Origin of the sequence: Limimaricola variabilis, from assembly GCF_034371605.1 — a bacterium.
In the GTDB taxonomy this organism is placed as follows: Bacteria; Pseudomonadota; Alphaproteobacteria; order Rhodobacterales; family Rhodobacteraceae; genus Limimaricola; species Limimaricola variabilis.
Window position 1 is genome coordinate 57,672 of the sequence record NZ_CP139692.1, and the last position, 111,902, is coordinate 169,573.

Annotated in this window: 102 protein-coding genes, 7 pseudogenes and 1 riboswitch (2 of these 110 cut by a window edge); of the genes and pseudogenes, 59 read left to right on the forward strand and 50 right to left on the reverse strand. The window is 68.4% G+C overall.

What is annotated here, in order from left to right; all coding sequences use genetic code 11:
• A pseudogene (locus T8T21_RS16055) lies at positions 1-572 on the forward strand (IS3 family transposase) (it extends 690 nt beyond the left edge of the window).
• 253 nt (positions 573-825) lie between these two features.
• Here T8T21_RS16055 and T8T21_RS16060 read toward each other — a convergent pair.
• From T8T21_RS16060 to T8T21_RS16085, 6 genes and pseudogenes are all read right to left on the reverse strand, one after another.
• Complete coding sequence (locus T8T21_RS16060; RefSeq protein ID WP_322337696.1) at positions 826-1,785, reverse strand: ABC transporter substrate-binding protein; 960 nt, start codon at positions 1,783-1,785, stop codon at positions 826-828.
• 22 nt (positions 1,786-1,807) lie between these two features.
• A complete protein-coding gene (locus T8T21_RS16065; protein ID WP_322337697.1) occupies positions 1,808-2,770 on the reverse strand; it encodes an ABC transporter substrate-binding protein in 963 nt (320 codons plus the stop codon).
• A 115-nt stretch (positions 2,771-2,885) separates the two neighbouring features.
• Entirely contained in the window at positions 2,886-3,329 is a 444-nt protein-coding gene (locus T8T21_RS16070) for a (2Fe-2S)-binding protein (protein WP_322337698.1), read from the reverse strand.
• Between the two features lie 75 nt (positions 3,330-3,404).
• Positions 3,405-4,792: pseudogene (locus T8T21_RS16075) on the reverse strand (IS3 family transposase).
• Between the two features lie 84 nt (positions 4,793-4,876).
• Positions 4,877-5,005 (reverse strand): annotated as a pseudogene (locus T8T21_RS16080) (IS3 family transposase); the annotation flags it as partial.
• A 981-nt stretch (positions 5,006-5,986) separates the two neighbouring features.
• Complete coding sequence (locus T8T21_RS16085; RefSeq protein WP_322337699.1) at positions 5,987-6,172, reverse strand: hypothetical protein; 186 nt, start codon at positions 6,170-6,172, stop codon at positions 5,987-5,989.
• Between the two features lie 1,071 nt (positions 6,173-7,243).
• Between T8T21_RS16085 and T8T21_RS16090 the strand changes: the two genes are divergently transcribed.
• Entirely contained in the window at positions 7,244-7,678 is a 435-nt protein-coding gene (locus T8T21_RS16090) for a hypothetical protein (protein ID WP_322337700.1), read from the forward strand.
• A 174-nt stretch (positions 7,679-7,852) separates the two neighbouring features.
• Here T8T21_RS16090 and T8T21_RS16095 read toward each other — a convergent pair whose 3' ends face one another.
• A complete protein-coding gene (locus tag T8T21_RS16095) occupies positions 7,853-8,500 on the reverse strand; it encodes a hypothetical protein (protein ID WP_322337701.1) in 648 nt (215 codons plus the stop codon).
• 233 nt (positions 8,501-8,733) lie between these two features.
• Positions 8,734-9,342: a hypothetical protein gene (locus tag T8T21_RS16100; RefSeq protein ID WP_322337702.1), complete on the reverse strand. Its 609-nt coding sequence runs from the start codon at positions 9,340-9,342 to the stop codon at positions 8,734-8,736.
• On the opposite strand from T8T21_RS16100, the gene T8T21_RS16105 reads away from it, so the two are divergent.
• The gene (locus T8T21_RS16105; protein ID WP_322337703.1) at positions 9,332-9,460 is read left to right on the forward strand and encodes a hypothetical protein; all 129 of its coding nucleotides are present in this window, start codon (positions 9,332-9,334) and stop codon (positions 9,458-9,460) included. The genes T8T21_RS16100 and T8T21_RS16105 overlap by 11 nt on opposite strands.
• 809 nt (positions 9,461-10,269) lie before the next feature.
• On the opposite strand, the gene T8T21_RS16110 is transcribed toward T8T21_RS16105, so the two are convergent.
• Together T8T21_RS16110 and T8T21_RS16115 are read right to left on the reverse strand one after the other, a co-directional pair.
• Positions 10,270-10,851, reverse strand: a complete 582-nt coding sequence (locus T8T21_RS16110) for a hypothetical protein (RefSeq protein WP_322337704.1) — start codon at positions 10,849-10,851, stop codon at positions 10,270-10,272.
• A gap of 40 nt (positions 10,852-10,891) precedes the next feature.
• A complete protein-coding gene (locus T8T21_RS16115) occupies positions 10,892-11,368 on the reverse strand; it encodes a hypothetical protein (RefSeq protein ID WP_322337705.1) in 477 nt (158 codons plus the stop codon).
• Between the two features lie 684 nt (positions 11,369-12,052).
• Here T8T21_RS16115 and T8T21_RS16120 point away from each other — a divergent pair.
• The 5 genes from T8T21_RS16120 (at position 12,053) to T8T21_RS16140 (ending at position 17,540) form a co-directional block, all read left to right on the forward strand.
• Positions 12,053-12,415, forward strand: a complete 363-nt coding sequence (locus T8T21_RS16120; RefSeq protein ID WP_322337706.1) for a hypothetical protein — start codon at positions 12,053-12,055, stop codon at positions 12,413-12,415.
• A gap of 245 nt (positions 12,416-12,660) precedes the next feature.
• A complete protein-coding gene (locus T8T21_RS16125; protein WP_322337707.1) occupies positions 12,661-13,143 on the forward strand; it encodes a helix-turn-helix transcriptional regulator in 483 nt (160 codons plus the stop codon).
• A 205-nt stretch (positions 13,144-13,348) separates the two neighbouring features.
• Positions 13,349-15,184: a site-specific integrase gene (locus T8T21_RS16130; RefSeq protein WP_322337708.1), complete on the forward strand. Its 1,836-nt coding sequence runs from the start codon at positions 13,349-13,351 to the stop codon at positions 15,182-15,184.
• Entirely contained in the window at positions 15,177-16,880 is a 1,704-nt protein-coding gene (locus T8T21_RS16135; RefSeq protein ID WP_322337709.1) for a hypothetical protein, read from the forward strand. The genes T8T21_RS16130 and T8T21_RS16135 overlap by 8 nt, the downstream gene beginning before the upstream one ends.
• 246 nt (positions 16,881-17,126) lie before the next feature.
• Positions 17,127-17,540: a hypothetical protein gene (locus T8T21_RS16140; RefSeq protein ID WP_322337710.1), complete on the forward strand. Its 414-nt coding sequence runs from the start codon at positions 17,127-17,129 to the stop codon at positions 17,538-17,540.
• A gap of 415 nt (positions 17,541-17,955) precedes the next feature.
• Here the strand turns inward: T8T21_RS16140 and T8T21_RS16145 are convergent, their stop codons facing one another.
• The 3 genes and pseudogenes from T8T21_RS16145 to T8T21_RS16155 form a co-directional block, all read right to left on the reverse strand.
• Positions 17,956-18,549 carry a hypothetical protein gene (locus T8T21_RS16145; RefSeq protein WP_322337711.1) on the reverse strand — a complete coding sequence of 198 codons (594 nt, stop codon included), beginning with the start codon at positions 18,547-18,549 and terminating at the stop codon, positions 17,956-17,958.
• A gap of 136 nt (positions 18,550-18,685) precedes the next feature.
• Entirely contained in the window at positions 18,686-19,267 is a 582-nt protein-coding gene (locus T8T21_RS16150; protein ID WP_322337712.1) for a hypothetical protein, read from the reverse strand.
• A gap of 260 nt (positions 19,268-19,527) precedes the next feature.
• Positions 19,528-20,379, reverse strand: a pseudogene (locus tag T8T21_RS16155) (IS3 family transposase); the annotation flags it as partial.
• A 65-nt stretch (positions 20,380-20,444) separates the two neighbouring features.
• Here T8T21_RS16155 and T8T21_RS16160 point away from each other — a divergent pair.
• The 3 genes and pseudogenes from T8T21_RS16160 to T8T21_RS20890 all read left to right on the forward strand — a co-directional run.
• Positions 20,445-21,374: pseudogene (locus T8T21_RS16160) on the forward strand (IS110 family RNA-guided transposase); the annotation flags it as partial.
• A gap of 92 nt (positions 21,375-21,466) precedes the next feature.
• Positions 21,467-22,726 (forward strand): IS256 family transposase, encoded by a 1,260-nt coding sequence (locus tag T8T21_RS16165; RefSeq protein WP_322337585.1) that lies wholly within the window; start codon positions 21,467-21,469, stop codon positions 22,724-22,726.
• A 30-nt stretch (positions 22,727-22,756) separates the two neighbouring features.
• Positions 22,757-22,891, forward strand: a pseudogene (locus T8T21_RS20890) (IS110 family transposase); the annotation flags it as partial.
• Positions 22,892-23,117: 226 nt separating this feature from the next.
• Here the strand turns inward: T8T21_RS20890 and tnpA are convergent.
• Positions 23,118-23,381 (reverse strand): annotated as a pseudogene (gene tnpA, locus T8T21_RS16170) (IS66 family insertion sequence element accessory protein TnpA); the annotation flags it as partial.
• Positions 23,382-23,833: 452 nt separating this feature from the next.
• Between tnpA and T8T21_RS16175 the strand changes: the two are divergent.
• From T8T21_RS16175 to ggt, 6 genes are all read left to right on the forward strand, one after another.
• On the forward strand, positions 23,834-24,460 hold the full coding sequence (locus T8T21_RS16175) for a YcbK family protein (RefSeq protein WP_322337714.1): 627 nt from the start codon (positions 23,834-23,836) through the stop codon (positions 24,458-24,460).
• Positions 24,461-24,676: 216 nt separating this feature from the next.
• Positions 24,677-25,675 carry an IS30 family transposase gene (locus T8T21_RS16180; protein WP_322337715.1) on the forward strand — a complete coding sequence of 333 codons (999 nt, stop codon included), beginning with the start codon at positions 24,677-24,679 and terminating at the stop codon, positions 25,673-25,675.
• A gap of 195 nt (positions 25,676-25,870) precedes the next feature.
• The gene (locus tag T8T21_RS16185) at positions 25,871-26,032 is read left to right on the forward strand and encodes a hypothetical protein (RefSeq protein WP_322337716.1); all 162 of its coding nucleotides are present in this window, start codon (positions 25,871-25,873) and stop codon (positions 26,030-26,032) included.
• A gap of 302 nt (positions 26,033-26,334) precedes the next feature.
• Entirely contained in the window at positions 26,335-26,691 is a 357-nt protein-coding gene (locus tag T8T21_RS16190) for a TA system antitoxin ParD family protein (protein WP_322337717.1), read from the forward strand.
• The gene (locus T8T21_RS16195) at positions 26,688-27,275 is read left to right on the forward strand and encodes a zeta toxin family protein (RefSeq protein WP_322337718.1); all 588 of its coding nucleotides are present in this window, start codon (positions 26,688-26,690) and stop codon (positions 27,273-27,275) included. The genes T8T21_RS16190 and T8T21_RS16195 overlap by 4 nt, the downstream gene beginning before the upstream one ends.
• Before the next feature lie 256 nt (positions 27,276-27,531).
• Positions 27,532-29,325: a gamma-glutamyltransferase gene (gene ggt / locus T8T21_RS16200; protein WP_407660143.1), complete on the forward strand. Its 1,794-nt coding sequence runs from the start codon at positions 27,532-27,534 to the stop codon at positions 29,323-29,325.
• 53 nt (positions 29,326-29,378) lie between these two features.
• Here the strand turns inward: ggt and T8T21_RS16205 are convergent, their stop codons facing one another.
• The 3 genes from T8T21_RS16205 to T8T21_RS16215 all read right to left on the reverse strand — a co-directional run bounded on the left by T8T21_RS16205 (position 29,379) and on the right by T8T21_RS16215 (position 32,784).
• On the reverse strand, positions 29,379-30,479 hold the full coding sequence (locus T8T21_RS16205; protein ID WP_322337720.1) for an aminopeptidase P family protein: 1,101 nt from the start codon (positions 30,477-30,479) through the stop codon (positions 29,379-29,381).
• 62 nt (positions 30,480-30,541) lie between these two features.
• Positions 30,542-32,128 carry an ABC transporter substrate-binding protein gene (locus T8T21_RS16210; protein WP_322337721.1) on the reverse strand — a complete coding sequence of 529 codons (1,587 nt, stop codon included), beginning with the start codon at positions 32,126-32,128 and terminating at the stop codon, positions 30,542-30,544.
• Between the two features lie 29 nt (positions 32,129-32,157).
• The gene (locus tag T8T21_RS16215; RefSeq protein ID WP_322337722.1) at positions 32,158-32,784 is read right to left on the reverse strand and encodes a cupin domain-containing protein; all 627 of its coding nucleotides are present in this window, start codon (positions 32,782-32,784) and stop codon (positions 32,158-32,160) included.
• 226 nt (positions 32,785-33,010) lie between these two features.
• On the opposite strand from T8T21_RS16215, the gene T8T21_RS16220 reads away from it, so the two are divergent.
• Genes T8T21_RS16220 through T8T21_RS16240 form a run of 5 tightly spaced genes read left to right on the forward strand, consistent with a single transcriptional unit; the run spans position 33,011 to position 37,025 of the window.
• Positions 33,011-34,033, forward strand: a complete 1,023-nt coding sequence (locus T8T21_RS16220) for an ABC transporter permease (RefSeq protein ID WP_322337776.1) — start codon at positions 33,011-33,013, stop codon at positions 34,031-34,033.
• Positions 34,034-34,038: 5 nt separating this feature from the next.
• The gene (locus tag T8T21_RS16225; RefSeq protein ID WP_322337777.1) at positions 34,039-34,941 is read left to right on the forward strand and encodes an ABC transporter permease; all 903 of its coding nucleotides are present in this window, start codon (positions 34,039-34,041) and stop codon (positions 34,939-34,941) included.
• Positions 34,938-35,774: an ABC transporter ATP-binding protein gene (locus T8T21_RS16230; protein WP_322337723.1), complete on the forward strand. Its 837-nt coding sequence runs from the start codon at positions 34,938-34,940 to the stop codon at positions 35,772-35,774. Before T8T21_RS16225 ends, T8T21_RS16230 begins: the two co-directional genes overlap by 4 nt.
• Positions 35,771-36,514, forward strand: a complete 744-nt coding sequence (locus tag T8T21_RS16235; protein WP_322337724.1) for an ABC transporter ATP-binding protein — start codon at positions 35,771-35,773, stop codon at positions 36,512-36,514. The genes T8T21_RS16230 and T8T21_RS16235 overlap by 4 nt, the downstream gene beginning before the upstream one ends.
• A 10-nt stretch (positions 36,515-36,524) precedes the next feature.
• Positions 36,525-37,025: a GAF domain-containing protein gene (locus tag T8T21_RS16240; RefSeq protein WP_322337725.1), complete on the forward strand. Its 501-nt coding sequence runs from the start codon at positions 36,525-36,527 to the stop codon at positions 37,023-37,025.
• A 157-nt stretch (positions 37,026-37,182) separates the two neighbouring features.
• Here the strand turns inward: T8T21_RS16240 and T8T21_RS16245 are convergent, their stop codons facing one another.
• On the reverse strand, positions 37,183-38,544 hold the full coding sequence (locus tag T8T21_RS16245; RefSeq protein WP_322337726.1) for a formimidoylglutamate deiminase: 1,362 nt from the start codon (positions 38,542-38,544) through the stop codon (positions 37,183-37,185).
• 82 nt (positions 38,545-38,626) lie between these two features.
• On the opposite strand from T8T21_RS16245, the gene hutI reads away from it, so the two are divergent.
• From hutI to hutU, 4 genes are read left to right on the forward strand one after another with little or no spacing between them, the layout of a single operon-like run.
• The gene (gene hutI / locus T8T21_RS16250; protein ID WP_322337727.1) at positions 38,627-39,835 is read left to right on the forward strand and encodes an imidazolonepropionase; all 1,209 of its coding nucleotides are present in this window, start codon (positions 38,627-38,629) and stop codon (positions 39,833-39,835) included.
• Positions 39,832-41,370: a histidine ammonia-lyase gene (gene hutH, locus T8T21_RS16255; protein ID WP_322337728.1), complete on the forward strand. Its 1,539-nt coding sequence runs from the start codon at positions 39,832-39,834 to the stop codon at positions 41,368-41,370. Before hutI ends, hutH begins: the two co-directional genes overlap by 4 nt.
• On the forward strand, positions 41,367-42,164 hold the full coding sequence (hutG, locus tag T8T21_RS16260; protein ID WP_322337729.1) for an N-formylglutamate deformylase: 798 nt from the start codon (positions 41,367-41,369) through the stop codon (positions 42,162-42,164). The genes hutH and hutG overlap by 4 nt, the downstream gene beginning before the upstream one ends.
• Positions 42,164-43,828, forward strand: a complete 1,665-nt coding sequence (gene hutU, locus T8T21_RS16265; protein WP_322337730.1) for a urocanate hydratase — start codon at positions 42,164-42,166, stop codon at positions 43,826-43,828. Before hutG ends, hutU begins: the two co-directional genes overlap by 1 nt.
• A gap of 48 nt (positions 43,829-43,876) precedes the next feature.
• On the opposite strand, the gene T8T21_RS16270 is transcribed toward hutU, so the two are convergent.
• Complete coding sequence (locus T8T21_RS16270) at positions 43,877-44,566, reverse strand: GntR family transcriptional regulator (protein ID WP_322337731.1); 690 nt, start codon at positions 44,564-44,566, stop codon at positions 43,877-43,879.
• A gap of 309 nt (positions 44,567-44,875) precedes the next feature.
• On the opposite strand from T8T21_RS16270, the gene T8T21_RS16275 reads away from it, so the two are divergent.
• The 3 genes from T8T21_RS16275 to T8T21_RS16285 are packed head-to-tail and all read left to right on the forward strand — an operon-like array spanning position 44,876 to position 49,454.
• The gene (locus T8T21_RS16275; protein WP_322337732.1) at positions 44,876-45,331 is read left to right on the forward strand and encodes a MarR family winged helix-turn-helix transcriptional regulator; all 456 of its coding nucleotides are present in this window, start codon (positions 44,876-44,878) and stop codon (positions 45,329-45,331) included.
• Positions 45,328-46,383: an efflux RND transporter periplasmic adaptor subunit gene (locus tag T8T21_RS16280; RefSeq protein WP_322337733.1), complete on the forward strand. Its 1,056-nt coding sequence runs from the start codon at positions 45,328-45,330 to the stop codon at positions 46,381-46,383. Before T8T21_RS16275 ends, T8T21_RS16280 begins: the two co-directional genes overlap by 4 nt.
• Positions 46,384-46,397: 14 nt before the next feature.
• Positions 46,398-49,454: an efflux RND transporter permease subunit gene (locus T8T21_RS16285; RefSeq protein ID WP_322337734.1), complete on the forward strand. Its 3,057-nt coding sequence runs from the start codon at positions 46,398-46,400 to the stop codon at positions 49,452-49,454.
• Between the two features lie 74 nt (positions 49,455-49,528).
• On the opposite strand, the gene T8T21_RS16290 is transcribed toward T8T21_RS16285, so the two are convergent.
• The 4 genes from T8T21_RS16290 to iolD are packed head-to-tail and all read right to left on the reverse strand — an operon-like array spanning position 49,529 to position 54,064.
• Entirely contained in the window at positions 49,529-50,362 is an 834-nt protein-coding gene (locus T8T21_RS16290) for a class II fructose-bisphosphate aldolase (RefSeq protein WP_322337735.1), read from the reverse strand.
• Positions 50,359-51,213, reverse strand: a complete 855-nt coding sequence (locus T8T21_RS16295; protein ID WP_322337736.1) for a 5-deoxy-glucuronate isomerase — start codon at positions 51,211-51,213, stop codon at positions 50,359-50,361. The genes T8T21_RS16290 and T8T21_RS16295 overlap by 4 nt, the downstream gene beginning before the upstream one ends.
• 11 nt (positions 51,214-51,224) lie before the next feature.
• Positions 51,225-52,196 carry a 5-dehydro-2-deoxygluconokinase gene (gene iolC / locus T8T21_RS16300; protein ID WP_322337737.1) on the reverse strand — a complete coding sequence of 324 codons (972 nt, stop codon included), beginning with the start codon at positions 52,194-52,196 and terminating at the stop codon, positions 51,225-51,227.
• Positions 52,196-54,064: a 3D-(3,5/4)-trihydroxycyclohexane-1,2-dione acylhydrolase (decyclizing) gene (iolD, locus tag T8T21_RS16305; RefSeq protein ID WP_322337738.1), complete on the reverse strand. Its 1,869-nt coding sequence runs from the start codon at positions 54,062-54,064 to the stop codon at positions 52,196-52,198. Before iolD ends, iolC begins: the two co-directional genes overlap by 1 nt.
• Before the next feature lie 121 nt (positions 54,065-54,185).
• On the opposite strand from iolD, the gene T8T21_RS16310 reads away from it, so the two are divergent.
• From T8T21_RS16310 to T8T21_RS16320, 3 genes are read left to right on the forward strand one after another with little or no spacing between them, the layout of a single operon-like run.
• Positions 54,186-55,289 carry a Gfo/Idh/MocA family protein gene (locus tag T8T21_RS16310; protein WP_322337739.1) on the forward strand — a complete coding sequence of 368 codons (1,104 nt, stop codon included), beginning with the start codon at positions 54,186-54,188 and terminating at the stop codon, positions 55,287-55,289.
• A 16-nt stretch (positions 55,290-55,305) separates the two neighbouring features.
• Complete coding sequence (locus T8T21_RS16315; RefSeq protein ID WP_322337740.1) at positions 55,306-56,199, forward strand: TIM barrel protein; 894 nt, start codon at positions 55,306-55,308, stop codon at positions 56,197-56,199.
• A gap of 12 nt (positions 56,200-56,211) precedes the next feature.
• A complete protein-coding gene (locus T8T21_RS16320; protein WP_322337741.1) occupies positions 56,212-57,369 on the forward strand; it encodes a Gfo/Idh/MocA family protein in 1,158 nt (385 codons plus the stop codon).
• A gap of 34 nt (positions 57,370-57,403) precedes the next feature.
• Here T8T21_RS16320 and T8T21_RS16325 read toward each other — a convergent pair whose 3' ends face one another.
• Entirely contained in the window at positions 57,404-58,411 is a 1,008-nt protein-coding gene (locus T8T21_RS16325; protein WP_322337742.1) for a LacI family DNA-binding transcriptional regulator, read from the reverse strand.
• 195 nt (positions 58,412-58,606) lie between these two features.
• Between T8T21_RS16325 and T8T21_RS16330 the strand changes: the two genes are divergently transcribed.
• The 7 genes from T8T21_RS16330 to T8T21_RS16360 all read left to right on the forward strand — a co-directional run bounded on the left by T8T21_RS16330 (position 58,607) and on the right by T8T21_RS16360 (position 65,141).
• Entirely contained in the window at positions 58,607-59,545 is a 939-nt protein-coding gene (locus T8T21_RS16330) for a sugar ABC transporter substrate-binding protein (protein ID WP_456085784.1), read from the forward strand.
• A 74-nt stretch (positions 59,546-59,619) separates the two neighbouring features.
• Entirely contained in the window at positions 59,620-60,738 is a 1,119-nt protein-coding gene (locus T8T21_RS16335) for an ABC transporter permease (protein WP_322337744.1), read from the forward strand.
• A gap of 1 nt (position 60,739) precedes the next feature.
• Positions 60,740-61,519 carry an ATP-binding cassette domain-containing protein gene (locus T8T21_RS16340; protein ID WP_322337745.1) on the forward strand — a complete coding sequence of 260 codons (780 nt, stop codon included), beginning with the start codon at positions 60,740-60,742 and terminating at the stop codon, positions 61,517-61,519.
• Positions 61,520-61,728: 209 nt separating this feature from the next.
• Positions 61,729-62,793: an acyl-CoA dehydrogenase gene (locus T8T21_RS16345; RefSeq protein ID WP_322337746.1), complete on the forward strand. Its 1,065-nt coding sequence runs from the start codon at positions 61,729-61,731 to the stop codon at positions 62,791-62,793.
• Positions 62,786-63,505, forward strand: a complete 720-nt coding sequence (locus T8T21_RS16350) for a PIG-L deacetylase family protein (RefSeq protein WP_322337747.1) — start codon at positions 62,786-62,788, stop codon at positions 63,503-63,505. The genes T8T21_RS16345 and T8T21_RS16350 overlap by 8 nt, the downstream gene beginning before the upstream one ends.
• Positions 63,493-64,050 carry a class I SAM-dependent methyltransferase gene (locus T8T21_RS16355; RefSeq protein WP_322337748.1) on the forward strand — a complete coding sequence of 186 codons (558 nt, stop codon included), beginning with the start codon at positions 63,493-63,495 and terminating at the stop codon, positions 64,048-64,050. The genes T8T21_RS16350 and T8T21_RS16355 overlap by 13 nt, the downstream gene beginning before the upstream one ends.
• Positions 64,047-65,141 (forward strand): glycosyltransferase, encoded by a 1,095-nt coding sequence (locus tag T8T21_RS16360; protein WP_322337749.1) that lies wholly within the window; start codon positions 64,047-64,049, stop codon positions 65,139-65,141. The genes T8T21_RS16355 and T8T21_RS16360 overlap by 4 nt, the downstream gene beginning before the upstream one ends.
• A gap of 87 nt (positions 65,142-65,228) precedes the next feature.
• Here the strand turns inward: T8T21_RS16360 and T8T21_RS16365 are convergent, their stop codons facing one another.
• Positions 65,229-66,413, reverse strand: a complete 1,185-nt coding sequence (locus T8T21_RS16365) for a zinc-dependent alcohol dehydrogenase (protein WP_322337750.1) — start codon at positions 66,411-66,413, stop codon at positions 65,229-65,231.
• Positions 66,414-66,423: 10 nt separating this feature from the next.
• Complete coding sequence (locus T8T21_RS16370) at positions 66,424-67,083, reverse strand: SRPBCC family protein (protein ID WP_322337751.1); 660 nt, start codon at positions 67,081-67,083, stop codon at positions 66,424-66,426.
• Positions 67,084-67,390: 307 nt separating this feature from the next.
• On the opposite strand from T8T21_RS16370, the gene T8T21_RS16375 reads away from it, so the two are divergent.
• Positions 67,391-67,684, forward strand: a complete 294-nt coding sequence (locus T8T21_RS16375) for a DUF2218 domain-containing protein (RefSeq protein ID WP_322337752.1) — start codon at positions 67,391-67,393, stop codon at positions 67,682-67,684.
• Positions 67,685-67,879: 195 nt separating this feature from the next.
• Here the strand turns inward: T8T21_RS16375 and T8T21_RS16380 are convergent, their stop codons facing one another.
• Positions 67,880-68,317: a MarR family winged helix-turn-helix transcriptional regulator gene (locus tag T8T21_RS16380; protein ID WP_322337753.1), complete on the reverse strand. Its 438-nt coding sequence runs from the start codon at positions 68,315-68,317 to the stop codon at positions 67,880-67,882.
• A gap of 120 nt (positions 68,318-68,437) precedes the next feature.
• Between T8T21_RS16380 and hmgA the strand changes: the two genes are divergently transcribed.
• Together hmgA and fahA are read left to right on the forward strand one after the other, a co-directional pair.
• The gene (gene hmgA, locus T8T21_RS16385; protein WP_322337754.1) at positions 68,438-69,799 is read left to right on the forward strand and encodes a homogentisate 1,2-dioxygenase; all 1,362 of its coding nucleotides are present in this window, start codon (positions 68,438-68,440) and stop codon (positions 69,797-69,799) included.
• Positions 69,796-71,043: a fumarylacetoacetase gene (gene fahA, locus T8T21_RS16390; RefSeq protein ID WP_322337755.1), complete on the forward strand. Its 1,248-nt coding sequence runs from the start codon at positions 69,796-69,798 to the stop codon at positions 71,041-71,043. Before hmgA ends, fahA begins: the two co-directional genes overlap by 4 nt.
• 5 nt (positions 71,044-71,048) lie before the next feature.
• On the opposite strand, the gene T8T21_RS16395 is transcribed toward fahA, so the two are convergent.
• Both T8T21_RS16395 and hppD read right to left on the reverse strand, forming a co-directional pair.
• Complete coding sequence (locus T8T21_RS16395; protein WP_322337756.1) at positions 71,049-71,420, reverse strand: Rieske (2Fe-2S) protein; 372 nt, start codon at positions 71,418-71,420, stop codon at positions 71,049-71,051.
• 27 nt (positions 71,421-71,447) lie between these two features.
• Complete coding sequence (hppD, locus tag T8T21_RS16400) at positions 71,448-72,560, reverse strand: 4-hydroxyphenylpyruvate dioxygenase (protein WP_322337757.1); 1,113 nt, start codon at positions 72,558-72,560, stop codon at positions 71,448-71,450.
• Positions 72,561-72,880: 320 nt separating this feature from the next.
• On the opposite strand from hppD, the gene nusG reads away from it, so the two are divergent.
• Entirely contained in the window at positions 72,881-73,384 is a 504-nt protein-coding gene (nusG, locus tag T8T21_RS16405; RefSeq protein ID WP_322337758.1) for a transcription termination/antitermination protein NusG, read from the forward strand.
• A gap of 56 nt (positions 73,385-73,440) precedes the next feature.
• On the opposite strand, the gene T8T21_RS16410 is transcribed toward nusG, so the two are convergent.
• The 4 genes from T8T21_RS16410 to pdxR all read right to left on the reverse strand — a co-directional run bounded on the left by T8T21_RS16410 (position 73,441) and on the right by pdxR (position 79,728).
• Positions 73,441-74,799, reverse strand: coding sequence for a polysaccharide biosynthesis/export family protein (locus tag T8T21_RS16410; protein WP_322337759.1), 1,359 nt, complete (start codon positions 74,797-74,799; stop codon positions 73,441-73,443).
• A gap of 348 nt (positions 74,800-75,147) precedes the next feature.
• The gene (gene cueR, locus T8T21_RS16415) at positions 75,148-75,555 is read right to left on the reverse strand and encodes a Cu(I)-responsive transcriptional regulator (protein WP_322337760.1); all 408 of its coding nucleotides are present in this window, start codon (positions 75,553-75,555) and stop codon (positions 75,148-75,150) included.
• Between the two features lie 11 nt (positions 75,556-75,566).
• Positions 75,567-78,080, reverse strand: coding sequence for a heavy metal translocating P-type ATPase (locus T8T21_RS16420; RefSeq protein ID WP_322337761.1), 2,514 nt, complete (start codon positions 78,078-78,080; stop codon positions 75,567-75,569).
• Positions 78,081-78,204: 124 nt separating this feature from the next.
• A complete protein-coding gene (gene pdxR / locus T8T21_RS16425; protein ID WP_322337762.1) occupies positions 78,205-79,728 on the reverse strand; it encodes a MocR-like pyridoxine biosynthesis transcription factor PdxR in 1,524 nt (507 codons plus the stop codon).
• Between the two features lie 156 nt (positions 79,729-79,884).
• Here pdxR and T8T21_RS16430 point away from each other — a divergent pair, with 156 nt between their 5' ends.
• From T8T21_RS16430 to pta, 9 genes are all read left to right on the forward strand, one after another.
• On the forward strand, positions 79,885-80,895 hold the full coding sequence (locus tag T8T21_RS16430) for a TRAP transporter substrate-binding protein (protein ID WP_322337763.1): 1,011 nt from the start codon (positions 79,885-79,887) through the stop codon (positions 80,893-80,895).
• A gap of 100 nt (positions 80,896-80,995) precedes the next feature.
• Entirely contained in the window at positions 80,996-81,532 is a 537-nt protein-coding gene (locus T8T21_RS16435) for a TRAP transporter small permease (protein ID WP_322337764.1), read from the forward strand.
• Positions 81,533-81,542: 10 nt separating this feature from the next.
• The gene (locus T8T21_RS16440) at positions 81,543-82,883 is read left to right on the forward strand and encodes a TRAP transporter large permease (protein ID WP_322337765.1); all 1,341 of its coding nucleotides are present in this window, start codon (positions 81,543-81,545) and stop codon (positions 82,881-82,883) included.
• Between the two features lie 8 nt (positions 82,884-82,891).
• Positions 82,892-83,446: a universal stress protein gene (locus T8T21_RS16445; RefSeq protein WP_322337766.1), complete on the forward strand. Its 555-nt coding sequence runs from the start codon at positions 82,892-82,894 to the stop codon at positions 83,444-83,446.
• On the forward strand, positions 83,431-83,832 hold the full coding sequence (locus T8T21_RS16450) for a nuclear transport factor 2 family protein (RefSeq protein WP_407660144.1): 402 nt from the start codon (positions 83,431-83,433) through the stop codon (positions 83,830-83,832). Before T8T21_RS16445 ends, T8T21_RS16450 begins: the two co-directional genes overlap by 16 nt.
• Positions 83,833-83,901: 69 nt before the next feature.
• Positions 83,902-85,326: an NAD(P)/FAD-dependent oxidoreductase gene (locus T8T21_RS16455; RefSeq protein WP_322337767.1), complete on the forward strand. Its 1,425-nt coding sequence runs from the start codon at positions 83,902-83,904 to the stop codon at positions 85,324-85,326.
• A gap of 33 nt (positions 85,327-85,359) precedes the next feature.
• Positions 85,360-87,141 carry a sulfoacetaldehyde acetyltransferase gene (gene xsc / locus T8T21_RS16460; protein ID WP_322337768.1) on the forward strand — a complete coding sequence of 594 codons (1,782 nt, stop codon included), beginning with the start codon at positions 85,360-85,362 and terminating at the stop codon, positions 87,139-87,141.
• A gap of 106 nt (positions 87,142-87,247) precedes the next feature.
• Complete coding sequence (locus T8T21_RS16465; protein ID WP_322337769.1) at positions 87,248-88,285, forward strand: YeiH family protein; 1,038 nt, start codon at positions 87,248-87,250, stop codon at positions 88,283-88,285.
• A 50-nt stretch (positions 88,286-88,335) separates the two neighbouring features.
• On the forward strand, positions 88,336-89,367 hold the full coding sequence (pta, locus tag T8T21_RS16470; protein WP_322337770.1) for a phosphate acetyltransferase: 1,032 nt from the start codon (positions 88,336-88,338) through the stop codon (positions 89,365-89,367).
• Between the two features lie 113 nt (positions 89,368-89,480).
• On the opposite strand, the gene T8T21_RS16475 is transcribed toward pta, so the two are convergent.
• Entirely contained in the window at positions 89,481-89,930 is a 450-nt protein-coding gene (locus T8T21_RS16475) for an EF-hand domain-containing protein (protein ID WP_322337514.1), read from the reverse strand.
• A gap of 489 nt (positions 89,931-90,419) precedes the next feature.
• Here T8T21_RS16475 and T8T21_RS16480 point away from each other — a divergent pair, with 489 nt between their 5' ends.
• Positions 90,420-91,427, forward strand: a complete 1,008-nt coding sequence (locus T8T21_RS16480; RefSeq protein WP_322337515.1) for a YHYH protein — start codon at positions 90,420-90,422, stop codon at positions 91,425-91,427.
• Positions 91,428-91,617: 190 nt separating this feature from the next.
• Here T8T21_RS16480 and T8T21_RS16485 read toward each other — a convergent pair whose 3' ends face one another.
• Both T8T21_RS16485 and T8T21_RS16490 read right to left on the reverse strand, forming a co-directional pair.
• A complete protein-coding gene (locus tag T8T21_RS16485) occupies positions 91,618-92,010 on the reverse strand; it encodes a GFA family protein (protein WP_322337516.1) in 393 nt (130 codons plus the stop codon).
• A 161-nt stretch (positions 92,011-92,171) separates the two neighbouring features.
• On the reverse strand, positions 92,172-92,774 hold the full coding sequence (locus tag T8T21_RS16490; protein ID WP_322337517.1) for an NUDIX domain-containing protein: 603 nt from the start codon (positions 92,772-92,774) through the stop codon (positions 92,172-92,174).
• A 254-nt stretch (positions 92,775-93,028) separates the two neighbouring features.
• Between T8T21_RS16490 and T8T21_RS16495 the strand changes: the two genes are divergently transcribed.
• Positions 93,029-95,812: an AMP-binding protein gene (locus tag T8T21_RS16495; RefSeq protein WP_322337518.1), complete on the forward strand. Its 2,784-nt coding sequence runs from the start codon at positions 93,029-93,031 to the stop codon at positions 95,810-95,812.
• On the opposite strand, the gene T8T21_RS16500 is transcribed toward T8T21_RS16495, so the two are convergent.
• The 3 genes from T8T21_RS16500 to T8T21_RS16510 all read right to left on the reverse strand — a co-directional run bounded on the left by T8T21_RS16500 (position 95,785) and on the right by T8T21_RS16510 (position 98,786).
• On the reverse strand, positions 95,785-96,558 hold the full coding sequence (locus T8T21_RS16500; RefSeq protein WP_322337519.1) for an SDR family NAD(P)-dependent oxidoreductase: 774 nt from the start codon (positions 96,556-96,558) through the stop codon (positions 95,785-95,787). The genes T8T21_RS16495 and T8T21_RS16500 overlap by 28 nt on opposite strands.
• Positions 96,559-96,645: 87 nt before the next feature.
• Positions 96,646-97,986 (reverse strand): aspartate aminotransferase family protein, encoded by a 1,341-nt coding sequence (locus T8T21_RS16505; protein WP_322337520.1) that lies wholly within the window; start codon positions 97,984-97,986, stop codon positions 96,646-96,648.
• Positions 97,983-98,786, reverse strand: coding sequence for a BKACE family enzyme (locus T8T21_RS16510; RefSeq protein ID WP_322337521.1), 804 nt, complete (start codon positions 98,784-98,786; stop codon positions 97,983-97,985). Before T8T21_RS16510 ends, T8T21_RS16505 begins: the two co-directional genes overlap by 4 nt.
• 124 nt (positions 98,787-98,910) lie before the next feature.
• Here T8T21_RS16510 and T8T21_RS16515 point away from each other — a divergent pair, with 124 nt between their 5' ends.
• Positions 98,911-99,798 (forward strand): MurR/RpiR family transcriptional regulator, encoded by an 888-nt coding sequence (locus tag T8T21_RS16515; protein WP_322337522.1) that lies wholly within the window; start codon positions 98,911-98,913, stop codon positions 99,796-99,798.
• A gap of 206 nt (positions 99,799-100,004) precedes the next feature.
• Here the strand turns inward: T8T21_RS16515 and T8T21_RS16520 are convergent, their stop codons facing one another.
• A complete protein-coding gene (locus T8T21_RS16520) occupies positions 100,005-100,607 on the reverse strand; it encodes a helix-turn-helix transcriptional regulator (protein WP_322337523.1) in 603 nt (200 codons plus the stop codon).
• A gap of 95 nt (positions 100,608-100,702) precedes the next feature.
• On the opposite strand from T8T21_RS16520, the gene T8T21_RS16525 reads away from it, so the two are divergent.
• On the forward strand, positions 100,703-101,230 hold the full coding sequence (locus tag T8T21_RS16525; protein WP_322337524.1) for an autoinducer binding domain-containing protein: 528 nt from the start codon (positions 100,703-100,705) through the stop codon (positions 101,228-101,230).
• Positions 101,231-101,263: 33 nt separating this feature from the next.
• Here T8T21_RS16525 and T8T21_RS16530 read toward each other — a convergent pair whose 3' ends face one another.
• The 8 genes from T8T21_RS16530 to T8T21_RS16565 form a co-directional block, all read right to left on the reverse strand.
• Entirely contained in the window at positions 101,264-101,533 is a 270-nt protein-coding gene (locus T8T21_RS16530) for a hypothetical protein (protein ID WP_322337525.1), read from the reverse strand.
• A gap of 107 nt (positions 101,534-101,640) precedes the next feature.
• A complete protein-coding gene (locus tag T8T21_RS16535; RefSeq protein WP_322337526.1) occupies positions 101,641-102,378 on the reverse strand; it encodes a lysozyme inhibitor LprI family protein in 738 nt (245 codons plus the stop codon).
• Positions 102,379-102,534: 156 nt separating this feature from the next.
• Positions 102,535-102,699: a hypothetical protein gene (locus T8T21_RS16540; protein WP_322337527.1), complete on the reverse strand. Its 165-nt coding sequence runs from the start codon at positions 102,697-102,699 to the stop codon at positions 102,535-102,537.
• The gene (locus T8T21_RS16545; protein WP_322337528.1) at positions 102,696-103,211 is read right to left on the reverse strand and encodes a hypothetical protein; all 516 of its coding nucleotides are present in this window, start codon (positions 103,209-103,211) and stop codon (positions 102,696-102,698) included. The genes T8T21_RS16540 and T8T21_RS16545 overlap by 4 nt, the downstream gene beginning before the upstream one ends.
• Positions 103,201-104,484, reverse strand: a complete 1,284-nt coding sequence (locus T8T21_RS16550) for an agmatinase family protein (protein ID WP_407660141.1) — start codon at positions 104,482-104,484, stop codon at positions 103,201-103,203. Before T8T21_RS16550 ends, T8T21_RS16545 begins: the two co-directional genes overlap by 11 nt.
• The gene (locus tag T8T21_RS16555; protein ID WP_322337529.1) at positions 104,426-105,193 is read right to left on the reverse strand and encodes an ATP-binding cassette domain-containing protein; all 768 of its coding nucleotides are present in this window, start codon (positions 105,191-105,193) and stop codon (positions 104,426-104,428) included. Before T8T21_RS16555 ends, T8T21_RS16550 begins: the two co-directional genes overlap by 59 nt.
• Positions 105,190-106,002: an ABC transporter permease gene (locus T8T21_RS16560; RefSeq protein ID WP_322337530.1), complete on the reverse strand. Its 813-nt coding sequence runs from the start codon at positions 106,000-106,002 to the stop codon at positions 105,190-105,192. Before T8T21_RS16560 ends, T8T21_RS16555 begins: the two co-directional genes overlap by 4 nt.
• 4 nt (positions 106,003-106,006) lie before the next feature.
• Positions 106,007-107,068 carry a putative urea ABC transporter substrate-binding protein gene (locus T8T21_RS16565; RefSeq protein ID WP_322337531.1) on the reverse strand — a complete coding sequence of 354 codons (1,062 nt, stop codon included), beginning with the start codon at positions 107,066-107,068 and terminating at the stop codon, positions 106,007-106,009.
• A gap of 86 nt (positions 107,069-107,154) precedes the next feature.
• A riboswitch (guanidine-I (ykkC/yxkD leader) is annotated at positions 107,155-107,257 on the reverse strand.
• 264 nt (positions 107,258-107,521) lie between these two features.
• On the opposite strand from T8T21_RS16565, the gene T8T21_RS16570 reads away from it, so the two are divergent.
• Positions 107,522-108,898, forward strand: a complete 1,377-nt coding sequence (locus T8T21_RS16570) for an aspartate aminotransferase family protein (RefSeq protein WP_322337532.1) — start codon at positions 107,522-107,524, stop codon at positions 108,896-108,898.
• Between the two features lie 3 nt (positions 108,899-108,901).
• Here the strand turns inward: T8T21_RS16570 and nagA are convergent, their stop codons facing one another.
• Positions 108,902-110,035 (reverse strand): N-acetylglucosamine-6-phosphate deacetylase, encoded by a 1,134-nt coding sequence (nagA, locus tag T8T21_RS16575; RefSeq protein WP_322337533.1) that lies wholly within the window; start codon positions 110,033-110,035, stop codon positions 108,902-108,904.
• Positions 110,028-110,810 (reverse strand): glucosamine-6-phosphate deaminase, encoded by a 783-nt coding sequence (gene nagB, locus T8T21_RS16580; protein ID WP_322337534.1) that lies wholly within the window; start codon positions 110,808-110,810, stop codon positions 110,028-110,030. The genes nagA and nagB overlap by 8 nt, the downstream gene beginning before the upstream one ends.
• Positions 110,811-110,934: 124 nt before the next feature.
• Here nagB and T8T21_RS16585 point away from each other — a divergent pair, with 124 nt between their 5' ends.
• Together T8T21_RS16585 and T8T21_RS16590 are read left to right on the forward strand one after the other, a co-directional pair.
• On the forward strand, positions 110,935-111,657 hold the full coding sequence (locus T8T21_RS16585; protein ID WP_322337535.1) for a DUF1194 domain-containing protein: 723 nt from the start codon (positions 110,935-110,937) through the stop codon (positions 111,655-111,657).
• On the forward strand, positions 111,641-111,902 hold the start of the coding sequence (locus T8T21_RS16590) for a BadF/BadG/BcrA/BcrD ATPase family protein (protein ID WP_322337536.1). Its footprint extends 626 nt past the window's final position; only the first 262 of its 888 coding nucleotides appear in the window; it begins with the start codon at positions 111,641-111,643; its stop codon lies beyond the right edge, outside the window. Before T8T21_RS16585 ends, T8T21_RS16590 begins: the two co-directional genes overlap by 17 nt.

Below are 111,902 nucleotides of genomic sequence, written 5' to 3' on the forward strand. Positions count from 1 at the left end.
TGGCGCGCAGATACACCGAGCGGCCGGATCAGACGCACGAGGGCAAGGTCATCACCATGCGCTCGAACCTGCGCTGGTGCTCGGACGGCTTCGAGTTCACCTGCTGGAACAGTGATGTCGTCCGAGGAGCCTTCATCATCGATGCGCATGACCGGGAAATCATCGCCGGGCGGGCCGTGGTGAACGCCGGCATCAGCGGCTCGGACATCCGCGACATGATGCTGGAGGCCGTCGAGGCCCGCTTCGGCAGCTACCGAGCGCCGCATCCTGTCGAGATACTCAGCGACAATGGCTCGCCCTACGTCGCCAGGAACACCCGCACCTTCGCTCGACAGCTGGGCCTGAAGCCCTGCTACACGCCGGTGAAGAGCCCGCAGAGCAATGGCATCGCGGAGGCTTTCGTGAAGACGCTGAAGTGCGACTACGTTTATGTCACGCCACTGCCGGATGCCGTCGCTGTCCTCGAGTTGCTCGCCGACTGGTTCGAGGACTACAACACCCATCACCCGCACTCAGGGCTGAAGATGCGCTCGTCCCGCATGTTTATCACTGCTCAAACCGCAACCGCCTGAGTGTCCGGTGAAACGGGGGCAAAACCACAGCGGTTCTACCGATCTGGTCAGGCTTCGGCGTGCCGCCGCTATGCCTGATAAGTCGGTTTACTAAACAGAAACTGGAGCGGACAGGACCATGCTGGGCGGGTCACACCCAGCATGGCCAAAGCCAAGGTCACGTGCGGTATTCGCCCCTCAATGACGCCTCTGAAAAGGGCGGCGCCGCGTCTCCATGCTGCGACGTCTGCTCCCCGAGTGGCGTCTTCCCTCGTTACCGCAGTTGATCCGGCATCCTAACGAGGTCGTGCCCGTCCACATGGCTCAGGACGGTATAGGCAAGCGTGCTGGCCGCATCATAGGTTGAGGTCGACGCCAGAGAACGCGGCAGGTAGACGACCTGGTTCTCGCGGCAGGCATGCAGCGTATCGCACCATGACGGAAGAACGCTCTCGAGTGCGGCCTTGGCATCAGCCACCGTTTCGCCGCGGTCGGCGCGATAGGTGACGAAGATCATGTCCGCGTCGAAGCGCGGCAGCATCTCGGCCGAGAACGTTTGACGCTCGTTTCCCTCGATAGCATCGACGATCTCCGGAAACGAGAAGCCCGCGTCGCGCAGCACCTTGCCGAGCGTGCCATAGGAGTTCCACACCAGCAGCTCGCCGTCATGCCCCTGAATGACCGAGACGCGCAGCTTCTCCGTGTCGACTTGGCTGCGGATCAGATCGAGCTGCGCCTCATAGCGTGCTTCGAGCGCGGCGAGGCGGTCGCCGCGCCCGGTGATCTCCGCCAGCTCGGCGTAGACGTCGAAATCACTGGTCGTCGCGATGTCGAAGACATAGGTCGGCGCGATCCGGCGCAGCTGGTCCGGATCGGCTGTTTGCCAGCTCGTCGTCACGATCAGATCGGGGTCGACCGCGGCGACGCGCTCCACATCGGCTGGCAAGTTGCCCATGAACGCGATGTCGGAATTGGCGAAATCCATTCCCGTGGCCGTGGCGGAGGAGCGGATATAGGGCGTGCCGTCCGCCCGGGTCCGTCCGTGCGAGCCGACCGGCTCGATCCCCAGTTCGAGAAGCGCGACCGTCAGCGAGGTGTCATGCAGCGAGACGATCCGCTGCGGGTTGGCGGGCAAGGTGACCTCGACCCCGGTGCCGTCGACGACCGTGCGGACCTCCTGCCCGGCCGCAGGCACGGCGACCGCGATCAGGGCCATGGTGGCGAGACGCTTCATGAAAGTTCTCCTCTTCTCTCGCTCAGTTCGCATCAGCGGTCGTCGCGGGATCGCCGTCGAGAGCGGTCTCGATCAACGGGACGAGGCGTCCCACAGCGTAGGGGATCGACAGGAGAGAGGCATGCGAGAAGGCGCCGACCAGCTCCTCGTCGAGAAAGATCTCGCCCCCTTCCTGGGCGACATCAAGGAACTTGCGTGCGGGCAGGTCGAGAATCGGCTGTCTGTTCTCTGCCTCCGGGAGCCAGACGAGAAGATCTGTATCGATCGGCGAAAGATCTTCGGGGGAAAAGTTGACCGCGAATTCATTGCCGACGATCAGATCGTCGATCGCTTGCGGCGTCTTGAAGCCCACCTCTGTAAGCAGCTGCGGGCGGATATCGTTCGACGTGTAGGCGCCCAGGTCGCCGTTCCACATATAGGCAACGGCGGCGGTCTTGCCGGTCCAGTCCGGATGGGCATCGGCCGCTGCCTGAAGCTCGGCCTCGACCGCTTCTATCCGCTCTTCGGCTTCCGCCTCGCGTCCGACGGCCCGGCCGGTCAGGCGCGCGCGCTCGTCCCAGGGCAAGGCGTAGTCACCGACGCCTTCGGGGACCGCCACCACCGGCGCGATCAAGCTCAGGCGTTCGTATTCTTCGGCGGTGATGCCGGACCACAGGGCGACGATCACCTCTGGCTCAGCGGCGGCGATCGCCTCGAAGTCGATCTGGCCGCGCAGGATCGTCGAGGTTCCCTTGAGCAGGGGCTCGGCCCAGGGCCAGACCGAGCGGGGGTAATCGCCATACCAGTGACGGATGGTTACTGGCTGCACCCCAAGGGCGAGCAGATCGTCGGCTCCGGCATAGTCGAGCGAGGCAACGCGCTTAGGCGCCTCCTCAATCACCGTGGTCCCGAACTTGTGCTCGAAGGTCACGGGGTAGTCCTGTGCGAATGCAGGCCCCGAAAGGCCGATGATGATGGTCGAGATGGCCGTGGTCAGGCGCAGCATGGTCTTCTCCGGTTTTGCGAAATGGGATGTCGCGCCCGCGGGGGCGGGTCTAACGGCAGGCGCGGGCGGGTGAGCGGACTGTGATGGCCGCACGCTCGGTGGGGGAGGGGTCTCGTCACGCTTCCTCCAGCCCATGCTTGCGGCGCAGATGGGCGCGCAGCAGCGCCTCGCGGCTCTCGGGGTCGCGCAGGACGCAGGTCGAACAATATGCGCCACCCTCTGTCGTGTAGTAGCGGCAACAGCCGCCCCGCGCTCGGAACCACTCGGCGATGTCCGGCCGCTCGGGCAATTCGATCCGGAAAAAGCCAGTCTGACGGGAATGAAGTGGGTTCTGCCGATCGCGCAGAGCCGCATAGGCCATTTCCATGGCCTTTTCCTCTCGACCCGCATGCTTGCCCTGCATCAGGAGCGCGCCTGCCAAGGCGTCGCCGATGAGCCGCCACAGCGCGCCCTTTGACAGGCCCGAGCGATCAACGAGAGACCGGACGAGCGGCGCGAACAGCTCAGGCAGCGCGGCGCCCAGCATTGCGGCGGGCGCGCTGCACGGCACGAGGTTCACTTTGTCCGTCGTCAGATGATTTGGGACATGATGGTCTGATGTCGAACGGAGGGTCTGGCTCGTTCGGGTTTCGGTTCATGCCGCCGTCTGGCGATGCAGCGAACGGCGCTTTTCGATCGTCCTGGCTTTGATCTCCTTTCGCCGATTGAGGATGGTGTCGGCCCTGCCGAGATAGACGTCGTTAGGGGCGAGATTGCCGAGGCTCTCGTGGTAGCGGTGATGGTTGTAGTGGTCGACGAAAGCCGCCACGGCTTCTTCGAGCGCCCCGGGCAGGTAGTAGTTCTCGAGCAGGATGCGGTTCTTCAGGGTCTGGTGCCAGCGCTCGATCTTGCCCTGGGTCTGGGGGTGGTTCGCGACGCCGCGAACATGGTCCATGCCCTTGTGACCGAGCCAACCGGCCAGCTCCCCGGAGATGTAGCTGCTGCCATTGTCGCTGAGCAGCCGGGGCCGGTGGGCGACGGTGGCCCGGTCGCAGCCCGAGGCGGCTAGGGCATCTTCCAGCGTCGCGGTCACATCCGCCGCTTTCATCGTCGTGCAGAGCCGCCAGGCGACGACGTAGCGGCTGTAGTCGTCGAGGATGGTCGAGAGGTAGAACCAGCCCCAGCTGATGACCTTCAGATAGGTGAAGTCGGTCTGCCAGAGCTGGTTCGGCCGGGTCGTCTTCTCATAGAACTCGTCTGCCGCTCTGATTACCACGAAGGCCGGGCTGGTGATCAGGTCGTGGGCCTTCAGAACCCTGTAGACGCTGGCTTCGGACACGAAGTAGCGCCGGGTGTCGGTGAAGCGGGTGGCGAGTTCCCGGGGTGACAGCTCAGGCTGCTCCAGGGCCAGATCGACGATCTGCTCGCGCACCTCGTCGGGAATCCGGTTCCAGACCCGGCTCGGTCGCGAGGGCCGGTCCTCGAGCCCGGCGGGGCCCAGCGACAGATAGCGATCATACCAGCGGTAGAAGCTCGTGCGCGGCACGCCGATCATGTCGAGCGTCCGCTTCGCCGGCAGGTGTGAGCGTTCCACCTGCCGGATGATCTCGAGCTTCTCGGAGGCGGGATATCTCATGCCCCGTCTCCCCCATCCCCGAGCATGCTTTTTTTAGCAAGCGGTTCTCCAGGGTGAGATCGGCCACCGCCTCCTTCAGCGCCGAGGCCTCGTGCCGCAGCTCCTTGACCTCGGGGCTGCTGGCCTGGCGGGCCGTGTCGCCCGCGAGCCGCTTCTTGCCGGCCTCGAGGAACTCCTTCGACCAGCTGTAATAGAGGCTCGTGGCGATCCCCTCGCGCCGGCAAAGCTCGGCATTCGCCATTGTCGCTCGGACCGATGGCGCGACATGGCTCATTGTCCTCGCCACGCAGCCCCTCCAGGACGACGCGGATCTTCTCCTCGGCCGAATGGTGCTTCCGCGTGCGCCGACGGATGTCCTTCACCACCGACTCCGCCGTCGGTCTGGCTGTTCCGGGTTTCTGTCTCATCTCCACTCCTCGGTGGTTACGATGAGCCAGAAACCCTCCGTTACAAAATCAACTCACATGTCCCAGAGGCGCTGACGGGGGACACACCGACATGCTGGCGCCATCTTCCAGCGTCTCCTCGACGATCCGAAGCTTCTCAGCCGAAGACCAGCGCCGCCTGCGGCCGCCGTCTGTGATGATTTCGTAGTCAGACATAAGCACGTGCTTAGGCATATGCCTAAGCCTCCATGATTATACCTGAGTGTCCGGCCGAAACGGGGGCCAGTTCAGGCAGGGACATTCAGACCCGGGGCTCGAGCGCTTGCAGCTCTCTGAACCGATGTGAACCCAGCCATCCGAACAGCATACCGGCCCGTGGCATCATCGAAGGCCACACTTAGAGGCCTGACACACGTCCGATCGAAGACCCCGCCGACCTGCGAAGATCAAGCTTGCCAAACAGGGGGCATCCACACACGTCATGGCATACGAGACGCCGTCCGGCTCCAGGGGCGGGGGCATCCACCGCATCAGTTCAATGACCTATTGATCGAAACCTAATCTTCATCTTCCGATGGCTTGGCAAGCAAGCTGTGTGTCGAGCTGTACCAATCATCTCTCCGGGGGCCCAAGTGTCTCTTACAACATTGGGTTAGGCATTGTCCCGCGCCATCTCTAGAGCTTCCCTAAAGCGCAATTGCTCTGATTTTCTGGTGGTATGCCTCTCAGCCAGCGACAGACAGGGTTGCTTTACGCAAGGTAATAAATATTTGTTTGCGGTTCAGGCCGAAATCGCTTCCGGCCCAGCTAACTATGCACCATATAATGTGTAGGGCGCGAGCCTGGTTATATATCCCAGTGAGGGGTCAGGATCGACACTGATCTATACAGCCAAGCTACATGGCATAGTGCCAAAGCTGGTTTGAAAAGACAGTCATTCTGGTGATCATACCCCATGAGGGGTGAAGAATATGAATTCCGATCGAACATCGATCGATATTCAGAATTTCGCCAAGGGCCGCGGACCATTTCCGCGGCCCTTTACAATTCTCGTAAACTTTTTGCGCCCTTTCTTGTCGAAATACGGGCGTTAGGGGATAGCACAATAATATTGCAATGCCTTTTCGACCTGCGCTGGCAATCCTTCGTCGTCAGATGAATTGGAGTACGATGGTTTGATGCCGATGGGAGCGCCTGGCTTGCTCGGGGTTCGGTTCATGCCGCCGTCTGGCGATGCAGCAAGCGGCGCGTCTCAGAGGTCCTGGCTCTGATTTCTTGTCGATTGAGGATGGTGTTGGTCCTCCCCAGATAGACATCGACAGGTGCGAGGTTGCCGAGGTTGTCGAGGTAGCCGTGATGATCATCGTGGTCGATGAGGGCCGTAACGGCGTCCTCGAGCACCCCTGACAAGTAGTAGTTTACGGGGAGTGGCGTAGCACCACTGGCTCAAGCGCACCGCGGTGTCGTCGACGTCGTGAAAAGCAAGCTCGAGCTGGTTTTGCATTCTTGAATTCCAAGCGCTTAGCAGCGCCTCGATCATGTTGCTCCGTGCTTCCATCGCGACTTCCTTGGAACGCTCGACGGCCTCCCGAACCGATGCACCTACCGCAGTGTCACTCATTCATCTGTGACATGGCAGGCAGGACGCAGCCCAAGGGAGCGGGATCGGACGCCACGGCCCCCCTCACGTTCGGCTTTGCCGAGAGGATGCACCGTCAGAGCGGGCAGGACTGAACAAAGCGTTCCTGGTGACAAGGTAGGCGAGCCCCCAAAGCGGCGGATTCGGAGGACGAACGCCTTGCGGAACGGGGGGCGGGCGCTGCCGTCTGCTGCGTGGAGGAGTCCTTTGATTGTGGGCAATGGCGGCGCGGGCTTGCCGAAAGAGCGCTGCGGGAGACCGCGGGCGTGGTCCGGGTGACACGCCCGCCGCTCCAGCAGCCCTTGGAGGAGAGAAGGACGGGCGGGTCGATCCACCAGGAAAAGGACCCCCCGGATCATGACCCCTCTCGAACCTTCTCCGTCAGCCACCTGGCAGGCCAGCCTCACCGCAGGCGACATCGTCTCGTTTCGGTTCCCCTATGTAGATGCCCCCTCGGCCGAGCGCGCTCGCCCCTGCCTTGTTGTGCAGGTCGATCCGGGCGGCGAGGTGGTCCTCGTCTACGGCACATCGCGTTGGACCGCTGCCAACCGCGGCCAAGAGCTGCACGTCACGGGACCTGACATCCAGCTCGCATCTCTTGACCGGCCAACCCGCTTCATAGGCGTACGCCGGGTCCGGATCTCGCTCGACAGTCCCCGTTTCGTTAACGGGGCACGTGGCACGCCGGTCGTCGGACGGCTTCCTGATACGGCATGCGCGCAACTTGACCGCCTCACGCACCTTCAGGCCCCGACGCGTCGGCGTTCAGGGCGCTTGCGGCGTCGCCGGACCAAACCGGTCGGCCCTTCCCTCACCTTGCAAAGGAGTCCCGCATGACCGGGCAGACCCTCACCCACGACCTCGCCGCTTACGCCACGCGTACGCGGCCCGATTTCGATCTGATCTTCTCCATGGAAGTCAACCTGCCTGCGCAAGAGCAGCGTCTGGTGGGCTGGTTCGCGGATGTCCTCTCGCGCCACCCCGACGCTACGCGCGAACCGGCGCTGGCCCTGGCGCTGCGCGATATGGTGACAGTGCGCAACGCACGGCTCAGCTTCCGCTCACCGCCCGCTCGAGGGGGATCTCGGCCAGTGGCCCTTATCGTCGGCGATCTCGGGGGGGCCGTCCCAGCGGGATACGCGGTGGCCGAGCTTCTGCGTCTTATCGGGCGCCATAAGCCGGACATCGCCCTGCGCCTGGCCCACGACGTGCAACAAACCGATGCACGTCAGCGCGCGCAGATCGCCGCGGCGCTGCAACGCCGGTAGCTCGGTTTGTTGCCAGGGCGCACGAGCCGATCGCATCGGCGTGGCCGGGGGCGGTGCCGGGTTGGTATCCAATCCCTGGCGCGTGACGGGACATCTGGCCCTCCCCGCGGCTGCCAGACGTCCCGCGGCGGGCTGCAGAGCAGCCACCGCGGGGCATCGAGACCCGATCAGAATTCAATAGTAGGTCAGATCGAAGTTCTCGAATTGGGACGGGAGCGGGCAGACGAGCTCAGGCTGGTTAATACTTCCATTCTGCAAGTGGAGCAGGTCTCGCATGAGCTGCGTGGTCTGGGCCAGATCCGCGTATTGGGCCAGCGCCGCATGGGCGCTGGGGGTCGCCGGCAGGACAAGACGTATCAGTTCGTCCAGATTGTCCTGCGTCCAGGGCTTGTTGCTCCTGTAGCCGTCCTCCTTGAGGATCCCAATCGCACTTGGCAGATGGTAAACGCTGTAGCTTTTGGGCTTCTCGAGGCTTTTTTGCATACCCTCCATCCGACCGTCGCCCTCCACCTGCATTTGCACGATGATCGGAATGCTCGGCTCTTCCTGAAGGAGCATCTCGAGATGCGCCATAGGCGCCTGCTGCGACGCCTCGAGACCGCAGTAGCTCCGGAACTGCAAAGCGCCGTCCATGTGCACCACGAAATAGGTGACGACTTCGCGGCCGAAGTGCGCTTCGGTCGAGTGATACTCGTGACAAATGGCAACGACGTCGCCGTTTCGCGCCTTTGCTGGAGCGACGAGGTGTTGGGCCAGTTCAGGCGAGATGCTGCAGTTCTGGCGGTCAGTAGAGATGTAGATAGGGCAGTAGAGAGGTGTCATGGGGAGTCCTGCATCAGGTGCATCGGGGATCTGACGGCACGACCGCGCGCCGGGTGGGGTTGGGTTTTGCGCTGGCAAGTTATGAGGAACTCGCGTGTCCGAAGCCCTTTGGGCGGGGGCCCTTCATCTCCGGTGAATGATGCCACTGGGAGGCAGGTCCTTGGCCCCTGGGCGAGCGATACATCCTGCACCGCTCGCCCCAACGCGCACCTTCAGTTGGTCGTGCGGGATTGCTACAGAGCGTGGGCGGGTAACGTGGTCATCTTCATCGATGACAGCTCGATCGGCGCAGGAAGCTCGATCGTGTAGTACTGATAGTGGGGATTGATCCCGCGCAGGAAGTCAAAGAGTGCCTGCAGTTGGGCGATGGTTCCTCCAGCGACATCCGGAGTCGGCTCGGCATGCATCAGCACATGAACGGCGGTAAGGGCGCCCGGACCGCGGTCGCCGCCCGCCTTGAAGGCGACAGCGACCGTGAAGGTCTTGAAATGCATCGTCTCGTACGGGCCGTTGGCCCAGCCGAGCTGGGTAAGATAGTAGCTGGCGGGGCGATGGCTGCGAAACCAGGACGTCTTGAGGGCGCGGACCGCCGCCCGGGCGCCGGACTTCAAACTGGTGAAAGCGCCATCGCAGCTGCGGCCATCGCCATTCGCAACGATGGCACACAAATACTCCGACACCGAGCCGCTGGGATATTGCGGCCCGGCGCCATGACCAAGGATGATGCCGAGAATGTCGCCCTGGGCCGCGCTCTGCAGGGAATGCAATTCGACAGTGCAAGGGCTGGGCAGTTCGGGCTTGAGTGGCGGCACGAACGAGAAAGTGGGGGTGATGGTCAGCATGGTCGTCTCCATTAAAGAACGTGTGGGTCACAATCCGAAACTGGGTTCATCCGGCGGCGGCGAAAAACCGAACCGCAACTTTTCTGAAAAAATTTTCGCCGCATGCGCCTGGTTGTAGAGTTGGCACGAGATCAGACGTAGAGAGAGAGAGACACTGCGTGTCTCCGGCCGGACCACGCTGAACAGAAGCCCATGAACAAAGCGGTCTTATCCGACGCGTATCGGGCAGAAGGTACTGGGCTTGCCCGCGCGATCGAGACGGCCTGCTCTTCGGCTCTTCGGCTCTTCGGCTCTTCGGCTCTTCGGGTCGGTACCTTGCGTGAATGCTTCTGGACGTTGCCCTTTGCGCGGCCGAGGATCATGACACCAGCTCCGAAGGCGTACTGGCGACATCAGCAAGACAGGCATTTGCGGTTCATCGAGCGGCGTCACCGGGCAGCCTCGTGCCAACACCGCCCCTTTGCGGCATGCGCAAAGGGGGGACATGGCAGCGTACGGGGAGCCGAATACGCGCTGTGCCTATCAAGCTATCTTGGCGGCTGCTTCCGGCGGCAGAATACTTCTGCCCCTGCTCGTTGCCCCCTTCCGCATTGATCTCGCTATCTTCTTTGCCTTTTAGGCAAAGTAGTCTCGCATGCGCTTGACGCGCCACCGAGCCCCGGCCGCTGGCCCGCGTGCCTTGCGATCTTGGCGTTCCGTTGTAGGGCGGCCCCGAGGGAAGGGAGGATCGATCAACTGTACGGTCGACCCTTGAGGCCGGAAACCGGGGATTTTACGTCTGCCCTACCAGGAAAGCTGCAATCGGGGCTGATGTCCCCTCTCGCGACAGGAAATGGCCGAAGAGGTTCAGTCGACGAGGATTGCCCAGGGGCGAACTGTGGGATTTGGTTTCGAACCGCCCGCAGGAAGACTTGGGCTGGTCATTCCTCACGTTGGCATCGACCGCAGGATCGGCACCCCGGAAAGATGTTCGCACAGATCGATCTGCGCCCTGATCTTGCGCTGGCGACTGGGGGCAGAGCGCGAAAGATCGTCCTCTGCGATGAACAGTGCCGCAGGCTGGAGCGTCGACGTGAGCAGGGCCGGCGGTCTATCAAACGCGTGAAACTCCTCGAGCCAGATGAGCATCAGTACGTCCGGGGAGTGGATCAAATTGAAGCGCACTGGACCCACTTCCCCTGGCTCAAGGAACTCGCAGGGAAACTCCTGGAAGATCTCCCAATCATCATCGATGGCCGCCATACACTGAGCATGGCGGGGCTTGCTATGGGCGGAAAGTTCGCAGAGGCGATCCGCCCGGAAACCCGAGGCGGTTTTCACGACATGCAGGGTCGCTCCGATAAAAGGGCTGCAGTCGAGCATGCAACCGGATTGGCGCAGGGCCACGACGTCGCCCGGCCGGGCCGCCTCGTTCGAGGCAATCGTGGCGGCCATCAGGGTCTTGGGGGTTCGGCCGTGCAGTTCCTGCACGGGAACGATCGGGCAGTGGTAGGGGGTCAAAGAGGTCATGGGTGATCCAGTCGAAGCAAGGGAAACATGGAGGCGGCGATCAGCCGTGGAAAAGATCGGGATTGTTCAGCGCCGCGCGGATATCGGCTGACCGGAGCTCGACAATGTGGAAGAGGCAGTGCGTCAGCCCTATGAAGGGGTTGGCGGTGTCGCGCGTGTCGAAGCGCAGATCGGCGAGCATCGGCAGATCCGATGCCGCGGTCAGACCCTCGATCTCGAAACTCGTCACGTCGCCCGCGACGTCGGTCTCAAGATGAAGACGCAGCGTGATGTCCCCGCCGAGCCCGCTAAAGGCAAGTTCTGTTAGGTCCGCAGAGATCCGCCGAGCCCCGGTACATGGCGCGGAGCACAGCGTGTCGTGCAAACCGATATACCCGAACAGCCAGGCCTCGAGCGGCAAGCCCTTGTAGCCTTCGCGGCCTAGAGTGGCCCACTTGTCGAGGGAAGCTGTCGAGGAGGTGGTGTTGTCCGTCGTGAGGGCGGCAGCGAAGGAGGACGCTGCGGGAAAGCTGGTCATGGATGGCTCCGTTCTCGATCGTGACGGCACCAGCGCCGTCCAGAAGTAGATCGGACCGTTTTTCATGACCGGAAAAGAAATCGTCGCTTGTAAGACTGTTCCTGTCTTTTTGGATCGAGATAGGCGGCAGGGCGCCATCGGCTGCTCGACGGGGCGTGCGTCCGGCAAGGCCGCCGGACCGACCCGCCTCAGGCCGGAAGCGTGATGCCGTGCCCGGGCTGGGGTCTTCCTTCAGACACCGGGTTTTTGCGTCCGGTTTCCGGGTTTCTGCGTCCGTTGTACGGGTTTTTGCGTCCTTGGCCCGGTTTTCTGCGTCCCTGGCCCGGGTTTCTGCGTCCCGGTGACCCGCAAGTCCCTGTCGCAGGATGACAATTCTGCCCCCTGAATAAGAAGAACAAGAAGAATCCCAGGAAATAGCCGGCCGCGCCGCCTTCGGCCGCGCTGACGGCTCGGTATGGGGTGATCGTCGGGGTCTGACAGGGTTGGGCGCAGCCTTCCCTACCGGAGCCGGCCGAGAGAGGCTCACCGGCCTCACCTGCCTGGCGCATCTCCCGCCGAAGCCGGCCACCTGCGGATGCGTGACATTTTTTGGGAAGGTCGGCTTTTCCGTCGCCTGCGACATCGACCCAGATCCTGTCCACGCACCGATCGGGTGCGCATTCGAACCTTCAAGGGATATGGCCCATGGGTCTTGATGTGTATTTCGTCGTCCCCGGAGAAGAGGAGATCATCCTTGGTCTCCGCAATCACCACGACTTCTTCTGTCTGATCGGGGCTCGGAGGCCCCCTTTGGCTTATTTCGGCTCCGACGACCTGCTGATCGACAGCTATGTGCTCGAGGAGGTTGCGGCCCAGCTGCAAGAGGAGATGCGGGAGGCCGGTCTGTCGGAAGACGACATTCCCGCCGAAGTGCCCGAGGCCTTCTGGTACCGCGATGGCCGGGAGATCGAGTGGACGGAGGTCCTGCCTGTCTATGCCCGGATCACGCTGGACCTGATCGATGCCGTCGAAACCCACGGCACCCTGATCTGCGCTTTTTCGGCATAAAGCGCGGCGTCAGTCAGGAATACGGCACGGAGGCCCGGGGCCCTGGTCCCCCGGGCTGTCATGTGACCCACCTGAGCGCCCGCTGCGCTGATCCCCCGGGGAACTCCGGCACCGGACCCGTCCGATCGATGCGCCGTAAGGCGGGCGCCTGATCGCGCCTCCGGAGGGGGGACGCGGCACGGCAGGCAAGAATTGCGACATGGCCATTTTTGGCGGCCGTTCTGGGGGCCTAATTCCCCCGGGCCATGCTTGACACACCCCTCACCCGCGCCGATCTCGTCACCTTTTTCAGCCTTGCGCCGAAGCCTCCTTCGATGGACCCGGACAAGCGGCCGGACCCCCGGCCGCTGACCCGTGTGCTGCGGGATCTCGGCATGGCCCTGCGGGGTGGGACCACCCGCTGGCCGGTCGTCTGGCGCGCCCTGGGGTTGGCCGAAGAGCAGGACCCCGCGCATCACGCGGCGCTGATGACGCCGCTGCTGACCGCCCGCGAGGTGGCCGATCTCGTGGGCGTGCTCGACCCCTCCATCATCTATCGCTGGGCAAAAGGTAAGGTGCCGCAAGGCGCCGGGCCTTTCCCGTGCGCGATCGATCTGTCCGGGGGGCGCAAGGACGCCCGTGCCAAGCGGTGGCGCCGAGCCGAGGTGTTGGCCTGGCACATGGGCCAGCCTCAGCCCCTCTACGCCAAGCCCGCCCCGGTCTTCGGCACGATCCGGCCCACCCCATGATCCGCGTCATCTCCCGCACGTCCCGTGCCCGGGACACACCGATCGGCGCCATGAAGACCGAACCCGCGCCCAAGCGACCGGGACACAGACGCCCGGTCGGTTTCACCGGCGGCAACCTCGAAGGCGTGTGTGTCCGGCACGCGCTTTGGCGACCGAAAGCGCGTCCAGACGACCCACTTGTTTCTCAACAGAAAGGACACGAGCCATGCTCGATCTGACCGGCCAGGCCGGCCCTGCCAAACGGCCTATCGCACGGACCATCGCGTCGACGGTGACGGGGCCGACGCTGGCCGAGCTGCAAACCCATGTCGCATCGCGCACCGACCTGTCGGCCACCACCCGCGCTCGCTATCTCACCGCGATCGAGAAGGGGGGCGAGCGCCTCAACAAACCGCTCGGCATGATTCCGGCGGAGCTGGCGCTGGTCGAGGAGCGGTTTCCGCTGACCGGGTTCGACCCCGAGCACTGGTCGAGCCACACGGCCTACACGCTCTTTCGCCGCAGGCTGCAGGCGGCGCTGCGCGAGTTCCTCGGCGTGCATGCCGAGCAGGCGCGGCTGCGGGCGATGCAGGACGACTGGAGCCGGCTTCTCGCGGCCATCACACCGCTCACCGAGGGCAAGGTCGGACAGGGGGTGCGCTGGCACCCGATGAAGCTCGCCGCGCTGAAGGCCTTCGCGCTCGTCGCCCGAGCCCAAGGGTGGCAGCCGCGCGATCTCGACCTCGCCCGGGCGCGGCAGCTCGACGAGATGTATCAAGGCAACAAGCGGGAGGCCAATCGCCGTGCGCTCGCCCGGCTCGACGAGCTGCGACAGTTCCCCGAGCTCACGCACTGGCTACCGCCGCACCCGATCGGCTTTACGCCTGACACGCGCGTGCCCGAGCTGACGCCGATCGCATCGTCTTGGAAGGCCCAGATCGGGGCTTGGGTTGACGCCCTGACCAAGTCCGGCTGGGACCCGGTGACGCAGAGCTTCGCCGACGATCACCAGGGCCATGCCCATGTCCTGCGCAGCGCGCTGCGCACCACGCTGCGGATCGCTCTCGAAAAGGGGCTTGTGTCCCCGCACACCGAGGACCTCACGCCGCTCCTTGCCGATGACGAGGCGATCTGCACCCTCGCCGGGGAAATGTTCGCCCGGCGGCATCGGTCGAAGCGGACCGGCCATCTCGAGCCGCGCACCGCGCGCAAGTATCTCAAGGGGCTCAACCAGCTCAGGGCGCAGCTCGGTATCGACACAAGCCTTCTCTGCCAGGTGCTGGCGAACAACAAGGATGCGCGCGAGGGCAAGAAGACCGACCGCCGGATGACGCCGAAGAACCGTGGCTTCTGCGAAAGCCTGATCGACAAGAAAGCGCTTCGGAAGCGCTTCCTAACGTCGTACGAGGTGCTGCGCGCCGAGGCGGAGAACCTGCTGGCGCAGGCCCTGTCGGAGCAGCGCGCGCTGACGGGCCATGAGCGCGCCAGGGTGCGACTGCTGGGGGCCAGCGCCTGCTTTGCGGCGATCGAGATCGGCGGCGCGCCGATCCGCGTCGACAATGCCATGCAGCTGACCTGCATCGGCGAAGACGCACAGATCCGCCTACCGAAAGCGCCAAGGAAGCCGATCAAGGTGCTGATCCCGGCAGAGCACACCAAGAACAAGGCGGAGATCGCGTTTCCGATCCGGACCAATGCCTATGGCTGTCATGACACCATCCTGTGGTATGCTGCGGTGATCCGACCGCTCTTTGCCCATGCCGAGACCAGCCCCTACCTATTCCCGGCCGTGACGGTGCCGGGGGCGCCGCTCAACGCCGACTATTTCGGGGCCGAGTTCTCGGCGCTGATGCGGTCGGTGGTGAACCTGCCGATGACCCCGCACCAGATGCGGCACGGCCAGACCTCGCTGCTGCTCGATCGCCACCCGAACGAGATCGAGGTGATCGCCAAGCGGATCGACGACACGCCTGGCACGCTGCGCCAGTATTACGGCTGGCTCAACGCCCTGAAGCTCGTCGAGCGCGGCCAGGATCTGCTGGTGGAGCTGATGCATGAGTAAGCCCTATGACACCCGCAACCGCGAGGAGATCCTCGCGGCGGACCATTTCGCGCCGTTCCGCGACACCCCCGGGCTCAGCGCGATCGGTATGCGTGAGCTGCGCACGCTCGATCGGTTCTTCCGTTTTGCCGATGGGCAGGGGATCACCGTGCCGGACGTCACCGACTTCCTGTCCTTCGTCGCGGCTGACACATCCACCCGTCGGCTCGACGACCTGCGCACCGCATTCGACCGTCTGCTGCCCGAGGACACACCCGTGCGCGAGGTGGTGCGCACGGCCATTCGTCAGAAGCGTCCGCGCAGCCGCAGCTGCGACCGGCGCGATCGGGCGGCACTGCGGGCCGATCCGCTGATGGCGACCTACCGCGACCAGCCTGCCTTCGACACGGTAGGGCTCGAGGATCTGCGCGTGCTGGCTCGGTTCATCGCCTTCACCGAGGCGCACGGCATCACCGTGCCGACGGAGGCGGACTACCTGGCCTTCGTGGCCGACGCCGCCTCGAGCCGTCGCCTGCGCAGCCTGAAGGCTGCCCTCGATGCGCTGCTGCCGGGCAATCCGGCGGTGCATGTCGTACTGGCGGGCGCGATCGCCCGCAAGGCGCCGCCGCGGTCCGCGCACAGGGGCGAGACCGCAAGGCCGCCGGCCGCACGGCGGGTCGATGCGGCCGATCTGCCCGAGACATGGCGCGCGCTTCTTCAGCGCATGCGCCTTGGCGCCCTGCCGCTGCACCAGGCCGCACCGGCGGCCTCGGTCATCGACAGCATGGAGGATGTCTTGCGCGAATACGCCCATGTGCAGCGCGAAGCGGGAGCGGAGGTGGCCATCACCGTCGAGGGCGTGCGGCGTCTCGAGGCGTCCCGCACCGCGCAGGCCGAGGCGCGGGAAGATCCGGCCTACAAGGCGCAGGGCAACCGGCCCGCCACTCGGCACACCGCCGTGATGCGGCTGCGTAAGTTCGGCGAGGCGCTGGGGCTCGAGCCGCTGGTGCTCTCGGCCCTGCGCCATCACGAGACCTGCCTGCGCCGCGAGCTTGGCACCGTGGTGCCGCTCAAATTCGGCCGGCTCGACAAGCTGCCCGCTCTTGCGGCCACGTGGGGCCTTGCCGCCGAGTTGCTCGCGAAAAGCGAGGCCACGCGGCGCCGTCAGACGAAGCTGCGGCTGCTGATCGAGGCGTCGGTCGTGGCGATCTGGACCCTGTTGCCGCTGCGCCTGGGTGACGGGCAGCTGCTCTGGGGTCGGGACGTGCGGTTTGACGGTGCGCGCTACCGCGTCGACATCGAGACCCGCAAGGAGGAAGAGCCCCTGCGCGGCAGGCTGCATGCGGTGCTGACGCCGTTTCTCGATGCGCTCGTGCTGCGCGGCATGGACCCGGTCTGGCTGCCGCAGATGCGCGAGCGGGCGATGGCCGAAGAACTGCCACTGTTTCGCGCGGGGAACGGGCGACAGCTGGCGGCGAGCTACCCTTCCCGTGTCTGGCAGCAGCATTTCGGCACCGGGGCGCATATTGCCCGTTCTCAGGTGCATTCTGAGCTCGGTCAGCTCGGTCCCGAGGGTGTGGAAGCTGCGCTCGCGCTCAACGCGCAGCGCGATCCCCGGACTGCCGCCGCCTACCAAAGTGCGGCCGTGGAGCGGGCCCTGCGCAAGCGCGGCCAGGACATGATCGACAGCCTGCTGGCAGAGTGCCGGGAGGCGTAAGCGGGCAGGGGAGCGAGCCCAGGCTGGCGCGCAGCTTCGCCTGGCAAAGATGTACGGCAATACCGGAAGCGCCGGCGGCGGCGATATCGCGGCAGGTGCCGGGACGCGGTCCTCGGGTGAGACCGCGCCCCCGGCCCCGGCCTGATGGAAAGGAGAAAAAAGGCAGGAGGGAGAGCGTATCGCTCCCCCGGACGGGAGCTCATTGACCAGCAGCTGACGCTGGCATTCCAGAACACGGAGTAGCCCATGACCATGCATGCCCCCGCATTCGTCGCCACCCATGCCCATAGCGCCGCCGCAGCCGAAACCGCCTTGGCGGAGTTCGCGCTGCGCCATGCCGAGGCGCTTGTGTCCGCCGCCGGCCATCTCGGTGACGTGCCCGCGGTGCGCCGCGCCGCCCGGTTGCTGCGCGACCTGCTCGACACGCCGCCGCTGACCCGGCGCCTGCGCACCGAGTTGATCGCATTGCACCGGCTGCTCTCCCTCGACGGTGTCGAGGACCTCGACAGCCTCGAGGCCGGATGCTTCGCCGCCCTCGACCCTGCCTCCCCGGTCATCGAGGAGATCTGCTTGCTGACCGATGGCCTGCGCGACCATCTCGCTGCCCTTGCGGAAGCGGAGGCGGGCAATCCGGTCTGGGACGCGCTGACAGCGGCCTGACAGGCCCGTCGCAGCCCCGCCGGGCGGGGCTGTCCTGACGTCCCCGGACAACACGAGAGACGACACGCCTGGCTGAAACGATCCGGCGCTCTTCGCGGTGCCGGGCTTGAGGGCCCTCGCGGCCCGAACGCCCCGGCCGGATCACCGGAGCCGGGCGCGCCGATGTTCCATCCTTCTGCTGCACCCTGTCGGCGCGCCATTTTCTCAAGACATTGGTCGGAGACCCGGACATGACGGGGCTATCGCTGCCGAACCGCCCTCGGTTGACCATGGGCTTTCTTGTTGACCGATGCTCCCACATGCAGCGCAAGACCAAGAGGGGGCCTATGCGCGTGTTCCAAGGTATGCGCGGTGGCTGTCGCGGTCCGTTAAGGTCGAAACAACCGTTGCAACCTGGAGAGGGGGGTCTGGTGTCCTATCGCCGGGCGACGATCCCGAACAGTATCAGGTCGGTGTCCTCCGGAGATCGGCGCATGTCAAAGCAAAGATCGTCGCACTCCATCGGATCGAAGTCCTGCCCTGCGACCATGTCGAGAATGGTGTTCAAGATAAAGCGGTTCCCTTCAGGGGCGCGCGTGATGTCTGCATCCTCGGACCTGTCGCTCTCGCTGCGCCAGAACGGTAGGATGAGTTGCCGCGGTCTGGAGGGGTCAAGCATCGCGCGGTAGCTTCTGCATGGCTCCAAGACGGCAAGGGCCAGATCATCGACCGCAGCCGTCCAGCCGTCGGGCAAAAGCATGCGCCGATTGCCGTTGTCGTCTTGAAGCCAGCGGACGTCCCACCGCTCACTGGCAAAATTATCGATGCCGTCGACGCTGACATACTCCCGCTCTGCGATGAGCCAGGCAAACGTCCCTGCCTCCTCATAAGCTCCGACGAGAGTTTGAGGTATTGGGGCCTTCAGGAAACTCGAGACTCTGTCAGCAAACTTCGCCGGGATGAAAAGTTCCTGTAGGAAGTGTCGCATGCCGAGGCTGCTGGTGAGGATGGTGGTGGTGATGCGGGACATGGGATTGTTCCTTCGGATGAAAGCGTGGCCATAGTTCGACCTGGGGAAAGAGCAGGCCTTGGATTAGTGCGATGGGAGAGGTGATGACGGCGGCCGGTCATCGGTCGTTCGCAGAGCTATCTGCACAGGCCGTGTGTCAGGTCAGCGTCGGGCGCAGGATCGGCACTTCAGAGAGCCATTCGCACAGATCGATCTGCGCCTGCAGCCTGCGCCGGTGCCGGGCACCAGGACGCAGGAGGTCGGCTTCCTGTACGAACAGCGTGGCCGGCTGGTGTGTGGACACAAGCAGAGTCGGCGGGGTGCCGAAGGCCCGGGCCTTTTCGAGCCAGATGAACATCAAGGCCCCCAAACAGTAGATCAGCTCGAGCCGCGCCAGCCCGGTTTCACCCGGCGCAAGGAATTCGGAGGGAAACTCTTCGAGGATCTCCCAATCGTCGTCGATGGCCGCCCCACATTGCGCGAGGCCGGGCCGGAGATGGGCGGGGAGGTCGCCGAGGCGCTCCTCGTGGAAGCCTGCGGCGGATGTCGTGACAGGCAGGGCCGCCCCGATCGAGAGACTGTTGTCGAGCATGCAGCCGGGCTGGCGCAAGGCCACGATGTCGCCCGGCCGGGCCGTTTCACCCAAGGTCAGCCTGGTGGCCAGCCGGGCCTTGGGGGTTTGGCCGTGCAGCTCTCCCACGGGGATGACCGGGCAGTGATAGGGAGTCGAAGAGGTCATGGGTGGGTCCGTTCCTGAGCGACGGCACCAGCGCCGTCGAAAAGTAGGTCGGTTCGTTTCCCGTGACCGGGTGAGAAAATTTCTGCTCAGGAGAGGAAAATTTCTGACTGCGCAGAATCTCCGTATTTGTTGGAGATCGGCCAGCAGGTAGAGATCGTGCGAAGATCCATCGGATCAGACACGTTCAGGGACAGATCCTGACCGCCGGACCAAAACATCCGATCGAATGCAGGTTGACCCGCTCCCCTGAGAGTCCTCGTTTATAGGTTAGCTCTGTTCAGGGTTTGGTCGTTTTCGGCCCGGTGGTGATACTCGCGGGGCGTCAGCCCGTCGAGGCTCGTATGGGGGCGGTGGTGGTTGTAGTCGTCCCGCCAGGCCTCGATCAGCTGACGGGCATGGCGCAGGTTCGAGAACAGGTGCTCGTTCAGGCATTCGTCGCGCAGTCGCCCGTTGAAGCTCTCGACGAAGCCGTTCTGCATCGGCTTTCCCGGGGCGATGTAATGCCATTCCACCTTGCGGTCCTCCTGCCATTTCAGGATCGCATTGCTGGTCAGCTCCGTGCCGTTGTCGCTGACCACCATGCAAGGATAGCCCCGCAGTTCGGCGATCCGGTCGAGCTCACGTGCCACCCGCAGGCCGGACAGCGGGGTATCGACGACGGCTGCCAGGCATTCCCGGCTGAAGTCGTCGATCACGCAGAGCACCCGGAACCGCCGGCCATCGGCGAAGCTGTCGGATACGAAGTCCAGGCTCCACCGCTGGTTCGGCCCCTGCGGGATCGCCATGGGCGCCCTTGTCCCGATGGCGCGTTTGCGGCCGCCGCGCTTGCGCACGGTCAGCCCTTCCTCGCGGTAGAGCCGATACAGCTTCTTCCAGTTCAGCACCCAGCCCTCCCGCTCCAGCAGGAGGTGCAGGCGGCGATAGCCGAAGCGTCGTCGCTCGCCGGCAAGTGCTCGCAGCCGTCGGCGCAGTTCCTCGTCGGAGGGTCTGGTGGGTCGCCGCCGATACACGCGCGGGTCGATCCCGACCAAGGCGCAGGCGCGCCGCTGCGAATAGCTTTTCTCTGTCATGGCCCAGTCCACGGCACGTCTCCTCGAACCAGGCCTCAGAAGTAATGGGATGGTCCGCCCCGCATCCAGGCATAGCCTTTGTCGCTATAGGAGAAGGAGGATAACGGATGCGCATCAATCCCAAACCGGAAGCCGCCGTCTACGGCATCGACCTTGGCAAGAAAGTATTCCATCTCGTCGCACTCGATGCAGGGGGTCGGCCCATCCAGAGAGCCAAGTTCACCCGCGACACGCTCCTGCGCTTCTTTGCGTCAGCCACGGCTGCACGGGTGGGCATGGAGGCTTGTCCCGGCTCCCAATGGCTTGCTCGGAAGCTTATCGAGCTCGGCCACGACGCCTGCATCATCCCCGCAAAGTTCGTGAAGCCCTATGTGAAGTCGAACAAGACGGATGTGGTGGATGCCGAAGCCATTGCCGAAGCGGTGACCCGTCCAACCATGCGCTTCGTCCAGGTGAGAACGCCCGAGCAGATTGATCTGCAAGCACTGCATCGTATCCGCGATCGACTGATCCGCAGCCGGACCGCGCTGATCAATCAAGCCCGCGCTTTCTGCCTTGAATATGGTTTGGCAATGCGAACCGGCGCCGGCGTGTTCCATATCGACATCCGGCGCCATCTCGACTGCACAGAGAACGATCTGACTGACATCATGCGCGCGATGCTGCGTGATCTCCTCGACGATCTCGACCACCTCGAGCGGCGCATTGCGGAGATCTCGAAGGCAATCGAAGCGACGGCCCATACCGACGAGGTCGCACGTCGTCTCATGACCGTGCCCGGAATTGGACCGTTGGGCGCCACCGCCCTCATGGCTGCGGCCGGGAATGGGTTGCAGTTCCGCAAGGCGCGGGACATGGCCGCCTGGCTCGGTCTCGTGCCCGCCGAGCATTCCACTGGCGGCAAGCAGACCCTTCGCGGGATCAGCAAGCGAGGCAACGGCTATGTCCGACGCCTGCTCATTCACGGAGCGCGATCATGCTTCCTGCACCTCGATCGCGAGAAGCACGCGCTCGGCCGGTGGCTGAGGGCACTCGAGCTATGGCTGAAAATGGGTGATGCGGCCTGAGAAGGCGGCGTATCGTGGCGGGTGCTGAAGCCTGCCAGAACCTCCCGAAGGAGCGATACGCCATGAAGAACGATACTGACATCATCCCGCTTCGTCAGCCCCATTCGCTGGACGATCCCCTGACCGAGATCGCCCGTGAGGGGGCGCGCCGGATGTTGGCTGCGGCCCTGCGGGCGGAGGCGGATGCCTTCGTCGCAGAGCTTGCCGAAACCCGCCTGCCAGATGGGCGCCAGCGCGTGGTTCGGCATGGCTACGGCCCCGAGCGTGAGATCCAGACCGGGATCGGCGGGCTCGCAATCAGGCGGCCGAAGGTCCGGGATCGGTCAGCGGAGAACGAAGCGGATAAGATCCGGTTCACATCCGCGATCCTGCCGAGGTGGGCGCGGCGCTCGCGCAGCTTGGACGCGCTGTTGCCGGTTCTCTACCTCCGCGGCATCTCGACCGGGGACTTCCAGGAGGCGCTCGCGGCCCTGCTCGGCGAGAACGCCCCGAACCTGTCGCCTGGCGTGCTGGCGCGCCTGACCGGTGAATGGGAAACGGAGTATGGGCGCTGGCAGCGCCGCGACCTCGCCGCGCGTCGTTACGCCTATGTCTGGGCCGACGGCGTCTATCTCCAGGCCCGAATGGAGCCGCAGGCCGAATGCATGCTGGTTCTCATCGGCGCGACGCCGGAAGGAAAGAAAGAGCTCGTGGGCTTTCAGGTCGGCATGCGCGAGAGCGCGCAGAGCTGGCGCGAGCTGCTAGTCGACCTCAAGGCGCGTGGCCTGACCTGCGCGCCCGAGATCGCTGTCGGCGACGGCGCGCTCGGGTTCTGGAAGGCGCTCGACGAGGTATTCCCCAGCACCAGGCACCAACGCTGCTGGGTTCACAAGACGTCGAACGTGCTGAACAAGGTCCCCAAGTCCCTCCAGCCCGCCGTCAAAGCCGACCTGCGCGAGATCTGGCAGGCCGAGACCCGTGTCGCCGCCGAGGCTGCGCTGGACGTCTTCGTCGAGAAATACGGCGCGAAATACCACAAGGCCGCAACCTGCCTGACCAAGGACCGCGAGGCGCTGTTGGCGTTCTATGATTTTCCCGCCGCGCACTGGGATCATCTGCGGACCTCGAACCCCATTGAAAGCGTGTTCGCCACCGTCAGGCACCGCACCGTCCGCACGAAAGGTGCGCTATCCCAGAAGACGGCTCGGCTGATGGTCTACAAGCTCGTGCAAGCCGCCGCGAAGGGGTGGCGTCGCCTGAAGGGCGCCAACCAGTTGCCAATGGTGATCGAGGGCGTCAAATTCACCGACGGCGTCCTCGACGCCAAGAACCGCGCCGCCTGATCAAAGCGCGTCACCCAAATTCGGGCATAGCTCAGGGCACTCGAGGGGCGCACGCATCGCAACAAGGCGGTTGTGGCGCTGGCGAACAAGATCACACGGATTGCTTGGGCGATCCTTACGCGGCCCGGGCAACTCTATCTCCGCTCGAAGGGAGCTGCTGCCTGACGCCGACTGCCCACCGATTGCAGGAGGCACGATGACCAAACGGCTGATCAGCCACGGGTAAACCATTCGCAAAAAAGCGGGACGCGATCCCGTAGCAACTAATCTGGAACCCGAGGCGCGGATCTCATCAAGGCCTGGCCGCCAAAAGCGGCCCACTGATCAGAGGCCGGATACATTTACGCAAGCCTGAATGGCATCGCGCAGCTTGCAAGCGCGGGGCGGACCATACATTTTTTGCGAGCATTTCCTTGAGCGTGGCCATGTCCAGCATCTGCTCCGCCAACATCTTCTTCAGCTTCGCATTCTCGGCCTCCAGCGCCTTCAGCCGCTTCGCGTCCGGCACTTCCATGCCGCCATACTTCGAGCGCCACTTGTAAAAGGTCGCATCACTGATCCCGTGCTGTCGGCACAGCTCCTTCACCCCGAGCCCGGCTTGGTGCTCCTTCAAGATGCGGATGATCTGCTCCTCGCTGAACCGGCTTCTTCTCATCGTCTGTCTCCTCGCTTGGGGAACAGGCTAACTTCAAAGCGCGGACATTTCAGGGGAGCGGGTCAGCGCCAGCGGTCGCCATTGGTCATAACTTCATGGGCAAACGCGAACGCGGGCTTGGACAAATGCTCCAGTCGCCGTGTTCATGCCCGAGTGTCCAATTGAAACGTAGGCCAGTTCGGGTGTCGTGATGAGCAGAAGGAGGTTCAGCGCCGCCATCCTTATAGAAAGCATCGCCTTCCAGACTGGCCGCCAAATCACAGGGGGCACAGTTCGGCGATGTCGTACCTGAGAGCAAGGCAACCGCTGCGGCTCGGCATCATTCAGGCGCCACCGGCCCGATCCGTCTTGTCCGAAACATTGGTCTGTCGCATGCTTCACTTCTGGAAGTCGCTCTCGACAGCGTCTTTTTCGAGATCCCGGGAAACGGGGCCGAGCAGTGATGAGGAACCATGGAAACAGGCAGCCCCTCCGCGGGCCACGTCTCTCGACGCAAACTTGTCTGCACTCTTGGCGCGAGCCTTGCTGTGCCACTCCTTTCGGGCTGCGCCGCGCGTGGCTACGAGAAGCTGCCCCCGCCCACGCGGTCCGGCACCCGACTGGACTACGTGTTTCCGCGCGGGGACAGTTACCTCGATATTACGAACGCTCATACCGGCGAGCGGAAAGCTCTGCGGTTCATGAAGGGCAACCGCGCCGACCGGCGCGCCCTGCGTCAGCTCGATTGGTTGTTCCGGGATTGGCGCGACGGGGAGGCTCCGAGCATAGACCCCAGAATTTATTGGGGCTTGGCAGCGATCTCGGACGAAGTGCGGCGGCAGGGGCATTCGGGCCAGATCACCCTGCTGTCGGGTTTTCGCACGCCGCAAACCACAAGGTTCTTGCAGCAACGCGGGACGGGCGCCTCGTCCAACAGCTATCACATGAGGCGCCGTGCCGCAGACATCCAGTTTGCGGGAATTCCGACCGATCAAGTGGCGGACATCGCGGAATGGCTGCAAGTCGGGGGCGTCGGCCGCTACCACGGCTCGGATTTCACACATATCGATTCCGGACCGATCCGGACTTGGCGTGGCTGAAGCTATCCGAATCCGCTGGTACTTCTGAGCCATTCGAGCGCTGGCCGATGGAAAACTGGCTGCGGTTTGGGATCCGAGAGGATGCCAAAACAAGCGAAACCGGACGCACAAAAGGTACATAACGCCTATTACGCGGTAACTGCTATGGGAGCAGGCACTTTCTAAACTGGGTTGCGACAAACGCTCTATCCTGTCGCAAACACAGGAGTTTGGAAGATGGCCCACCGCGAGCTGGATCTACGAGAACGGCGTCTGGTTGAAGACCTTCTACAGGCGAAGATGTCCGTGGCAAGTATTGCGGCGAGATTGTCCCGCCATCGCTCGACGATCTACCGCGAGATCCAGCGTAACCGGTTCCAAGACAGCGAGCTGCCCCATCTCAGCGGCTACTACGGCATGCTGGCCCAGAAACGGGCCGCCGAGCGCCGCCATAGGCGTCGCAAACTGATCCGGATGACGGCCCTGCGCGAGGCCGTCATCGATCGCCTGAAAGCTGGTTGGTCACCCGAGCAGATCGCCGGGCGGCTACGCTTCGAAGAGCATCGCAGCACCATTTGCCATGAAACGATCTACGCCTTCGTCTACTCGCAGGACGGCCAGAGCCAGGACCTGGCGCGTCACCTCCCCGAGCGTCGCCGCCAGCGCAAACCTCGCTACGCCCGTCGGCCCCGAGGCCCCGTCTTTCCATTGGAACGCGCGATCCAGAACCGGCCGGACGACGTCAACGATCGTAGTGGGTTCGGAGACTGGGAAGGCGATTTGATGATCTTTCGCAAGGAGTTGGGCAAGGCCAACGTGGCCTCGCTGGTGGAGCGCAAGACCCGCTATGCCGTCCTGTTCCGCAACAACGATCGCAGCTCCAAGCATCTGATGAACCGTCTGATCGCCCTGCTGTCGCCTCTGCCCCTGTCCGCACGACGCTCGATCACCTTTGACCGGGGGCTCGAGTTCAACCGCTGGCGTGATCTGAGAATGGGAATGGGCACCGAGGCGTGGTTCTGCGACCCGCAGGCACCTTGGCAGAAGGGCTCGGTCGAGAACCTGAACAAGCGCGCCCGGCGCTATCTGCCGCGCGATACGGCCATCGCCGCATTGTCAGACCACGCGATGGCGGAGATCAGCACGCAGCTGAACGCCACGCCAAGACGCTGCCTCGGCTACCGGACACCCGCCGAGGCCTTCGCTGAGGAACTCCGTAAGCTCGACCTATCCTGAACCCGTGTCGCAACCAGCATTGAATTTACAGCAGCGCGCGCTACTCCCAACTGCGACTCTTGTCTGAAAACAATGCCCTATCAAGCAGGAGCTTTCCAGTATGAGGGGTGTTTACGCGCAGCTGACGAGGGTAATACGGCATAACCGCTGAACCATTTCCGCGAGCTCAGACGCAATCATGTCCAGGAGCCCTGCATGGCGAAGGTCCTGGGCTACTTCGCGATGGCCGCGCAGCTGAGAACCAGCGATCGCCGCGCCCGGCAGCACAACCGGCTGAATGCCACGCCCCGCAAACCCCTCGGATGGGAGACCCTCGCCGAGGTGTTCCCTGCCAAGATGCTGGAGAAGAGGACGTGAGCGCCCTGCCCTGAACCCATCAAGGAGTCGCGGTTCAAGTATCGCTCACAACCGGTGCCGGCGTACCGATTTTTGTACTTTTCATGGTGGCGGCAATGACTGATCCGGCACTGATACACGTGGCCCCCGCTATCACCGGGTACAACAGTGCCTCGGTCAGATCCGGCGCATCAGCCGCCACGGAGGTCTTGCCGCCTGCGCACTGAGGGCGCCCGAGATTTGGCGACACTAGCGCCGCCGGCCCTCCAACCTTGATTTCCGGGTAGCATTTTGCTACCTTTTCGGCAAGCAAGGAGGCGAAAATGGCGCAATCCGTGAAACTTGCCGATGAGGTCATGAGCCTTGTCCGGCGTGAGGCGGAGCTTCACAGCCGTTCGGTGGCCGGGCAGATCACTCATTGGCTCAAGATCGGTCGGGCGATCGAGCAATCGGGCAATTATGACCACAGGCGCATCACCGCGGCGCTCGAGGGGCGGCTCGCCACCACCGAGCTGAGCGAGGAGGAGGAGAGCGCCTGGCTCGACGCCTTCACCGAGAAGATGGGCCAACCTTCCGAGGCCGAAAAGGCCTTTCATGCGGACCGTCAGGCCCTTGGCCGGGGCGTCGGGCTCGATGCCGGCGGCAATCTCGTCTGGGCCACGGATGACGCCGCCGCATGAGGCCCAGCCTCGTCCTGCTTGCCGGCCCCAACGGCGCCGGCAAATCCACGCTCTATCAGACTCGCGTCGCCCCGAGTTTCGCGGGTCCTTTCATCAACGCCGACATCATCCAGCGCGACGAGTTGCGAGATCCGTCGATGGACGCCGCCTACGAAGCCGCGCGGATCGCCGAGGCGCGGCGCGACGAGATGATGGCCAAGGGCGCGAGCTTTGCGACGGAGACGGTCTTTTCCCACCCCTCAAAGCTCGGGATCATCGAGACCGCCCGGGCGCGTGGCTACATCGTCGTCGTCATGCATGTCGGGGTAGACAGCCCGGAGCTATCGGTCGAGCGAGTGCGGAGCCGCGCTGGCGAGGGAGGGCATGACGTTCCCGAAGACAAGATCCGCGCTCGCTATGAGCGCAGCGCGCCGCTCGTCCGCGAGGCGGTTCTGCGCGCCGACAGCGGGATGGTCTTCGACAACTCCCGCTTGAACACGCCGCCGCAGCGGATGCTGGTCTTCGCGAAAGGCCGTCTCGCTCAGGTCGCGCCGATACTGCCGCGCTGGGTGCTCGGGACCTATGCCGCCGATCTCGGCAGCTGAAGCTTCGGGCCGGGTTCCGGATCGGTCGTCTTGCGGCACGACCGCCCCGCACCCGGCGACGGCGCCGTCGGGTCAGACGCTCCGGACGGCGGGAGGCCACGGTTTCCTCCAAAGGCCTTCGGTCATCACCGACCTGACGGGCGTTGCGCGGGCCTGCCGGCGCGGCACGCAGCCGCCCACCGACCTGCCCCAAGGGAAAGGCGCTTGCGGAACGGGGCCACGGCGTCTTTCATGGTGACAACATCGGGAGGAGCGCATGATGAGACATTCCACTTTCCTGATCACCATTCCGCTGGTGCTGGTCGCAGGGCCCTTGGCCGCGCAGCAGGCCGCCGACGCCATCACCACCGAAGGCACGTCCTCGGGGGAGATCGCCGGGCTGTCGGAAGCCGCCCGCGCCGCGATGGAGGCCAAACAGGCAGGCCAGCCGGTCGAGGCGCAGGATTGGATGGTCGCCGCCGCCAATCCGCTTGCCGTCGAGGCGGGCGCGGAGGTCTTGCGCGCGGGCGGCTCGGCCGCCGATGCGATGGTCGCGGTGCAAGCGGTGCTGGGGCTGGTGGAGCCGCAAAGCTCGGGGCTCGGCGGCGGCGCGTTCCTCGTCTGGTACGACGCCGAGAGCGGCGCGCTGACGACGCTGGACGGGCGAGAGACCGCGCCGCTGGCCGCGACGCCGACGCTGTTCCAGGACGAGAGCGGCCAGCCCCTCGAATTCTTCGACGCGGTGGTGGGCGGACTTTCGGTCGGCACGCCGGGCACGCCGCGCCTGCTAGAGACGGCGCATGAGAAATGGGGCAAATCCGACTGGGCCGGGCTGTTCGACGCGGCCATCGCCCATGCCGAGGAGGGCTTCGAGGTCTCGCCGCGCCTCGCCACGCTGGTAGCGGAGGACGCCGAGCGGTTGCAGCGCTTCGAAGCCACGGCCGAGTATTTCTTGCCAGGCGGCACGGCCATCGCGCAGGGCGACACGCTCAGGAACCCCGACTACGCCGAGGTGCTGCGCGCCATCGCCGAGGGCGGGGCGGATGCCTTTTACGAGGGCAGCATCGCCTCCGACATCGTGGCCGCCGTGCAGGGAGCCGAGGGCAACCCCGGCGTGCTCTCCGAGCAGGATCTCTCGATCTACGACGTGGTTGAGCGCGAGGCGGTCTGCGCCGCCTACCGCGACTACGAGGTCTGTGGCATGGGGCCGCCCTCGTCGGGCGCGCTCACGGTGGGGCAGATCCTCGGCATGCTTGAGACCTATGATCTCGCCGCGATGGGACCCGAAAGCGCCGAGGCCTGGCGGCTGATCGGCGATGCCTCGCGCCTCGCCTTCGCCGATCGCGGCCGCTACATGGCCGATAGCGACTATGTGCCGATGCCGACCCAAGGCCTCGTCGATCCGGGCTATCTCGCCGAGCGGGCGGCGCTGCTTTCAGGCGACGACGCCCTGCCCGAGGTCGCGCCCGGAAGCCCCGAATGGCAGCATGCGATGCTCTGGGGCGACGACGCCTCGATCGAGCTGCCCTCGACCTCGCACATCTCCATCGTCGACAAGGATGGCAACGCGCTGTCGATGACCACGACGATCGAGAACGGCTTTGGCTCGCGGCTTTTCGTGCGAGGGTTCCTGCTCAACAACGAGCTGACGGATTTCAGCTTTGCCACGCATGAGGAAGGCCGGCCCATCGCCAACCGGGTCGAGCCGGGCAAGCGGCCGCGCTCGTCGATGGCGCCGACCATCGTGATGCAGGGCGACGCGCCCGCGCTGGTGATCGGCTCGCCCGGCGGCAGCCGGATCATCGGCTATGTGGCGCAGGCCATCGTCAACTGGGCCGACTGGGGCATGAACGTGCAGGAGGCGCTGGCCGCACCGCATCTGGTCAACCGCTTCGGCACCTTCGACCTCGAAGCCGGAACGAGCGCCGAGGCGCTTGAGGCCCCGCTCAAGGAGATCGGATACGAGACCGATATCCGCGACCTGACCTCGGGCCTGCACGCGATCGAAATCGGCGAGACGCTGAAGGGCGGCGCCGATCCGCGCCGCGAGGGCATCGCGCTCGGGGAGTGAACTGCCGGTCGCAGACCGGGCGTGACCGGTCTGCGACCACGCCCGTCGGCAGGTCAGGCCTCTCGCAGCGCGCGCGACAGACCCGACAGGATCTCCGCCCCGTCCTCGCGCAGGATCACGATGTCTTCGAGCCGGACACCGAAGCGACCTTCGAGGTAGATCCCCGGCTCGATCGAGAACACGCAGCCCGCTTCGAGCACCGCCTCGCTGGTCGCGGAGATGTAGGGCGGCTCGTGGACATCGAGGCCGAGTCCGTGGCCGGTCCGGTGCACGAAGCGCTCGCCGTAACCCGCCTCTTCGATCACGCCACGCGCGGCGCGGTCGATCTCGGCGGCGCGCACACCTGGGCGGGCGATGGCGAGGGCGGCCTGCACCGCGCGCTCGACCACCCCGGCCACATTGAGGAATTCGGGGTCGGGCGCACCCCCGAACCATCCGCAGCGGGTCATGTCGGACGGGTAGCCCATATGCCGGCAGCCGCTGTCGATCAGCACCGCCATGCCGGGGGCGAGCCTGGTGTCGCCGGTATGGTGATGCGGATAGGCGCCGCTTTCGCCGAAGCCGATGATGGTGAACTCGGCCCGCGCGCCATGCGCCTTGTAGAAGGCGTGGATGATATCCTGCAGGTCCAGTTCGGTCATGCCCTCGCGCAGCGCGTCGAAGGCCGCCGTAACGGCGGCGTCGTTGAGCGCTGCGCTGGCCTTGAGCGCGGCGTATTCGGCCGCGTCCTTGGCGGCGCGCAGCCGGCCCAGCGTGTCGGCGCTGAAGCGATGGCGCGGCGCGTCGAGCGCCCCCAACAGGCGCAGCGCGAAATCGGCGCGCATGGTCTCGTCGAGCACGACCGACAGACCGGGGGTGGTGGCGCCGCACTCGGTCACAAGCGCGGCGAGCGCGGCTTCGGGGCCCGCGTCGTCGGTCCAGCAGTGCAGCGAAAGATCGGTCACGCGGCGGGCGGCGGCGGCGTTGAGCGCGGGCATGAGGAAGCCGGCGTGGTCGAGGCCGACCAGCAGCATCACCGGACGCTCGTCACCGTGCGGATCGAGGCCCGTAAGCCACATCATATGGCTCGACGGGCCGATGGCGACGAGGTCGGTGCCGGTATCGCGCATCAGCGTCCGCAGCCGCGCGAGGCGGTCGGCATGGGGGGAGGTCATGGAGGATGTCCTTGTGGTGGGTCCGACCGCCCGCGCAACGCGGGCGGTCGGGGGCGGCCGGATCAGTTCTTTTCGACCAGCCGGTAGAACACGAAGTCCGAGGTCGCGCCGTTGACGTAGCCAGAGACGTCATCGTCCATCGCCACCTGGTAGGAGGCCTGGAACATCACGACGATGGGGCTCTCCTCCTGCGTCTTCTTCTGCAGCTCGCGATACATCTCGAGCCGCTTCTCGGGATCGCTCTCGGTCAGCGCCGCGCGGGTCATCTCGTTCATCTCCTCGGGCACCGCCCAAGCGTTGCGCCAGGTGGTGGTTGCGGCATAGGCGTCGTCGGAGTTGTCCGAGTTGTAGGCGAAGGCCTTGGCGTTGGAATGCGGGTCCATGAAGTCGGGCCCCCAGTAGAGCAGCATCGCCTCGTGGCTGCGCTCGCGGTACTTGGTGATCACCTGGCTGCCGGTGCCGGGCAGGATCTCGAAGTTGATGCCCGCATCGGCGAAGCTCGCCTGAAGCGACTGCGCCATGTCGGTGAAGGGGGCGGCGTTGATCACGTCGAGCGAGACGGTGATCGGCGTCTCGATCCCGGCCTCGTCGAGGATCTGCTTGGCCTTCTCGGGGTCGTAGCTGTAGGGCGTCTCGTCGTAGGAGCCGGGGAAGCCCTTGGGCCAGAAGGCCTGGTGGATCTCCATCTGGCCGTCGACGATGCTGTCGGTCATGCCGGTGTAATCGACGAGGTAGCGCGCCGCCTCCCAGACGGCGGGTGGCGTCAGGCTCTCTGTCTTCTGGTTGAACGACAGGAAATGCACGGCGGCCTGCGGGAAGGTCTCGACCTTGATCTCGTCCGACGAGAGCGAAGCGATCTGGTCCGGCGTCAGGTTGCGCGCCATGTCGACATCGCCCTGCTCCAGCAGAAGCTGCTGCGTCGCGGCCTCGGCCACGTGCTGCAGGATCAGCCCGTCGATCTTGGGCGCGCCCTTGAAGTAGTCGGGGTTGGCTGCGAGCCGCACAAGCTCGGCCGGGCGGTACATCTGCAGCGAGAAAGGCCCGGAGCCCGCGGCGTTCTCGTTGAGCCAGGCGTTGCCCATGTCGCCGTCGGTCTCGTGCTCCATCACCGTCGCCATGTCGACGATCGAGGCGGGCCGCGCGGCCAGCACGTTCAGCACGAAGGCGGGCGAGAATTCGCCCTCGTAGCGGATGGTGACGGTGTTGCCCTCGGCGGTGACCATCTCGTCGACGTTCTCGGGGGTCCAGCCAAGCTGCGCGAGAATGAAGGCCGGCGTCTTGTCGAGCTTGATGACCCGGGCGAGCGAGCCGGTCACGTCTTCCGCACGCACCGGGTTGCCCGAATGGAACACTGCGTCGTCGCGCAGGGTGAAGGTGATGGTCTTGGCCTCGGCGTCGGTCTCCCATTCGGTCGCAAGACCGGGGGCCAGCACGGTCGGATCCTCGGCGTCGTATTGCACGAGGCGGTCGTAGAGGTTGGTGACCAGTTCGCCCGAGGTGAACTCGTAGGCCTGCGCCGGGTCGATGGCGACGATGTCGTCGATGTTCTGCGCCACGACGAGCAGGCCGGCGGGCGTTTCGGCCCAGAGCGGGCCCGCCAGCGGCAGCGCCAGCGCCGAGGCCAGCAGCGCGGATTTCAGGGTCTTCATCTCACTCTCCCGTTGGTTGGTCCTTGTCGTCACTTGATCAGGCGCGGTGGCGCGTCGCTGCGCCGTGCGCCCGCGCGGTGCAGCACGCCGAGCGTACCGGTCCACAGGATGCGGGCGGGCCGGTCGGTCGTGTTACGCCAGGCATGCGGGGTCGCGCCCGAGTAATGCAGGCTGTCGCCCGCGCGCATGTGGAAGGTCTCGTCGCCCAGCACCTGCTCGATCTCGCCCTCGAGGATGACGATGATCTCCTCGCCCTCATGGTGGACCAGCTCGGAGACGTGGCCCGCCGGCACGTGCAGCATGTAGGAGGACAGCTCGGAGCCCGGAAACTCGTGGCTGATCTGCTCGTAGACCAGATCGGAATGCGCCAGCGAGAAGCGTGGCCGCGCGCCGTCGCGGGTCAGCGCATCGGCGGGACGGGGGGTGGCGATGAAGTAATCGAGCCCGACATCCACGGCCTCCGCGATCTGCGCCAGCGTTCCAAGCGAGGGCGCGGCATTGTCGCGCTCAACTTGGCTGAGATAGCCGACCGAAAGCCCGGCGCGTTCGCCCAGCTGCTTGAGCGTCAACCCGAGCTGCTTGCGGCGTTTGCGGATCAGCGGCCCGAGCGGCGCGAGCGGCGCGCCTTGGCTGGTCTGGTGGGCGGTACGGGGCATGGGGCAGCGGGGCTTTCCGGATCGGAGCGTGTCGAACGCCACAAAAATTATTTTGATGTAAGCAAAAGTTTTTGCTTGAACCAAGAAGAATTTGCGGGCGTGCTGAAGAAACGTGGCCCGCATCTCGCGGGCCGTGACCCGTGGCAGCGCCCCGGCCGGGCGGCGCCTGATCCGAGGAGACGCCGTGCCAGCCGTGCCCCGATCACCGACCCTCCCGGCGCAGGCGCTGCGCCGCGCAAGCCGTTTCGCGGCGCCGCTTGCCGGGTTCGTCGCGCTGACCGCGCTGACCTTTCTGGGGCTTCTGGCGATCACCTTCTTCATCGGCCGCGTGGTGCCGATCGACCCGGTGCTCGCCGTGGTCGGCGACCGCGCCACGCAGGAGCAATACGAAGCGGCGCGGCAGGCGATGGGGCTGGATCGGACCCTGATCGTGCAGTTCGCCGATTACGTCTGGCAGGTGATGCAAGGCGATCTCGGGCGCTCGGTTTCGACCAACCGACCGGTGGTCGAGGATCTGGCCCGGGTCTTTCCCGCGACGCTGGAGATGGCGACGATCGGCATCGCGATCGGCGTGGCCTTCGGCGTGCCGATGGGGGTCTGGGCGGCGGCGCGGCAGGGCACATGGGTCGATCAGGTGATCCGGGTGCTGGCGCTCCTGGGCTATTCGGTCCCGGCTTTCTGGCTCGGTCTCGTCGGGCTCGCGATCTTCTATGCCGGTCTCGGCTGGGTCGCGGGGCCAGGGCGGATCGACATCTTCTATGACGGGATCGTGCCGCCGGTGACGGGCTTGCTGCTGGTCGACAGCCTGATCGCGGGCGACCCCGGCATCTTCGCCAACGCGCTGAGCCACATCGCGCTGCCGGCGACGATCCTCGGCTTTTTCTCCCTCGCCTACATCGCGCGGATGACCCGGTCCTTCATGCTCGACCAGCTGAGCCAGGAATACGTGGTGACGGCGCGGGTCAAGGGCCTGCCCGAATGGCGGGTGATCTGGGTCCACGCCTTCGGGCCGATCCGGGTGCCGCTGATCACGGTGATCGGTCTGAGCTATGCGGGGCTGCTCGAAGGCTCGGTGATGATCGAGACGGTGTTCTCCTGGCCCGGCATCGGCAACTACCTGACCGTGGCGCTTCTCAACGCCGACATGAACGCGGTGCTCGGCGCGACGCTGGTGATCGGCGCGGTATTCATATTCATCAACCGCATTTCGGACGTGCTCTACCGCGTCCTCGACCCGAGGAGCCGCTGATGCAGATGCTGCGCCGCGACTGGTATCTCGACGACGCGCCCGCCTCGCGGCTGCAGGCCAATGCCGGGCGCCTCTACCGCGCCGGGGGGCTGCTCCTGCGCAACCCGCTCGCCGTGGTCGGCGGCGCGATCATCCTTCTGCTGGTGCTGACCGCCGCCCTCGCGCCGTGGATCGCGCCCTACAGTGCCGTTGGGCAGGACCTCTCGGCCCGGCTGCTGCCGCCCTCGGCGCAGCACTGGATGGGCACCGACGAGCTGGGCCGCGACATCCTGAGCCGGGTGATCCATGGCGCGCGGATCACGCTGATGATCGTGGCGCTGGTGGCAGTGATCTCGGCGCCGCTCGGGCTGATCATCGGTGCGGTCTCGGGCTATTTCGGCGGCTGGATCGACAAGGTGCTGATGGGCATCACGGACGTCTTCTTGTCGATGCCCAAGCTCATCCTCGCGCTGGCCTTTGTCGCGGCCCTCGGCCCTGGCATCGAGAACGCGATCATCGCCATCGCGATCACCGCATGGCCCGCCTATGCCCGCATCGCCCGGGCCGAGACGCTGACCTTCTGCCAGGCCGATTTCATCGGCGCGACCCGGCTCCTGGGCGCCTCGCATGGCCGGATCATCCTGCGCCACGTGCTGCCGCTGTGCACCTCGTCGATGATCGTGCGGGTGACGCTCGACATGGCCGGGATCATCCTCACCGCCGCCGGCCTCGGGTTTCTGGGCTTGGGCGCGCAGCCGCCGCTGCCGGAATGGGGCGCGATGATCAGCCGGGGCCGGGTGTTCATCCTCGACCAGTGGTGGGTCGCCACCATGCCCGGCTTCGCGATCATCCTCGTCAGCCTCGGCTTCTGTTTCCTGGGCGACGGTCTGCGCGACGTGCTCGACCCCAAGCAGGGGGGCAAGTCGTGAGCGCGCCGCTTCTGAGCGTCGAGGACTTGCGGGTCAGCTTTCCGACGCCCGCGGGCCGGGTCGAGGTGGTCCGCGGCCTGAGCTTCGATCTGGGGCGCGAGCGGCTCGGCATCGTTGGTGAAAGCGGTTCCGGCAAATCCATGACCGGCCGCGCGATCCTGCGGCTGGTGCGCGCACCGGGGCAGGTCACGGCAAAGAAGATGGAATTCGAGGGCACCGAGATCCAGGAGCTTTCCGAGCGGCGGATGCGCGACCTGCGCGGAGCGCGGATCTCGATGATCATGCAGGACCCGAAATTCTCGCTGAACCCGGTGATGACCGTGGGCCGGCAGATCGCCGAGGCGCTGCAGGCGCATGAGCGCCTGAGCCGGAGCGCGACCCGCAGGCGCGTACTGGAGATGCTCGACGCGGTGCGCATCAACGACCCCGAGCTCGTGGCAAAGATGTATCCGCACGAGATCTCGGGTGGCATGGGTCAGCGGGTGATGATCGCGATGATGCTGATACCGCGCCCGAGCCTGCTGATCGCCGACGAGCCGACCTCGGCGCTCGACGTTTCGGTGCAGGCGCAGGTGCTCGACCTGATCGACGAGCTGGTGCGCGACCACGGCATGGGGCTGATCCTGATCAGCCACGATCTGAACCTCGTGTCGCGCTACTGCGACCGGATCATGGTGATGAACGCGGGACGGGTCGTCGAAAGCTGCGCCGCCGCCGATCTGCATCGCGCGCAGCACGCCTATACGCAGGGCCTGCTGGCCGCGGTGCCACGGATGCACGAGACGCGGGACACCCTGCCAGTGCTCGACCGCAGCGACTGGAGCGGCACATGAGCGCCATTTCCCTGAAGGATCTCGACATCTCCTACGGCAGGGCCAAGGTGGTCGAGGGCGTCAGCTTCGACGTGGCCGAGGGCGAAAGCTTTGCGCTGGTGGGCGAGAGCGGCTCGGGCAAATCGACCGTGCTCAAGGCGATCGCCGGGCTGGCGCCGGACTGGACCGGGGAGATGGCGGTGCTGGGCCGGTCGCGCGGCCACCGGCCCGACCGGGGTTTCGCGCGGCGCTGCCAGATGGTGTTTCAGGACCCCTACGGGTCGCTGCATCCGCGCAAGACCGTCGACACGGTGCTGAGCGAGCCGCTGCAGGTGCACGGGCTCGGCAATCGCGACGCGCGGGTGGAGGAGATGCTGCGCGCCGTCGGGCTCGACCGGCGGTTCCGGTTTCGCTACCCGCACCAACTGTCGGGCGGGCAGCGACAGCGCGTGGCGATCGCCCGCGCCCTGATGCTGGAGCCCAAGGTGATGCTGCTGGACGAGCCGACCTCGGCGCTCGACGTCAGCGTGCAGGCCGAGATCCTGAACCTGCTGAAACGGCTGCGGGCCGAACAGGGGCTAACCTATCTGATGGTGACGCACAACCTGCCGGTGGTGGGCTTCATGTGCGATCGGATGGCTGTGATGAACCGGGGCCGCGTGGTCGAGATCGCCCCCGCCACGGCGCTGCATGACGGCAGCTTTGCCGACCCCTACTCCCGCGCGCTCTACGCCGCTTCGGGCGGCACCGCGCATGACTGAAGGATGTTTGATGACGAGGACCCCCGAGGCCCAAACCCGCTTTCGCGACGCGCTGTCAGCGGCACGCGCTCCCGGCGACGCCTATGCCGCGCTGCAGGCGCTGGCCGAGACGCTGATCGGTGCGCGGCTGTTCACCGTGATGACGGTCGACATGGGCGCGATGCTGGCGCGGCGGGCATATACCAGCCACCCGGTCGATTACCCGGCCTCCGGCACCAAGCCGATCGAGATGAACGACTGGTTCGAGGTCGTGCACGGGCGCCACGAGAGCTTCGTGGCGAACCGGCTCGAGGAGATCGACCGGGTGTTTCCCGACGCCGCGCTGATCGGCAGCTTGGGCTGCGGCGCGGTGATGAACCTGCCTGTGATTTTGGGCGGCGAGCTGGCTGCGACGATCAACATGCTCGACGCGACGGGACACTTCACGCCTGACCGCGCGGCGCTGGCCGAGGCCGAGTTGACGCTTCCCTCGATGGCCGCGCTTCTGGTTGAAAACCGGCTGGTACGATAGCAGCCGGTCTCCAACGACACCCCTGCGCCCCCGTCGAGGTGATCCCGGTCAAGCGGTGCGAAATGATGCTGCGGATGCTGCAGCCCGGGCGCATCGGAGGGGCAGTGGCTCTGGAATCCTTCACCTCATGAGATGTCGGACATTCGAGCCGGCAGGATCAGGTTGCGACCAGTCTTTCGATTGCCGAGCGATAGGCTGCGAAGACGGCGTCCCGTTCAACGTGCTGCCCGCCCCGCACCACATGCCGCCCGGCGCTCCAGACATCGGTGACGACGCGGTCCGTCGCGGCGAAGACGAGGCCGTCCAGCAGTCTGTCGCGCGAAAGCGCGCAGAGCGCGGCGGACTGGCTGTCGATCGCGACAAGATCGGCCAGATTGCCGGTGGCGATCGAACCTGAGGCACGGGCGAGGGCCTGCGCGCTCCCCCGCGCGGCCGAGGTGTAAAGAAACCGGCCGACAGACCCCTCGCCCGGGACCAGCACGTTGCGGCTCATGTCCCGCAGGCGCTGCGAATATTCCAGCATGCGGAGCTCTTCTGTCAGCGAGATGCTGACGTTGGAATCCGACCCGATCCCGAAACTTCCGCCGGCCTCGACATAGCCCGGGCCATTGAACGCCCCGTCGCCGAGATTGGCCTCGGTGATCGGGCACAGCCCCGCAATGGCACCGCTCGCGGCCATTTCATGTGTTTCGGCATCCGCCATGTGGGTCGCGTGGATCAGGCACCAGCGGTTGTCCACCGGCTGATTGTCGAGCAGCCATTCGACCGGGCGTGCGCCCAGCCAGTCTTCGATCTCGCGCACTTCGCGGGGTTGCTCGGCGATGTGGATGTGGATCGGCCCCTGCCCGTGCCGCGCCACCAGCCGCGACAGCTCCCCGGGCGAGGTGGCGCGCAGGGAATGGGGTGCGATGCCGATCCGCGCATCCCCCGGCAGGTGCCGCAGCGCCGCCGAGGCCGCGTCGAACAGGTGCTCGAAATCGTCCACGTTGTTGCCGAAGCGCTGCTGGCCCGCGCTAAGCTCGGCCTGTCCCGCGCCGCCATAGCTGTAGAGCACCGGCAGGTGCGTCAGCCCGATGCCGGTCCGGGATGCAGCCGCGAAGATCCGCTCCGACAACTCCGCGATGTTGTCATAGGGCGCGCCGCCGGGCTGGTGATGGATGTAGTGGAACTCTCCGACGCTGGCATAGCCCGCCTCCAGCATCTCGACATAGACCTGCGCCGCGATCGCCTCGATCTGTTCCGGGGTCAGGCGCTCCATGAAGCGGTACATCAGCTCGCGCCAGGTCCAGAAGCTGTCCCGCCCGGCCTGTCGGAATTCGGTCATGCCCGCCATCGCGCGCTGGAAGGCGTGGCTGTGCAAGTTGCCAAGCGCCGGCAGCAGCGTGTCCACGCGGGTATCATTGGCTTCGGGTCCGGTGCCGGGGTTGATCGAGACGATCCTGCCATCCCGCAGATCCAGCCGGACATTCGTCGCCCAGCCTTCGTCCAGCAAAGCCTGCTTCGCGTATATCACGGCCATATCTTGCGACCTTAAAGCTATTATGTATAGACATATAAGCGAGCCGCCGATAAGAGGAAAGCAGAATCTGGAGACATGCCCGATGCCTGAAGCGCCCCGGCTGCTGACCAATCTGACCGCCGCCACCCTGACCGGGGACGCGCCCTACGGGCTGGTTTCGGATGGGGCCATTGCCATCGAGAATGGGCATGTCCGCTGGATCGGCGCGCGCGCCGACCTGCCGTCCGATCTCGCCGGGGCCGAGCGGGTCGATCTGGGCGGGCGGTTGGTGACGCCGGGGCTGATCGACTGCCACACCCATCTGGTGCATGGCGGCGACCGCGCCGCCGAATTCGAGATGCGTCTGAACGGGGCCAGCTACGAGGAGGTGGCGCGCGCGGGCGGCGGCATCGTCTCGACCGTCACCGCGACGCGGGAGGCGACGCAGGAGGCGCTGCTGGCCGGTGCCCTGCGCCGCGCCGACGCGCTGATCGCCGAAGGGGTCACCACGCTGGAGATCAAGTCGGGCTACGGGCTCGACCTCGAAACCGAGCTGCGCATGCTGCGGGTGGCGCGGGCGGTCGAGAAGCACCGACCGGTACGGGTGAAGACCAGCTTCCTCGGCGCCCATGCGGTGCCGGCCGAATACCGGGACCGGGCCGACGCCTATATCGACGAGGTCTGCATCCCGGCGCTCCGGGCCGCCCATGCGGAAGGGCTCGCGGACGCGGTAGACGGCTTTTGCGAGGGCATCGCCTTTTCCCCCGCCCAGATCGCGCGGGTCTTCGACGTGGCGCGGGCGCTCGGCCTGCCCGTGAAGCTCCACGCCGAACAGCTGTCGAACCTCGGCGGCGCGGCGCTGGCGGCGGGTTACGGTGCGCTTTCGGCCGATCACGTCGAATATCTCGACGAGGCCGGCGTGAGGGCGATGGCCGGGGCCGGTACGGTCGCGGTTCTGTTGCCCGGCGCCTTCTACACGCTGCGAGAGACGCAAGCGCCGCCGGTGCGAATGCTGCGCGATCACGGCGTGCCCATCGCGATCGCCACCGATGCCAATCCGGGCTCGTCGCCGCTGACCTCGCTGCTGCTGGCGATGAACATGGGCTGCACCCTGTTCCGCCTGACACCCGAGGAGGCGCTGCGCGGCGTAACCGTGAACGCCGCCCGCGCCCTCGGGCTGGGCGATGTCGGCACCATCGCCCCCGGCCAGCGGGCCGAACTGGCGGTCTGGGATGTCGAGGCGCCCGCCGAGCTATCCTATCGCATCGGGTTCAACCCGCTGCATTCCCGCATTTTCGGAGCCGTTCAATGACCAGTCTGACGCTCACCCCCGGCGCGGTGACGCTGGCCGATCTTGCCCGCCTGTATCGCGACGAAGCCGCCCTGCGCCTCGATCCCGCTTGCCATGGAGCCATCGAGAGGGCTGCCGCCCGGATCGCCGCCGCCGCCAATGGCGAAGCGGCGGTCTATGGCGTGAACACCGGTTTCGGCAAGCTCGCCTCGGTCAAGATCGCGGCTGAGGACACGGCGACCCTGCAGCGCAACCTGATCCTGTCGCATTGCTGCGGCGTGGGCGATCCGATCCCGCGCGCGCAGACCCGGCTGATGATGGCCTTGAAGCTGCTCAGCCTCGGGCGCGGCGCCTCTGGCGTGCGGATGGAGTTGATCACCCTGATCGAGGAGATGCTGGCGCGCGGCGTGACGCCGGTCATCCCGGTGCAGGGCTCGGTCGGCGCCTCGGGCGACTTGGCGCCGCTGGCCCACATGGCCGCAGTGATGATGGGCCATGCCGAAGCTGTCTTCGAGGGCGAAACCCTGCCCGGCGCCGAGGCGCTGAAGCGCGCCGGGCTCGCGCCGGTGGAGCTTGGTGCCAAGGAGGGGCTGGCGCTGATCAACGGCACCCAGTTTTCCACCGCCTTCGCGCTGGCGGGGCTGTTCGACGCCTGGCGCGCGATGCAAGCGGCGCTGGTGACCTCGGCCATGTCGACCGATGCGATCATGGGCTCCACCGCGCCCCTGCAGCCGGAAATCCATGCCCTGCGCGGCCATGCCGGGCAGATCGAGGCCGCGTCGGTCATGCGCGCCCTGCTCGACGGCTCGGAGATTCGCGAAAGCCACCGCGAGGGCGACAGCCGGGTGCAGGACCCCTATTGCATCCGCTGTCAGCCGCAGGTGACCGGCGCGGCGATGGACATGCTGCGCATGGCCGGCCGCACGCTGGAGATCGAGGCCAACGCCGCCACCGACAACCCGCTGGTGCTGACCGAGGCGGGGCTGATCGTCTCGGGCGGAAATTTCCACGCCGAACCGGTGGGCTTCGCCGCTGACATGATCGCGCTCGCCGTGGCCGAGATCGGCGCCATCGCGCAGCGCCGCATCGCGCTGATCGTCGATCCGACGCTGAGCTTCGACCTGCCGCCCTTTCTGACCCCCGCCCCGGGCCTGAACTCGGGGCTGATGATCGCCGAAGTGACGACAGCGGCGCTGATGAGCGAGAACAAGCACCTCGCCAATCCTTGCGTGACCGACTCGACGCCGACTTCGGCCAACCAGGAGGACCACGTCAGCATGGCCGCGCATGGCGCGGTGCGGCTGGGCCGGATGGTGGCGAACCTGGAGCGCATCCTTGGCGTGGAATTGCTGTGCGCCGCGCAGGGCATCGAGTTCCGCGCGCCGCTTTCCACCAGCGCGCCGCTGAAAGCGGTGCTGAACCGCCTGCGTGCGCATGTCCCGACCCTGACCGAAGACCGCTACATGGCCCCCGATCTCGAAGCGGCCGCCTCGCTGGTGCGCGGCGCGGATGTCGTCGAGGCGGCCGGCACGCCGATGCCGGAGCTGGGCGCATGACCCCGGTCGAGGTCACCCGCGGCGACGGCCCGGTCGTGCTGGGCCTGCCGCATACCGGAACATGGCTGCCCGAGGATGTCCGTGCCCGGCTGAACGCAGGCGGGCGGGAGCTGCGCGATACCGACTGGCACATCCACAGGCTCTATGACGGCCTGCTGCCCGGCGCGACGACCGTGCGCGCCACCTTCCACCGTTATGTGATTGATGCCAACCGCGATCCCTCGGGCCAGAGCCTCTATCCGGGGCGGAACACCACCGGGCTGGTGCCGCTGACCGATTTCGACGGCGAACCGATCTGGGACGACGCGCCCGACGCCGAGGAGATCGAGGCACGCCGTGTCGCCTATCACGCGCCCTATCACGCCGCGCTCGAGGCAGAGCTGGAGCGGATCCGCCAACGCCATGGCGTGGCGATCCTCTACGACTGCCATTCGATCCGCAGCCATATCCCGTTTCTCTTCGACGGCACGCTGCCGGATTTCAACATCGGCACCAACATGGGCGCGACCTGCGCGCCCGCCATCGAGGCCGCGACGCGCGATATCTGCGAGCAGGCGGACGGCTACACCACGACCGTCAACGGTTGCTTCAAGGGCGGCTGGACCACCCGCCATTACGGTCGCCCGGCCGAGGGGCTGCACGCGATCCAGATGGAGCTGGCACAATCAAACTACCTGACCGAGGAGGCCCCGCCATGGGTCTTCGACGCCGAAAAGGCCGACGGTCTGCGCAGGCTTCTCGCCCGCATTCTCGAATCCCTGGCCGATCTGGCCCCGTCTTTTGGAGGCAAATGATGACCGATCCCCGTCACAATATCCGCGACGTTTATCCTCCGACCGGCTCCGAGATTACCGCCAAAAGCTGGCTGACCGAGGCGCCAATGCGGATGCTGATGAACAACCTGCACCCGGATGTGGCCGAGAACCCGCACGAGCTGGTGGTCTATGGTGGCATCGGGCGCGCGGCGCGCACCTGGAAGGATTTCGACACCATCGTCGCCAGCCTGAAGGAACTGGAGGACGACCAGACCCTGCTGGTGCAGTCGGGCAAGCCGGTGGGCGTGTTCCGCACCCACAAGGACGCGCCGCGGGTGCTGATCGCGAACTCGAACCTGGTGCCGCATTGGGCGACTTGGGACCATTTCAACGAGTTGGATAAGAAGGGCCTGGCCATGTACGGCCAGATGACTGCCGGGTCCTGGATCTATATCGGCAGTCAGGGCATCGTGCAGGGCACCTACGAGACCTTCGTGGAGGCCGGGCGCCAGCACTACGACGGTAACCTCACAGGGCGCTGGATCCTGACCGGGGGACTGGGCGGCATGGGCGGCGCGCAGCCGCTGGCCGCCGTCATGGCGGGCGCCTGCTGCCTCGCGGTGGAATGCGACGAGACCCGCGCCGAATTCCGCAAGCGCACGCGCTATGTCGACGAGATCACCCATTCGCTGGATGAGGCGCTGCAGATGATCGAGCGCTGGACAAAGGCCGGCGAGGCGAAATCCGTGGGGCTGATCGGCAACGCGGCGGACGTGTTCCCCGAACTGGTGAGGCGCGGCGTGCGCCCCGATATCGTCACCGACCAGACCTCGGCCCATGATCCGATCCATGGCTACCTGCCGCAGGGCTGGAGCGTGGCGGAATGGCGCGACAAGCAGGAAAGCGATCCCAAGGCGGTGGAGAACGCCGCGCGCGCCTCGATGAAGGTGCAGGTCGCGGCGATGGTCGATTTCTGGAATGCCGGCGTGCCGACGCTCGACTACGGCAACAACATCCGCCAGGTCGCGCTGGAAGAGGGTCTGGAGAACGCCTTCGCCTTTCCCGGCTTCGTACCCGCCTATATCCGCCCGCTTTTCTGCAAGGGTATCGGCCCGTTCCGCTGGTGCGCGCTGTCGGGTGATCCGGAGGACATCTACAGGACCGATGCCAAGGTCAAGGAACTGGTGGACGACCCGCATTTACACAACTGGCTCGACATGGCGCGCGAGCGGATCAGCTTCCAGGGACTGCCCGCGCGGATCTGCTGGGTGGGCCTGGGCGTGCGTCACAAGCTGGGGCTGGCCTTCAACGAGATGGTCCGCAATGGCGAGTTGAAGGCGCCGGTGGTGATCGGCCGCGATCACCTCGACAGCGGCTCGGTCGCCTCGCCGAACCGCGAGACCGAGGCGATGAAGGACGGCTCGGACGCGGTGTCCGACTGGCCGCTCCTGAACGCGCTGCTGAACACCGCCTCGGGCGCGACCTGGGTGTCGCTGCATCACGGCGGTGGTGTCGGCATGGGGTTCAGCCAGCATTCCGGCATGGTGATCTGTTGCGACGGCACCGAGGATGCCGACCGGCGCATCGCCAACGTGCTGTGGAACGACCCGGCCACCGGTGTGATGCGCCACGCCGACGCGGGTTACGACATCGCCAGGACATGCGCGCGCGAGCACGGGCTGAACCTGCCCGGCATACTCTGACCGCCCACCAATGCCCGCGCCCGCCTCCGCCGGGGCGGGCTTCGCGCCCTAGTACTGCGTGGTCATCCTGTGACCGCGCCGATAGGTCAGCCGCACCAGCGTGATGGCCTTTCCCCGAAGCCAGGTCGTACGCTCGGCGCGAAACAGGGCGTCACCGGGCGAACACCCGAGGTGATCGGCGAGATCGCGGTCCGCCTCGACGGCCGAAAAGGCGATCTCGGCGTTCGAGAACGGAAGCTCGGCCACCAGCCACTCGTTTGGGCCGGTGGTCGAGAAGTCAGCCTCCGTCACGCTCGGGACGACCTCGGGATTGATCCAGCGATCCTCGTGCTGGTAGGGCATGCCGCCGGCGTAATGCATGCACACCAGATGCAGCACCTGCTGACCGGTGGTCAGTTCCAGCCGGCCCCGCAGCCAGTCCGGCACCTCCTGCACCGCCCGATCGACCAGCGCATAGCGATACTCCGCCCCCTGGGCCTCGATCTCCTCCCGCACGATGGGGATAGAGAAGCGGGCCTGCCGGATCGGCGTCATCCGCACCCTCGTGCCCGCCTTGCGCTTGCGCTCGACGATGCCTTCGTCGGCCAGCTCCCGCATCGCCCGGTTCACCGTGGCCCGCGCGCAACCATAGCTCTCTGCAAGGTCGATCTCGTTCGGCATGAGGCTGCCCGGCGGCATCGCCCCGCGTGCGATCTGGTCGAGCAGATCAGCCTTAACATCCTTGAAAGTCACGGTCATCGGTCCGCCTCCACTCCCGCCTCCGCGGATCAAACCAATGGACCAACCCAGCAAATCCATCCTCGGCCATACAGCATCGGTCCAGTTTGATAATGGTATACATAAAGAAACAAAAGCAGACGATACCACCGGTATCGCTCACCCGACGCGGCCACTTTCGAACAATGCGACACGCCTGTCCCGGCCCGCCGAGCGGACCGGGACTTGCCGCATGCCGGGACCGGCGCAGCGCCGCAGTTTATTTTTCGATATGAATGTTTCATTTCATGAAGTATGTCCGCGGCGACTCGCAACACGCGGAGTACCCGGATGACCGACATTGACGAGATCGACGGCGGGCGCGGCGACATGCTGCTCGGGATCGTGCTGCTCTACTGGGCGCTGCACGACCGGCTCGAATGTGCCGAGCCCGACCTGTCCAAGCAGGAACGGCTGACGCTGCTGCGGCTGTCGCGGCCGAGCCGGATGGGCGATCTCGCCCGCCGCATGCAGGCCCTGCCCTCGAGCCTCACCGCGCTGGTCGACGGGCTCGAGACGCGCGGGCTGGTCCAGCGCCGCCGCGACCCCGAGGATCGCCGCGCCTGGCTGATCGAGCTGACCGACACGGGCCGCGCCCGCCGCGAGGAGATGCTCGCGGAGGCGTCGCAGGCGCTGCGCGACGCCACCGGCCTGCCCGAGGCCGATCTCGACATTCTGGGCGACCTGCTGGCCCGCATCCGCGCCCACATCAAGGCCGAAGGCCTGCCGAAAGGATTGCCGTTTTGACCCGCCTCCTCCCCTTCCTCGCGGCGCTGACGCTGCTCGCCAGCCAGGGCGCCGCCCAGCAGGCCGCCACCGACGCGGCGCCCCGCCCGGTCAAGCTCATGGTGCTGGGCGCCGAAGACACGGCGCTCACCCGCGAATTCTACGGCCAGGTGGCCGCCCGCCAGACCGTCGATCTCGCCTTCCAGATCGGCGGCCAGCTGGTCGAGTTTCCCGTCCTCGAAGGCCAGATCATCCCCGCGGGCGATCTGGTCGCCCGTCTCGACCCCGAACCCTTCGAGCTGGCGCTCGAGGAGGCGGAGCTGCGCCAGGCCCAGGCCGCGCGCGACCTCGACCGGCTGAACCAGCTCAGCCGCTCCACCGTGAGCGAGGCCTCGCAGGAGGAGGCGCGCACCAATGCCGAGCTGGCGCGGGTGGCGCAGCGCGACGCCGAGCGCGCGCTGTCCAAGGCGCGCCTCGACGCACCCTTCGAGGCGCTGGTCGCCGAGCGTCTGGTCGCCAACTTCACCACCGTCGGGGCCGGCACGCCGATCGTAAGGCTGCACGACATGTCCGAACTGCGCGTCGAAGTCGAGGTGCCCGAGATCCTGTTCCAGCGCGCCGGGCGCGACCCCGATGTCGAGATCACCGCGCGCTTTCCCGGCCTTGCCGAAAGCTTCCCGCTGGTGATCCGCGAGTTCACCTCCGACGCCACGGCCGTGGGCCAGAGCTTCGGCCTGACGCTGGCCTTCGAGGCCGAAAGCGCGCCCGACGTGCTGCCCGGCTCCTCGGTCACCGTGACCGCCCGGCTCGACGGCGCAATCGGCGGGCTGCCGGTGCCGCCGACCGCGCTGGTCGGCGATCTCGACGGCACCGTTGAGGTGATGGTCTTCGAGCCCGGCGACAGCCCCGACCGGGGCCGCGTGCTGGCCCGCGAGGTCGAGATCGAAATCGCCGATGACGGCGGCTTCCTCGTCACCGGCGGGGTCGAGCGCGGCGCCGAGATCGTCGCCGCTGGCGCCGCCGCGCTCGAAGACGGCCAGGCGGTGCGCCGCTTCGCCGGCTTCCCGCAGTAAGGAGCGCGCAAGTCATGACCATCGCACGCGCCTCCATCGAGAAGCCGATCCTGACCTGGCTTTTGATCCTGGGCTGCCTTCTCGGCGGCATCTGGGGCTTCGCCACGCTGGGTCGACTCGAGGACCCCGCCTTCACCATCAAGCAGTCGGTGATCGTCACCTCCTATCCCGGCGCCTCGGCCGAGCAGGTCGCCCGCGAGGTGTCCGAGCCGCTCGAATCCGCGATCCAGAAGATGGGCGAGATCGACCGGATCACCTCGACCAACCGCCCCGGCGTCTCGCTGATCGAGGTCGAGGTGAAGTCGACCTATGGCGGCGAGGAGCTGCCCGGCATCTGGACCAAGCTGCGCGCGCGGGTGCGCGACGCGGCGCGCGACCTGCCCTCGGGCGTCGGCGAGCCGCTGGTCAATGACAGCTTCGGCGATGTGTTCGGCCTCTACTACGCCGTCACCGCGCCGGGCTACTCCGACGCCGAGATCCACCGCCTCGCCACATGGCTGCGGCGCGAGCTGCTGGCGGTCGAGGGCGTGGCCGATGTCGAGTTGGCGGGCCTGCCGCAGGAGGCGATCTTCGTCGAGCCCGAGCTGGCGCTGCTGGCCGCGCAGAACCTGCCGGCCGAGGCACTGGTCGGCGCCCTCGCCAGCGCGGATTCCGTGGTCCCGGCCGGCACGGTCGACGCCGCCGGACGGCGGGTGCGGATCGCCGCGCCCGAGGGCTCCGACACGGTCTCCGAGATCTCCGGCCTTTCGGTCGGGGTCGGCGGCGAGATCCTCAACCTCTACGACGTGGCGGAGGTGCATCGCGGCCGGGTCGAACAGCCTTCGCTCATCCTGCGCCATGACGGCACGGAGGCCTTCACCTTCGGCGTGGCGGGCCTCGCCACCGAGAACATCGTCGCCGTGGGCCACCGCGTCGACGATCGGCTGGCGGAGCTCTTCTCCGAGATCCCCGCCGGGGTCGAGCTCAGCCCGATCTACCAGCAGCACCTGGTGGTCGAGGAGGCGTCGAACGCTTTTCTCGTGAACCTCGCCATGTCGGTCGCGATCGTGGTCGCGGTGCTGGCGCTGTTCATGGGCTGGCGCGCCTCAGTGGTGGTCGGGGCGACCCTGCTGCTCACCGTGGTCGGCACGCTGTTCTTCATGGCGGTCTTCGCGATCGAGATGGAGCGGATCTCGCTCGGCGCACTGATCATCGCCATGGGGATGCTCGTCGACAACGCCATCGTCGTCGCCGAGGGGATGCAGATCGCCATGCAGGGCGGCAAATCCTCGCGCGAGGCGGCGGCCGAGACGGCGGGCAAGACCCAGATCCCGCTCCTGGGCGCCACGGTGATTGGCATCATGGCCTTCGCCGGGATCGGGCTGTCGCCCGACGCCACCGGCGAGTTCATGTTCTCGCTCTTCGCGGTGATCGGCATCTCCCTGCTGCTGAGCTGGGTGCTGGCGATCACGGTGACGCCGCTTCTGGGCCATTACCTGTTCAAGCGCGGCACCGCCGGCGGCGCGGGCGCTTATGACGGCGCGCTGTTCCGTGGCTATGCCGCGCTCCTGCGCGGCGCGATCACCGCGCGCTGGCTGGTGATCCCGGCGCTGATCGCGATCACGCTGGTCTGCTTCGCGGGCTTCGGCCAGATCCGGCAGCAGTTCTTCCCGAACTCCAACACGCCGCTGTTCTTCGTGCATCACAAGCTGCCGCAAGGCAGCACGATCCAGCAGACCGCCGCCGATCTGGCGCTGGTCGAGGACTGGCTGGCCGAGCGCGACGAGGTCGTCTCCTACACGACCTTTGCCGGTCAGGGCGCGACGCGCTTCATGCTCACCTACGCCGCCGAGAACGCCAACCCCAGCTATGGCCACATGATCATCCGCACCGAGGACATCTCGACCATCCCGGCGCTGCAGGCGGATCTGGAGCGGTTCGGCCGCGAGGCGCTGCCGGCGGGCGAGTTCCGCACGCGGCGGCTGGTCTTCGGGCCGGGCGGCGGCGACCCGATCGAGGTCCGGGTGTCCGGCCCCGATCCGGCCGTGCTGCGCGCGGTCGGCGACGAGGTGATCGCGGTGCTGAGCGCCGCCTCGCCCGACATCCTCGACCCGCGCACCAACTGGCGCGAGCCCGAGCTGGTGCTGCGCCCCGACTACGCCACCGACCGTGCGCAGAGTGCTGGGATCAGCCGCGACGACGTGGCCAACGCGCTGCGCTTCGCCACCGAGGGCGTCTCAAGCGGCGTCTACCGCGAGGGAGAGCGGCTGATCCCGATCACGGTGCGGCTGCCGCGCGACGCCACCTCCGACCTGCGCGACCAGCCGGTCTGGTCCGATACCGGCCAGCACTTCCTGCCGATCGAGCAGGTGATCGACGGCTTCGACTACGAGGTGCAGAACACGCTGGTGCATCGCCGCGACCGGGTGCCGACCCTCACCGTCGGTGCCGACATCCCGCCCGAGCGCACCGCGGCCGAGGTCTTCGGACAGGTCCGCGCGGCGGTGGAGGCGATCGAGGTGCCGCCGGGCTACGCGCTCGACTGGGGCGGCGAGTTCGAAAGCTCCAGCGACGCGCAGGAGAGTCTCGGCCGCCAGCTGCCGCTCTCGCTGCTGGTGATGGTGCTGATCTCGGTGCTGCTGTTCAACGCGATCAAGCAGCCGGTGATCATCTGGCTTCTGGTGCCGATGTCGGTCAACGGCGTGGCACTGGGGCTACTGGGCACCGGCCTGCCCTTCACCTTCACCGCGCTTCTGGGCCTGCTGTCGCTGTCGGGGATGCTGATCAAGAACGGCATCGTGCTGGTCGAGGAGATCGACCTGGTGCGCGCCGAAGGGGTCGAGCTTCGCGAGGCAATCGTCACCGCCTGCGTGTCGCGCCTGCGGCCCGTGGTACTGGCGGCGGCGACGACGATCCTGGGCATGCTGCCGCTTCTGGGCGACGCCTTCTTCGTCTCGATGGCGGTGACCATCATGGGCGGCCTGGCCTTCGCCTCGGTGCTGACGCTGATCGCGGCGCCGGTGTTCTACTACGTCTTCTTCGCCCGCTCCGAGGCCCGGGCGACGGCGCAGGCCGTGCCGCTGCCCGCCTGAAGACGAACGGGGGCGGCACGCCGCCGCCGCCCCCGTGACACACCCGGCCCAAGGCCAATTCCCGCCCCGGCAGGCTAGTCTCGCTTGAACCCGCGCAGCACCTCGCGCGTCGCCGCGACCAGCGGGTCGTGCAGCTCCGACAGGATCGCCACCCGGTCGAACCGCTCCGGATCGCGCGCGACGGCGGCGCGCAGCGCCCGCCCGAACTCCATGCGCAGCTCGGTGCCGATGTTGAATTTGGCGATCCGCGATCCCCGCGCCAGCGCCCGGCGCTGCGCATGCGGCACGCCCGAGCCGCCATGGATCACCAGCGGCACCTCGGTCACCGCCTCGATGGCACGGATTCGCGCCTCGTCGAGCCCGCCGCCCGAGCCACCGGGCTGCAGATGCGTGTTGCCGACCGAGATCGCCATGGCGTCGATCCGCGTCTCGCGCGCGAAACGCGCCGCCTCCTCAGGATCGGTCCCGGCCGAACCCTCGCCGCCCGCATAGCCGACGAAGCCGATCTCGCCCTCGCAGGACACCCCAGCCGCATGCGCCATGGCGGCGATTTCGGCGGTGCGGGCGATGTTCTCCGTGAGCGGCAGCCTCGATCCGTCGAACATCACCGAGGTGAAGCCCGCCGCGATCGCCTCGCGGCATTCGGCTTCGGTGTAGCCGTGGTCGAGATGCGCCACCACCGGCACCGAGGCCGCCTCGGCCAGATGCCGGAACATCGCGCCGAGGATCGGGAGCGGCGTGTGCTTGCGGCAGGACGGCCCGGCCTGAAGGATCACCGGCACGCCCTCGGCCTCGGCGGCGGCGACATAGGCGCGCATGTCCTCCCAGCCCAGCGTCACGAGGCCGGCCACCGCGTAGCCGTCGCGGTTCGCGGGCCCCAGCACCTCGGAAAGCGTCGCGAGCGTCATTTGAACTTGGCCACCATGTCCATGATCCCCGGGATCGTGTGCAGCTGCGCCGCGTGGGTCGGCTGGAAATACTGCTTGAGGCTGCGCTGGCTCAGCCCGCCGAGGATGGTGAAGTAATACATCTCGTAGCCCGGCAGCACCGCGCAGGGGTGGTAGCCCTTGTCGATCAGCACGGTCGAGCCGTTCACCACGTGGTAGGCGTCGCCCGGCGCGTTGTCCTCGCGCTGGAGCATCTGCAGCCCCGAGCCGTAATCGGGCCGGAAGCGAAAGTTGTAAGTCTCGTCGTGGCGCGTCTCGATCATCTCGCCATTCTCGGACCGGTCGGTGTCGTGCTTGTGGGAGGGAAAGCCGGACCAGCCGCCCTGCCCCACGGTGTAGAGCTCGCTCACCAGCAGGCGGCCGACCTTGCCATGCTGCTTGGCGCCGAGGATGTGCTTGATCTTGCGGTGCGTCTTGGTGTCGTCCGAGCCGTATTGCACCACGTCGAGCGCATCGGCCCGCACGTCGAAGGGCTCCAGCACCCGGTCGTATTTCGCGCCCGCGACGAAGATTTCCGCCGCCTCGCTGCGGCAGGTGATGCGCACCTCGGCCCCCACGGGCGCATAGACGCCCTCGGGCTCGCCGTCCCAGACATCGACGCCGCGCCCGCCGAGGCTCGCGAAGCCCATCCCCTCGACGTCGACATCGACCGTGCCGGTCGCCGGCACCACGCAGGTCTCGTAGCCCGGCACGGCATAGTCGAAGCTCTCGCCCTGCCGCAGCTTGACGATGTTGAAGTAGTTGAGCGGCACCAGATCGTGCTCGGCATCGACGATGGGCCGGTTGCGGTTGTCATGGGGAGCGATGTGCATGGGAAGTCCTTTCAGCCTTGGGTCGGGCCGGGATGGGTGTCGAGAAAGGCCTGCAATTCGGCCGGATCAGGCATCGCCGGGGCGCAGCCGGGCCGCGCCACGACGATCGAGGCACAGGCCGAGCCGCGCAGCACGGCCTCGCGCAGGGGCCGCGTTTCGGCGAGGCCCGAGATCAGCCCGGCCATGAAGCTGTCGCCCGCGCCGGTGGGCTTGAGCGCGTCGACGGGATAGATGCCGGTGCGCAGCTCCTCGCCATCCGCGAAGGTCACCGCGCCCTCGGGACCCATCTTGTAGACCACCAGATCGGAGCTTTCGGCGAGCGCGCGGGCATGGGCAAAGCCCTTCTCGATGCCGCCCGCCATGAAGCCGAACTCCTCGTCATTGCCGACGATCACGTCCGCCAGCGCGCCGGCGCGCGACAGCACCTCGGAGGCCACCTGCGGCGAGGGCCAGCTATAGGGGCGGTAATCGACGTCGAAGATCACCGGCAGCCCGGCCGCGCGCGCCAGCTCGAAGGCGCGGAAAGCCGCGGCGCGCGAGGGCTCGGCGGCGAACACCGTGCCGGTGGTGATCACCGCGTCGAAGCGGGTGTAATCCACCGCCTCGACATCCTCGACATTCATGCGAAAATCGGCGGCGTTGTTGCGGTAGATGACGCTCTGATGCTCCGCGACGCGGGCCTCGACGAGCGCCAGGGAGGTGCGCTCCTCGCCCTTCACCCGGCGCACATGGACCCGCTCGATGTCATAGGCGTCGAGCTGGTCCTCGCAGTACCAGCCGACCGCGTCGTCCGACACGCAGGTCACCAGCGAGGCGGTGCCGCCGAGCTTCACCAGCCCGGCTGCGATATTGGCCGAGCTGCCGCCCATCGACACCATCATCTCCGTGGCCTCGCGGGTGCGGGTGCCGGGCGGCATCGGCGTCAGGTCCATGCCGACGCGGCCGATCACCAGAAAGCGGCGTCCCTTCAACCGGTCCAGCATCACACCCCCCGCCGCTGCCGGGCGCGGCCCGATTCCTGGTTCTCATGCGCGGCGCGCACCCGCTCGCTCGTGGTCACCTCGGGCGTGCCGACCTCCCACCAGGCGTGGCCCTGCGTGGTCCAGCCCTCGTAGGGGTCGACCTTCATGACGATGACCTGGCTGCGATCGGAGGCCTTGGCCCGCTCGAACGCCTCGCCCAGCTCGGCCGGGTTGGCGACGGTCACGGCTTCGGCGCCCTGCGCACGGGCATGCGCCTCGAAATCGACGGCGAAGGGTTCGGGGATGGTCGGGCAATCGGCGAGCAGGTTGTTGAAGCTCTCGTTGCCGGTGTTGTTCTGCAGCTTGTTGATGACCGCGAAGCCGCCATTGTCGAGCACCAGCACGATCAGTTTCTTGCGGCTCAGCGCCGCCGAGTAGAGATCGCTGTTCATCATCATGTAGGAGCCGTCGCCGATGAAGACGATGGTGTCGCGCTCGGGCTCGCGCTGCGCCTGCGCGATCCGCGCGCCCCAGGCGCCCGAGATCTCGTAACCCATGCAGGAGAACCCGAACTCCACGTCGACCGTGCCGAGCCCCAGCGTGCGCCAGTTCGCCGTCACCTCGGCCGGAAGCCCGCCCGCCGCCGCGACGATGCGGTCGCGCGGGTGGCACAGATCGTTCACCACGCCGATCGCCTGCGCGTAGGAGTTGGGCCGGTTGCCGGGCCTCACGTTCTCGGCGACATAGGCGTCCCAGGCGCGGCGCTGCTGCTGCGCCTTCTCGACCCAGCCGGCCGGGGCCGCGTAGTCGAGCCCCTGGCCCAATGCCTCGATTGCCCGCTTCGCGTCACCGACCACCGGCAGCGCGCGATGCTTGCCTGCGTCGTGCCGGGCCGCGTTGATCGCCACGATCCGGGCATCGGCAGCGAAGGCGGTCCAGGAGCCGGTGGTGAAATCCTGGAGCCGCGTGCCCACGGCGAGGATCACATCCGCCTCCTCTGCGATGGCGTTGGCGCTGTCCGAGCCTGTCACGCCGATCGGCCCGATGTTGAGCGGATGCTCCGCCAGAAGGTTGGCGCGGCCCGCGATGGTCTCGACCACAGGGATGCGATGCGCCTCGGCAAAGGCGGCAAGCTCCTCTGCCGCGCGCGAATACTGCACGCCGCCGCCGGCGATGATCATCGGCCGCTGCGCCGCAAGCAGCGCGGCGCGCGCATCCGCGATCTCGGCCTCGTCGGGAGCGACGCGGCGGATGCGGTGGAGTTTCTTCTCGAACATCGCCTCGGGGAAATCCCAGGCCCAGCCCTGCACGTCCTGCGGCAGCCCGATGAAGGCCGGGCCGCAATCGGCCGGGTCGAGCAGCGTCGCGAGCGCGGCGGGCAGCGACTGGATCACCTGCGCCGGATGGGTGATCCGGTCCCAGTAGCGCACCACCGGCTTGAATGCGTCGTTCACACCGAAGGTCGGATCGCCGAAGTTCTCCATCTGCTGCAGCACCGGATCGGGCAGCCGGGTGACGAAGCCGTCGCCGCACAGAAGCAGCATCGGCAGCCGGTTGGCATGGGCGAGACCGGCGGCGGTCAGCAGGTTCATCGTGCCGGGCCCGGCGCTCGCGGTGCAGAACATGAAGCGCTGGCGCAGCCACTGCTTGGCGTAACCGGCGGCGGCGAAGCCCATGCCCTGCTCGTTCTGGCCGCGATAGAGCGGCAGCTCGGCCTGCATGCCGTGCAGCGCCTCGCCGAGGCAGGTGACGTTGCCATGGCCGAAAATGCCGAAGCCGCCACCGCAGACGCGCAGCTCCTCTCCGTCGATCTCGATATACTGGTTGGCGAGCCATCTTATGATGGCCTGCGCGGTGGTGAGGCGAACGGTTCCCTGTGATGCGGTCATGGCGGGGCAGCCCTTCCAGAATTTCGTGACTAGTCGCGAATGCCGCTTGCGGCGTTTCGACTCTCACGATACGTATTTTGCAACCGGTTGCAAATCGAAATCGACAAGCAGGAGGCGCGCGATGCGGGAGATCGGGATCGGCATCATCGGCGGCGGCTACATGGGCAAGGCGCATGCGGTCGCCATGTCGGCGGTCGGCGCGGTGTTCGACACACGGCTCAGGCCTCGGCTGGAGATGGTCGCGGCCAGCTCGCCCGAGAGCGCCGAGCGCTACCGCGCCGCCTATGGCTTCGCCTGCGGCACGGATGACTGGCGCGCGCTGGTCGACGACCCGCGGGTCGAGGCGGTGGTGATCGCCGCGCCGCAGGAGACGCATCGCGAGATCGCCGAGGCCGCCTTCGCGCTCGGCAAGCCGGTGATGTGCGAAAAACCCCTGGGGGCCTCGGTCGAGGACGCCCGCGCCATGGTTGCCGCCGCCGAAGCCTCCGGCGTGGCCAACATGGTCGGCTTCAATTACATCCGCACCCCCGCCAGCCAGTTCGCGCGGCAGCTCATCGCCGAGGGCGCGATCGGCGAGGTGACGTGGTTTCGCGGCGAGCACACCGAGGATTTCCTCTCCGACCCCGAGACGCCGTTCTCATGGCGCTGCAAGGGCGAGGCCAACGGCACGCTGGGCGATCTGGCGCCGCACATGGTCAACGCCGCGCTGGCGCTGCTCGGCCCCATCGCCTCGCTCTCGGCCACGATGGAGACGGTGCACACCGAGCGCCCCGGCGGCCGGGTCGACAATGACGACCAGGCGCAGCTGATGTGCCGCTTCAAGCGCGGCACGATGGGCCAGATGCATTTCAGCCGGATCGCGACCGGCCGCAAGATGGGCTACGCCTACGAGGTCACCGGCACAAAGGGCGCGATCCGCTTCGATCAGGAGGATCAGAACGCGATCCACCTCTATCGCGCCGAAGGCCCCGAGGCCGCGCGCGGCTTCACCCGCATCCTCACCGGCCCGGCGCATCCCGACTACCTCCCCTTCTGCCAGGGGCCGGGCCACGGCACCGGCTACCAGGACCAGATCATCATCGAGGCGCGCGATTTCCTGCGCGCCATCGAGACCGGCGAGGCCGTCTGGCCCAGCTTCCGCGACGGGCTCGAAGTGGCCCGCGTGATCGCCACCGCCCGCGCCTCGGCGCGCGAGGGCCGGTGGCTCGATGTCGAGACAAAGTGAGAGCAGAGGACACGAAATGACGATCAGGATTGGCAACGCCCCCTGCTCCTGGGGGGTGGAATTCGCGAACGACCCGCGCAACCCCGGCTGGCGCGACGTGCTGCGCGACTGCGCGGCCGCCGGCTACAAGGGCATCGAACTGGGGCCGGTGGGTTTCATGCCCGAAGATCCCAAGCTGCTCGGCGAGGCGCTCGACGAGCACGGGCTGCAACTCATCGGCGGCGTGGTGTTCCGGCCCTTCCACGACCCCGACGCCTGGGACGAGGTGCTCGACGCCGCGCATCGCACCTGTCGCGCGCTCAAGGCGCATGGCGCCGAGCATCTGGTGCTGATCGACTCGATCTCGCCGCGCCGCGCGCCCACCGCCGGCCGCGCCGATGAGGCCGAACAGATGGACGCGATGGAATGGGCCGCCTTCCGCGAGCGCATCGCCACCATCGCCCGGATCGGCACCGAGGAATACGGGCTGACCACCGGCATCCACGCCCATGCCGCGGGCTTCGTGGATTTCGAGCCGGAGCTGGAGCGGCTCCTGGACGAGGTCGACGAGCGGATCCTCAAGATCTGCTTCGACACCGGCCATCACTCCTATGCCGGCTTCGATCCCGTGGCCTTCATCAAACGCCACGAGGACCGCATTTCCTACATGCACTTCAAGGACATCGACCCCGAGGTGAAGGCGCGCGTCATCGAAAACCGGACCGGTTTCTACGACGCCTGCGGCCAAGGCATCTTCTGCAATCTTGGCGAGGGCGACGTCGATTTCCCCGCCGTGCGGCAGGCGCTTCTCGACGCGGGTTTCGAGGGCTGGTGCACGGTCGAACAGGATTGCGACCCGACGCTCGACCCCGACCCACTGGGCGACGCCGGCAAGAACCGCGAATATCTCGAATCCATCGGCTTCAAATAGGGAGGTCCGGCCATGACGAAACTGGGATGGGGCATGATCGGTGGCGGCGAAGGTAGCCAGATCGGCCCGGCGCACCGCCTCGGCGCGGGCCTCGACGGGCTGTTCGAATTCCGGGCCGGCGCGCTCGACCACCGCGCCGAGGCCGGGCGCGACTACGGACAGCGTCTCGGCCTCGACGCCGACCGTGCCTATGGCGACTGGCGCGAGATGCTGGAAGGCGAGAAGAACCGCCCCGACCGGGTCGACCTCGTCACCGTGGCCACCCCCAACGCCACGCATTTCGAGATCACCAAGGCGTTCCTCGAGGCCGGCTTTCACGTCCTGTGCGAAAAGCCGATGACCATGACCGTCGAGGAGGGCGAGGAGATCGTCCGCACGGCGCGCGCGGCCGACCGGATCTGCGCGGTGAACTACGGCTATTCGGGCTATTCGCTGGTGCGGCACATGCGGGCCATGGTGGCGCGCGGCGATCTCGGAAAGATCCGGCTGGTGAAGGCCGAGTTCGCGCATGGCCACCATGCCGACGCGGCAGACGCCGACAATCCGCGCGTGCGCTGGCGCTACGACCCGGCGCAGGCGGGCGTCTCGGCGCAATTCGCCGATTGCGGCATCCACGCGCTGCACATGGCGAGCTTTGTGATCGGTCAGGAGGTCGCGCGCCTCTCCGCCGACACGGTGAGCTGCATCGAGAGCCGCACGCTCGAGGACGACGCCATGGTCAACCTGCGCTTCGACGGCGGCGCCGTGGGGCGGCTCTGGACCTCCTCGGTCGCGATCGGCCGCCAGCACGGGCTGACGCTGCAGGTCTTCGGCGAAAAGGGCGGCCTGTCTTGGGCGCAGGAGCAGCCGAACCAGCTCTACTTGATGCCGCTGGGCGGCCGGCGCGAGGTGATCGAGCGCGGCGAGGCGGGGCTCTCCCCCGAGGCCGACCGCACCAGCCGGGTGACGATCGGTCATGCCGAGGGCATGCCGCTGGCCTTCGCCAACATCTATGCCGATCTCGCCGAGGCGATCGCCGCGCGCAAGGCGGGCCGCGAGATGGACCCGGCCGCCGATCTCTACCCGCGCGCCGAGGACGGGCTGCGCTCCATGGCCGCGGTCTTCGCCGTGGCCGAGAGCGGCAAGCGCGACGGCGCCTGGACCGAGGCCCGGCCGCCGATGTTCCGCTGAGAAGATCCGGGTCGGGGCCCCGCGCCCCGGCCCGTCAGCCTTCCTCGGGCAATGGCCTGAGCGTGGCGCGCTCGACGACCCGGCAGGGGAACACCCGCGCCTCGGGGTACCGGTCCGGCTCGTCGAGCATCGCCCCCATCAACTCGATCGAGGAGGCGACGATCTGCCGGATCGGCTGGCGGATCGTGGTCAGGTCGATCCCCTCCCAGCCCGCCATCTCCATGTCGTTGAGCCCGAGCACACCGACATCGCCCGGCACCGACAGCCCGTGATCGCGCAGCGCCGAAAGCGCGCCGATCGACAGCACGTCGTCCCCGCAGAAATAGGCCTCGGCCGGTGCGTCCTGCAGCAGGCGCTGCATCTCGCGCCGCCCGGCCTCGAAGGAATAGGCCTCGGCATAGGAGGCGCTGACCTCGACGCCGGGATGAGCCGCGATCTCGGAGGCGAAGCCTGCGTGCCGATCCTGGGTCGAGGTGGCGTTTTCGGGCCCGCCGAGAAAGGCGAGACGCCGGTAGCCGCGCGCGATCAGGGTCCGCGCAGCGATCCGACCGCATTCGACGTTGTCGATGCCCACCGTGTGCACCCGCGGGTCCGAGGCATAGCGGCCGAAGGCGTTGACCACCGGCACCCCCGCCTCGCGGAATGCGATGGCAAAGCTCGGCGGCAGCGTCGAGGAGGCGACCACCACGCCGTCGACCGAGTATTGCCGCAGCATCCGCACCGAATGCTCGGGCTCGGTCTCGCCCGAGAGGTTCACCAGAAGCGGCCGCAGCCCGCGCTCCTGCAGGCCACGGGTGAACAGGTCGAACACCTCGAGGAAGATCGGGTTGTGGAAGTTGTTCGACACCAGCCCGATCAGCTTGGTCCGCCCGGTGGTGAGCGAGGAGGCCAGCGCGTTCGGGCTGTAGCCCAGCTCGCGCGCCGCCTTCTCGACCTTGCGCCGCATCTTGGGCGAGACCGAGGCGCCGTCGGTGAAGGTGCGCGATACCGCGGAACGCGACACGCCGGCGCGCTCCGCGACATCCTTGAGCGTGACCACCATGACCCCCCGCCTTCCCTCCCGCGACCGCATAGCTCTACCTCATGGAACGCCCGCGTCCAGCATGAGTTGCGTCGCGCCCGATTGCAACCGGTTGCAAAAGGCGTCGCCTTGTGCTGTAGTCGGAGTCGAAGGGCCGGTAGAGGGCCGCTCTTTCACGCAACCGATGACACCAGGGAGGGATGTCCGATGACACCGATGCACAAGCTGCTGCTGGCGACGACCGTCGCCGCCACGCCGCTGATGGCCGCCACCGCGGTCCAGGCCGAAGGCGAGAAATACATTCTCGTCAGCCACGCCCCCGACAGCGACAGCTGGTGGAACACCATCAAGAACGCGATCGCGCTCGCGGCCGAGCAGATGGATGTGGAGGTCGAGTACCGCAACCCGCCGACCGGCGATCTCGCCGACATGGCCCGGATCATCGAGCAGGCCGCCGCCAGCGGCCCCGACGGCATCATCACCACCCTGTCCGACTTCGACGTGCTGTCGGGCCCGATCCGCTCCGCCGTCGACAGCGGCGTCGACGTGATCATCATGAACTCGGGCACGCCCGAGCAGGCCCGCGAGGTCGGCGCGCTGATGTATGTCGGCCAGCCCGAATACGATGCCGGTCTCGCCGCCGGCGAGCGCGCCAAGGCCGACGGCGTCGGCAGCTTCCTCTGCGTGAACCACTACATCAGCTCCCCCGCCTCGACCGAGCGCTGCCAGGGCTTCGCCGATGGTCTGGGCATCGAGCTGGGCGAGCAGATGATCGACAGCGGCCAGGACCCGGCCGAGATCAAGAACCGGGTGCAGGCCTATCTCTCCGCCAACCCCGACACCGACGCGATCCTGACCCTCGGGCCGACCTCGGCCGACCCGACGCTGCTCGCGCTCGACGAGACCGGCATGGCCGGCGACATCTATTTCGGCACCTTCGACCTCGGTGCCGAGATCGTGCAGGGCATCAAGGACGGCGTGATCGAGTGGGGCATCGACCAGCAGCCCTTCCTGCAGGCCTACCTGCCGGTCGTGGTGCTGACCAACTACCACCGCTACGGCGTGCTGCCCGGCAACAACATCAACTCCGGCCCCGGCTTCGTCACCGCCGAGGGGCTCGAGATGGTCGAGAAGTTCGCCGGCGAATACCGCTGAGCGGACCGCCCGGGGGCGGCCCCTCCCCATTGGCCGCCCCCACCCAATTCAACCGATCCCGGGAGTGAGCGGGCATGTCAGATACACCGCAAATCGTGATGGACGAACGCGTCAAGCAGATCTCGCCGATGCGCCGGGCGATGATCCGTCCCGAGCTGGGCGGCATCGTGGGCACCATTGCGGTGTTCGTCTTCTTCGGCCTCTTCGCCTTCGACAGCGGGATGTTCAATTCCCAGGGGATCATGAACTGGTCGGTCGTCTCGGCGCAGTTCATGATCATCGCCGTCGGCGCCTGCCTGCTGATGATCGCGGGCGAGTTCGACCTCTCGGTCGGCTCGATGATCGGCTTTGCCGGGATGATGATGGCCATCTTCGGCGTCACGCTGGGCTGGCCGATGTGGGTCGCGATCCTCGTCACCTTCGCGCTGTGCATCGCGATCGGCGCGCTCAACGGCTTCATCGTCGTGCGCACCGGCCTGCCCAGCTTCATCGTCACGCTGGCCTTCCTGTTCATCCTGCGCGGCTTCACGATCTTTCTGCCGCAGGTGATCGAGCGCAAGACCATCATCGGCGGCATCCGCGAGGCGGCCGAGGGTGACTGGCTCGCGGCGCTGTTCGGCGGCACCATCGGCAAGGGCTTCTTCACCTGGATGGGCGAGGCCGGGATCATCGCCACCTTCGAACGCGGCACCCGCGCCGGCGAGCCGGTGGTGAACGGCATCCCGATGCTGATCGTCTGGGCGCTCGGGCTGGTGCTGGTCGGCCACGTGATGCTGACCCGCACCCGCTTCGGCAACTGGATCTTCGCCGCCGGCGGCGACGCCGAGGCCGCGCGCAACTCGGGCGTGCCGGTCAACCGGGTCAAGATCACCATGTTCATGTTCACCGCCTTCTGCGCCACCGTCTTCGCCGCCTGCCAGGTGATGGAGTTCGGCTCCGCCGGTGCCGATCGCGGCCTGCTGAAGGAATTCGAGGCGATCATCGCCGTGGTCATCGGCGGCGCGCTGCTGACCGGCGGCTACGGCTCGGTGATCGGCGCCGCGCTCGGCGCGCTGATCTTCGGCGTGGTCCAGCAGGGCCTGTTCTTCGCCGGCGTCGAAAGCTCGCTGTTCCGGGTCTTTCTCGGCATGATCCTGCTCTTCGCGGTGATCCTGAACACCTATATCCGCCGCATCATCACCGGAGAGCGCTGACATGACCCAGCCCCTGATCCAGATGAAGAACATCGAGAAGCATTTCGGCTCCGTCATCGCGCTCGCCGGCGTCTCGATCGACATCCATGCCGGCGAATGCCACTGCCTCTTGGGCGACAACGGCGCGGGCAAGTCGACCTTCATCAAGACGCTGTCCGGCGTGCACAAGCCGACCAAGGGCGAGATCCTGTTCGAAGGCCGCGACATGCACTTCGCCGATCCGCGCGACGCCATCGCCGCCGGGATCGCCACCGTGCACCAGCATCTCGCGATGATCCCGCTGATGTCGGTCAGCCGCAACTTCTTCATGGGCAACGAGCCGGTGCGCAAGATCGGCCCCTTCGCCTTCTTCGACCACGATCTCGCCAACCGCGTGACGATGCAGGAGATGGAGAAGATGGGCATCGTGCTGCGCGGCCCCGACCAGGCGGTCGGCACGCTGTCGGGCGGCGAACGCCAGACCGTCGCCATCGCCCGCGCGGTGCATTTCGGCGCCCGGGTGCTGATCCTCGACGAGCCGACCTCCGCCTTGGGCGTGCGCCAGACCGCCAACGTGCTCGCCACCATCGACAAGGTGCGCAAGCAGGGCGTGGCGGTGGTGTTCATCACCCACAACGTGCGCCACGCCATGGCGGTGGGCGACCGCTTCACCGTTCTCAACCGCGGCCGCACCTACGGCACCGCCAAGCGCGGCGAGATCACCCCCGAGGAGCTGCAGGACATGATGGCGGGTGGCCAGGAGCTGGCGACGCTGGAAAGCAGCCTCGGCAGCACGGTCTGACGCCGGCACCGCCGACGCCATGAGCACAGGACCCGCCGGACGCCATGCGCCCGGCGGGTTTCGCATTCTCAGTGGCAAGGCGCGGCATCCTCGCGACCCTGACCGGGCAGGTCGGTTTCGCACCAACGCGTTGCGATCGCGGCCGGGCCGGAACTGGCGCCACCGGCGCGGGGTTGGGCCGCAACCCGGTTTCATTCTGGTCGCCCTTCGTGAAGATTTCCGCCGACGCCGCCCACCCTTTACCGCCAAGCGCGATCGACGCGCAGATCGCCCTCCTGTCGCGGCACGCGGCCGGGGGATCGGAGGCGGATCTGCTGCGGGCGGCCCGGGCGCTCGGCACCCCTGCCCTGACCGGGGCGCTGCCGCTCGACGACATGGCCCGCGCGCTGCGCCGGATCGCGGCGGTCGACCTCTCGCTCGGCCGGCTGTTCGAAGGCCATGTCAACGCCCGTCTGCTGATCGAGACCTATGCCGCGCCCGGCCTGCGCGCCGAATGCCTTGAGCGGATGGCGGCCGGGGCGCTGTTCGGCGTCTGGGGCGCCGACGGGGCCGAACCGGTGACTGCCGAAGGCAACCTGCTGCGGGGGCGCAAGCGCTACGCCTCCGGGCTCGGCATCGTCGATCTCGCCGTGATTGCGGCGAAAAGCGCTGAGGGGCAGCGCCTCTTCGTCGTACCCGCCGACGATCCGGCGCGCCACGCGCCCGAGGAATGGGAGATGAGCGGCATGCAGGCCAGCCGCTCCGGCGGCTTCGACTGCAACGGGCTCGAAGGCCGTCCCCTCGGCCCGCCCGACATCTACACCACAGAGCCGCATTTCGTCGGCGGGACCTGGCGCATCGCCGCGGTGACGCTGGGCGGCATCGGCGGGCTGCTCGACGCCGCGGCCGAGCGGTTGCGCTCGCGTGGCCAAGCCGAGGCCGAGGCGCAGCTCCTGCGTCTCGCGCCGGTGATCGGCCGCGCCATCGCCGCATGGCCCGCGATCCTCACGGCGGCGCGCATCGCCTCCGGCCCCGAGGGGATCGCCGCGCCGGAGCGCGCCGCCGCCCGCTCGGCCGCGGCACGGCTCCTGTGCGAGGAGCTGGGCCAGGACGCCATCGCCGCGGTCGAACGCTCCATCGGCCTCGCCATGTTCGAGCGCGACGACCCGATCGGCCACCGCGCCCGCGACCTCGCCTGCTACCTGCGGCAGGCCGCCCGCGACGCCTTCGCGCTGCGCGTCGCCCGCGCGGTAATCGGCACGCCCGGCGGCATCGGGGAGTGGTTCGATGACTGAGACCGCGCGCCGGATCGGCTATGACGCGCTGTCGGGCGGCGCGCCGATCGTGGTTCTGGCCCCGCATCCCGATGACGAGACGCTGGGCTGCGGCGCGCTGCTCGCCGCAGCCTTTGCCGGGGCGGGGGCGCATGTCGTCTGCATGACCGATGGCGGCGCCTCGCACCCCAATTCGCGCGACTGGCCACGCCCCCGGCTCTCGGCCCTGCGCGCCACCGAACTCGACGAGGCGGTGGCGGCACTGGGCGGCTCCGCGGCAGATGTGACCCGGCTCGACCTGCCCGACGCCGCGATGCCCGCCGAGGGGCCGCAGGCCGAGGCCGCGATCGCCGCGATCGCGGATCTGGTGGCCCGGCGCGGCGCGAGGACGATCCTCGCCACCGCCCCGACCGACCCGCATTGCGACCATGTCGCCACCGACCGCATCGCCCGCGCGGTCGCGGATCGCTGCGGCGCGCGGCTGCTGAGCTACCCGGTCTGGTCCGCATGGCACGACCCGGACTATCGCACCCGCCTGCCCCACGCCGCCGAACACCGCTTCGACGTCGCGCCCGCCCGCGCCGCCAAGGCCCGCGCCATCGCCGCCCATCGCAGCCAGCTGGGCCAGGTGATCGCGGATGACCCCGAGGGCTTCGTACTGCCGCCAGACTTCGTCGCGCGCTTCCTGCAAGACGACGAGATCTACTTCGAGGACCGGCCATGTCAGCGGTGAGCCCGGCCCGGCTGGCCGAGATCTACAGCGATGGCGACGACCCCTGGGGCTTTCGTCACAGCCCCTACGAGCAGGCCAAGTACCGCAAGACCTGCCGCGCGCTGCCGCGCCGGCGCTACCGCTCGGCGCTCGAAATCGGCTGCGGCAATGGCGAGCTGGCGCGGCGCGTGTCGCGGCGCTGCGCGCGTTATACCGGCGTCGACGCGGTCGAGACGGCGCTGGCGGCGGCGCGGCGGGCGGTGCCGCGCGGCCGGTTCTACCGGTTGCACCTGCCCGCCCCGCTGCCGCGCGGCGATCACGACCTGATCCTGCTGTCCGAGATCCTTTATTTCCTCGACCGGCCTGGCCTCGACGCGCTGGCGCGCCAGATCGACCGCCGCTGGCCGCGCGCCGACATCCTCTGCGTCACCTGGCTCGGGCCGAGCGGCAATGCGATCGAAGGCGCCCCCGCGCTGCGCCGTTTTGCCCAAACCGGTCGCCGCCGCTTCCGCCCCATGCCGGGTAGCACCCGCTACCGCATCGACCTCGCCCGGGGGCGGCCATGACCGGACCGCGCTTTGAGACGTTCCGCCCCGATCGGCTGGCCCGCGCCCGCGCCGCAATCGTGATCCCGGCCCGCGACGAGGCCGAGCGCATCGGACCCTGCCTCGACGCGCTGGCCACGCAGGAAGGGATCGGCGACACCGCGATCTATCTCTGCGTCAACAACTCCACCGATGCGACCGCCCGCCTCGCCGCGACCCAGTCCCGCGCGCGCGGCCTCGCGCTCATGGTGATCGAGGCCACCCTGCCGCGCGGCGGCGTCGGCCGCGCCCGACGCCTCGGCCATCTCTTTGCGCAGCGCCACAGCCCGCGCGCCATCGACCTGCTCTCGACCGATGCCGACACCGTGGCCGCGCCCGGCTGGCTCGCCGCAATGCGCGCGGCGCTCGACACCGCCCCGGCGGTGCTGGGCCGGATCGAGGGTCTGTCCGACATCGACGCGGCCCTGCTCGACGAGTTGCGCGGACGCGGCGCGATCGAGGACGCCTATCTGCGCCTGTCCTTCGAGTTCGAGCGCCTGCTGACCGGCGCCGCCGAGACGGCGCTGGCGCTCAACACGGCGGGCGGCGCCAATCTCGGGCTGCGGCGCGAAGTCTACCGCGCCATCGGCGGCTTCCGTCCGCTGACCAGCGGCGAGGATCGCGACCTCGTCGAGCGTCTCCTCGCGGCCGGTCACGCGCCGCTGCGCGCGAATGGCGCCGTGGTCGCGGCCTCGATGCGCGCCGATGGCCGCGCCCCCGACGGCATGGCGGCCAAGATCGCCGCCCGGCTGAGCGGCCGCGACGCCGGGCTCGATACCGCGCTCGCCCCCTTCGCGGCGATGCTGGCGCGGCATCTGGGCGGCGGCACCCCCACCCGTCCGCGCCGTGCCCTGAGCCGCGGCGAGGCCGAGCGCGACCTGCCTCGGCTCGAACGCTGCGTGGCGCGGTTGCGCGCGCTGCCCGACCCGCAGACCCGGCGGCGCTATCTCGGCTGGCTCTGGTCGCGGGAGACCTTCATGCCCGCAGAAGCAGCGCTGCCGATCCCGGTCGCCGTCGAGGCGCATCAGCTCCCCTTCGCGGCCACGCGCCCCGCCGGAGCCGGCAGCTGGTGATCGCCCGGGGCATTAGGCCCCGACCGGCCGCCGCACCGGATCGATGCGGCGGCCGGTCGAAGCACCGGTGAACACGCCGGATCAGCGTCAGACCATCGCGGCACCGGGCTTCAGCACCACCTTGGTCCAGTCGTTCTGGTTGTTGGCGAAGTTGTGGTAGCCGCGCGGCGCCTCCTCGAGCGGCAGCCGATGCGAGATCATGAAGGTGGTGTCGAGCTCGCCCTCCTGGATCCGGCGCAGCAGGTCCTTGGTATAGCGCTGCACATGGGTCTGGCCGGTCCGCAGCTGCAGCCCCTTTTCCATCAGCGCGCCCAAGGGGAATTTGTCGGCGAAACCGCCATAGACGCCGGGCATGGAGATGCGCCCCCCCTTGCGGCAGGCCATGATCGCCATGCGCAGCGCGTGCGGCGCGTCGGCGCCCATGCCCACCTTCTGCTTGATCGTGTCGAAGACGTTGTCGGGCGCGAAGCCGTGGCTCTCCATGCCGACCGCATCGATCACCGCGTCCGGCCCGATGCCGCCGGTCATCTCCATCAGCGCTTCCAGAACGTCGGTCTGGACGTAGTCGATCACCTCGGCGCCCATCCTGCGCGCAAGGTTCAGCCGATTGGGATAATGGTCGATGGCGATCACCTTGTGCGCGCCCATCACCTTGGCGCTCTGCACGGCAAAGAGCCCGACCGGCCCGCAGCCCCAGACCGCCACCGTGTCACCCGCCGTGATGTCGGCGTTCTCGGCCGCCATCCAGCCGGTCGGCAGGATATCCGACAGGAACAGCACCTCGTCATCCTCCATGCCGTCGGGGATGACGATCGGTCCGACATCCGAGAACGGCACCCGGACATATTCCGCCTGCCCGCCGGGATAGCCGCCGGTGAGATGCGAATAGCCGAACAGCCCCGACAGCGCATGGCCGTAGAGCGGCTCGGTCAGATCCTGCTTCTCGGCCGGGTTGGAGTTGTCGCAGGCCGAAAACTGCTGCTGCAGGCAGTGGAAGCACTGGCCGCAGGAGATGGTGAAGGGCACGACCACGCGCTGGCCCTTCTTGAGGGTGGAGCCGGAGCCGGTCTCCACCACCCGGCCCATGAATTCATGGCCGAGGATGTCGCCCGACATCACGCCCGGGATCACCCCGTCATAGAGATGCAGGTCCGAGCCGCAGATCGCGGTCGAGGTCACCTCGATGATCGCGTCGCGGGGATTGACGATCTCGGGGTCTGGGACGGTGTCGACGCGGACGTCGTGCTTGCCGTGATAGGTCAGTGCGCGCATGACATGCTCCTCAGGCGGAATTGCGATTGCGGTTGGTGGCGATCTCGCCGGTCTCCATCAGCATCTTGAGCCGCTTGAGGTCGCGGCGCGCCTGGATGGCGGGCTCGGTCTGGAACAGCTTGGCCGCGATCCGGCCCAGCTCGCCCATCGGCGGGCGGTAGGCCACCACCGCCTCGACCACCGTGCCGCGCCCGCCCGGCGCGTCGCGAAACATCACCTTGCCCTCGGTGTCGATCTGGCTGTCCGGGGTCGAGCGCCAGGCGATCTCCTCGCCGGGGCGGTCCTGCACGATGCGGGTCTTCACCTCGACCGCGTGGCCCATCGGCGCCGCGATCGTCCACAGCGAGATGTCGCCCGAGGAATGCACGCTCTCCACGCTTTCCATGAAATGCGCGAGATTGCCGAAATCGCGCCAGAAATCGTAGATCTCCCGCCGGGGCCGGTTGATCGTCACGCTGCGCCCGGTGACGGCATAGCGGCCGAAGCGGCGTTGCCGCGCGGTCCGGCCCGGCGCGCTGTCGGCGGGGCGGCGCTCCTGCTGGCGGGTGGCGTATTGCTGCGCGGCCAGACCGCCCAGCAGCAGCACGCCCAGACCCAGCGCCAGCGCCGCCCCGTTGACGGGGTGCCCGCGCCGGTGGTCCGGGCCGGTCTCGAAGGTCCTGTAGGTCATGACGGATCGTCCTCCTTCGCGTGATCGCGTGGCGCCGCGCGGCTTTCGCGTGCCATGCCACCCGAACCGCATTGGAGAGACGGGGTTCCACAACCGTCGGGACCGGCCCTGCCCGTCGGCGGTCGCCCTCCGCTCAGCCGAGGCGGCGATGCGGCATGCGCTGGAGGTTTCGGTTCCCGATGCCGGGCAATGTTGCGTTGTGGCTTGGCGATGACGTCGGTGTCTCGCGTTCGTCGAGGGCTGGACCATCTGCCCCGATCCGGCCAGAGAGTTATCCGACAAAAATCATTGGGATCCGGACGCCGCCATGCCGAAAAGCGAGACCTACATGGTCACCCCGCAGGCCGAACGCTACCGCGCGCAGCTGGCGAAGCACTTCGCGCACAAGATCGCGGTGATCGAGGAAGAGGGCACCAGCCGCTTCGTCTTTCCGATGGGACGCGGCGCCGCGTCGTCAGCGCCCGGCAGCCTGTCGCTTTCGGCCGAAGCCAACGGACCGGAGGATCTGGCCCGGGTCCAGCAGGTTCTCGAAAGCCACCTGCTGCGCTTTGCCTGCCGCGAAACACCGCCGCCGCTCGAATGGGTATCCCGCGAGGAATGAAAGCGCGGCTGGATTCTTCGGCCGGCATGCGGCCCTCGGTCCCGTCGCGCCACTGCCCTTCGATGTTGTAGTCCTCCTCACCCGGATGGCGCGATCACGCCGTCTCGGATGTCGCACCCCTCTCGATCGCCCCGCAAATGCGCTCATGGGGATCGTGGTCGCCGCGGGGGCCGCTCCTTCGGGTGACAGGCCCGCTCAGGGTCTCCCCTCGCCATCCCCGGCCATCAGCCGCGCGAGGCCACGCTCGAAGGCGGGCGCGTCGTCGCCCAGTCGGTCCCGCAGCTCGGACTGGAACGCTTCGGCGGTGCCCGCCAGCCGCTCCATCAGCGCCCGCCCGCTAGGCGTCAGCCACAGCACGATCAGCCGCCGGTCGCCGCCATGGTCGGACTTGCCCACCAGCCCCTCGCGCTGCAGCCGCGAGGCGGCGCGGCTGACCACCGACTTGTCAAGGTTCACCCGCCGGGTGATGTCGCGCACGCTGACCTCGCCGGACTGGCTGAGATGCGCCAGCACCCGCCATTCGGGGATGCTCAGCCCGGCCTGGGCCGCGTAATGCGCGGCGAAGCGCCGGCTGATCTCGGTCGCGAGGACCGAGAGCCGGTAGGGCAGAAAGGCGTCGAGGTCGAAGCTCATCGGTGATCTCCCGGGCAAGGCAGGACAGCACGAAATCGTTGCACGCGCAACGTCGTTGACAGCGCGGCCGGGGCGCTCCTATCGTCGTTGCACGAACAACGACCCTTCACGGAGGGCGCGATGCCCCGACAGGATATGCCGCGTGACATGCGACAGGCCCCCTCGCCCGACGGCCCGCATGCGGGCTACATGCCCGGCTTCGGCAACGACTTCGAAACCGAGGCGCTGCCCGGCGCGCTGCCGCAGGGCATGAACAGCCCGCAGAAGGTCAATTACGGCCTCTATGGCGAACAGCTCTCGGGCACCGCATTCACCGCGCCCAGCCACCACAACGAGCGGACATGGTGCTACCGCATCCGGCCGTCGGTGAAGCATACCGGCCGCTTCGCGCGCATCGATCTGCCCTACTGGAAAACGGCGCCGCATGTGCTGCCCGACGTCACCTCGCTTGGCCAGTATCGCTGGGACCCAGTGCCGCATGCCGACGCGCCGCTCGACTGGCTCACCGGCATGCGCACCATGACGACGGCGGGCGACGTCAACACCCAGACCGGCATGGCGAGCCATATCTACCTCGTCACCCAGAGCATGCAGGACGCCTATTTCTACTCCGCCGACAGCGAGCTTCTGGTGGTGCCGCAGGAGGGGCGGCTGCGGTTCTGCACCGAGCTTGGCGTGATCGACCTCGAACCGCAGGAGATCGCGATCCTGCCGCGCGGGCTGGTCTACCGGGTGGAGCTGCTGGAGGGGCCGGCGCGCGGCTTCGTGTGCGAGAATTACGGCCAGAAGTTCGACCTGCCCGGGCGCGGGCCGATCGGCGCCAACTGCATGGCCAACCGGCGCGACTTCAAGACGCCGGTGGCCGCCTTCGAGGACCGCGAGACGCCGTCCACCGTCACCGTGAAATGGTGCGGCCAGTTCCACCGCTGCGAGATCGGGCATTCGCCGCTCGACGTGGTGGCCTGGCACGGCAACTACGCGCCGGTGAAGTACGACCTGCGGACCTACTGCCCGGTCGGCGCGATCCTGTTCGACCACCCCGACCCGTCGATCTTCACCGTGCTGACAGCGCCCTCGGGCGTCGAGGGCACCGCCAATATCGACTTCGTGCTGTTCCGCGACCGCTGGATGGTGGCCGAGAACACCTTCCGCCCGCCCTGGTACCACAAGAACGTCATGTCCGAACTGATGGGCAACATTCACGGCCAGTACGACGCCAAGCCGCAGGGCTTCGTGCCCGGCGGCATGAGCCTGCACAACATGATGCTGCCGCACGGGCCGGACCGCGAGGCCTTCGAGGGCGCCTCGAACGCCGAGCTCGCGCCGCGCAAGCTCGAGAACACCATGTCCTTCATGTTCGAGACCCGCTTTCCGCAGCACCTGACCGAGTTCGCCGCGCGTGAAGCGCCCTTGCAGGACGACTATCTCGACTGCTGGGCCTCGCTCGAAAAGAAGTTCGACGGCACGCCGGGCGAGAAATGACGCGCCCCGCCACTGGCCTGATCCGCTCCTGGGTGGAGAGCGCGAACGCTCCCGGCTGCGACTTCCCGCTCAACAACCTGCCCTACGGGGTGTTCTCGACCACGGGCGGCGCCCCCCGCTGCGGCACCGCGATCGGCGACCGGATTCTCGATCTGCACGGCCTCGAACAGGCCGGGCTGCTGGCCTTCTCGGGCGATCTGCTGACCGGGGGCTGGAACGCCTTCATGGCCTCGGGCCGCGGCGAATGGGCCCGGCTGCGGCGCACGCTGACCGCGCTGCTGCGCGAGGGCGCCGAAGAGGCCGAGCGGCTCGCGCCGCATCTCGTCGCGATGGACGAGGCGCGGCTGCATATGCCCTTCGAGGTCCGCGAATACACCGATTTCTATGCCAGCCTGCACCATGCCCGGAACGTCGGCACGATGTTTCGCGGGCCCGAGAACGCGCTGCCGCCGAACTGGCTGCACATGCCGATCGGCTATAACGGCCGCGCCTCCTCGGTGGTGGTCTCCGGCACGCCGGTGCGGCGGCCCTGCGGCCAGCTCAAGGCGCCGGAGGCGGCCGCGCCCCGCTTCGGCCCCTCGCAGCGCTTCGACATCGAGCTGGAGATCGGCGCCATCATCGGGCAGCCCTCCGACGGGCCGATCACCGTGGCCGAGGCCTTCGACAGCATCTTCGGCTACGTGCTGCTGAACGACTGGTCGGCGCGCGACATCCAGGCCTGGGAGTACCAGCCGCTGGGCCCGTTCCTGGCCAAGGCCACGGCGACTACGATCAGCCCCTGGATCGTCACCGCCGCCGCGCTGGAGCCGTTCCGCATCGACACCCCGCCGCGCGAGGTGCCGCTGCTCGACTACCTGCTGGAGCCGGGGCCGATGCTCTACGACATCGCGCTCTCGGTCGAGCTGACCCCCGAGGGCGGCACGGAGACCGTGATCTGCCGCACCAATTACCGCGAGATGTACTATTCCGCCGCGCAGCAGCTCGCCCATCACGCCAGCAGCGGCTGCCCGATGCGGGTCGGCGACCTGCTGGGATCGGGCACGATCTCGGGGCCCGAGCGCGACAATCGTGGCTCGCTGCTGGAGCTGAGCTGGGGCGGCAAGGAGCCGATCGAGATCGCCGGCGGCAGCCGCGCCTTCGTCGAGGATGGCGACGAGCTGACCCTGCGCGGCCACGCCGAGGGTCCGGACTACCGGGTGGGGTTCGGCGCCTGCGCGGGCCGGCTTCTGCCCGCGCGCGGCTGATCGCATCAGGCTGGGGCGTCGCTGCGGATCACCACGACGCCGTCCTCAACCGCCACTGGCACCGGGTCGAGACAGGCACCGAGGCCCAGTCCTTCGACCCCTTCGCCGGTCTCGGCCGAGAATCCGGCCGCGTGGTTGGTGCAGCGCAATATCGTCCCGTCCGCTGAGATCAGCCTGTCACCCCTGTGGTCGAGCGGCAGGTATTGATGCGGGCAGGCATTGACGTAGCCGCGCACCGCACCGTTCCGGCGGACCAGCAGCAACGGAAACCCGTCCGGCGCGAGGCATTTGGTCCCGCCCTCCGCTATCTCGGAGAGCGGGCAGATGCGGGCGCCCTCCTGGGGCGCGCCGCGATAGGATTTCCAGGCCGACGACATCTCAGGCGTCGGCTCCCTTGGCCGGGCTCAAGCCTCCTGCTCCGAGGCCAGCACGCCGCGCTGGATCTGATCCTCCTCGATCGACTCGAACAAGGCCTTGAAGTTGCCCTCGCCGAAGCCGTCATCGCCCTTGCGCTGGATGAACTCGAAGAAGATCGGGCCGATCACCGTCTTGGAGAAGATCTGCAGCAGGATGCGGGTCGTGCCGCCATCCACCACGCCCTCACCGTCGATCAGGATGCCGTGCCGTTTCATCCGGTCGATCGGCTCCTCGTGGCCCGTCACCCTCTCGAAGCTCTTGTCGTAGTAGAGATCCGGCGGCGGCGGCATGAAGGCAATCCCGGCATCGCCGATCTGGTCGGTCGAGGCATAGATGTCCTCGGTGCCCACCGCGATGTGCTGGATGCCCTCGCCCTTGTATTCGCGCAGGTATTCCTCGATCTGGCTCTTGTCGTCGGCGCTTTCGTTGATCGGGATGCGGATCTTGCCGCAGGGCGAGGTCAGCGCCCGGCTGGTCAGCCCGGTGAGCTTGCCCTTGATGTCGAAGAAGCGGATTTCCCGGAAGTTGAACGCGGTGGCGTAGAAGCTGTACCAGGTGTCCATGTTGCCCTGCATGACGTTGTGCGTCAGGTGGTCGAGGTAATAGAACCCCGCCCCCTCGGGCTCCGGATCGCGCTCGCCGAGCCAATTGAAATCGGCGTCATAGGGCGACCGGCCGGCGTCGTAATCCTCGATGAAGTAAAGAAGCGAGCCGCCGATGCCGATCACCGCCGGGGCGTCGATCGACTTGCCCGCGCCGGTATATTCCTCGGCGCCGTAATCGAGCGCGCATTTCAGCGCGTGCTGCGCGTCGACCACCCGCCACGCCATGGCCGGGGCGCAGGGCCCGTGATCCTTGACGAACTGCGCGGCATGGGTGTCCGGCTCGCGGTTGACGATGTAGTTGATCCGGCCCTGCCGGTAGAGCGAGATGTCCTTGGTCTTGTGACGGGCGACCTCGCTATATCCCATCTTGGTGAAGAGATCCTCCAGCACACCGGGCTCGGGATGAGCGAACTCGACGAATTCGAACCCGTCGGTTCCCGCGATGTTCGTCTCGTCGATCCTGGCTTTCGGTGCGTCGTGTGGAAACGGTCCCATAGGAGCTGTCCTGTAGTCTTTCGCGTGGTTTTCGTGCCCTCCACGCGTTTCTCTACGACCCCGGCCCGCGGGGTTGGCCGGAGCTACGCAAGTCATCCGGCCAACCCGGATGATGCGGATTTGGGGCCGCGATGTCAAAATATCGCGGACTCCCCCCGCCGGATTTCGCACCCCTGGGGGCGACCGTTCCAGTACCGTCACGGCGCCCGCCCCCGTCAGCCACCTCCCGCCCAATCCGAACGCCAGGCCGCATGCCCCTTGGTCGCGGCGACAACTTCCTGTAGGTCGCGCCCGATCGGACTTGGTGAACGGAATCGCGCATGGACCAGCACTGGTATGTGGCCCAGCTCAAGCCGAACGGGCTGCAGCTCGCCACCCGCAATCTCGAACGTCAGGGTTTCCCGGTCTTCTGCCCGCTGCACAAGGTGACGCGCGTGGTGCGCGGCCGCACGACGCAGCGGCCCGCGCCGCTGTTTCCCGGCTATTTCTTCGTCTCGCTCGCCCCGGCGCGCGGCGATTGGCGGGCGGTCAACAACACCCGCGGCGTGAGCCGGCTGGTCGCGCTCGACGATAGCGGCCCCAAGCGGGTGCCCGAGGCGCTGATCGAGGGGCTGCGCGCGCGCTGCTCCGAGGACGGGATGCTGCTGCCGCCCAAGGAATTCGAGATCGGCGACAGCGTCGAGCTGACTGCCGGCCCGCTGGCCGGCTTCGTCAGCCAAGTCGAGGCGCTGGCGCCCGACCAGAGGATCTGGGTGCTGCTCGAACTGCTCGGCCGGCCGACCCGGGTGATGGTCAATCCCGAGGATCTGCGCCGCGCCGGCTGAGCCAGTCCAATTTTAGGGAAACTTGCCCCGCCACCTGGGCGGCGGGGCGGATCTGCTTAGTTCGCAACGCTCGCCGCCGCGGTGCTGATCAGCGTCGGCAGCGCCTGCTGCAGCGCGCGGTTCCACTTGGTGATCGGCTGGGCCTCGACGAAGACAACGTCGTTGGGCCGCATCTCGAAGCGGGTCGCCAGCGCCAGCGCCGCGGCGTTGCCGGCGTCGAGATGCCAGGCCGTGACCGTGTCGCCCTCGCCCGTGCCGCGCAGCACGTAGATCTCGGTCGGATCGCCCGTGGTGTTGGAGATCCCGCCATTGGCGAAGAGCACGTCCGCCAGCGAGGCCTGCCGTGCATAGGGCAGCGGGAAGCGGCTCTGCTCGCTCACCTCGCCCGCCAGATAGACATGGTCGCGGCCCTCGGCGCCGAGCGCCTCGCGCGCCTCGAAATTCTCACGCTGCTCGACCAGCGCGGCACGGCGCAGCTCGATCTCGGCCTGAAGCTCGTTGAGCGCCTGCAGCCGCGAGGAGCTGCGCAGCTGCGTCACCGAGAGCTGCTGCTCGTAGAATTGCAGCGCCCGGTCGAGGTCGTAGTTGCTGTCGACATAGATCGAGTCGCCCGCCTTGAGCGGCACGTTCTGCAGCTCGGGCCGGGCAAAGAAGGTCTCCACCGGGATCTGGTAAAGCGTGCCGTCCCGGTAGATCCGGATCGAAGCGTAGTCCTGGTCGCGCAACGTGACGCCGCCCGCAGCGGTCAGCGCCTCGCCGAGCTCGAGCCGGGTAAGGGTGATCGGCACCAGTCGCGCCTGCGCCACCGCGCCGCCGACCGCGACCCGCTTGGAGTTGAATTCGGCCACTTCGAGGCTGAAGGCGGGGTCGATGCCCTGCCGCACCAGCGCGTCGAACACCGCCGCCTCGGCCTCCTCGAGGGTCATGCCGGCGATCGAGATCTCGCCGATATCCGGAATCGCGATCGCGCCGTCGTCGCGCACCGTGTAGCCCTGCCGCTGGTTCTGCGCGGCCAGAAGCCCCGACAGCTGCTCCACCGTCGAAGGGCTGGCCTTGGTGGCCAGCAGCACCACGTCGCCGACGCCGATCTCGTAGGGCTGCGCCTCGAAGGCCGGCGGCACCCGCAACTCGAGCGGCTGCGGCGCGAGCGCCGGCAGGTCCGGCGCGATCGGCAGCGCGCCGGCGCCACGCAGATTGCCGCCGCCCGCGGCCTGGTAGAACACCGCCGGCAGGCTGCGCGGGGTGTAGGGCGCGGCGTTGGCGGCCTTGATGTTCTGCGCGGTGAGCGGGACCACCTGCACCTGCGCGCCCGCGGCCTGCTCGCTCACAGATTGCACATTGTAGCTGACGCCGCAGCCGGTGAGCGCGAGCGCGGAGCCCAGCATCAGCGCCGCGAAGATCTTCCGGGTGGTCATGGCTCGTCGCCCCTCATTCTCCTCACCGCTCTGTGGCGGCGTTCGCTGCCCCTTACCGCACCGGCCCCTCGGTTTCCAGACGACCGATCACCGATCCGGTGCATTCACGGACGCCCCGGTTCGTGGCTTGGTTGCGACGCGCGACCACCTGTGCGGCCTGCCCGGGCCAAGGGTCGCTCTGCTCTTTGCCACATTGCCTACCGCAGGCCGGGCCCCGAACAAACAGCGGCGGTCAGCGAAAGCGGCGCAGTGGCGCGGCGGACACAGGATCGCCCGGCGGTTGAGATGCGCCGGAAAGGCGGGCGGCGCGCCCTGCGCCGCCCCCGCGGGTCGAGGTCGATGCCCGTGTCAGCCTCGCGCCGGGCGCGGGGCGGGGTCGGCCAGATCCGCCATGATCGGGCAGTCCGGCCGCGCATCGCCATGGCAGGCGCGCACCAGCTCGGCCAGCGTGCCGCGCATCGCCTCCAGCTGGGCGATCTTCTCGTCGATCCGCGCGAGATGCTCCTGCGCAACACGCTTAACCTGAGCGCTCTCGCGGCCCGCATCCTCGTAAAGCGCGAGCAGCGTCCGGCACTCCTCGATGCTGAAGCCGAGCGCCCGCGCCCGACCGAGGAAGGCCAGCTTGTGCAGGTCGGTCTCGCGAAAGGCGCGGTAGCCGTTGGCGCTACGCTGCGGCCGCACGAGGCCGATATCCTCGTAGTAGCGGATCGTCTTGGCGGGCAAGCCCGAGCGGCGGGCGACATCACCGATATTCATCGCCGCCGCCCTCATTCCGCCGGGGCCAGCGCGGGGGCCGCGCCGGGCGCCGTCGCGATGCCGCCCGCCTCGTCCATCGCCGGGCGGATGCGGCGCAGCCGCAGCGCGTTGCTCAGCACGAAGACCGAGGACAGCGCCATCGCCCCCGCCGCCAGCACCGGCGACAGCAGCAGCCCGAAGGCCGGGTAGAGCGCCCCCGCCGCCACCGGGATCAGCGCGGTGTTGTAGGCAAAGGCCCAGAACAGGTTCTGGCGGATGTTGCCCATGGTCCGGCGCGACAGCTCGACCGCGTTGACCACGCCGCGCAGATCGCCGGACATCAGCACCACGTCGCCGGTTTCGATCGCGACGTCGGTGCCGGTGCCGATCGCGATGCCGACATCGGCATGGGCCAGCGCCGGGGCGTCGTTGATGCCGTCACCGACAAAGGCGATGCGAGCACCGTCGGCGCGCAGCTCGTCGAGCGCGGCCACCTTGCCCTCGGGCAGCACCTCGGCAACGACGTGGTCGATGCCGCATTCGGCGGCGATCGCCTGCGCCGTCTCGCGCCGGTCGCCGGTGATCATCGCCACCCGCAGCCCCTTGGCATGCAGCGCGGCGATGGCGGCGCGGCTGGCGGGCTTGACCGGGTCCGACACGCCGATCAACGCGGCCAGACGGCCGTCTATCGCGGCGAAGAGCGCGGTCCGGCCGCGCCGCGCCAGATCGGCGGCTTGGGCGTCGAGCGCCGCGGTATCGACGCCCGCACGCGCCATCATGCGGGCGCTGCCTATCGCCACCTCGGCGCCGTCGACGCGGGCCGCGACGCCATGGCCGGGCACCGCCTCGAAGCTCTCGGCCGCGCGCTCCGCCACTGCCGCGGCGCGGGCCGCGCGGGTGATCGCCTCGGCCACGGGGTGCTCGGAGCGGGTCTCCACCGCGGCGAGCCGCGCCAGCACCTCGGCCCGCTCATGGCCGGGCGCGAGCACCAGCTCGGTCAGCTCGGGCCGCCCTTCGGTCACCGTGCCGGTCTTGTCGAGCGCCACCACCGAGACCCCGGCCAGCGCCTGCAGCGCGTCGCCCTTGCGGAACAGCACCCCCATCTCGGCGGCACGGCCGGTGCCGACCATGATCGAGGTCGGCGTCGCCAGCCCCATCGCGCAGGGGCAGGCGATGATCAGCACCGAGACCCCAGCCACCAGCGCCATGGTCAGCGCCGGCGACGGCCCGATTAGCAGCCAGGCCAGCACCGTAAGTGCCGCGACTGCCATCACGGCGGGCACGAACCAAAGCGTGATCCGGTCGACCAGCCCCTGGATCGGCAGCTTGGCGCCCTGCGCCTCCTCGACCATGCGGATGATCTGCGACAGCGTCGTGTCGGCGCCGACCCGGGTGGCGCGGAAGGTCAGCCCGCCGGCACCGTTGACCGTGCCGCCGGTGACGGTGGCGCCGATGCCCTTCTCGACCGGCGCCGGCTCGCCGGTGATCATGCTCTCGTCGACCCGGCTCGTGCCCTCGACCACCTCGCCATCGACGGCGATCCGCTCGCCCGGCCGCACCACGACGAGGTCCCCTGCCGCGAGCGCGTCGATATCGACATCGACCGTCGCGCCGTCGCGCAGCACCCGCGCCTGACGCACCTGCAACCCGACGAGCTTGCGGATCGCCGCGCCGGTGCGCCCCTTGGCCCGCGCCTCGAGCCAGCGGCCGAGCAGGATCAGCACCACAATCACCGCCGCCGCCTCGTAATAAACGGCGCGCAGCCCCTCGGGCAGCAGCCCCGGCAGGAAGGTCGCGACGAGCGAATAGAGATAGGCCGCGCCGGTGCCGACGGCGACGAGGCTGTTCATGTCCGGCGCGCCCTTGAGCAGCGCCGGCACGCCCTTGAGGTAGAAGCCCCGCCCCGGCCCGGCGAGGATGAGCGTCGTCAGCGCGAATTGCAGCAGCCACGACGCCTCGCGGCCGATCGTGGCGCCGATCCAGTGATGAAAGCCCGGCAGCAGGTGGCTACCCATCTCGAGCACGAAGACCGGCAGCGCCAGCGCCGCGGCGAGCGCGGTGCGCCGGGCGAGGTCCTGGCGCTCTTCCGCCTTGCGCGCCTCGCGGTCATCGCTCGACGCGCCTCCCGCCGGTCGCGCCTTGTAGCCCGCCGCATCGCTCGCCGCGACCAGCGCGGTGGGCGTCACTGCGCCCTCGGCATGGGTGATGGTCGCGGTTTCCGCCGCGAGGTTGACCGAGACCGAGACCACGCCCGGCACCGCCGCCAGCGCCCGGTCGACCCGGCCCACGCAGGAGGCGCAGTTCATGCCCTCGATGGCCAGCGTGGTGGTGGCCACCCGCGCCGGGTAGCCGAGCGTCGCGAGCGTGGCGACGGCCTCGGCGACGCGGCCGGGCTCCGCGGCCTTGAAGCGGGCGGTCTCGGTGGCGAGGTTGACCGACACCTCCGAGATGCCGTCCAGCGCGGCGAGCCCCCGTTCGACCCGCCCCACGCAGGAGGCGCAGTTCATGCCCTCCACGGTCAGCGCGACCTGCTGATGCTGTGACATCTCTCACCCTTTCATCCGATTCCGGTTCGTCGCCCGGTCAGATAAGGGTTCCAGTAACTGCAAGGTCAAGGGCCGGTCCCCGTGCCATCGCGGCAGCGCGTCCGGCCCCCCGCGCACGCAGCGCTCAGTGGCCGCCCTCTGCGCCGTCGCCTCGCGCCGCCACCAGCTCGGCCCGAAGCCGCGACACCGTCGCCGCGATCCGCGCCACCCCTTCGGCGATCCGCTCCGAGGGGATCGAGGAATAGCCGAGCCGGAAGAACGGGCAGGGTCGGCCGTTGCCGTCAAAGAAGGGCGCGCCTGGCTCGATCACCACCCCTTCCGCCAGCAGCGCCTCGGCCAGCCGGATCGAGCACAGCCCCGGCGGCCCCTCGACCCAGACGCTCGAGCCGCCGAACCGCGCCGCCCCCGCCACCCTGAGCCCGGTGCCGCGCAGCGCCGCCTGCATCTCCGTCCGCCGCCGCGCGAAGGCCTGACGCAGCTCGCGCATCAGCCGGTCGTAATGCCCCTGCGCCAGGAAATAGGCGGCGGTGCGCTGCAGATGGCCGGGCGGGTGGCGCAGGATCAGCGCCCGCAGCTCGCGCGCCTCGGCGACCAGCCGCGCCGGGCCGACCAGGTAGCCGAGCCGGAGCCCCGGAAACAGCGCCTTGGAAAAGCTGCCGACATAGATCACCCGGCCGTCGCGATCGAGCGACTTGAGCGCCGGGCTCGGCGCCTCGAGGAAGCTCATCTCGAAATCATAATCGTCCTCGATCACCACGAAGTCGCGCTCGGCGGCGGCGCGCAAGAGCTGGCGGCGGCGCCGGACCGGCATGGTGGCGCCGGTGGGCGCGTGGTGGCTGGGGCTGACGAAGACCGCGCCGGTGCCCTCGGGGATGCGGTCGGGCGGCAGCCCGTGCTCGTCGACCTCGACCGTCTCGACCTCGGCGCCGCACCAGCGCAGCGCCTGCAGCGTATCGGGATAGCCCGGGTTCTCGCCCACCGCCTTGAGCGGGCGCCGGGTCAGCAGCTCGGCCGCCAGCCACAGCGCGTTCTGCGCGCCGACGGTGATCAGGATCTCCTCGGTCTCGGCCTTGATGCCGCGCCGGGGCAGCATGGTGGAGCGGATGTAGTTGACCAGCATCGGGTCGTCGGCCGCCGCCTGGTCGCCGGCGAGATCGAAGAAATCGCGCGCGCCGCTGGCCTGCCGCGCGCAGTCGCGCCAGGCCGCATGGTCGAACAGCGTCGCGTCCATCTGGCCGTAGACGAAGGGAAAGGGCATCCGCCGCCAGTCGGCGGGCTTGATCACGCGGCGGCGCTGCGACAACCCAAAGTCGAGGAAGCTGTCCCAGTCCGGCGCGCCGGGGCGGCGCGGCTCCGCCCGCGCGGCGCGCGGCGCCTCGGGGCGCGCGCCCTCGGCGAGCACGAAGCCGCGCCGGTCGAGGGGCTCCACGAAGCCCTGCGCCACCAGCTCCTGATAGGCCAGCGTCACGGTCATCCGGGCTATGCCCAGATGGGCCGCGAGCTTGCGCGACGAGGGCAGCACCGCCCCCGGCGCGGCCTGCCCGGTGCGCAGCAGCGCGACCACCGTCTCGCGCAGCTGGGCCTGCAGCGACCGGCCCGCGCCGCGGTCGAGGAAGAACACGTCTGGCGGGATCCGGCTGATCGGCATGGCCCGAGTTTCGTCGCGAAACTGGACCGGGTCAAATCGAAAACTGGACCTAAGAGCGCGACGCATCCGGGCGCTAGATCGGCCCCGTCGCAACCGGCTTGAGGAGGCCCGGTCGCGGCGGGCGGCAGCAAGGCCGCGCCATCCAGGGAGGACGACATGACCATCACGCAACGCCTGAGCCGCGCCGCCGCGATCGCCGCCGCATCCGTGCTGCTGGCCGCCGGGGCCGAGGCCAAGGACTTCAAGGTCGCCGTGGGCGACGGTGCCGGCGGCACGCAGGAGGCGCTCGGCCGCGCATTCATCGAAGCGCTCGAGGAGAACACCGGCGGCGCGCAAAGCGCCACGCTGTTCCTCAACGGTCAGCTCGGCGACGAGCAGGACACCGTCAACGAGGCGGCGATCGGCACACTCGATTTCTCGATCCTGGCGATCAACAACATCACCCCGTTCTCGCCCAGCGTCGGCACGCTGACCATGCCTTACGTGATCCTGAGCCTCGAGGACGCGGTGACGCTGACCCAGGGCCCGATCGGGCAGGAGCTGGTGGAGAACACGATCCGCGACGCCGGGGTACGCATCATCGGCTGGGCCTATTCCGGCTTTCGCGTGCTGACCAACTCGTCCCGCCCGGTTGAAAGCGTCGAGGACCTCAAGGGTCTGGTGATCCGGGTGCCGCGCAACGAGATCATGATCGCCACCTACAAGGCCTGGGGCGTGAACCCCACCCCGATGGCCTGGTCCGAGACCTTTGCAGGGCTCCAGCAGAAGGTCGTGGACGGTCAGGACAACCCCTACATCACCGTCTACGCGATGAAGTTCGACGAGGTGCAGAGCTACGTCACCAACCTGCGCTACATCTTCTCGATCGAGCCGCTGATCGTCTCCGAGGCGGTGTTCCAGGACATGTCCGAGGACGAGCAGCAGGCCGTCCTGGCAGCGGGCGAGGCCGCGACCAAGGCCTCCGAGGAGTTCCTGCGCGCGCAGGAGAGCAGCATCAAGGAAGAGCTGGTCTCGCGCGGCATGCAGATCAACGACCCGGCGAATGGCGAGCAGGAGTTCATCGACCTCGCCACCAAGGCGGTCTGGCCGCAATTCTACGACTCGATCGGCGGCGTCGAGAAGCTCAACGCGGCGCTGACGGCGCTCGGACGCGATCCGGTCGAATAGGACCGGCCTCCCACGGGGGCGCATCTCCTCCCCCCAGCATGCGCCCCCGAACCACCCCGCCATTCCGCGCTTCGCCGCCCCGCCGTCACAGGAGGTCGTCATGGCCCGTATCTGGTCCGTTCTGAACAACGTGGAGAGCTATCTCTGCCGCGTGCTGCTCGCCGGTTTCGTCGCCCTGCTCTTCGTGCAGATCGTCTCGCGCGAGCTCTTCGGCCACTCGTTTTCGTGGATCGAGGAGCTGTCGATCTACATGTTCGTCTGGTTCGTCTTCTTCGGCGCGAGCCACGCCGCCAAGATGGGCGCGCATAACCGCGTCACCTTCCAGTTCAACCTGCTGCCGGCCCGCTGGCGGGCCTGGATCGAGGGCGTCGCCGACCTCTTCTGGCTCGGCTTCAACCTCTACTTCACCTGGCTGGCGGTCGATTTCGTCTTCAACCGGATGAACAAGTTCTGGACCTCCCAGACGCTCGGGATCGAGATGAAGTGGATCTACATGGTCCTGCCGCTCGCCTTTGCGCTGATGAGCATCCGCATCCTGCAGGTCAACTGGACCCGGCTGGTCGTCGGCCGCGAGGTCCACGACCCCGACCGGATCGACCCGGCCGCGCTCGCCCCTGCCCCCACCCCGAGCTCGTGAGGACCGCGCCATGGAAAGCCAGATCGCTCTCATCCTCTTCGGCAGCTTCGGCCTGCTGCTGCTGATCGGCGCGCCGATCACCGTGGCCTTGGGCGTCTCGTCGCTGCTCTCCTTCCTCTATCTCGGCGACAACCCGATCAAGCTGGTCCAGATCGCCTTCACCTCGGTGGGAAGCTTCCCGCTGATGGCGCTGCCGGCCTTCATCCTGGCCGGCGCGCTGATGGAGGCGGCGGGCATCTCGCGGCGGCTGATCAACGTCGCCGAAAGCCTCGCCGGCCCCTTCACCGGCGGCCTCTCGGCCAGCGCGGTCATGGCCTGCCTGTTCTTCGGCGCGATCTCGGGCTCGGGCCCGGCGACCACCGCCGCGGTCGGCATGCTGATGATCCCGGCGATGATCAATCGCGGCTACGACAAGGGATACTCGGCCGCCGTCACCGCCTCGGCCGGGGGCTTGGGCATCGTCATCCCGCCCTCGATCCCGATGGTGATCTTCGGCATCGCGGCGCTCGGCATGGCCGCGCCCCCCGAGGCGATCGAGAAGTTCGGCAACTTCCAGTCGGTCTCGATCTCCAAGCTCTTCATCGCGGGTTTCGTGCCGGCCTTCCTGATCGCCGCGAGCCTTTTGTTCATGAACTGGGCGCTGTGCCGCAAGCATGGCTACACCGGCTCGGCCGAGGGCTGGTCGATGGGCGGCATCGGGCGCGAGGTCTATCGCGGCTTCTGGGCGCTGATGGCCCCGGTGGTGATCCTGGGCGGCATCTATACCGGCTTCTTCACCCCGACCGAGGCGGCGATCGTCGCGATCTTCTACACGCTCTTCGTCGGCATCGTGATCTACCGCGAACTGAACCTCGCCGCGCTCAACCGCGCGCTGGAGACGACGACCTGGCTCACCGGCCGCGTGCTGCTGATCCTGTTCACCGCCACCGTGTTCGGCCGCCTGCTGGTCGAGAACCAGATCCCGGCGATGATCGCCGACGGGATGCTCTCGCTGACCCAGAACCTTTACGTGATCTGGGCGCTGATCGTGGTCTTCCTGCTCTTCGTCGGCATGTTCATGGAGACCCTCGCGGCGATCCTGATCCTGGTGCCGGTGATGCTGCCCGTCGCCTACTCGGTCGGCATCGACCCGATCCATTTCGGGGTGGTGATGATCTGCACGCTGGGGATCGGCTTCCAGACCCCGCCACTGGGCGAGAACCTGTTCATCGCCTCCGGCATCTCCGGCTCGACGCTCGAGACGATCTCGATCCGCGCCCTGCCCTTCGCCGCCGTCAACACCGTCGCGATCTTCGTCATCGCCTTCGTCCCGGAGCTGTCGCTCTGGCTCCCCCGCCTGCTCGGATATTGAGGCCCGCCATGCAGCCCCGACTGACCCGCATCCTGTTCGCCACGGCGCTCTCGGACGCGTCCTGCCACGCGCTGTGCCACGCCGCCCAGCTGGCCCGCGCCAGCGGCGCCCGGATCCACGTGCTGCACGTCCAGGAGCCGCTGTCGCACGACGCCCGCATCACGCTCGAGATGTTCCTCCTCAACGAAGGCTCGCGGCGCGACGCGACCGAGCGGCGCGCCGCGCTGGCCGCCCGGGTGCTCGAGGAGCGCCAGGCCGCCTTCTGGAGCGAGATGGAAACCCGCGACCCGGCCGCGCGCCAGCTCGTTACCGCCACCGAGGTGATCGAGGGCCACCCGGCCGAGGCGATCCTGACGCGCGCCGAGGCGCTGCGCGCCGACATGATCGTCATGGGCGCGCATGAGCATCACGGGCTGAGCCAGACCTTCCTCGGCACCACCGCCAAGCGCGTGCTGCGCCGCGCCCAGATCCCGACCCTGATCGTGCCGCACCTGCCCCGCGCCGACGCCGCACCCGACCACATCCCCGCCAACAAGGAGCAAGACCTGTGTCCGAACTACTGACCGAAGCCCGCCTCACCGCCGCCGATCTCGCCGCCACCTTCGACGCCTTCAACCGGCACGACATCGACGCCGTGATGACCCATTTCGCCGATGACTGCGTGTTCTACACCGTCGCCGGCCCGGAGGCCCACGGCACCAGGATCGAGGGCCGCGCCGCCATCGCCCGCGCCTTCGAGGCGGTCTGGCAGGCGATGCCCGACGCGCATTGGGCGCACCATTCGCACTTCGTCGCGGGCGACCGCGCCGTCTCGGAATGGACCTTCTCGGGCACCGACGCGACCGGGATGCGCACCGAGGCGCAGGGCGCCGACCTGTTCACCATCAAGGGCGGCAAGCTCGTGGTGAAGCAGGCGCTGCGCAAGAACCGCCCGCCCTTCAAGGCCTGACCCCGCCGCAGCACGGCCCCGCCCATCACGGCCCCCGCCCCTCTCGCCGCCGATCCACAGGAGACGGACATGCTCGACCGGACCCCCGCCCCCAGCCCGGCCCCCGCCCCGCGCGCGGCCCCCGCCCCGCGCGCGGCCTACGACCCGCGCTACGACCCGCTGACCGATGCCGGGCCGGGCCGGGGCCGCGACTATGCCCCCACCTACTGGATCGGCACCGCCGGTCCGGCGCCCGAGGATGACGGCCCCGTCACCGCCGACTTCGACGTCGAGGTGGCGGTGATCGGCTCGGGCTATACGGGGCTGTCGACCGCCATCCACCTCGCCCGCGACCACGGCATCGAGGTCGCGGTGCTGGAGGCCAACGCCGTCGCCTGGGGCTGCTCCACCCGCAATGGCGGTCAGGCGCAGATCTCGGCCGGGCGGCTAAAGCGCTCGGAGTGGATCAAGCGCTGGGGCACCGACACCGCCCGCGCGATGCATGCCGAGATCGTCGAGGCCTTCGACGTGTTCAACGCGCTGATCGGTTCGGACGAGATCGACTGCGACCCGCAGCCCGGTGGCCATTTCTACATCGCCCACCGCGCCAAGATCATGCCGAAACTCGAAGCCGAGGCCCGGCTGCTGCGCGAGGTGTTCGGCTACGGCGCGCGGGTGATGGGCCGCGCCGAGCTGCACGAGACATACGTGCGCGACCAAGAGGCGCATGGCGCGATGTGGGAGCCCGACGGCACCTCGATCCACGCGGCCAAGCTCGCCTTCTCCTATCTCCGCCTCGCCCGCCGCCTCGGCGCGAAGGTCCATACCGCGAGCCCGGTCGAGGGCTGGACCAGCAGGGGCGGCTACCACTACCTGCGCACGCCGGGCGGCACGGTGCGCGCCCGCCGCGTCGCCATCGCCACCGCCGCCTATACGCCGCCGGGCCTGGACCGCTGCACGCGGCACCGGCTGATGCCGATCCTGTCGAACTCGATCGTCACCCGGGTGCTGACCGAGGCGGAGCGCGCCGAATGCGGCTTTGGCACCGGCGCGCCGCTGACCGACACCCGCACGCTGCGCCACTACTACCGCTACCTGCCCGACGGCCGCGTGCAGATCGGCTCGCGCAGCGCCATCACCGGCCGCGACGCCGAGAACCCCAAGCACCTGGAGCTGCTGAAGAAGGGCCTTCACCGCAAGTTCCCGGCCCTGACCGGCATCGCGCTCGACTACTCGTGGTGGGGCTGGGTCGATGTCAGCCACGACATGATGCCCCGCATCACCGAGGCCGAGCCGGGCACCGGCATCTTCTACGCCATGGGCTATGGCGGCAACGGCGTGATGTATTCCGCCCAAGCCGGGCGCCGCATGGCCCAGCTCGTCGCCGGAGAGCGGCTGCCGGAGCTGCCGATCTTCGGCTCGGCGCTGCCGCATCACGGCCCGCTCACCCCGTTCCGCAGGCTCGGCCAGCGCATGCTCTACCCCTGGTACCAGCTGCGCGACGAGACCCTCTGACCCCCTCCCCCTGATCGCATAGGAGATTTCCCCATGAAAATGACCACCGAAGAGGCCTTCATCAAGGTTCTGCAGATGCACGGGATCGAGCATGCCTTCGGCATCATCGGCTCGGCGATGATGCCGATCTCGGACCTGTTTCCCGAAGCGGGCATCACCTTCTGGGACTGCGCGCACGAGACCTCGGGCGGGATGATCGCCGACGGCTACACCCGCGCCACCGGCAAGATGAGCATGGCGATCGCCCAGAACGGCCCGGGCATCACCAACTTCGTCACCCCGATCAAGACCGCCTACTGGAACCACACCCCGCTGCTGCTGGTGACGCCGCAGGCCGCCAACAAGACGATCGGCCAAGGCGGCTTCCAGGAGATCGAGCAGATGAAGCTGTTCGAGGACATGGTCTGCTACCAGGAGGAGGTGCGCGATCCCTCCCGCATCGCCGAGGTGCTCAACCGGGTGATCGAGAAGGCCTGGCGCGGCTCGGCGCCGGCGCAGATCAACGTGCCGCGCGACTTCTGGACCCAGGTGATCGACATCGAGCTGCCGCAGATCATCCGGCTCGAGCGCCCCGCGGGCGGCGAGGAGGCGGTGGCGCAGGCCGCGCGCCTGCTGAGCGAGGCCAAGTTCCCGGTGATCCTCAACGGCGCGGGCGTGGTGCTGTCGGGCGCGATCGACGCCTCGCGCAAGCTGGCCGAGCGGCTCGACGCGCCGGTGGCCTGCGGCTACCAGCACAACGACGCCTTCCCCGGCAACCACCCGCTCTCGGTCGGCCCCTTGGGCTATAACGGCTCCAAGGCGGCGATGCAGCTCATTCAGAAGGCCGACGTGGTGCTGGCGCTCGGCAACCGCCTCAACCCGTTCTCCACCCTGCCCGGCTACGGCATCGACTACTGGCCCAAGGACGCCAGGATCATCCAGGTCGACATCAACTCCGACCGGATCGGCCTCACCAAGAAGGTCGACGTCGCGATCCAGGGCGACGCGCGCAAGGTGGCCGAGCAGATCCTCGCGAAGCTCTCGGTCGAGGCCGGCGAGCGCGACCGCCAGGAGCGCCGCGACACCATCGCGCATCTGAAGTCCCGCTGGGCGCAGGAGCTGTCCTCGATGGATCACGAGGAGGACGCCGACGAGGGCATCACCTGGAACGAGCGCGCCCGCGCCCGCCAGCCCGACCGGATGAGCCCGCGCCAGGCCTGGCGCGCGATCATGGCGGCGATGCCGCGCGAGGCGATCATCTCCTCGGACATCGGCAACAACTGCGCTATCGGCAACGCCTATCCGAGCTTCGAGGCGGGGCGGAAATACCTGGCACCCGGCCTGTTCGGCCCCTGCGGCTACGGCCTGCCGGCGATCCTCGGCGCCAAGATCGGCTGCCCCGACACGCCGGTGATTGGCTTTGCCGGCGACGGCGCCTTCGGGATCTCGATGAACGAGATGACCGCCTGCGGGCGGGGCGACTGGCCGCCGATCACCATGGTGATCTTCCGCAACTACCAGTGGGGCGCCGAGAAGCGGAACACCACGCTGTGGTTCGACGACAACTTCGTCGGCACCGAGCTCAGCCTCGACGTGAACTACGCGCGTATCGCCGAGGGCTGCGGCCTCAAGGGCGTGCAGGTCACCTCGACCGAACAGCTGACCGAGGTGCTGCGCACCGCCGTGAAGGAGCAGATGGAGGACGGCGTCACCACCTTCATCGAGGTGGTGCTGAACCAGGAGCTGGGCGAGCCCTTCCGCCGCGACGCGATGAAGAAGCCGGTGCGCGTCGCCGGGGTCTCGCGCGCCGACATGCGCCCGCAGAACGTGGCCTGAGCCACGCCCCCCGGGGGGAGGCGGATGCGCCCGCCTCCCCCCTCCCTCATGTCCTGCAATGCCAGCGCGCGGGGTGCCCGCCCCGCGCGACCGGGGAGATCGTGCCATGGCCAGCCTCACCACCCATCCCGCCTCGCCGCCCGGCCGGGCCCGCGCCTTCGTCTCGGAGATCGGCCATGGCGTGCTGGTCTCCGCCCTGATCGCGCTCGCCGCGCAGTTCCTGTCGGACCATTACGGCGCGCCCGCCATGCTGATGGCGCTGCTGCTGGGCATCGCCTTCCACTTCCTCGCCGAGGATGGCCGCTGCGCACCGGGCATCGCCTTCACCTCGCGCACCGTGCTGCGCGCGGGCGTGGCGCTTCTGGGCGCGCGGATCTCGGTCGAGCTGCTGATCGGGCTCGGGCCGCGGCTGATCGGCCTTGTCGTCGCCGGCGTCGTGCTGACCATCCTGTTCGGCCTGATCGGCGCGCGGGTACTGGGGCGCGGCTGGCGCTTCGCGTTGCTCACCGGCGGCGCGGTGGCGATCTGCGGCGCCTCGGCGGCCATGGCAATCGCCGCGGTGCTGCCGCGCGGCCCCCGCTCCGAGCAGAGCCTGATCTTCACCGTGCTCGGCGTCACCCTGCTCTCCACCATCGCGATGATCGCCTACCCGGTGCTCGCCGCCACGCTCGGCCTCGACGCGCAGGCGACCGGGGTGTTCCTCGGCGGCACGATCCACGACGTGGCGCAGGTGGTCGGCGCGGGCTTCTCGGTGGGCCAGGAGACCGGCGAGACCGCGACGCTGGTGAAGCTCATTCGCGTCACCATGCTGGCGCCGGTGGTGCTGGTCTTCTCGCTGTCGATCCGCGCCTTCGGCCCGAACGAGGGCACCGGCGAGGGCAAGCGCCCGCCGCTGCTGCCGGGCTTCGTGCTGGCCTTCCTCGCGCTGGCCGGGGCCAATTCCGCAGGGCTGGTGCCGGCGGCCGCGCAGGCGGTCCTGGGCGACATGTCCCGCTGGGCGCTGCTGGTCTCGATCGCCGCCGTCGGCATGAAGACCTCGCTCCGCACCGTCTTCGAGGTCGGCGGCCAGGCGACGCTGCTGATCGTCGCCGAGACGCTGTTCCTCGCCCTGTTCATCCTCGCGGGCCTGGCCTGGCTCGCCTGACCCGGCTCACCTGACCCGGCTCGCCTGACCGCCCCCATACGGAGACGCCCATGAAACCGCTCGAAACCCTGCTCGCGAACGCCGCCCGCTCCGAGCGCCGGATCGTTCTCAGCGAGGGCACCGACCCGCGCGTGGTCGCGGCAGCACTGATGGCGCGGCGCGCCCGCGCCGCGCGGATCGTGCTGGTCGGCCCCGAGGCCGAGATCGCCCGCGCGCTGGCCGCGCATGGCGCCCCCCCCGAGGGCATCGAGATCGCCGATCCCGAGACCAGCCCGCACCTGCCGCGCATGGCCGCGCTCTACCACGAGCTGCGCCGCCACAAGGGGGTCGACGCGGCCGCCGCGCGCGCGGCCGCGCGCCGCCCACATGTCTTCGCCGCGCTGATGGTGCGGATGGGCCTCGCCGACGGCACGCTGGGCGGGGCGCAACTCACCACCGCCGAGATCGTGCGCACCGCGATCCAGGTGATCGGCAAGGCGCCCGAGGCAAAGCTGGTCTCGTCCTTCTTCCTGATGCTGTTCTGCGCCCAGCACCACGCCACCAAGGGCGCGCATGTCTTCTCCGATGCAGGTTTGGTCGTCGACCCGACGGCCGAGGAGATGGCCGAGATCGCCCGCGCCTCGGCCGCCTCGCTCGAAGCGCTGGTCGGCGAGACGCCGCGCGTGGCGATGCTGTCCTTCTCGACCCGCGGCTCGGCCGCGCATGAGCGGGTCTCCAAGGTCACCGAGGCCACGGCGCGCCTGCGCGCCATGGCCCCCGGCCTCGCCGTCGATGGCGAGATCCAGTTCGACGCCGCCTTCGTGCCCGAGGTGGCCGCCGCCAAGGCCGAAGGCAGCGCGCTCGGCGGCCGCGCCAACGTCTTCGTCTTCCCCAATCTCGACGCCGGCAACATCGCCTACAAGATCGCGCAGCGCGTCGGCGGCGCCATCGCCGTGGGCCCGGTGCTGCAGGGCCTCGCCAAACCCGCCAATGACCTCTCGCGCGGCTGCTCCGCCGAGGACATCCTCCACATGATCGCCGTCACATCCGCCCAGTGCGAGGGGACGGCCGCGACGGCCATGCCAGCGGGCGCCCTGGGCTGACGCGCCAAAGCCCCGGCGGGACCATCCCGCCGGGGGTCTCCGGGGCCACGTAACCGGCACGGGGGAGGGTCGGCCGGTTCCGCGGCGCCCGGAGAGAGCGGCGCGCGGAAGCGTTACCGCTGGCGCGGCGGACGGCCACCCTTGCGCATCTCGTCGGCGCTCAGCACGCCGTCGCCATTCGCGTCGGCGGCATCGAAGCGCTCGGCCGCCTGCGCCAGCGCATCGGCCCGCGACAGCGGCTCGAAGGCGCCGCGCGCCTCGGGCGCCGGGCGCTGCGGCTTGGCGCCGCCCTTGCCCTCGGGACGGCCCTGGGGCCGACCTTCGGGACGCCCTTCGCCCCGGTCACCCCGGTCGGCATGCGCGGCGCGGGCTTCCGCCTCGCTCAGCACGCCGTTGCCGTCGGCATCGGCCGCGTCGAACCGCTCGGCGGCCTGCTCCAGCGCCTCGGCCCGTGCGAGCGGCGCCGCCGGCTGGTGCTGCGCGGCATGGCTCGCGGTGGCCACGACGCCCGACAGCAGCGCCACGATCACCGTCGCGGTGCCGAGTTTTCCTGCCAGTTTCATCTTCGATATCCTTCGATTGGCTCATTGCCCCCCGGCGAAACCACCATGGTCCAGCCGGGGCTGAGCATCAGATGGCGGCAGGCGCGGCAAAGCGACAGCGCGGATTTGTCGCGAATTGTATGCCGCAACCGGCTGTTTTCGCAGCGTAAATCCGGAGGCCTGCGATCCAACTCGCGGAAACTCCGGGCAATTCCGTCGCTCCGCTCCCGGCGCCGGACGTCACATCTCGCGACAATACCGCCCGCACCACGCGGCCCCGCCCGGCGCGAAATTGTCGCCAGATGTCGCGCCGCGCATCGCGGTTACACTTCGCGCCGAATCCGGCCTCGCGCGCGGCGCGCCGTCATGCTCTTGGCTTGGCCATCGAGGGCGCAAGCCCGCCGTCAGACCGGAGACCGGAACGGCCGGATCGCCCGCAGGTTGGGCCACGGGACGCCCCGTGCCCGCATGAACGACATTCGATCCAGAGCTTCACGAAAGGTCAGCTCGATGATTACCAGGCACCTTTTCGGCACGGCCGCGCTCGCCGCGCTCACCGCCGCCTTCACCCTCGCCGCCCCGATGGCCCAGGCGCAGGAAAGCGCGCCCGTGGACACCTCCGAAGCGGTGACCAACGCGCAATGGGCCGACAACGTCACCATCACCTATGATGCCGAGACCAACAGCTTCCGCTTCGAGTCGGACGGCATCCCCAGCCACGGCTACGCCGAGCGCTACCTGATCCCCAACGATGTCGGCTCGATGCCCTTCTCGGACAACACGCCGGACGAGTTCACCATCGTCGAGTCGGCCGACTACTTCACCGTCACGCCGGTCGACGCCACCATCACCACCCGCCCGGTCTACAGCGAAGAGACCATCGAGACCTCGCTCGGCCGGATCGGCGTGGCGATCAGCGGCGCGCAGATCTTCAATGATTACGAGGACCCGACCCGCAGCATCGTCGCGCTCGAGGACAATCTGGTCCACGACCACGCCGCCTTCATCGACGAATGCAACGGCCACACCCTCGCCGATGGCAGCGGCTACCACTACCACGGCATCCCGGTCTGCATCACCGATGCGCTCGAAGAGACGGGCGAGCATGCCCGCATGCTCGGCGTGATCGCGGACGGCTTCCCGGTCTACAGCGACAAGGGCGAGGGCGGCGAGGTCGTGCTGACCACCGATCTCGACGAATGCGGCGGCCATGAGGGCGCGACGCCGGAGTTTCCCGAAGGCATCTACCACTACCACCTGACCGCCGACGCGGCGCCCTACATGGTCGACTGCTACCACGGAGAGATCGACGCCGCGCAGGCCCAAGGCGGCCCCGGTGGTCCCGGCGGCCCCGGTGGTCCCGACTTCGCCGCCGTGGCCGAACAGCTCGGCGTCAGCGAGGAAGCGCTGCGCGGCGCCTTCGGCGACGCGATGCCGCCGGATTTCGACGCCGCGGCGCAGGCGCTCGGCATCGAGGTCGAGGCGCTGATCGACGCGATGCCCGCCCCGCCGCAGTAACCCCGGCGCGCGCTCGGACGGGATGGATCGCGCGGGCGCGCCATTGGTGCCGTGCGACCCTCCTCCCGAAGCGGCAAACGCCCCCGCAGATATCTGCGGGGGCGATGTTGTCTCGGGTGGCCGCTGCGCGGACGGAACGGCCATCGGCAACTCCTGTTCGAGCAACCGCTATGTCGCGTAGCGAAAGGTCCTATTCCTCGCCGCGCCCTGGTTCGGTTCGATCCCGATCATATTGCTTCATGCCCGGAAACGGCGGCAGCCAGGATTCCCTGCGGACGACCCAGCTTTCATAGCTGGGCGTCAATTGATCGGGTGCATCGAGGGCTCCGAGATGCAGCTCGACCTCATCCGCATTGCGGGCGAAAACCGAGGAGCCGCAGCGAGGACAGAAATGCCGTCCGGCATAGTCTCGGGTCTCGCCCTGAATTTCCACCGCGCTCTCCGGAAAAATGGCAGAAGCGTAGAACAGCGCGCCATGGTGCTTCCGACAGTCGAGGCAATGACAGATGCCGACCCTGGATGGGCGTCCCAGAGCCGAAATTCGAATGTTGCCGCAGACGCAGCCACCCGTGAAGCGCTCCATGAGCGTGCCGCCTTTCGACCAATCCGGTCGAACGTAACCCGGGACCTCCGGCCTCGTCCATCCGGGCGTCGGCACGCGCAGGCTCGCCGAAAGGAACAGTTCCGTCGATATGGGTTCGGAACGGACCCTCGACCCAAAGACGGCGGCAACCACCAACTCCCCTAAACGATCTGAAACCTTCCCGTGGCCTTGAAGGCCTGCCAGTGCCGGAACGTCGGATACTCCGTGGCGACGAAGCTTGCCTCGTCGATGTCGTCGAAGCGGGCGAAGGCGACTACGGTCGCCTCCCCGTCGGTCGGGGCGTAATCGTCATTCGCCAGATAGCCATGCGCGAGCAGCGAGATGTTCTGCACCTGGTCGCCATTCGGGTAGATGTGGTTCTCGATCCTCGGATTCGACGACAGGCCAAAGGCCGTCACGTCCCTGAGGGACGCGTTCGCCTCTTCCCGTGCCTCCCTGAACACGACGTCCATCAGGGATTCCCCGATCTCCATGGATCCGCCGGGCAGGCCCCAATCGCCGCTGTCGGCGCGCCGGATGATCAGGAACCGGCCCGCGTCATCTTCGATCAGGACACGCGCGCCGACCGCCAGAAGGGGGATGGGCCCGGTCAGGGCGCGGAGCTGTCCCAGGTAGCTTTCGGAAAACGACAATTCGGCCTCCTCGGGGGTGCGGGATTGCGCTCGGATATCTGCCTCCGAGCCATTCGGGTCGACCCTACAGTCGAACGCACCGGGATGAACCGGGAAACGGGTCTTGATCACACATTGCCCGATCCGTGGTCGCACACGTCCCGAACCGGCGCGAGACCGGGCGCACGGCGCCCGCCGCGCCCGCGCGATGGGCGCCGGTGCGCTGCCCGGGCGGCGGCGTGGCGCGCGCTGTTGTAGTTTCCCCGCTTCTTCGTCAGATGTTGCGCCGTCGCCGGACCCTACGTCGCGCGGCGCGACGAATCCGGGCGTCCGGACCGCCCGCGGGCCGGTTCGCGCAGTCGCAGCTTGTCGAGGACCCGGAGCCCATGACCCACCCCCAGACCGTCGCCGATGCGCTGGTGCGCGCCATCGCGCGTCACGCCCATCGCCCCGCCATGGCGGACGAGACCGCGCGGCTGAGCTATGGCGAGCTCGGCGCGCTGGCCGAGCGGCTCGGCCCGCGGCTGCGCGCGGCAGGGGCGGTCGGCGTCTTCGGGGCGCCGGGCCTCGCCATGGGCGCCGCCGCCACGGCCTGCGTGATCCATGGCCGGCCCTTCGTGCATCTCGACCCGGCGATGCCGCGTCCGGTGCTGCACAACATCGTCGAGGAACTCGGCGTGGCGCTGGTGATCGCCTGCCAGCCCGCCGCCCCTGACCAGCTGCCCGAGAGCTGCGACGTGATCGAGGCCGGCCCGCTGCTCGTCGATCTGCCCGCCGCGCCGGAGGCGCTCGAGGCGGGGGAGGTCGCGCCCACCGACGCGATCTACCTCGTCGCCACCTCGGGCACCACGGGGCGGCCGAAATGCATCCCGGTGACGCAGGACGCGGCGCATCTCTCCTATGAATGGCGCGACGCCTTCACCCCCTACGGCCCCGAGATGCGCGTCGGCATCTACATCTTCGCGATCTGGGAGATGTTCCGGCCGCTGCGGATGGGGGCGGAGCTGTGGTTCCCGGCCGCCAACACGCTGATGAACCCGCGCGGTCTGGCCGGTTTCCTGACCCGCAACCGCATCGACGAGATGCTGTTCACCCCGTCCTTCTGCGACAGCTTTCTCGCCGCGCTCGACCGCGACACCGCCCGCGCGCTGCCGCTCAAGCGGGTGGTGCTCAACGGCGAGGTGGTCAGCGACGGGCTGATCGCCGCGGCGCGCGACAAGCTGCCCGAGGCCGAGCTGTGGAACCTCTACAGCATCTGCGAGACGCACGACATCTGCATGTCCCGGCTGGAACGGCCCGTGGGCGACGGCCCGGCCTCTGTCGGCGTGCCGATGGAGCATCTGCGCGCGGTGATCCTCGACGATGCCGACCGGCCCTGCCCGCCCGGCACGCCGGGGCGGCTGCATTTCGAGGGGCCGCGCATGCTCGGCCCGGGCTATGTCGGCCGGCCCGAGGAGACGGCGCTGCGGTTTCGCGAGCTGACCGTCGAGGGCCGCGCCACGCGGCTTTACGACACCGGCGACCAGGCCTGGGCCGGGCCGGACGGCGCGCTGCACATCATCGGCCGCATCGCCCACATGCTCAAGCTGCGCGGCTACTCGATCCAGACCCGCGAGCTGACCGAGACGCTGCGCGGGCGGCTCGACTTCGCGCAGGCGGTGCCGCGCGTGACCGAGACCGGCGGTCGCGGCCAGAGCCTCGTCTTCTACTATGCCGCCGACGCCGCGCAGGCCCGCGCCAACGCCGCGCGCTGGGGCCTCGATTTCGGCACCAACCGCATGCCCGCCGCCCTCGCCGCCGATCTGCGGGCGGTGCTGCCGGCCTATTGCGTGCCAAGCTGGCTGGTGCAGCTCGACGCGATCCCGCTGCACCCGGTCTCGGGCAAGGCCGACCTCAAGGCGCTGCCCGAGATCACCGACGACGCCGAAGACGGCGCCGAGGGCCACGACACCGCGCTCGTGGCCGCCGCGCGCATCCTCGGCTGCGCGCCGGAGACGCTCGACCCGAACCAGAGCTTCCACGATCTGGGCGGCGACTCGCTGATGGCGGTGAGCCTGATGCTGGAGCTGGAGCGGGCCTATGGACGGCCGGTGGATTTCGACCTCGCCATGACGGTGCCGCTGGAGCGGCTGCACCTGCTGCTCTCCGGCCCGGCCGAGGGCGCCGTCTCCGCCGCGGATCTCGCCCGGCCCGGCATCCTGCTGACCGGCGCGACCGGCTTTCTCGGCGGCCACGTGCTGGCGCAGGCGGCGCGCGCGCTGCCCGAGGGCGAAGTGGTCTACTGCCTCGTGCGCGACAAGCGCCGCGACGCCGCCGAGCGGCTGGCCGAGGTGGCCCGCCGCCACGGCGTGCCGCCCGAACGCTACGTGATGCTGCCCGGCGCGCTCGACGCGCCGCGCTTCGGGCTGGACGCCGCCGCGCATGACACGCTGGCCGCCGCCGTCGGCTCGGTGGTGCATTGCGCCGCGACCGTGAACATGGCGATCGGCCCCGACGAGATGCGCGAGATCACCGCGCGCGGCATCGAGACAGTGCTCGACTTCTGCCGCGCGGCCGGGGCGGATCTGCGCTTCACCTCGTCGAGCGCGGTGTTCCCCGATCGCGGCGGCCCCTTCCCGGAGGGCCCGACCCAAGACTGGCCGGGCTGCACCGGCTACGGCGCGGCCAAGATCGCGGCCGAGGCGATGATCGCCGCCTCCGGCGTGCCCGCCGCCATCATCCGCCTGCCCTCGCTTTACGACCTCGACGCGCCCAACCCGCGCGACATCTGCGAGGCGATCCTCGAAGCCGCGCTGCGCGCCGATGCCGTGCCCGATGGGCTGTGCTTCCCGATGACCGACGTGCGCGCCGCCGCCGCCCTGCTGCTGGGGCCGGTCACCGCCCCGGGCGCGCCGGTGATGAACCTGATCCCCGAGACGCCGCTGCGCCCCGAGGCGTCACGCTGCCTCGCCCCGGCCGAATGGCTGGCGGCGGTCGATCTGCCCGCCGGCATCGCCCGGCTGATCGCCGAGGCACCCGACACGCTGCGGGTCGATGCCCGCTTCGACACCGGGACCGCCCGCGCCGCATGGGCGCGGGTCTCGGACCGCCCCTTCGAGGCGATCTGCGACGGCGCCGCGCTGCTGGCGGCGCGGCGCGCGGCCTACCAGAGCGAGCCGGCGTTGACCTGATAATCCGCCATGGTGAGCGCACGCGCCGCGTCGCTCACCAGAAAGGCCGCCAGCTCGGCCACTTCCTCGGGCTGCACGAGCTGGTTCTGCGGGTTCGAGGCGGCGTAATCCGCCCGGACCGCCTCGCGCGAGCGGCCGCTTGAGGCGATGTCGGCGTCGATGAAGGATTTCAGCATCTCGGTCTCGACCCAGGTCGGGCTGATCGAGACGCAGGTGACGCCATGCGCCGCGCCTTCGAGGCTGACGCAGCGCCCGAGCCCCAGAAGCCCCGCCTTGGAGGCGCAATAGGCGGCGTTGTTGGCCATGCCCTGATGCGCCGCCACCGAGGCGAGGTTGACGATCCGGCCCCAGCCGGCGCCGGTCATGTGCGGCATCACCGCCCGGATCATCCGGAAGGTGCCGGACAGGTTGGTGTCGATCTGGTCATCCCAGGCGGCGTCGGGATGGCCCTCGACCGGCGCCTCGACATAGACGCCGGCGGCGTTGACCAGAATGTCGACCCCGCCGCGCCGCGCCACGACATCGGCGACGAAACGCTCCACGCTCTCCGAGGAGCGCACGTCGAGCGCGGCGGAGCGCGCCTTGACCCCGGCGGCGTCGAGGATCGCCCGCGCCGTCTCCGGCTCGCCGCCGCGCCGCGCGCCGACGGTCACGTCGATGCCGTCGGCCTCCAGCCGGCGCGCGATCGCCAGCCCCATCCCCGAAAGCCCGCCGGTGACGATCGCGGTTCTGGTCTTCTGGGTCATGCCGTTCCTGTCCTCTGTTTACGCTTGGGCGCCTTGCTACGCCGATTCCCCGGCGCCTGCATCGCGAAACATGGACAAGTGGCGGGCTCAGCCCTCGGGCAGCACCGCCGTGACCGCACGCGCCAGCCGCGCGACCATCTCGTCGAGGTCGGCCTCGCTGGCGATGAAGGGCGGGGCGAGCAGCAGGTGATCGCCCGAACGGCCATCACGGGTGCCCGGCATCGGGTAGCAGATCAGCCCCTCGGCCATCGCCGCCTTCTTCAGCTTGCCGGCGAGGCCGCGACCCGGATCGAAGGGCGCCCGGCTGTCCCGGTCGGCCACGAATTCGAGGCCCCGTAACAGCCCGCGCCCGCGGATGTCGCCGATATGGGGATGCGCGCCGAACCGCGCCTCGAGCGCCGATTGCAGGTAATCGCCGCGCGCCCGCACCTGCGTCACGAGATCGTTGTCGAGGATCTCGCGCAGCACCGCGTGACCGGCGGCGGCGGCGACCGGGTGGCCGACATAGGTGTGCCCGTGCTGGAAGAAGCCCGACCCCGACGCGATCGCGTCGTAGATCCCGGCCGAGCACAGCATCGCGCCGATCGGCTGGTAGCCGGCGCCGAGCCCCTTGGCGATGCACAGGATGTCGGGCGCGATGCCGTCCACCTCGCAGGCAAAGAGATGCCCGGTCCGGCCCATGCCGCACATCACCTCGTCGAGGATCAGCAGCACCCCGTGCCGGTCGCAAATCTCGCGCACTCGCTTGAAATAGCCCGGCACCGCCGGCACCGCGCCCAGCGTCGCGCCGACCACCGGCTCGGCGATGAAGGCCATCACCGTCTCCGGCCCGAGCCGCTGGATCTCGGCCTCCAGCTCGTCTGCCACGCGCTGGCCGTAGGCCTCCGGGCTCTCGCCCTCACCGGCTTCGGCATATTCGTAGCAGGGCGCGATATGGCTCATCTCGACCAGGAGCGGCGCGAATTGCTGCCGCCGCCACGCGTTACCGCCCGCCGAAAGCGCGCCCAGCGTGTTGCCGTGATAGCTCTGGCGCCGGGCGATCAGGTGGCGCCGCTGCGGCTCGCCGCGCTCGACATGGTATTGCCGGGCGAGCTTGATCGCGCTCTCCACCGCCTCCGAGCCGCCGGAGACGAAATAGACCCGGTCGAGATCGCCGGGCGCGTGCGCGATCAGCAGGTCGGCCAGCGCCTCGGCCGGCTCGGAGGTGAAGAAGCCGGTATGGGCGAAGGCGAGCCGGTCGACCTGCTCGCGCACCGCCGCGCGCACCTTCTCGTTGGAATGGCCGAGGCAGGAGACGGCCGCCCCGCCCGAGCCGTCGAAGTAGCGCTTGCCCTCGGCGTCGATCAGGTAACACCCCTCGCCGCCCACCGCGACGGGCAGGTCGGCATGGCAGTTGCGGGGAAAGACGTGGCTGGTCCTGGCGCTCATGAGAGATGCCTTTCGAGTTGGGAGCGGAGCGCCGCCACCGAGGCGGCGTTGTCCGCATGGAGACGGTCGCGATGGTCGGTCAGGCTGTTCTCGAAGCCGACGCGCAGATGCCCGCCCTGACGGGCGGCGGCGAGCAGGCAGTCATGCTCGCGCGGGCCGAAGGCGCAGACCATCCAGTCGCTGGCCTCCGGCATAGCGGCGCGGAACGGGTCGAGATCGAAGGGCGTGGAGACCTGCCCCGCGCTGTAGCGGCCGAGCACGAAGATCACGGCCTCCTGCCCCGGCCGCACCACGCCGCGCGCCTGCCAGTCGCGTAAGAGCGCGACGTCCTGCGCGTCGTAGAGGATGTGCTGCACCTCGGTGCCCGCCTCGGCGCAGGCGGCATAGACCTTGGGCGCGAGCGCCGGATCGCGGGCGATCTCGCGCACCGAGATCGAGGCCCAGCCCGGCTCCACCCGCCGCAGGCAGTCGAGCTGCGCGGCCACGTCGAACCGCCCCGCCGCCTCGGTGGTGATCTGCACCCGCATCCCCGGCACCCGCGCCGCCAGCTCGCGCAGCGCCTCGCGGTAGCGCCCGGCATCGAGCGTGTGCTCGCCGGCCGCGTCGCGCACATGCAGGTGCAACGCCCCGGCGCCTGCGGCGTGGCAGGCGGCGGCGGTCTCGACGATGGCGTCGATGCCGACCGGCAGCGCCGGATGATCGGCCGGGCCGCGCCGCGCGCCGTTCGGCGCGACCATGATCAGCGGCCGCCATGATGCGGTGTCGGTGCCGGGCTGCGGGGGATGGGCTGTCTGGGGCATGTCGACCTTGCGCCCGTCGGGGCGGGTTCGGGGTGGATCTCGCCCGGAAGACTTGCCCTGAAAACGAATTCGGTCAAGCTTGGCCGGAAATAACGGATGTTTTGCCCGGACCCCAGGAGTGTGCATGGACCCGACCCTCAGGCCCCGCGTCGTCGAGCGGCTCCGGCAGGAGATCCCGGCCCTGCCGCGCGGGCTCGGCCGGGCGGCGAAATACCTGCTCGACCACCCCTCCGATTTCGGCCTCGACCCGATCCGCGAGACTGCGCGCAAGGCCGGCGTCAGCCCCTACACGCTGGTGCGGCTGGCCGAACGGCTCGGCTTCGACGGCTTCGAGGCGCTGCGCGCGCCGTTCCGGCAGGCGCTGGTCTCGACCGCCGCGACGCTCGAGCCGCCGGGCTGGATCGACAGCCTGCGCGCGCAGGGCGAGACCGGTCGGGTACAGGCCGAGGCCGCGCTCAACGGCATGGCGATCGTGCAGCGCAGCCTCGAAGGGCTCGATGCCGAGCGGGTCGACCGGGTGGTCGATCTGCTGATGGCCGCGCCCAACGTCTATCTCACCGCCGCGCGGTCGAGCTACGCGCTGGCCTATTACCTGCACTATGTCGGCCGGATGGCGCTGCCCTCGCTCCAGCTGATCCCGCGCCACGTCAACAGCCCGGTCGACGAACTGGCCGCCGCACAGCCCGGCGAGGCGCTGATCGCGATCACCTTCACCCCCTATTCGCGCGAGACGATCGAGGCCTGCCGCATCGCCCGCAGGCGCGGGCTGCGATTGGTGATGATCGCCGACAGCGAGATCGTCTCGCCCGAGTTCAAGGCCGACGAGACCCTCGTCGCCTCGGTGCTCACCACCCATCACCTCGGCTGCTATGCCGGGGCGATGGCGCTGATCGAGACGCTGATCGCGCAGCTGGTGGCGCGCGGCGGCGCCGCCTCGCGCGACCGAATCGCCGCCTACGAGGCGCTGCGCCACGAGAGCCAGGCCTACTGGGCGGCCCCGAAAGAACGTTAGTTTTTACGGAGGCGCGCAGGCGCCGGCCGGCGCGGGCATGTCGGGCAGCCAATAGAGCACCTTTCCGACCGCCTGGAGCAGCACGACGAGCATGTTGACGGCGCGTCCCAGCGTCGGTTCGGATATGATCGGCCTCGCTATCGGGGACAACCCCGGCGGGCGAGCGCGATCAGGCCTCGGTCCAAAAGACCGATCGCCGCCGCCGCTCAGATCAGCCCGTATTCCGAGGCGAGCGCGGCGGCATGGGTGCCGTTGCTGGCGCCGAGCTTGACCCGCGCGTTTCTCAGCCGCTGCTTGATGGCGCCCTCCGAGACGCCGAACTCATGCGCGATCTGCTTGAGCCGGCCGCCCGCCTTGACCCGCTGCAGCACCGCGATCTCGGCCCGGGTCAGCGTGGTCGGCGGCGCCGCCTTGCGGTGCAGCTCCTCGATATGCGCGGCCAGCAGCGCCAGCTCGTCATCCTCGTATTCGCGGTCCTCGCGGTAGAACAGCCCGTAGCTGCGCAGCCCGTCGCCCTCGTTGAAGGAGGCCACCGCCCCGTACCACAGCCCGTGCCCGCGCGAGCGCTTCACCAGCCCGGCCGGGTCATCCGCCTCCAGGTCGTTCCAGCGGATCGCGCCACGGTTGTCATAGGACCAGCGCAGCGCCGGATCGACGAAGAAGAACTTCTCGCGGGAGTAGAGATCGATCCACGACGCAGGGAGATAGTTGACCTCGATCGCGGGAAAGGCGAAGCGGATCCGCAGCCCAAGGTAGAATCCGGAGGGTCCGAAACGTTTCGCGAACTCTTGGGAAACCTGCTGTGTCATGACGACGGCCTGTCTGCTCCGGAAGATGTAGAAAGCGTCTTACTGGGGGAAACTGACTGGTGAATCAACTACCAAATACCATAGGTTGCATTAACGTGAGAATCTCCCCGTCTCATCAACCCCAGGTTGGCAACGACCCGGCCGAGGCCGTCATCGATGCGCTCGAACAACTGATCGTTCTTGCCCCGGCGGGATTCGCGATCGGCCTGCATATCGAGTTCATGGCCGCCCGCTACATGTTCGAGAGCTACCCAGCGGAATGGCGCGACATCTACGGCCGCGACGGGCTGCTGATGCGCGACCCCACCGTGCATTGGGCGATGCACAATGCCGGCGCCATCCGCTGGCCCGCGCTCGAGCCGCAGGACGAGGCCCGGGTGCTGGAGCGCGCCCGTGCCTTCGGCCTGGTGCACGGCCACACCTGGTCGATCCACGAGGACAAGGGCATCAGCTTCGGCGGCTTCGCGCGCAGCGACCGCGACTTCACCGATGCCGAGATCGGCGAGATCGGCGCGCTGATCCAGCGGATGCACGACGTCACCCACAAGCGGGTGACGCTGGGCACCGCGGCCAGCGCGCGAATCCGCGACATGGCCGTGGTGATGACCGAGCCCACCGAGTAGCGCCATGGCGACCCTCGCCCGCCCGGTCGCGCTTCAGGCGGCCGGGTGGGGCAGCGCCGCGGCGAGGAGCTGCGGCATGTCGCCGATGATCTTCGCCGTGCCGCCGAACTCCGCCCGTGCGTCGTCGGCGATCTTCTGCGCCTCCTCGATCGTGTCCGCGGGCTTGCGCCACAGGAACTCCTTGCGCCCCTTTGCGACGCGCCGGGCGACGACGTCGTATTCGGTGGCGGCGCGGAACTTGGTCCGCAGGCGGAGGCCGGTTTCGGTGCAGTGCAGCGGGACGATCTCGATCGAGTGGGTCATCTATTTGATCATTCGTTGTTTCCGATGCCCGCTTGCTACCGCAGCATGGCACGGGATGTAACCGGGAACGCCCGGACCATTCGTCGCTGTGACATCCTGCGGCCGGGTCAGCGGGTATAGTTGACGACCGAACAATTCCCCCACCGCCCCTTGCCGAGATTTTCGAGCGACTTGGGTAGGGCGTCGGGCGGATCCGAAGCGATGTTGTAGCGGTGGAGGTTGAGGAATTCGCCGGCCATGGTGAAAGCGACATGGGTGGCGCCATCGCCGCCGCAGATCCCCGGCTCCTCGCCGCGCATCTCGAGCACGCGAAACACGTTGCTGCCCGGCCGGACCTGCCGCAGCTCGAACACCAGCCCGTCATCATAGACCATCCGGGTCGGGCTCAGCGTCATGGCGCTGAAGAAATTGGCCTCCGTCCCATAGGGCTGCCACCGCCCCATCAGATGCGCGATGCCGGTGGCGGTCCCGGCCCCGGCGGCCGGCGCCGGTTGCGCATCCGCCGACAGGATCGCGATCCGGCCGCGCATCGCATTGGCGAGGCAATCGGCGTCGCCGCCGCAGCGGTCGCGCTGGCCGAGCCAGCCGCGCTGCTCGGCGCGCAGCCGCTCCCGCGCCGACGGGCCGAGGGCGCCGCGCCGCGCCGCATAGGCGCCGGCCAGCTGCCGGTCGAGCGCCGAAAGCGCGCCGGAGCCGCAAATCGCCCGCTCCACCACGGTCGAGGCCCGGCCGCAATCGAAGCTCGGCCCCTGCGCAGCGGCGGGGGGTGGCAAGGCGACGGCGAGGACGGGGGCGAGGGCGAGGAGCGCGGCGGGCAGGTACGAAGAACGAGGCGAAAGGGTCATGGAAACCTCCCTGAACACGGGCACACACAGGTGCCGATCCTAACACGGATCGCCGGTTTCGCCGCGCCTCGGGGGAATGGCCGCGCTGGGGAGGGTCGCGCGGCCCGCGCATACCGCCGCGCCGGGCGCCCCCCGAAGGGGACGCCCGTCAAGGCTCTAGCCGCGCCGCGCGCGCAGCGCCGCGACGATGGCGAGGCTCGCGAAGAGCAGCAGCCCGACCACGATCTCGGCGCCATGCGGCTCGGCATGCGGCACCGCGCCGGGATGGGCCGCGGCGGGCAGCGCGGCGAAGAGGAACGGCAGGGCGGCAAGCGGATTCATCGGTCGAACTCCTGTTTGCGGGCGGAAAGGAAATCCCGGATGTCGAGCAGGCTCTTCTCGCGCATCGAGACATAGACCAGCGCCATGTTGGTCCGCTCGCGGACCATGGCGCCGGGAAAGGGCAGGTAGCTCAGCTCGGCCGCGCCGAAGGAGGGCGCGGCGGTGCCGACCTGCCATTCGGTCTTCAGCTCGACATCGACCAGCTTGAGCGCGGTCGCGCCGCCGGCGCCGGGCCGCTCGAAGGGCACGCCGGCGAGCCGCAGATAGGCCGACTTGTCGGCCGCCTGCACGAAGCCGTCGATGAACTGGGTGGCGAGCACCTGCAGATCGGCCGCCTCGTCCTCGGGGACGAGATGGCTGTGGAACGGGTCGGCGCCATGGGCGTGGTTGTGGCCGCGCGCCGGCGGGTGGTCGTGGTGATGATGGTGAGGACCGTGGTCATGCCCATGGTCGTGATGGCCATGGCCATGGTCGTGCCCGTGCCCGTGCCCGTGCGGGTGATCATGTGGCATTGGACCACCTCTTGCCCTCGAATTCGCCATGCGGGATCTGCACCGGCTTGTCCATGTGCCGCTTATGCGCGCCCAGCGTCCCGGCCGAGACCATCGCGCCCAGCACGTCGACGATCACCCGCGTCCCCATCAGCGCGGTGATGTCCGAGGTGTCGTAGGGCGGCGAGACCTCGACCAGCTCCATGCCGCAGATCCCCGCCGCCGCGACCTTGGAAACCAGCGCCAGCGCCTCGCGCGGCAGGAAGCCGCCCGGCTCGGGCCAGCCGGTGCCCGGCACGAAGCCGCAATCGATGCTGTCGATGTCGAAGGACAGATACACCATGTCGACCCCGTCCCAGGCCAGCTCCAGCGCCATCTCCACGGTCTTGTCGACGCCCATCCGCTCGAAATCGGACATGGTGATGATGTTGGTCTCGCGCTCGCGCGCCACCTCCACCGCCTCGCGCGGGACCTGCCAGCCGCCGATGCCGATCTGCACGAGGTTCTTGGCCGAGACGTTCGGCATGTTGGTGGCGTGGAACCACGGCGTGGTGTGCATCCGCTCGTCGAGATCCTTTTCCTGGATGTCGGCGTGGCGGTCGAAATGGATGATGCCGATCTTCTTGGAGGTGCATTGCGCGATGCCGCGCAGGCAGGGAAAGCCGATCGAATGGTCGCCGCCGATCATGATCGGCAGGCTCCCCGAGGAGGCGACGTGGCTCACCGCGCGGCTGATCTGGTCGAAGCTCTTCTCGAGATTGGCGGGGATGGTGAACACGTCGCCCGCGTCGCACAGCGTCATCTGCTCGCGCAGATCGACCGCCAGCTCGTAGTTGTAGGGCGTGTAGAGCGCCGAGATCTTGCGCACGCCCTGCGGCCCGAACCGGGTGCCGGCGCGGTAGGTCGTGCCGCCGTCGAACGGGATGCCGAGCACGGTGGCGTCGTAATTGGCGACCTCGAGCACGTCCTCGGCATAGGGCGCCTTGAGGAAGGTGTTGATGCCCGCGTAATGCGGCAGCTCGCCGCGCGCGAAGGTCGGGATCGTCTTGTCCTCGATGCTGTCGGCGCCGGTCAGCCCCATGCGCAGCGCCCAGGCGCGCTCCTCGCTGAGCCGGTCCTTGGGCAGCTTGGCCTCGCCGCGCATCGCCTGCCAGCCCTGCAGCCGGCTCAGATCCGGGTGATGGGCGCGCGCCTCGGGGCGGCGCCGGTCGGCGGGGTGGTGCGACCGGGAAAGGTCATGCGGATTGCAGAACACGTGTGTCCTCCTTGAGGGTCTGGAAGGGAATGCCGCCATCGCGGGCATCGAAGTCGTAGGTGATGGTGGCGCCGTAGGCGTCGGGGAACTGCGGGTCCCAGCGCGGCTTGTCGAACACCACCACGCGGTCGCCGAGCTTGAAGCCCTCGGCGAGGTCGTGAGTGACCATGAAGACGGTCATCCCGGTCTCGGCGCGCAGCTCCTGCAGGAAATCGTGCATCGCCGTCCGGGTGCCCGGATCGAGCGCGCCGAACGGCTCGTCGAGCAGCAGGATGCGCGGCTTGGCGGTGAGCGCCTGCGCGATCGCCAGCCGCTGCTGCTGGCCGCCCGACAGCGTCGCCGGATAGGCGGTCGCGACATGGCCCAGCCCGATCCGGTCGAGCGTGGCGCGGGCCCGCTCGCGCGCCGCGCGCCGCGCCGCGCCATAGAGCCGGCCCATCCGCGTCCCCAGCCCCTCGGCGGCGAGCAGGTTGCCCTCCAGCGTCAGATGCGGGAACACCGAGTAGCGCTGGAACACCACGCCGCGCGCCCGGTCGGGCTCGCGCGCCGGCGCCGCGCCGTCGATCGAGATCACGCCGCGCTCGGGCCGTTCCTCGGCCAGCAGCAGCCGCAGGAAGGTCGACTTGCCGCAGCCCGAGGCGCCGACGATCGAGACGAACTCGCCCTTCTCGACGCTGAGATTGACCCGCTCAAGGATCGGGCGGCGGCCATAGCCGTGAAAGATGTCATGCGCGACGACGAAACTCACAGCCCCGCCTCCATCCAGGGGAAGGCCCGGCGCGACAGCGCCCTGAGCCCGGCATCCATCGCGAAGGCCAGGAGCGTGATCCAGGCGACATAGGTCAGGATCACATCCATCGCGAGATAGCGCCGCACCAGGAAGATCCGGTAGCCCAGCCCCTGATCGGCGGCGATCGCCTCGGCCGCGATCAGGAACAGCCAGGCCGGGCCGAGCGCCAGCCGCACCGCGCCGATCAGCCGCGGCAGCACCTGCGGCAGTGCCACCCGCAACGCGATCACCAGGGACGAGGCGCCCAGCGTCTGCGCCTTGACGATCTGCTCGCGCGGCAGTTCCAGCACGCGCTGGCTCAGGTCGCGGATCATCACCGGCGCGATGCCGATCACGATCAGGGTGATCTTCGACGCCTCGCCGAGGCCCACGGCGATGAACAGGATCGGCAGCAGCGCCAGCGGCGGCACCATCGACACCACGCCAACGAAGCCCGCCAGCATGGCGCGCAGATGCGGCACCAGCCCGATCGCCAGCCCGGCGCCGAGCGCCAGCGCCGTGGCGATGCCGACGCCCGAGACGAGCCGGACGAGGCTCGCCCATGTGTCGTGCCACAGCAGGATCTTGCCCGTGCGCCGGTCGCCCTCGGTGAACAGCGCCGCGGCGGTGTCGATCACGCTCTCCGGCGCCGGCAGCAGCTTGTCCGCCGGGTTCGCCGCGAGCCGCAGCTCGGAGGCAATCCAGTAGGCCAGCAGCAGCGCCGCGAAGGGCGCCAGCACCAGCGCCAGCCGCAGCGCCGGCCCGGGATGTCGGTTGATCACCCGCATCGGATCAGAGCGCGCCGTCCGCCGCCATCTGCATGTACTCGGTGTCGAAGCGCAGCTTGACGTTGGCCTCGTCGCCGGTGACCGCGCCGCCCGGATAGGCGATGCCGACGAAATCGGCGCTCGGCGCGCCGGTGCCGAGGATGCCCTTGTCGAACAGGAACTCGGCCACGCCGGTCATGGTCTCGGCCAGGGCCGGATCGGCGGCGAAGGCGACCGCCTCGGCCGGGTCGATGAACATCTCGGTCGAGGCGAGCTGCGCCTCGAAGCCCGCGAGATCGGTGCCCGAGGCCTCGGCCATCGCCTCGCGCGCGGCCACCCCCTCGGGGCTGTCAGCGGCAAGGAGCGCCATCACCTCGTACCACGCGCCGACCAGCGCCCGGCCGAAATTGGGATTGGCGGCCAGCGTCTCGGTGTTGACCGCCATCAGGTCGATGATCTCGCCGGGAATGTCGGCGCTGGTGAACACCGCCTTGGCCTCCGGGTCTTCGAGGATGGTCGAGACCAGCGGGTTCCAGGTCACCACCGCCTCGACCTCGGGCGCGGCGAAGGCCGCGATCATGTCGGCATCCGAGGTGTTGACCACGCCCGCGAGATCCGCCTCCGACAGCCCGGCCTCGTCGAGCGCGCGCGCGAGCAGGTAATGCGACACCGACAGCTCGACCAGGTTCACCGGCTTGCCGGCGAGATCGGCGAGGCCGAGCTCTCCCTTGACGATCAGCGCGTCGTTGCCGTTCGAGTAATCCCCCACGATCAGCGCCGTGGTATCGACGCCGCCACCGGCCGGGATCGACAGCGCGTCCATGGTCGTCACGCTGACCCCGTCGAAGGCGCCGGCGGTGTATTGGTTGATGCTCTCGACATAGTCGTTGATCTGCACGATCTCGACGTCGATGCCGTATTTCTCGGCCCAGGCATCCATGATGCCGCTCTCTTCGAGATAGCCCCAGGGCATCCAGCCGACATAGATCGACCAGGCGACGCGGAAGCTGTCCTTCTCCTGCGCCGTGGCGGGAGCGGCGATCATGGTGGTTGCGGCGAGCGCGGCGAGGGTCATGGCCTTGCGCATGTCGGTCTCCTTTCGCGTCCCCGAAGGCAGGAACAGGTCGACCGCTGGCGGGACGGGAAATGCGGCACGGGCGGACCTGTGCAGTAGCCTCCCGGGATTTTGTCCCGCCGTGTACCGGGTGGAATTTGCCATCCCGGCGGCGCTTCTCGGACCAGTCCCCATCCGGGCGGAACCCTAAGCACCCTGCCCCTTCACGCTGCCCGCCCCGGCCCGGCGGCGGCAACGCCCCACCCGGCCCGAATGCCGCGATCGGTCGCATCTGCCGCATTTCCGCGCAGCCCGCCGCCGCCCTGCCCGCGATCCGGGCAGCGCGCGAAGCCGGGCGGTCCCGAGCGGCGCCTCGCAGCCCCCCGGTGACAGCGCTTGCGCCGGGCCGGGGGGCGGTGGTTAGCTGCGCCCGAGAGCCCGCCCGAGAGCCGGCTCGCGCCATCCACGATCCAAGGAGCCCGATCGATGACCACCCTGTCCAACTCGCTCGCCCAGGCCGACATCGCCACCGCGCTCCACCCCTACACCAACGCCCGCCGCCACGAGGAACGCGGCCCGCTGGTGATCTCGCGCGGCGAGGGCATCCGGGTCTATGACGAGGCCGGGCGGGGCTATATCGAGGGGCTGGCCGGACTGTGGTCGGTCGGCGTCGGCTTCTCCGAGCCGCGCCTCGTCGAGGCGGCGCACAAGCAGATGCAGGCCCTGCCCTATTACCATAGCTTCGCCCACAAGGCGCACGAGCCCTCGATCCGGCTGGCCGAGAAGCTGGTGGAGATGACCCCCGAAGGCCTCGACCGGGTGTTCTTCACCTCCTCCGGCTCCGAGGCCAACGACACCGTCGTCAAGATGGTCTGGTTCATGAACAACGCGCTGGGGCGGCCCGAGAAGAAGAAGTTCCTCGCCCGCACCAAGGGCTATCACGGCATCACCGTGGCCTCCGGCTCGCTCACCGGGCTGCCCTACAACCACATGGATTTCGACCTGCCGGCGATCCCGGTCACCCATCTGACCTGCCCGCATCACTACCGCTTCGGCCAGGAGGGCGAGAGCGAGGCGGCCTTCACCGAGCGGCTGCTGAAGGAGGCCGAGGAGGTGATCCTCCGCGAGGGCCCCGAGACCATCGCCGCCTTCATCGGCGAGCCGCTGATGGCCGCCGGCGGCGTCATGCCCCCGCCCGAGGGCTACTGGAAGGGGATCGAGGCGCTCTGCCGCAAGCACGACATCCTGCTCGTCGCCGACGAGGTGATCTGCGGCTTCGGACGGCTGGGGTCGAGCTTCGGCTCGGTGCATTACGGCTTCACCCCGGACATCATGGTGACCTCCAAGCAGCTCACCTCCTCCTACATGCCGCTGGCCGCGATCGTGTTCTCGGAAAAGGTCTATGACGCGATCGCCGACAACACCGCGCGGATCGGCACCTTCGGCCATGGCTTCACCGCCTCGGGCCACCCGGTCGCGACCGCCGTCGGGCTCGAGAACCTCAAGATCATCGAGGAGCGCGACCTGATGGGCAACGCCGCGCGGATGGGCGCGCGGATGCAGGCCGGGCTCCGCGCCTATGCCGATCACCCGCTGGTCGGCGAGGTGCGCGGCGCGGGGCTGATCGCCGGGCTGGAGCTGGTCGCCGACAAGGCCGCGAAGCGGCCCTTCGACCCGGTCGGCCGGGTCGGGCTGATGGCGTTCGAGATCGGCCACGAAGAGGGGATGATCATCCGCAATGTCGGCGACACGCTGGCGCTCTGCCCGCCGATGATCGTGACCGAGGCCGATATCGACGAGATCGTCGAGACCATGGGCCGGATCCTCGACCGCACCGCCGACCGCCTCGCGCGCGAGGGCTGACGCTCAGAACGGGCGGCCGTCGACCACCACGCCGGCCGCCCGCAGATCCGCGTCGAACAGCGTCAGCGAGGCGCGCATCCCCGGCGCGATCCGGCCCAGCTCCTGCTCCAGCCCGAGCACCCGCGCCGGCACGCCCGACGCCATCCGCAGCGCCTCCGCCGGGCTCGCACCGCCCAGCCGGATCATGTTGCACACCGCCTCGTCCATCGCCAGATGCGCCCCGGCGAGGCAGCCCTCCGCATCGGCCAGCCGCCCGTCCTTCTGGCGGATCTCCTTGCCATCCACCACGAAGCGGGCCTCGGGCGCGTCCAGCGTCGCCATCGCGTCGGTGACGAGGAACAGCCGCCCCGCCATGACCCGCCGCGCCAGCCGCAGATTGGCCGGGTGGACATGGATGTCGTCGGCGATGATCCCGGCGAACAGCCTGTCGTCGTCGAACAGCGCGCCGACCATGCCGGGCGCCCGCCCCGCGACCTGCGACATCGCGTTGAACAGATGCGTGCCGCCGCGCAGCCCGGCCCCGGCGGCGGCGATCACCGTCGCGTGGTCGGCCTCGCTGTGCCCGGCGAATACCGCGATCCCGGCCCCGGCCAGCCGCGCGATCACCTCGGGCGTGGTCTCCTCGGGCGCCAGCGTCAGCAACAGCGGCCCGCCGATCCCGGCGCAGAGCGCGTCGAGATCCTCGGCCCCGAGCGCCCGCACCGCCGAGGCCGGGTGGATGCCCGAGCGCGCGGGCGACAGGAACGGCCCCTCGAGATGCAGGCCCAATATGCCGGGCTCGGCCTCGGCCAGCGCCGCGCGCACCGCTTCCATCGCCGCGCGGTAGCCGACGCCCGGCGCGGTGATGAAGGTCGGCAGGAGATGCGCGGTGCCGCCCGCCCGGGCCGCCCGCGCCATGAGGCGCAGCGTGTCGCGGTCGGGCGCGTCGTTGAACATCACCCCGCCGCCGCCATTGATCTGCAGGTCGATCAGCCCCGGCGCTACCACCGCCGCGCGCCGCACCGGCGCGTCCGGCGCCCGGGCGGGATCGGTCACGTCGACGATCCGCCCGCCCTCGATCACCACGGCGCGCTCGGCGCGCGGCTCATCCGCCACGCCGTCATGCAGCGTCCCGGCCAGCACCACCAGATCAGCCAAGCGGCACCTCCCGTCCCTGCGGATGCACCGTCTCGTAATATTGCCGCAGCTCCAGCCGCGCCGCCGCCTCCGGGTCGAGCACCACGGTCGCGCGCGGGTGCATCTGCAGCGCCGAGGCCGGGCAGCGGGCGCTCAGCGGCCCCTCGACCATCGCCGCCACCGCCTCGGCCTTGGCCGCGCCCACCGCCAGCAGCAGCGCGTGGCGGCTGCGCAGGATCGTCGCGATCCCCATGGTGATCGCGAAGCGCGGCACCTCCTCGCCCGGACCGAAGAACCGGGCATTGGCGGCGCGGGTGGCACGGGTCAGCGTCTTGACCCGGCAGGGCGAGGCCAGCGAGGAGCTGGGCTCGTTGAAGCCGATATGGCCGTTCGCGCCGATCCCCAGCAATTGCAGCTCGATCCCCCCCGCCGCCGCGATCTCGGCCTCGTAGCGCGCGGCCTCGGCCTCCGGATCCGCCGCGTTGCCGCGCGGCAGACGCAGCCGCTCCGGGTCGAGCCCGGCCGGCCCGATCAGGTGGCGCTGCATGTAGGCGTGGTAGGATTGCGGATGGCTTGGCGCGAGCCCGACATATTCGTCGAGGTTGAAGCTGCGCATCTCGCCGAGCGACACCGCCCCCTCCCGCGCCCGCGCCACCAGCCCGGCACAGACCGGCTCCATCGTGCCTCCGGTCGCCAGCCCCAGCACCGCGTCGGGCCGGGCGTCGAGCGTCGCGGCGATCACCTCGACGCAGCGTGCCACCGCGGCGTCGCGATCGGGCAGGATCAGGATCTTCATCGCGCGGACCTCCTGCCCCCTCTCTACCGCTCCGGCGCGGCCGGGCCTAGGGGGGCCGCGGGGAGACCGACGACCCGCGCCTTGCCGCTTCCCGCCGCCGCGCGATCCGGTCTAGTCTGCCGCCATGCGACTCGCCACATTCCCCGCCGCGCTCGGCCTCGGCCTCTGCCTCGCCGCCGCCGCCCCGGCGCAGGAGCGGCGCGAGGTCGGTCTCGAACTGGTGCTGCTGGCCGACGCCTCCGGCTCGATCGACGGCTCCGAGCTGGCCTTCCAGCGGCAGGGCTACGCGCTGGCGATCACCGATCCCCGCGTCATCGCCGCGATCGAGGACTCGCTCTATGGCAGCGTCGCCGTCACCTATGTCGAATGGGCCACCAACACCGACGTGGTGGTCGACTGGACGGTGATCCACGACGCCGAAAGCGCGGTCGCATTCGCCGACCGGCTCAGCGGCCCGCCGCGCCGCGCCTCGGGCCGCAACGCCATCGGCGGCGCGCTGCTCGAGGGCAAGCGGCTGATCGAGGAGAACGACATCGACGCGCCGCGCGCGGTGATCGACTTCTCCGGCGACAGCATCGGCAATTCCTCCGGCCCCTCGATCGAGGCGGCCCGCGCCGAGGTGCTCGCCGCCGGGATGACGATCAACGCGCTGCCGATCCTGCGCCCCGAGGATGGCCGCCGCGCCGGCGCCGATCTGGAGGCGCAATACGCCGCCCGGATCATAGGCGGCCCCGGCGCCTTCATGGTCACCGCCGAGAGCCGCGCCAGCTTCGCCGAGACCGTGCGCCGCAAGCTGGTGCTCGAGATCGCGGGCGAGATGCCGCGCCGCCATGCCGCCGCCGAGTGAGCGCACCGATCCCGTGACCACCGACGCGCTTCATCTCGGCCTCGACGGCGGCGGCAGCGGCTGCCGGGCGCTGCTGTGGCGCGGCACGGTGATCGGCGCTGGCAGCGCCGGTCCGGCCAATGCCAGCTCCGACCCGGAGGGCGCCGCCGCCAATCTGCGCGCGGCGGCCGAGGCGGCGGCCCGCGATGCCGGTCTGCCCCCGGCCGCGCTCGACGCCGCGATCGGCCATGCCGGCGTCGCCGGGG

Excerpts from the sequence above, each read along its gene's own strand:
- T8T21_RS16275 (WP_322337732.1), top strand. The coding sequence starts at position 44,876 with ATGACCGACATTGACGAGATCGACGGCGGGCGCGGCGACATGCTGCTC.
- T8T21_RS16290 (WP_322337735.1), bottom strand. The coding sequence starts at position 50,362 with ATGACGCTCGCGACGCTTTCCGAGGTGCTGGGGCCCGCGAACCGCGAC.
- T8T21_RS16455 (WP_322337767.1), top strand. The coding sequence starts at position 83,902 with ATGCTCGACCGGACCCCCGCCCCCAGCCCGGCCCCCGCCCCGCGCGCG.
- fahA (WP_322337755.1), top strand. The coding sequence starts at position 69,796 with ATGACGCGCCCCGCCACTGGCCTGATCCGCTCCTGGGTGGAGAGCGCG.
- T8T21_RS16195 (WP_322337718.1), top strand. The coding sequence starts at position 26,688 with ATGAGGCCCAGCCTCGTCCTGCTTGCCGGCCCCAACGGCGCCGGCAAA.
- T8T21_RS16100 (WP_322337702.1), bottom strand. The coding sequence starts at position 9,342 with ATGCTGACCATCACCCCCACTTTCTCGTTCGTGCCGCCACTCAAGCCC.
- T8T21_RS16060 (WP_322337696.1), bottom strand. The coding sequence starts at position 1,785 with ATGAAGCGTCTCGCCACCATGGCCCTGATCGCGGTCGCCGTGCCTGCG.
- T8T21_RS16120 (WP_322337706.1), top strand. The coding sequence starts at position 12,053 with ATGGGTCTTGATGTGTATTTCGTCGTCCCCGGAGAAGAGGAGATCATC.
- pta (WP_322337770.1), top strand. The coding sequence starts at position 88,336 with ATGAAACCGCTCGAAACCCTGCTCGCGAACGCCGCCCGCTCCGAGCGC.
- T8T21_RS16165 (WP_322337585.1), top strand. The coding sequence starts at position 21,467 with ATGAAGAACGATACTGACATCATCCCGCTTCGTCAGCCCCATTCGCTG.
- T8T21_RS16510 (WP_322337521.1), bottom strand. The coding sequence starts at position 98,786 with ATGCCCCAGACAGCCCATCCCCCGCAGCCCGGCACCGACACCGCATCA.
- T8T21_RS16215 (WP_322337722.1), bottom strand. The coding sequence starts at position 32,784 with ATGCCCCGTACCGCCCACCAGACCAGCCAAGGCGCGCCGCTCGCGCCG.
- T8T21_RS16180 (WP_322337715.1), top strand. The coding sequence starts at position 24,677 with ATGGCCCACCGCGAGCTGGATCTACGAGAACGGCGTCTGGTTGAAGAC.
- T8T21_RS16310 (WP_322337739.1), top strand. The coding sequence starts at position 54,186 with ATGCGGGAGATCGGGATCGGCATCATCGGCGGCGGCTACATGGGCAAG.
- T8T21_RS16065 (WP_322337697.1), bottom strand. The coding sequence starts at position 2,770 with ATGCTGCGCCTGACCACGGCCATCTCGACCATCATCATCGGCCTTTCG.
- T8T21_RS16515 (WP_322337522.1), top strand. The coding sequence starts at position 98,911 with ATGGACCCGACCCTCAGGCCCCGCGTCGTCGAGCGGCTCCGGCAGGAG.
- T8T21_RS16500 (WP_322337519.1), bottom strand. The coding sequence starts at position 96,558 with ATGACCCAGAAGACCAGAACCGCGATCGTCACCGGCGGGCTTTCGGGG.
- T8T21_RS16175 (WP_322337714.1), top strand. The coding sequence starts at position 23,834 with ATGGAAACAGGCAGCCCCTCCGCGGGCCACGTCTCTCGACGCAAACTT.
- T8T21_RS16435 (WP_322337764.1), top strand. The coding sequence starts at position 80,996 with ATGGCCCGTATCTGGTCCGTTCTGAACAACGTGGAGAGCTATCTCTGC.
- T8T21_RS16530 (WP_322337525.1), bottom strand. The coding sequence starts at position 101,533 with ATGACCCACTCGATCGAGATCGTCCCGCTGCACTGCACCGAAACCGGC.
- hutG (WP_322337729.1), top strand. The coding sequence starts at position 41,367 with ATGACCCCGGTCGAGGTCACCCGCGGCGACGGCCCGGTCGTGCTGGGC.
- T8T21_RS16340 (WP_322337745.1), top strand. The coding sequence starts at position 60,740 with ATGACCCAGCCCCTGATCCAGATGAAGAACATCGAGAAGCATTTCGGC.
- T8T21_RS16190 (WP_322337717.1), top strand. The coding sequence starts at position 26,335 with ATGGCGCAATCCGTGAAACTTGCCGATGAGGTCATGAGCCTTGTCCGG.
- T8T21_RS16325 (WP_322337742.1), bottom strand. The coding sequence starts at position 58,411 with ATGGTGGTCACGCTCAAGGATGTCGCGGAGCGCGCCGGCGTGTCGCGT.
- T8T21_RS16090 (WP_322337700.1), top strand. The coding sequence starts at position 7,244 with ATGACCGGGCAGACCCTCACCCACGACCTCGCCGCTTACGCCACGCGT.
- T8T21_RS16105 (WP_322337703.1), top strand. The coding sequence starts at position 9,332 with ATGGTCAGCATGGTCGTCTCCATTAAAGAACGTGTGGGTCACAATCCG.
- T8T21_RS16125 (WP_322337707.1), top strand. The coding sequence starts at position 12,661 with ATGCTTGACACACCCCTCACCCGCGCCGATCTCGTCACCTTTTTCAGC.
- T8T21_RS16145 (WP_322337711.1), bottom strand. The coding sequence starts at position 18,549 with ATGTCCCGCATCACCACCACCATCCTCACCAGCAGCCTCGGCATGCGA.
- T8T21_RS16495 (WP_322337518.1), top strand. The coding sequence starts at position 93,029 with ATGACCCACCCCCAGACCGTCGCCGATGCGCTGGTGCGCGCCATCGCG.
- T8T21_RS16245 (WP_322337726.1), bottom strand. The coding sequence starts at position 38,544 with ATGGCCGTGATATACGCGAAGCAGGCTTTGCTGGACGAAGGCTGGGCG.
- T8T21_RS16295 (WP_322337736.1), bottom strand. The coding sequence starts at position 51,213 with ATGCACATCGCTCCCCATGACAACCGCAACCGGCCCATCGTCGATGCC.
- hutI (WP_322337727.1), top strand. The coding sequence starts at position 38,627 with ATGCCTGAAGCGCCCCGGCTGCTGACCAATCTGACCGCCGCCACCCTG.
- T8T21_RS16440 (WP_322337765.1), top strand. The coding sequence starts at position 81,543 with ATGGAAAGCCAGATCGCTCTCATCCTCTTCGGCAGCTTCGGCCTGCTG.
- T8T21_RS16565 (WP_322337531.1), bottom strand. The coding sequence starts at position 107,068 with ATGCGCAAGGCCATGACCCTCGCCGCGCTCGCCGCAACCACCATGATC.
- T8T21_RS16355 (WP_322337748.1), top strand. The coding sequence starts at position 63,493 with ATGTCAGCGGTGAGCCCGGCCCGGCTGGCCGAGATCTACAGCGATGGC.
- T8T21_RS16375 (WP_322337752.1), top strand. The coding sequence starts at position 67,391 with ATGCCGAAAAGCGAGACCTACATGGTCACCCCGCAGGCCGAACGCTAC.
- T8T21_RS16480 (WP_322337515.1), top strand. The coding sequence starts at position 90,420 with ATGATTACCAGGCACCTTTTCGGCACGGCCGCGCTCGCCGCGCTCACC.
- nagB (WP_322337534.1), bottom strand. The coding sequence starts at position 110,810 with ATGAAGATCCTGATCCTGCCCGATCGCGACGCCGCGGTGGCACGCTGC.
- nusG (WP_322337758.1), top strand. The coding sequence starts at position 72,881 with ATGGACCAGCACTGGTATGTGGCCCAGCTCAAGCCGAACGGGCTGCAG.
- T8T21_RS16550 (WP_407660141.1), bottom strand. The coding sequence starts at position 104,484 with ATGGCGGCATTCCCTTCCAGACCCTCAAGGAGGACACACGTGTTCTGC.
- hutH (WP_322337728.1), top strand. The coding sequence starts at position 39,832 with ATGACCAGTCTGACGCTCACCCCCGGCGCGGTGACGCTGGCCGATCTT.
- T8T21_RS16535 (WP_322337526.1), bottom strand. The coding sequence starts at position 102,378 with ATGACCCTTTCGCCTCGTTCTTCGTACCTGCCCGCCGCGCTCCTCGCC.
- ggt (WP_407660143.1), top strand. The coding sequence starts at position 27,532 with ATGATGAGACATTCCACTTTCCTGATCACCATTCCGCTGGTGCTGGTC.
- T8T21_RS16420 (WP_322337761.1), bottom strand. The coding sequence starts at position 78,080 with ATGTCACAGCATCAGCAGGTCGCGCTGACCGTGGAGGGCATGAACTGC.
- T8T21_RS16315 (WP_322337740.1), top strand. The coding sequence starts at position 55,306 with ATGACGATCAGGATTGGCAACGCCCCCTGCTCCTGGGGGGTGGAATTC.
- T8T21_RS16445 (WP_322337766.1), top strand. The coding sequence starts at position 82,892 with ATGCAGCCCCGACTGACCCGCATCCTGTTCGCCACGGCGCTCTCGGAC.
- T8T21_RS16285 (WP_322337734.1), top strand. The coding sequence starts at position 46,398 with ATGACCATCGCACGCGCCTCCATCGAGAAGCCGATCCTGACCTGGCTT.
- T8T21_RS16235 (WP_322337724.1), top strand. The coding sequence starts at position 35,771 with ATGAGCGCCATTTCCCTGAAGGATCTCGACATCTCCTACGGCAGGGCC.
- T8T21_RS16350 (WP_322337747.1), top strand. The coding sequence starts at position 62,786 with ATGACTGAGACCGCGCGCCGGATCGGCTATGACGCGCTGTCGGGCGGC.
- T8T21_RS16095 (WP_322337701.1), bottom strand. The coding sequence starts at position 8,500 with ATGACACCTCTCTACTGCCCTATCTACATCTCTACTGACCGCCAGAAC.
- iolC (WP_322337737.1), bottom strand. The coding sequence starts at position 52,196 with ATGCTGGACCGGTTGAAGGGACGCCGCTTTCTGGTGATCGGCCGCGTC.
- T8T21_RS16410 (WP_322337759.1), bottom strand. The coding sequence starts at position 74,799 with ATGACCACCCGGAAGATCTTCGCGGCGCTGATGCTGGGCTCCGCGCTC.
- T8T21_RS16130 (WP_322337708.1), top strand. The coding sequence starts at position 13,349 with ATGCTCGATCTGACCGGCCAGGCCGGCCCTGCCAAACGGCCTATCGCA.
- T8T21_RS16140 (WP_322337710.1), top strand. The coding sequence starts at position 17,127 with ATGACCATGCATGCCCCCGCATTCGTCGCCACCCATGCCCATAGCGCC.
- T8T21_RS16360 (WP_322337749.1), top strand. The coding sequence starts at position 64,047 with ATGACCGGACCGCGCTTTGAGACGTTCCGCCCCGATCGGCTGGCCCGC.
- T8T21_RS16475 (WP_322337514.1), bottom strand. The coding sequence starts at position 89,930 with ATGAAACTGGCAGGAAAACTCGGCACCGCGACGGTGATCGTGGCGCTG.
- T8T21_RS16185 (WP_322337716.1), top strand. The coding sequence starts at position 25,871 with ATGGCGAAGGTCCTGGGCTACTTCGCGATGGCCGCGCAGCTGAGAACC.
- hutU (WP_322337730.1), top strand. The coding sequence starts at position 42,164 with ATGACCGATCCCCGTCACAATATCCGCGACGTTTATCCTCCGACCGGC.
- T8T21_RS16380 (WP_322337753.1), bottom strand. The coding sequence starts at position 68,317 with ATGAGCTTCGACCTCGACGCCTTTCTGCCCTACCGGCTCTCGGTCCTC.
- T8T21_RS16545 (WP_322337528.1), bottom strand. The coding sequence starts at position 103,211 with ATGCCACATGATCACCCGCACGGGCACGGGCACGGGCACGACCATGGC.
- T8T21_RS16585 (WP_322337535.1), top strand. The coding sequence starts at position 110,935 with ATGCGACTCGCCACATTCCCCGCCGCGCTCGGCCTCGGCCTCTGCCTC.
- T8T21_RS16395 (WP_322337756.1), bottom strand. The coding sequence starts at position 71,420 with ATGTCGTCGGCCTGGAAATCCTATCGCGGCGCGCCCCAGGAGGGCGCC.
- xsc (WP_322337768.1), top strand. The coding sequence starts at position 85,360 with ATGAAAATGACCACCGAAGAGGCCTTCATCAAGGTTCTGCAGATGCAC.
- T8T21_RS16150 (WP_322337712.1), bottom strand. The coding sequence starts at position 19,267 with ATGACCTCTTCGACTCCCTATCACTGCCCGGTCATCCCCGTGGGAGAG.
- T8T21_RS16270 (WP_322337731.1), bottom strand. The coding sequence starts at position 44,566 with ATGACCGTGACTTTCAAGGATGTTAAGGCTGATCTGCTCGACCAGATC.
- T8T21_RS16135 (WP_322337709.1), top strand. The coding sequence starts at position 15,177 with ATGAGTAAGCCCTATGACACCCGCAACCGCGAGGAGATCCTCGCGGCG.
- T8T21_RS16365 (WP_322337750.1), bottom strand. The coding sequence starts at position 66,413 with ATGCGCGCACTGACCTATCACGGCAAGCACGACGTCCGCGTCGACACC.
- T8T21_RS16540 (WP_322337527.1), bottom strand. The coding sequence starts at position 102,699 with ATGAATCCGCTTGCCGCCCTGCCGTTCCTCTTCGCCGCGCTGCCCGCC.
- T8T21_RS16505 (WP_322337520.1), bottom strand. The coding sequence starts at position 97,986 with ATGAGCGCCAGGACCAGCCACGTCTTTCCCCGCAACTGCCATGCCGAC.
- T8T21_RS16520 (WP_322337523.1), bottom strand. The coding sequence starts at position 100,607 with ATGACACAGCAGGTTTCCCAAGAGTTCGCGAAACGTTTCGGACCCTCC.
- pdxR (WP_322337762.1), bottom strand. The coding sequence starts at position 79,728 with ATGCCGATCAGCCGGATCCCGCCAGACGTGTTCTTCCTCGACCGCGGC.
- T8T21_RS16320 (WP_322337741.1), top strand. The coding sequence starts at position 56,212 with ATGACGAAACTGGGATGGGGCATGATCGGTGGCGGCGAAGGTAGCCAG.
- T8T21_RS16330 (WP_456085784.1), top strand. The coding sequence starts at position 58,607 with ATGCACAAGCTGCTGCTGGCGACGACCGTCGCCGCCACGCCGCTGATG.
- T8T21_RS16115 (WP_322337705.1), bottom strand. The coding sequence starts at position 11,368 with ATGACCAGCTTTCCCGCAGCGTCCTCCTTCGCTGCCGCCCTCACGACG.
- T8T21_RS16225 (WP_322337777.1), top strand. The coding sequence starts at position 34,039 with ATGCTGCGCCGCGACTGGTATCTCGACGACGCGCCCGCCTCGCGGCTG.
- T8T21_RS16240 (WP_322337725.1), top strand. The coding sequence starts at position 36,525 with ATGACGAGGACCCCCGAGGCCCAAACCCGCTTTCGCGACGCGCTGTCA.
- T8T21_RS16570 (WP_322337532.1), top strand. The coding sequence starts at position 107,522 with ATGACCACCCTGTCCAACTCGCTCGCCCAGGCCGACATCGCCACCGCG.
- T8T21_RS16335 (WP_322337744.1), top strand. The coding sequence starts at position 59,620 with ATGTCAGATACACCGCAAATCGTGATGGACGAACGCGTCAAGCAGATC.
- iolD (WP_322337738.1), bottom strand. The coding sequence starts at position 54,064 with ATGACCGCATCACAGGGAACCGTTCGCCTCACCACCGCGCAGGCCATC.
- T8T21_RS16210 (WP_322337721.1), bottom strand. The coding sequence starts at position 32,128 with ATGAAGACCCTGAAATCCGCGCTGCTGGCCTCGGCGCTGGCGCTGCCG.
- hmgA (WP_322337754.1), top strand. The coding sequence starts at position 68,438 with ATGCCCCGACAGGATATGCCGCGTGACATGCGACAGGCCCCCTCGCCC.
- cueR (WP_322337760.1), bottom strand. The coding sequence starts at position 75,555 with ATGAATATCGGTGATGTCGCCCGCCGCTCGGGCTTGCCCGCCAAGACG.
- hppD (WP_322337757.1), bottom strand. The coding sequence starts at position 72,560 with ATGGGACCGTTTCCACACGACGCACCGAAAGCCAGGATCGACGAGACG.
- T8T21_RS16465 (WP_322337769.1), top strand. The coding sequence starts at position 87,248 with ATGGCCAGCCTCACCACCCATCCCGCCTCGCCGCCCGGCCGGGCCCGC.
- T8T21_RS16370 (WP_322337751.1), bottom strand. The coding sequence starts at position 67,083 with ATGACCTACAGGACCTTCGAGACCGGCCCGGACCACCGGCGCGGGCAC.
- T8T21_RS16560 (WP_322337530.1), bottom strand. The coding sequence starts at position 106,002 with ATGCGGGTGATCAACCGACATCCCGGGCCGGCGCTGCGGCTGGCGCTG.
- T8T21_RS16485 (WP_322337516.1), bottom strand. The coding sequence starts at position 92,010 with ATGGAGCGCTTCACGGGTGGCTGCGTCTGCGGCAACATTCGAATTTCG.
- T8T21_RS16430 (WP_322337763.1), top strand. The coding sequence starts at position 79,885 with ATGACCATCACGCAACGCCTGAGCCGCGCCGCCGCGATCGCCGCCGCA.
- T8T21_RS16110 (WP_322337704.1), bottom strand. The coding sequence starts at position 10,851 with ATGACCTCTTTGACCCCCTACCACTGCCCGATCGTTCCCGTGCAGGAA.
- T8T21_RS16205 (WP_322337720.1), bottom strand. The coding sequence starts at position 30,479 with ATGACCTCCCCCCATGCCGACCGCCTCGCGCGGCTGCGGACGCTGATG.